General features: G+C 37.5%; 94 protein-coding genes, 3 tRNA genes and 1 pseudogene. 43 read left to right on the top strand and 55 right to left on the bottom strand.

Annotated elements, in window-relative coordinates; translation table 11 throughout:
- Window positions 1-376: 376 nt before the first annotated feature.
- A complete protein-coding gene (gene mnmE, locus ABJH90_RS03950; RefSeq protein WP_348142769.1) occupies window positions 377-1,792 on the bottom strand; it encodes a tRNA uridine-5-carboxymethylaminomethyl(34) synthesis GTPase MnmE in 1,416 nt (471 codons plus the stop codon).
- A 212-nt stretch (window positions 1,793-2,004) separates the two neighbouring features.
- On the opposite strand from mnmE, the gene ABJH90_RS03945 reads away from it, so the two are divergent.
- Window positions 2,005-2,367, top strand: a complete 363-nt coding sequence (locus tag ABJH90_RS03945; protein WP_348142766.1) for a DUF4870 domain-containing protein — start codon at window positions 2,005-2,007, stop codon at window positions 2,365-2,367.
- An 84-nt stretch (window positions 2,368-2,451) separates the two neighbouring features.
- Here the strand turns inward: ABJH90_RS03945 and ABJH90_RS03940 are convergent, their stop codons facing one another.
- From ABJH90_RS03940 to ABJH90_RS03915, 6 genes are all read right to left on the bottom strand, one after another.
- Window positions 2,452-3,054 carry a hypothetical protein gene (locus ABJH90_RS03940; RefSeq protein ID WP_348142764.1) on the bottom strand — a complete coding sequence of 201 codons (603 nt, stop codon included), beginning with the start codon at window positions 3,052-3,054 and terminating at the stop codon, window positions 2,452-2,454.
- A gap of 217 nt (window positions 3,055-3,271) precedes the next feature.
- Window positions 3,272-4,390: a DNA polymerase III subunit beta gene (gene dnaN, locus ABJH90_RS03935; protein WP_348142761.1), complete on the bottom strand. Its 1,119-nt coding sequence runs from the start codon at window positions 4,388-4,390 to the stop codon at window positions 3,272-3,274.
- A gap of 121 nt (window positions 4,391-4,511) precedes the next feature.
- Entirely contained in the window at window positions 4,512-6,179 is a 1,668-nt protein-coding gene (gene gldG / locus ABJH90_RS03930) for a gliding motility-associated ABC transporter substrate-binding protein GldG (protein ID WP_348142758.1), read from the bottom strand.
- On the bottom strand, window positions 6,179-6,910 hold the full coding sequence (gldF, locus tag ABJH90_RS03925) for a gliding motility-associated ABC transporter permease subunit GldF (RefSeq protein ID WP_348142755.1): 732 nt from the start codon (window positions 6,908-6,910) through the stop codon (window positions 6,179-6,181). The genes gldG and gldF overlap by 1 nt, the downstream gene beginning before the upstream one ends.
- 4 nt (window positions 6,911-6,914) lie before the next feature.
- A complete protein-coding gene (locus ABJH90_RS03920) occupies window positions 6,915-7,211 on the bottom strand; it encodes an antibiotic biosynthesis monooxygenase family protein (RefSeq protein ID WP_348142752.1) in 297 nt (98 codons plus the stop codon).
- A complete protein-coding gene (locus ABJH90_RS03915) occupies window positions 7,212-8,042 on the bottom strand; it encodes an SAM-dependent chlorinase/fluorinase (RefSeq protein WP_348142749.1) in 831 nt (276 codons plus the stop codon).
- A gap of 129 nt (window positions 8,043-8,171) precedes the next feature.
- Between ABJH90_RS03915 and ABJH90_RS03910 the strand changes: the two genes are divergently transcribed.
- Together ABJH90_RS03910 and ABJH90_RS03905 are read left to right on the top strand one after the other, a co-directional pair.
- On the top strand, window positions 8,172-9,125 hold the full coding sequence (locus ABJH90_RS03910) for a PhoH family protein (protein WP_348142747.1): 954 nt from the start codon (window positions 8,172-8,174) through the stop codon (window positions 9,123-9,125).
- A 9-nt stretch (window positions 9,126-9,134) separates the two neighbouring features.
- On the top strand, window positions 9,135-10,088 hold the full coding sequence (locus ABJH90_RS03905) for a phosphoribosylaminoimidazolesuccinocarboxamide synthase (protein ID WP_348142744.1): 954 nt from the start codon (window positions 9,135-9,137) through the stop codon (window positions 10,086-10,088).
- An 18-nt stretch (window positions 10,089-10,106) separates the two neighbouring features.
- Here the strand turns inward: ABJH90_RS03905 and ABJH90_RS03900 are convergent, their stop codons facing one another.
- Window positions 10,107-10,445: a hypothetical protein gene (locus ABJH90_RS03900; protein ID WP_348142741.1), complete on the bottom strand. Its 339-nt coding sequence runs from the start codon at window positions 10,443-10,445 to the stop codon at window positions 10,107-10,109.
- A 259-nt stretch (window positions 10,446-10,704) separates the two neighbouring features.
- On the opposite strand from ABJH90_RS03900, the gene ABJH90_RS03895 reads away from it, so the two are divergent.
- Genes ABJH90_RS03895 through gshB form a run of 5 tightly spaced genes read left to right on the top strand, consistent with a single transcriptional unit; the run spans window position 10,705 to window position 14,801 of the window.
- Entirely contained in the window at window positions 10,705-11,697 is a 993-nt protein-coding gene (locus ABJH90_RS03895) for a DsbA family protein (RefSeq protein WP_348142738.1), read from the top strand.
- Window positions 11,698-11,701: 4 nt separating this feature from the next.
- Complete coding sequence (locus ABJH90_RS03890; RefSeq protein ID WP_348142736.1) at window positions 11,702-12,064, top strand: DUF1622 domain-containing protein; 363 nt, start codon at window positions 11,702-11,704, stop codon at window positions 12,062-12,064.
- Window positions 12,057-12,395 (top strand): DUF1622 domain-containing protein, encoded by a 339-nt coding sequence (locus tag ABJH90_RS03885; protein ID WP_348142733.1) that lies wholly within the window; start codon window positions 12,057-12,059, stop codon window positions 12,393-12,395. Before ABJH90_RS03890 ends, ABJH90_RS03885 begins: the two co-directional genes overlap by 8 nt.
- A gap of 25 nt (window positions 12,396-12,420) precedes the next feature.
- Window positions 12,421-13,851 carry a glutamate--cysteine ligase gene (locus ABJH90_RS03880; protein ID WP_348142730.1) on the top strand — a complete coding sequence of 477 codons (1,431 nt, stop codon included), beginning with the start codon at window positions 12,421-12,423 and terminating at the stop codon, window positions 13,849-13,851.
- The gene (gene gshB / locus ABJH90_RS03875) at window positions 13,848-14,801 is read left to right on the top strand and encodes a glutathione synthase (protein ID WP_348142727.1); all 954 of its coding nucleotides are present in this window, start codon (window positions 13,848-13,850) and stop codon (window positions 14,799-14,801) included. Before ABJH90_RS03880 ends, gshB begins: the two co-directional genes overlap by 4 nt.
- A 603-nt stretch (window positions 14,802-15,404) precedes the next feature.
- Here gshB and ABJH90_RS03870 read toward each other — a convergent pair.
- Entirely contained in the window at window positions 15,405-15,944 is a 540-nt protein-coding gene (locus ABJH90_RS03870) for a hypothetical protein (protein ID WP_348142724.1), read from the bottom strand.
- Window positions 15,945-16,124: 180 nt separating this feature from the next.
- Between ABJH90_RS03870 and ABJH90_RS03865 the strand changes: the two are divergent.
- A pseudogene (locus ABJH90_RS03865) lies at window positions 16,125-16,409 on the top strand (phosphoribosylaminoimidazolesuccinocarboxamide synthase); the annotation flags it as partial.
- Window positions 16,410-16,494: 85 nt separating this feature from the next.
- Here ABJH90_RS03865 and ABJH90_RS03860 read toward each other — a convergent pair.
- The 3 genes from ABJH90_RS03860 to ABJH90_RS03850 form a co-directional block, all read right to left on the bottom strand.
- Complete coding sequence (locus ABJH90_RS03860; protein ID WP_348142721.1) at window positions 16,495-17,478, bottom strand: ATP-grasp domain-containing protein; 984 nt, start codon at window positions 17,476-17,478, stop codon at window positions 16,495-16,497.
- 88 nt (window positions 17,479-17,566) lie between these two features.
- Entirely contained in the window at window positions 17,567-17,722 is a 156-nt protein-coding gene (locus tag ABJH90_RS03855) for a tyrosine-type recombinase/integrase (RefSeq protein WP_348142798.1), read from the bottom strand.
- A gap of 152 nt (window positions 17,723-17,874) precedes the next feature.
- Window positions 17,875-17,948: transfer RNA gene (locus ABJH90_RS03850), tRNA-Met, on the bottom strand.
- Window positions 17,949-18,083: 135 nt separating this feature from the next.
- Here ABJH90_RS03850 and ABJH90_RS03845 point away from each other — a divergent pair.
- The gene (locus tag ABJH90_RS03845) at window positions 18,084-18,467 is read left to right on the top strand and encodes an START-like domain-containing protein (protein ID WP_348142718.1); all 384 of its coding nucleotides are present in this window, start codon (window positions 18,084-18,086) and stop codon (window positions 18,465-18,467) included.
- A gap of 52 nt (window positions 18,468-18,519) precedes the next feature.
- The gene (locus ABJH90_RS03840; RefSeq protein ID WP_348142715.1) at window positions 18,520-19,362 is read left to right on the top strand and encodes an aminotransferase class IV; all 843 of its coding nucleotides are present in this window, start codon (window positions 18,520-18,522) and stop codon (window positions 19,360-19,362) included.
- On the opposite strand, the gene ABJH90_RS03835 is transcribed toward ABJH90_RS03840, so the two are convergent.
- The 5 genes from ABJH90_RS03835 to ABJH90_RS03815 form a co-directional block, all read right to left on the bottom strand.
- The gene (locus ABJH90_RS03835; RefSeq protein WP_348142712.1) at window positions 19,355-19,915 is read right to left on the bottom strand and encodes a YqgE/AlgH family protein; all 561 of its coding nucleotides are present in this window, start codon (window positions 19,913-19,915) and stop codon (window positions 19,355-19,357) included. The genes ABJH90_RS03840 and ABJH90_RS03835 overlap by 8 nt on opposite strands.
- Window positions 19,916-20,028: 113 nt before the next feature.
- On the bottom strand, window positions 20,029-20,301 hold the full coding sequence (locus ABJH90_RS03830; RefSeq protein ID WP_348142710.1) for an HU family DNA-binding protein: 273 nt from the start codon (window positions 20,299-20,301) through the stop codon (window positions 20,029-20,031).
- A 175-nt stretch (window positions 20,302-20,476) separates the two neighbouring features.
- Window positions 20,477-21,424, bottom strand: a complete 948-nt coding sequence (gene fmt / locus ABJH90_RS03825; protein WP_348142707.1) for a methionyl-tRNA formyltransferase — start codon at window positions 21,422-21,424, stop codon at window positions 20,477-20,479.
- Complete coding sequence (locus ABJH90_RS03820) at window positions 21,421-23,319, bottom strand: RecQ family ATP-dependent DNA helicase (protein WP_348142704.1); 1,899 nt, start codon at window positions 23,317-23,319, stop codon at window positions 21,421-21,423. Before ABJH90_RS03820 ends, fmt begins: the two co-directional genes overlap by 4 nt.
- Window positions 23,316-23,885, bottom strand: a complete 570-nt coding sequence (locus ABJH90_RS03815; protein WP_348142701.1) for an ATP-binding protein — start codon at window positions 23,883-23,885, stop codon at window positions 23,316-23,318. The genes ABJH90_RS03820 and ABJH90_RS03815 overlap by 4 nt, the downstream gene beginning before the upstream one ends.
- Before the next feature lie 87 nt (window positions 23,886-23,972).
- Here ABJH90_RS03815 and ABJH90_RS03810 point away from each other — a divergent pair, with 87 nt between their 5' ends.
- The 3 genes from ABJH90_RS03810 (at window position 23,973) to murA (ending at window position 26,324) form a co-directional block, all read left to right on the top strand.
- Window positions 23,973-24,260 carry a DUF493 family protein gene (locus ABJH90_RS03810; protein WP_348142699.1) on the top strand — a complete coding sequence of 96 codons (288 nt, stop codon included), beginning with the start codon at window positions 23,973-23,975 and terminating at the stop codon, window positions 24,258-24,260.
- 87 nt (window positions 24,261-24,347) lie between these two features.
- On the top strand, window positions 24,348-25,001 hold the full coding sequence (locus tag ABJH90_RS03805) for a DUF4290 domain-containing protein (RefSeq protein ID WP_348142696.1): 654 nt from the start codon (window positions 24,348-24,350) through the stop codon (window positions 24,999-25,001).
- A 15-nt stretch (window positions 25,002-25,016) separates the two neighbouring features.
- The gene (gene murA / locus ABJH90_RS03800; RefSeq protein WP_348142693.1) at window positions 25,017-26,324 is read left to right on the top strand and encodes a UDP-N-acetylglucosamine 1-carboxyvinyltransferase; all 1,308 of its coding nucleotides are present in this window, start codon (window positions 25,017-25,019) and stop codon (window positions 26,322-26,324) included.
- A 62-nt stretch (window positions 26,325-26,386) separates the two neighbouring features.
- Here the strand turns inward: murA and ABJH90_RS03795 are convergent, their stop codons facing one another.
- The 8 genes from ABJH90_RS03795 to ABJH90_RS03760 form a co-directional block, all read right to left on the bottom strand.
- Window positions 26,387-27,385, bottom strand: coding sequence for a pirin family protein (locus ABJH90_RS03795; protein ID WP_348142690.1), 999 nt, complete (start codon window positions 27,383-27,385; stop codon window positions 26,387-26,389).
- 73 nt (window positions 27,386-27,458) lie between these two features.
- Window positions 27,459-27,905 (bottom strand): VOC family protein, encoded by a 447-nt coding sequence (locus tag ABJH90_RS03790; protein ID WP_348142687.1) that lies wholly within the window; start codon window positions 27,903-27,905, stop codon window positions 27,459-27,461.
- Between the two features lie 43 nt (window positions 27,906-27,948).
- Window positions 27,949-28,869, bottom strand: coding sequence for a DUF5050 domain-containing protein (locus tag ABJH90_RS03785; protein WP_348142684.1), 921 nt, complete (start codon window positions 28,867-28,869; stop codon window positions 27,949-27,951).
- Between the two features lie 71 nt (window positions 28,870-28,940).
- On the bottom strand, window positions 28,941-29,372 hold the full coding sequence (locus tag ABJH90_RS03780; RefSeq protein ID WP_348142681.1) for a (4Fe-4S)-binding protein: 432 nt from the start codon (window positions 29,370-29,372) through the stop codon (window positions 28,941-28,943).
- 12 nt (window positions 29,373-29,384) lie between these two features.
- Window positions 29,385-30,815: an amidohydrolase gene (locus ABJH90_RS03775; RefSeq protein WP_348142679.1), complete on the bottom strand. Its 1,431-nt coding sequence runs from the start codon at window positions 30,813-30,815 to the stop codon at window positions 29,385-29,387.
- Window positions 30,816-30,956: 141 nt separating this feature from the next.
- Window positions 30,957-31,070 (bottom strand): SnoaL-like domain-containing protein, encoded by a 114-nt coding sequence (locus ABJH90_RS03770; RefSeq protein ID WP_348142676.1) that lies wholly within the window; start codon window positions 31,068-31,070, stop codon window positions 30,957-30,959.
- Between the two features lie 10 nt (window positions 31,071-31,080).
- Complete coding sequence (locus tag ABJH90_RS03765; protein WP_348142673.1) at window positions 31,081-32,391, bottom strand: deoxyribodipyrimidine photo-lyase; 1,311 nt, start codon at window positions 32,389-32,391, stop codon at window positions 31,081-31,083.
- Between the two features lie 71 nt (window positions 32,392-32,462).
- Window positions 32,463-32,960 (bottom strand): SRPBCC family protein, encoded by a 498-nt coding sequence (locus ABJH90_RS03760; protein ID WP_348142670.1) that lies wholly within the window; start codon window positions 32,958-32,960, stop codon window positions 32,463-32,465.
- 195 nt (window positions 32,961-33,155) lie between these two features.
- On the opposite strand from ABJH90_RS03760, the gene ABJH90_RS03755 reads away from it, so the two are divergent.
- Both ABJH90_RS03755 and ABJH90_RS03750 read left to right on the top strand, forming a co-directional pair.
- Window positions 33,156-34,313: a hypothetical protein gene (locus tag ABJH90_RS03755; RefSeq protein WP_348142667.1), complete on the top strand. Its 1,158-nt coding sequence runs from the start codon at window positions 33,156-33,158 to the stop codon at window positions 34,311-34,313.
- A gap of 90 nt (window positions 34,314-34,403) precedes the next feature.
- Entirely contained in the window at window positions 34,404-35,246 is an 843-nt protein-coding gene (locus tag ABJH90_RS03750; protein WP_348142664.1) for a DUF2911 domain-containing protein, read from the top strand.
- A 114-nt stretch (window positions 35,247-35,360) separates the two neighbouring features.
- Here ABJH90_RS03750 and ABJH90_RS03745 read toward each other — a convergent pair whose 3' ends face one another.
- The 9 genes from ABJH90_RS03745 to ABJH90_RS03705 all read right to left on the bottom strand — a co-directional run bounded on the left by ABJH90_RS03745 (window position 35,361) and on the right by ABJH90_RS03705 (window position 44,749).
- Window positions 35,361-37,067 carry a sodium:solute symporter gene (locus ABJH90_RS03745; RefSeq protein ID WP_348142661.1) on the bottom strand — a complete coding sequence of 569 codons (1,707 nt, stop codon included), beginning with the start codon at window positions 37,065-37,067 and terminating at the stop codon, window positions 35,361-35,363.
- A 102-nt stretch (window positions 37,068-37,169) separates the two neighbouring features.
- Window positions 37,170-39,704: a PIG-L family deacetylase gene (locus tag ABJH90_RS03740; RefSeq protein ID WP_348142658.1), complete on the bottom strand. Its 2,535-nt coding sequence runs from the start codon at window positions 39,702-39,704 to the stop codon at window positions 37,170-37,172.
- 736 nt (window positions 39,705-40,440) lie between these two features.
- Window positions 40,441-41,397 (bottom strand): ROK family protein, encoded by a 957-nt coding sequence (locus ABJH90_RS03735; protein WP_348142655.1) that lies wholly within the window; start codon window positions 41,395-41,397, stop codon window positions 40,441-40,443.
- Between the two features lie 98 nt (window positions 41,398-41,495).
- The gene (locus ABJH90_RS03730) at window positions 41,496-41,636 is read right to left on the bottom strand and encodes a hypothetical protein (protein ID WP_348319701.1); all 141 of its coding nucleotides are present in this window, start codon (window positions 41,634-41,636) and stop codon (window positions 41,496-41,498) included.
- Between the two features lie 253 nt (window positions 41,637-41,889).
- Window positions 41,890-42,273 carry a hypothetical protein gene (locus ABJH90_RS03725; RefSeq protein ID WP_348142652.1) on the bottom strand — a complete coding sequence of 128 codons (384 nt, stop codon included), beginning with the start codon at window positions 42,271-42,273 and terminating at the stop codon, window positions 41,890-41,892.
- Window positions 42,240-42,845, bottom strand: coding sequence for a hypothetical protein (locus ABJH90_RS03720; RefSeq protein ID WP_348142649.1), 606 nt, complete (start codon window positions 42,843-42,845; stop codon window positions 42,240-42,242). The genes ABJH90_RS03725 and ABJH90_RS03720 overlap by 34 nt, the downstream gene beginning before the upstream one ends.
- A gap of 33 nt (window positions 42,846-42,878) precedes the next feature.
- The gene (locus ABJH90_RS03715; protein WP_348142646.1) at window positions 42,879-43,469 is read right to left on the bottom strand and encodes a Maf-like protein; all 591 of its coding nucleotides are present in this window, start codon (window positions 43,467-43,469) and stop codon (window positions 42,879-42,881) included.
- A gap of 4 nt (window positions 43,470-43,473) precedes the next feature.
- A complete protein-coding gene (locus ABJH90_RS03710) occupies window positions 43,474-44,001 on the bottom strand; it encodes an HAD hydrolase family protein (RefSeq protein ID WP_348142644.1) in 528 nt (175 codons plus the stop codon).
- The gene (locus ABJH90_RS03705; protein ID WP_348142641.1) at window positions 43,985-44,749 is read right to left on the bottom strand and encodes a DUF2520 domain-containing protein; all 765 of its coding nucleotides are present in this window, start codon (window positions 44,747-44,749) and stop codon (window positions 43,985-43,987) included. Before ABJH90_RS03705 ends, ABJH90_RS03710 begins: the two co-directional genes overlap by 17 nt.
- A gap of 140 nt (window positions 44,750-44,889) precedes the next feature.
- Between ABJH90_RS03705 and ccsA the strand changes: the two genes are divergently transcribed.
- The 5 genes from ccsA to bshB1 all read left to right on the top strand — a co-directional run bounded on the left by ccsA (window position 44,890) and on the right by bshB1 (window position 52,348).
- The gene (ccsA, locus tag ABJH90_RS03700; RefSeq protein ID WP_348142638.1) at window positions 44,890-48,063 is read left to right on the top strand and encodes a cytochrome c biogenesis protein CcsA; all 3,174 of its coding nucleotides are present in this window, start codon (window positions 44,890-44,892) and stop codon (window positions 48,061-48,063) included.
- Between the two features lie 139 nt (window positions 48,064-48,202).
- On the top strand, window positions 48,203-48,757 hold the full coding sequence (locus ABJH90_RS03695) for a hypothetical protein (RefSeq protein ID WP_348142635.1): 555 nt from the start codon (window positions 48,203-48,205) through the stop codon (window positions 48,755-48,757).
- A gap of 224 nt (window positions 48,758-48,981) precedes the next feature.
- Window positions 48,982-50,391 carry an MATE family efflux transporter gene (locus tag ABJH90_RS03690; RefSeq protein ID WP_348142632.1) on the top strand — a complete coding sequence of 470 codons (1,410 nt, stop codon included), beginning with the start codon at window positions 48,982-48,984 and terminating at the stop codon, window positions 50,389-50,391.
- Between the two features lie 36 nt (window positions 50,392-50,427).
- Window positions 50,428-51,606, top strand: a complete 1,179-nt coding sequence (locus ABJH90_RS03685) for an aminotransferase class I/II-fold pyridoxal phosphate-dependent enzyme (protein WP_348142629.1) — start codon at window positions 50,428-50,430, stop codon at window positions 51,604-51,606.
- 19 nt (window positions 51,607-51,625) lie between these two features.
- Entirely contained in the window at window positions 51,626-52,348 is a 723-nt protein-coding gene (gene bshB1 / locus ABJH90_RS03680; protein WP_348142626.1) for a bacillithiol biosynthesis deacetylase BshB1, read from the top strand.
- On the opposite strand, the gene ABJH90_RS03675 is transcribed toward bshB1, so the two are convergent.
- On the bottom strand, window positions 52,345-54,435 hold the full coding sequence (locus ABJH90_RS03675; protein ID WP_348142623.1) for a tetratricopeptide repeat-containing sensor histidine kinase: 2,091 nt from the start codon (window positions 54,433-54,435) through the stop codon (window positions 52,345-52,347). The two genes, bshB1 and ABJH90_RS03675, sit on opposite strands and share 4 nt — an antisense overlap.
- A 257-nt stretch (window positions 54,436-54,692) precedes the next feature.
- On the opposite strand from ABJH90_RS03675, the gene ABJH90_RS03670 reads away from it, so the two are divergent.
- A tRNA-His gene (locus tag ABJH90_RS03670) sits at window positions 54,693-54,768 on the top strand.
- A gap of 110 nt (window positions 54,769-54,878) precedes the next feature.
- On the opposite strand, the gene ABJH90_RS03665 is transcribed toward ABJH90_RS03670, so the two are convergent.
- Entirely contained in the window at window positions 54,879-56,447 is a 1,569-nt protein-coding gene (locus ABJH90_RS03665; protein ID WP_348142620.1) for a M28 family peptidase, read from the bottom strand.
- 246 nt (window positions 56,448-56,693) lie between these two features.
- Between ABJH90_RS03665 and ABJH90_RS03660 the strand changes: the two genes are divergently transcribed.
- Both ABJH90_RS03660 and ABJH90_RS03655 read left to right on the top strand, forming a co-directional pair.
- Window positions 56,694-57,215: a glycine zipper family protein gene (locus ABJH90_RS03660; RefSeq protein ID WP_348142617.1), complete on the top strand. Its 522-nt coding sequence runs from the start codon at window positions 56,694-56,696 to the stop codon at window positions 57,213-57,215.
- Between the two features lie 33 nt (window positions 57,216-57,248).
- Window positions 57,249-58,034 (top strand): hypothetical protein, encoded by a 786-nt coding sequence (locus ABJH90_RS03655; RefSeq protein WP_348142614.1) that lies wholly within the window; start codon window positions 57,249-57,251, stop codon window positions 58,032-58,034.
- 146 nt (window positions 58,035-58,180) lie between these two features.
- Here ABJH90_RS03655 and ABJH90_RS03650 read toward each other — a convergent pair whose 3' ends face one another.
- Window positions 58,181-58,765 (bottom strand): DUF4136 domain-containing protein, encoded by a 585-nt coding sequence (locus ABJH90_RS03650; RefSeq protein WP_348142611.1) that lies wholly within the window; start codon window positions 58,763-58,765, stop codon window positions 58,181-58,183.
- Between the two features lie 311 nt (window positions 58,766-59,076).
- Window positions 59,077-61,554 carry a mechanosensitive ion channel domain-containing protein gene (locus tag ABJH90_RS03645; RefSeq protein WP_348142608.1) on the bottom strand — a complete coding sequence of 826 codons (2,478 nt, stop codon included), beginning with the start codon at window positions 61,552-61,554 and terminating at the stop codon, window positions 59,077-59,079.
- Window positions 61,555-61,750: 196 nt separating this feature from the next.
- Here ABJH90_RS03645 and ABJH90_RS03640 point away from each other — a divergent pair, with 196 nt between their 5' ends.
- The 5 genes from ABJH90_RS03640 to ABJH90_RS03620 all read left to right on the top strand — a co-directional run bounded on the left by ABJH90_RS03640 (window position 61,751) and on the right by ABJH90_RS03620 (window position 68,438).
- On the top strand, window positions 61,751-64,006 hold the full coding sequence (locus ABJH90_RS03640) for a multiheme c-type cytochrome (protein WP_348142605.1): 2,256 nt from the start codon (window positions 61,751-61,753) through the stop codon (window positions 64,004-64,006).
- Window positions 64,007-64,193: 187 nt separating this feature from the next.
- Window positions 64,194-64,829, top strand: a complete 636-nt coding sequence (locus ABJH90_RS03635; RefSeq protein ID WP_348142602.1) for a (2Fe-2S)-binding protein — start codon at window positions 64,194-64,196, stop codon at window positions 64,827-64,829.
- 1 nt (window position 64,830) lies between these two features.
- A complete protein-coding gene (locus ABJH90_RS03630) occupies window positions 64,831-67,176 on the top strand; it encodes a xanthine dehydrogenase family protein molybdopterin-binding subunit (protein ID WP_348142599.1) in 2,346 nt (781 codons plus the stop codon).
- A gap of 10 nt (window positions 67,177-67,186) precedes the next feature.
- Window positions 67,187-68,203 (top strand): FAD binding domain-containing protein, encoded by a 1,017-nt coding sequence (locus ABJH90_RS03625; protein ID WP_348142596.1) that lies wholly within the window; start codon window positions 67,187-67,189, stop codon window positions 68,201-68,203.
- A 25-nt stretch (window positions 68,204-68,228) separates the two neighbouring features.
- A complete protein-coding gene (locus ABJH90_RS03620; protein WP_348142593.1) occupies window positions 68,229-68,438 on the top strand; it encodes a hypothetical protein in 210 nt (69 codons plus the stop codon).
- 59 nt (window positions 68,439-68,497) lie between these two features.
- Here the strand turns inward: ABJH90_RS03620 and ABJH90_RS03615 are convergent, their stop codons facing one another.
- Together ABJH90_RS03615 and ABJH90_RS03610 are read right to left on the bottom strand one after the other, a co-directional pair.
- Window positions 68,498-70,084 carry a tannase/feruloyl esterase family alpha/beta hydrolase gene (locus ABJH90_RS03615; RefSeq protein ID WP_348142590.1) on the bottom strand — a complete coding sequence of 529 codons (1,587 nt, stop codon included), beginning with the start codon at window positions 70,082-70,084 and terminating at the stop codon, window positions 68,498-68,500.
- A gap of 151 nt (window positions 70,085-70,235) precedes the next feature.
- The gene (locus tag ABJH90_RS03610) at window positions 70,236-71,042 is read right to left on the bottom strand and encodes a PhzF family phenazine biosynthesis protein (protein ID WP_348142587.1); all 807 of its coding nucleotides are present in this window, start codon (window positions 71,040-71,042) and stop codon (window positions 70,236-70,238) included.
- Between the two features lie 139 nt (window positions 71,043-71,181).
- Here ABJH90_RS03610 and ABJH90_RS03605 point away from each other — a divergent pair, with 139 nt between their 5' ends.
- The gene (locus tag ABJH90_RS03605; protein ID WP_348142584.1) at window positions 71,182-71,535 is read left to right on the top strand and encodes a phage integrase N-terminal SAM-like domain-containing protein; all 354 of its coding nucleotides are present in this window, start codon (window positions 71,182-71,184) and stop codon (window positions 71,533-71,535) included.
- A 408-nt stretch (window positions 71,536-71,943) separates the two neighbouring features.
- On the opposite strand, the gene ABJH90_RS03600 is transcribed toward ABJH90_RS03605, so the two are convergent.
- A tRNA-Ser gene (locus ABJH90_RS03600) sits at window positions 71,944-72,028 on the bottom strand.
- Between the two features lie 185 nt (window positions 72,029-72,213).
- On the opposite strand from ABJH90_RS03600, the gene ABJH90_RS03595 reads away from it, so the two are divergent.
- The 3 genes from ABJH90_RS03595 to ABJH90_RS03585 are packed head-to-tail and all read left to right on the top strand — an operon-like array spanning window position 72,214 to window position 74,866.
- Window positions 72,214-72,969: a sulfite exporter TauE/SafE family protein gene (locus ABJH90_RS03595; protein ID WP_348142581.1), complete on the top strand. Its 756-nt coding sequence runs from the start codon at window positions 72,214-72,216 to the stop codon at window positions 72,967-72,969.
- Between the two features lie 7 nt (window positions 72,970-72,976).
- Window positions 72,977-73,612, top strand: a complete 636-nt coding sequence (locus tag ABJH90_RS03590; protein WP_348142578.1) for a nitroreductase family protein — start codon at window positions 72,977-72,979, stop codon at window positions 73,610-73,612.
- Window positions 73,613-73,672: 60 nt separating this feature from the next.
- A complete protein-coding gene (locus tag ABJH90_RS03585; protein WP_348142575.1) occupies window positions 73,673-74,866 on the top strand; it encodes a DegT/DnrJ/EryC1/StrS family aminotransferase in 1,194 nt (397 codons plus the stop codon).
- Window positions 74,867-74,878: 12 nt separating this feature from the next.
- Here ABJH90_RS03585 and ribB read toward each other — a convergent pair whose 3' ends face one another.
- From ribB to ABJH90_RS03545, 8 genes are all read right to left on the bottom strand, one after another.
- The gene (gene ribB, locus ABJH90_RS03580; RefSeq protein ID WP_348338040.1) at window positions 74,879-76,009 is read right to left on the bottom strand and encodes a 3,4-dihydroxy-2-butanone-4-phosphate synthase; all 1,131 of its coding nucleotides are present in this window, start codon (window positions 76,007-76,009) and stop codon (window positions 74,879-74,881) included.
- A gap of 8 nt (window positions 76,010-76,017) precedes the next feature.
- A complete protein-coding gene (locus ABJH90_RS03575; protein ID WP_348142795.1) occupies window positions 76,018-77,505 on the bottom strand; it encodes an LptF/LptG family permease in 1,488 nt (495 codons plus the stop codon).
- 25 nt (window positions 77,506-77,530) lie between these two features.
- On the bottom strand, window positions 77,531-78,175 hold the full coding sequence (locus ABJH90_RS03570; RefSeq protein WP_348142569.1) for an outer membrane lipoprotein carrier protein LolA: 645 nt from the start codon (window positions 78,173-78,175) through the stop codon (window positions 77,531-77,533).
- A gap of 3 nt (window positions 78,176-78,178) precedes the next feature.
- A complete protein-coding gene (locus ABJH90_RS03565) occupies window positions 78,179-80,536 on the bottom strand; it encodes a DNA translocase FtsK 4TM domain-containing protein (protein WP_348142566.1) in 2,358 nt (785 codons plus the stop codon).
- A gap of 63 nt (window positions 80,537-80,599) precedes the next feature.
- Window positions 80,600-80,965 carry a diacylglycerol kinase family protein gene (locus ABJH90_RS03560; RefSeq protein WP_348142563.1) on the bottom strand — a complete coding sequence of 122 codons (366 nt, stop codon included), beginning with the start codon at window positions 80,963-80,965 and terminating at the stop codon, window positions 80,600-80,602.
- Window positions 80,958-81,464, bottom strand: coding sequence for a thiol peroxidase (tpx, locus tag ABJH90_RS03555; RefSeq protein ID WP_348142560.1), 507 nt, complete (start codon window positions 81,462-81,464; stop codon window positions 80,958-80,960). The genes ABJH90_RS03560 and tpx overlap by 8 nt, the downstream gene beginning before the upstream one ends.
- 107 nt (window positions 81,465-81,571) lie before the next feature.
- On the bottom strand, window positions 81,572-83,059 hold the full coding sequence (gene nhaC / locus ABJH90_RS03550) for a Na+/H+ antiporter NhaC (protein ID WP_348142557.1): 1,488 nt from the start codon (window positions 83,057-83,059) through the stop codon (window positions 81,572-81,574).
- A gap of 56 nt (window positions 83,060-83,115) precedes the next feature.
- On the bottom strand, window positions 83,116-84,351 hold the full coding sequence (locus tag ABJH90_RS03545) for an aminotransferase class I/II-fold pyridoxal phosphate-dependent enzyme (RefSeq protein ID WP_348142555.1): 1,236 nt from the start codon (window positions 84,349-84,351) through the stop codon (window positions 83,116-83,118).
- Between the two features lie 153 nt (window positions 84,352-84,504).
- On the opposite strand from ABJH90_RS03545, the gene ABJH90_RS03540 reads away from it, so the two are divergent.
- Both ABJH90_RS03540 and lpdA read left to right on the top strand, forming a co-directional pair.
- Entirely contained in the window at window positions 84,505-84,966 is a 462-nt protein-coding gene (locus tag ABJH90_RS03540) for an Lrp/AsnC family transcriptional regulator (protein ID WP_348142552.1), read from the top strand.
- Between the two features lie 131 nt (window positions 84,967-85,097).
- Window positions 85,098-86,504: a dihydrolipoyl dehydrogenase gene (lpdA, locus tag ABJH90_RS03535; protein WP_348142549.1), complete on the top strand. Its 1,407-nt coding sequence runs from the start codon at window positions 85,098-85,100 to the stop codon at window positions 86,502-86,504.
- Between the two features lie 71 nt (window positions 86,505-86,575).
- Here lpdA and ABJH90_RS03530 read toward each other — a convergent pair whose 3' ends face one another.
- Window positions 86,576-87,760: an acyltransferase family protein gene (locus tag ABJH90_RS03530; RefSeq protein WP_348142546.1), complete on the bottom strand. Its 1,185-nt coding sequence runs from the start codon at window positions 87,758-87,760 to the stop codon at window positions 86,576-86,578.
- Between the two features lie 124 nt (window positions 87,761-87,884).
- Between ABJH90_RS03530 and ABJH90_RS03525 the strand changes: the two genes are divergently transcribed.
- From ABJH90_RS03525 to ABJH90_RS03495, 7 genes are all read left to right on the top strand, one after another.
- Window positions 87,885-88,418 (top strand): NAD(P)H-dependent oxidoreductase, encoded by a 534-nt coding sequence (locus tag ABJH90_RS03525; protein ID WP_348142543.1) that lies wholly within the window; start codon window positions 87,885-87,887, stop codon window positions 88,416-88,418.
- A gap of 117 nt (window positions 88,419-88,535) precedes the next feature.
- A complete protein-coding gene (tilS, locus tag ABJH90_RS03520; protein ID WP_348142540.1) occupies window positions 88,536-89,843 on the top strand; it encodes a tRNA lysidine(34) synthetase TilS in 1,308 nt (435 codons plus the stop codon).
- Window positions 89,840-91,840, top strand: a complete 2,001-nt coding sequence (locus ABJH90_RS03515) for a cytochrome c biogenesis protein CcdA (RefSeq protein WP_348142537.1) — start codon at window positions 89,840-89,842, stop codon at window positions 91,838-91,840. The genes tilS and ABJH90_RS03515 overlap by 4 nt, the downstream gene beginning before the upstream one ends.
- Before the next feature lie 104 nt (window positions 91,841-91,944).
- A complete protein-coding gene (locus ABJH90_RS03510; protein WP_348142534.1) occupies window positions 91,945-94,344 on the top strand; it encodes a penicillin acylase family protein in 2,400 nt (799 codons plus the stop codon).
- Between the two features lie 111 nt (window positions 94,345-94,455).
- Entirely contained in the window at window positions 94,456-95,991 is a 1,536-nt protein-coding gene (locus tag ABJH90_RS03505) for a YifB family Mg chelatase-like AAA ATPase (RefSeq protein ID WP_348142531.1), read from the top strand.
- A gap of 21 nt (window positions 95,992-96,012) precedes the next feature.
- The gene (locus ABJH90_RS03500) at window positions 96,013-96,135 is read left to right on the top strand and encodes a hypothetical protein (RefSeq protein WP_348142529.1); all 123 of its coding nucleotides are present in this window, start codon (window positions 96,013-96,015) and stop codon (window positions 96,133-96,135) included.
- Between the two features lie 56 nt (window positions 96,136-96,191).
- The gene (locus ABJH90_RS03495) at window positions 96,192-96,380 is read left to right on the top strand and encodes a four helix bundle protein (RefSeq protein WP_348142526.1); all 189 of its coding nucleotides are present in this window, start codon (window positions 96,192-96,194) and stop codon (window positions 96,378-96,380) included.
- Between the two features lie 345 nt (window positions 96,381-96,725).
- Here ABJH90_RS03495 and ABJH90_RS03490 read toward each other — a convergent pair whose 3' ends face one another.
- From ABJH90_RS03490 to ABJH90_RS03470, 5 genes are all read right to left on the bottom strand, one after another.
- Window positions 96,726-97,631 (bottom strand): alpha/beta fold hydrolase, encoded by a 906-nt coding sequence (locus tag ABJH90_RS03490; RefSeq protein WP_348142524.1) that lies wholly within the window; start codon window positions 97,629-97,631, stop codon window positions 96,726-96,728.
- A 116-nt stretch (window positions 97,632-97,747) separates the two neighbouring features.
- A complete protein-coding gene (locus ABJH90_RS03485) occupies window positions 97,748-99,262 on the bottom strand; it encodes a serine hydrolase domain-containing protein (RefSeq protein ID WP_348142521.1) in 1,515 nt (504 codons plus the stop codon).
- A gap of 136 nt (window positions 99,263-99,398) precedes the next feature.
- Complete coding sequence (locus tag ABJH90_RS03480; protein ID WP_348142518.1) at window positions 99,399-100,199, bottom strand: hypothetical protein; 801 nt, start codon at window positions 100,197-100,199, stop codon at window positions 99,399-99,401.
- A gap of 22 nt (window positions 100,200-100,221) precedes the next feature.
- Window positions 100,222-100,980, bottom strand: a complete 759-nt coding sequence (locus ABJH90_RS03475) for a DUF6090 family protein (protein WP_348142515.1) — start codon at window positions 100,978-100,980, stop codon at window positions 100,222-100,224.
- A 282-nt stretch (window positions 100,981-101,262) separates the two neighbouring features.
- A complete protein-coding gene (locus ABJH90_RS03470; RefSeq protein ID WP_348142512.1) occupies window positions 101,263-102,075 on the bottom strand; it encodes a DUF6090 family protein in 813 nt (270 codons plus the stop codon).
- Between the two features lie 268 nt (window positions 102,076-102,343).
- Between ABJH90_RS03470 and ABJH90_RS03465 the strand changes: the two genes are divergently transcribed.
- A complete protein-coding gene (locus ABJH90_RS03465) occupies window positions 102,344-102,712 on the top strand; it encodes a four helix bundle protein (RefSeq protein WP_348142509.1) in 369 nt (122 codons plus the stop codon).
- Window position 102,713 lies beyond the last annotated feature (1 nt).

Here is a 102,713-nt window from a genome sequence, read left to right as displayed (position 1 = left end):
ATTTTACGTAAAACGTTTAGGTTGTTTATAAGGAGATGAGTTGGGCAAAGGGGAGAATTTAATGGAAGTACAACTTCTATTTGAGCATAGTTCTAACAGAATAACTGAAATATACACCCGTGTGTCAACAAATACTTTTATAAACATTAAAAATCCATTGGATTAGCGGTCTTGACAAAATAGAAATATACTTACCAGTTCGTATATCCGTACGTTGTAAACAATTAAAGAAAAACATGATTTATCTAACTCCTCCAAACGCAGTTGTTCTTTTTCATACCGGTCATATATTTCAGGCCTGTTGAGGATGTTTTCACGTTTTTGCCTAATACTCTGGCCAATTTTTAAAGTTTCTACATTATGTTGTTTTGAGAGGTTACTTTCCGATACAGAAATTTGCAAAAATATTCCCTAAAAGGTCATCGTTGGTGATCTCACCAGTAATCTCCCCAAAATGATAGAGCGCCTGCCGGATATCAATGGCCAGAAGATCACCAGATAAACCCTCTTGCAACCCATGTTGTACTTTTTTAATTTCTTCAAGGGCTTTTAGAAGTGCATCATAATGTCTGCTGTTAGTCACAATAGTCTCATTATTTCTTAAAACTCCTGCATTTACATCATTCAAGAGCTTCGATTTGAGCTCTTCTATTCCAAGACCGGTTTTGGCAGAGAGTAGTTGGTATTCCATTTTGTCCTTATCGCTTAACAATTCATTCAATTTGTTCTTTAAATTCAATAATTTATCAGTAGGAAGAAGGTCCGTTTTATTAATCAGGGCGATTAAAGGTTTTGAGGGATATTTAGTTCTAATCTTTTTTAATTCATTATAAAAGCTCGCTTCATGATCCAATACATCCATAGCTGATATCAGAAATAATACCACTTCCGCTTTTTCCATTTTCTCATAGGTCCTTTCAATACCTATTCGTTCTACTTTGTCGGAAGTTTCGCGGATCCCGGCAGTATCTATAAATCGAAATCCAATACCTCCAATTGTAATTTCATCCTCTATACTATCTCTGGTTGTTCCGGCAATTTCGGATACAATGGCACGTTCCTCTTTTAACAGTGCGTTAAGGAGCGTAGATTTGCCAACATTGGGTTCCCCGACAATGGCAATGGGAATTCCACTTTTTATAACATTTCCCATGGCAAAGGAATCTACCAGTCCCTTTAGAACGCTTTCAATTCTGCTTAGTAAACCCTCAAATTCTTCTCTGTCCGCAAATTCAACATCCTCTTCAGAAAAGTCCAACTCCAATTCAATCAAGGAGGCAAAGTTTAAAAGTTCTTCCCTCAGGAGTTTGATTTCATTGCTAAAACCGCCCCGCATCTGTTGCATAGCAATTTTGTGAGATGCCTCATTTTCGCTGGATATGAGATCAGCAACTGCTTCGGCCTGACTCAGATCCATTTTACCGTTCAAAAATGCCCGCAAAGTAAATTCACCCGCATTTGCCATGCGACAACCTTGCCTGATGAAAACCTGAATAATTTGTTGTTGGATGTATAAGGATCCATGACATGAAATTTCAACTACATTCTCTCCTGTATAACTGTTTGGTCCTTTAAAAACGGATACCAGGACCTTATCTATAGTAGTATCTCCAGCCATTATATAACCTAAATGGATGGTATGCGTATTTACTTTTTTTAAATCTTTATTGCTAACAGACCTGAATAATTTTGAAACCAAAGAAATGGCTTCTCTGCCGGATAAGCGAATAACTGCAATAGCACCTGCACCAGATGGTGTGGCCAACGCAATTATAGTATCCTTTGGAATCATAGAGATAATTTTTTCAAAAATAGGTAAAAGCCGGCTATCACTATATAATAGATTTATACGGGCATGATGCTAGAAAACCTAATGAATTATTTATTATAAAATGGAGTTATCAAAAGATTACCTTTCTAAAGTTCCAAATATCCCTAAAATAATGTGTAACATTTTGTAAAAAATTACGTCTTATATATAACATCATCAAAATCAATCAGAAAATGGAAGTTATCAATCAAAGAACAATGCGTGCCGACAGGCAACTGCTTGTTATAGCACACTTGACACAATTATTAAATTATGTAATTGGATTTGGGGGTTTAATTACACCCTTAATTTTATGGCTGACTTCAAAGAATTCTGTTGAAAGTATGGATGAACATGGAAAAGCGATTCTTAATCTTCAGCTCAGTCTGATACTTTACATAGTATTAAGCTTACCTGCAATTCTATTATTTGGACTTGGTATACTTACATTGATAGGGACAGCCATTCTAGGTTTTGTATTACCAATAGTAAATGCCGTTAGGGCCAGTAATGGAGAGTCACCAAGTTATTTTATGACCATAAACTTTTTAGCGTAAATACATAAATTAAAAAACAAAAAACCCAATCCGAGTAGATTGGGTTTTTTTATTATATACCGATTTCCGGAAACAAATCCATTATTACATTACTTCCCCGCGGCAAAATTCTCCACCATTAAGGCTGGAACCTCCTTCAATGGTAAAATCGCCATAGGTATAGCCAAGAATGTTGGGTTCTGTACAACTGGTATCAATGGTAGTATTATGTACACCTTCAACGGAAATATGGATTTCTCCACCCAGTGTGTTGTTACTATCAAAACCATTAAGATTAAATAATTCTCCGGGGCTAAGTTTTGCTCTATAAATTTGTTTTTTACCTTTTGTACCGGTAATACTAATTATGGCGTCTTCAGCACCATTATAACGTAAATCCAGTCGGGTAACATTCCCACTGCAGTCACAACTTGCAGCCTGGTCGGACCCATCTTCATTGGAATCGCTTGGACATTCCCCTAATGAATCTCCATGGTCTAAATGAGCCTGAATGGCCTCTGGTGGCAGATATAAGGTTATGAAGTTCCAGTCGTTTCCAATTTGGAGTTTATGACAAATATATTGAAACTCTTTCTTTTTAGATTTCGAATAAACCGCATTTAAGGTTTCGTTGTTTTGATCTAAATCATCAATCTGACAGGAGAACAAAAGGAAAAAACTGAAAAGGTAGTAGAGATCTTTTTTCATAATGTAGGTAGATTTGGGTTAAATTGTAATATTCATATCAAGAAACGCTCGTAAAAGCAATGGGATTGGGGACATCCGTCAAACAGCCAAAAAACTTGTTAAAACGGATAAAACAACGTATTTCCGTTTAGAAATAGGCTGCCAGAATTTAGGAGTGAAGATTTTTACCTTATTTAAGTGAAACCAGGCTTAGCTTGTTCCTGATTGCTATAATAGCTTAATTATTAAGCATCACCGGCATTACAAGCATAGTTACCATTTCGCCCTCGTCAAGGCCATCTATTGGTGTTAGTATACCCGCTCTGTTGGGAAGACTCATTTCCAAACATATTTCTTCTGAGGTCAGATTTCCGAGCATCTCAACTAAAAAACGGGAATTAAACCCAATTTGCATGTCGTCTCCCTGATAGGAGCAGGTTAGCCTTTCTTCCGCTTTATTACTGTAATCAATATCTTCAGCAGAAATATTTAATTCGGCCCCGGCAATTTTCAGCCTTATTTGATGAGTAGTTTTGTTAGAGAAAATAGAGACCCTCCTTACTGAACTAAGGAGTTGATTTCTGGAGATGGTTAATTTATTTGGATTCTCTTTTGGAATTACCGCCTCATAATTTGGATATTTACCATCTATCAACCGGCAAATTAGTTCGGTATTATCAAAGCTAAATTTTGCATTACTATCGTTGTATTCAATTTTTACCGTTTCTTCGCTTCCCGTGAGAATACCCTTTAAAAGATTTAATGGCTTTTTAGGCATTATAAATTCAGCTACTTCAGAAGCTTTAACATCGTTACGCTGGTATTTTACCAATTTATGGGCATCTGTAGCCACAAAAATTAAATGTTCGGATGAGAACTGAAAAAACACTCCACTCATTACCGGTCTTAAATCATCGTTACCCGCAGCAAAAATCGTTTTATTTATAGCATTGGCAAGAATATCTCCCATGATGTCGGTAGAACTGGGATTTGCAAGTTCAACGGCCTTAGGGAATTCTGCTCCATCCGCATAAGCCAGTGCATATTTACCATGATTAGAACTGATCTCCACCGTATTGTTGTCTTCGACTACAAACGTAAGCGGCTGTTCCGGAAAAGTTTTTAAAGTATCTAGTAAAAGTCTCGCTGGCACAGCTATTGTGCCCTCTGAATCAGAATCAACTTCAAGAACAGAACTCATTGTGGTCTCCAGATCGGAAGCAGACACTGTGAGTTTGTTCTTACTTAGTACAAATAGGAAATTATCAAGAATTGGTAAAGTATTACTGTTATTAATAACCCCACCCAAAACCTGAAGTTGTTTTAATAAATACGTACTGGATACTATAAATTTCATTCGTTATTTATGCTTTTTTTGATTGATTCCGTTCTTCAACAATTTGTGATATTATTGCATGGAATCCAGTTAAACAAATATATCCTAAATGTCCTATTGAATAAAACAAACTTATTAACACTTAGGCGGTATATTTTCTCTTTCTGAAAGTGTTAAAAACCAAACCGAAAAAGATCACAAGTATTACGGGAATACCAACGTTAATCAATTGCCACTTTGTTTTTTGTTCAAAAATATTTTCCGGATCTAATAATGCGATTTTTACTTTCTTATTTCTAATGTTTATAAGTCCGGTATCATCAAGTAGATAATTGATGCTATTCACCAAAAATTCCTTGTTTCCATAAAAATTATTGGTCCATTTGTCATACCCCAGCTCAAGTGGTCTGTTGTTCCTGATTTGGTTTTTTATTACATCTCCATCTGCAACTACGAGCATCTTATTTTCATTCCCTTTGAGTTTAGTGCCTTCTAATTTTACGGGAACAATTCTATTAGTAAATGCAGAGTTAAATGCACCTTCAATAAGTAGTACCAAAGGCTTATTCCCATCATTGTAAATTTCTTTATTTGGAGGGGTATTAATAATGTCCAGACTTATCATTTTTGGTGTGCCTTCGGGCCTTGAAAGCGGTGAACTCGAATACAGTACTGTTTTGCGATAAGAATTGGTAATAGTATCAATACTATTTGCAAATTGAAAGCGAAGTGCCTCCAGATTATTATTAACAGGGTGGTTATTGGGTGAGATAACCATGGGATTGTAAAACCAGGGTACCGGATTATATTGAGAATTATTTCCTTCACCTGTTGCCAGTACTATTTGTGTGAAATATAAATCATTAATAAGTACCGGATTTATCCTGAAGCCATATTTAAAGAAAAAATCGTTCAGGTTTAGGTCTCTTGGAAAAGCCATAGAACTGCCTTTGGAATTAAAGAGACTGTCTAGTTCTATGGCTACCTGGTCTATTAACCAAATAGATTTACCGCCATTTACAATAAACTGGTCTAAGACATATTTTTCTTTATCTGTAAATGCCTCCGTAGGCTTAGCAATTAGAGCCAGATCGTATTCCTTTAATTGATTCAATACTTTTTGCGCATTTTTTTCAACCGAATCCAGGGTAATAGCCCCTATATTGTAATAATCTCTTATTGTAGTAAGAAAATCAGCCAAATAAATATCTTGTAATTCTCCATTGCCTTTTATTACCGCGACTCTTTTTTTTGTTTTAATCGCCAGTTTAGTAAAAGCATCTGCGAAAGCATATTCTAAATTTTGCACAGAATTATTCACCCGCTGTTCTGAAGAAGCTCCCAATTTGTTTTTCAAAAGAGCTACTTTAATGGTTTTATTATTGTAATTGACCATGGCCCAGGGAAAAAGAATTTCCTGTGATACTCTTCCATTTTCTTCAACTGTTATATTCGCCGGAGTTAATCCCAGACTTTGCAATTCCGAAAGTGTGGCTTCGGCCCGGGTATTATCTGCCAGCGGATCTACAAAATTATATTTGACATTGTTGTTCTTTGAGGCAAATTCCTCTAATATCTGTTTGGTCTCTGTTTTTAATTTTGCAAATTCGGCAGGTAAATCCCCTTCCAGGAGTACATCAATAACAACAGGGGAATTGAAACCTGATACCACTTCTGTTGCCTGTTCAGACAGGGTATATCTTTTATCTTCTGTAAGATCTATTCTTGTATAAATTAAACTCGCACCTACATTAACCAATATAAATACAAGCAAAGCAAGACCATTAGTAAGTAACTTTTTTCGCTTCATTACCTGGAATGATTTTTTAATTGGACAATTGCAAAAAATAGAAAAAGTACAGACAGACTGAAGAAATAAATTAAATCCCTGCTGTCCAAAACCCCTCTTGAAATTCCTTCGAAATGAGATTTCATACCCAATGAAATTACAAACTGCGCCATGTCACCATCAGTGAAAAGTGTTGAAATTGCTTCAAATCCATAATAGAACATAAAGCAACCAACCAGAGCGAGGATAAAAGCTACAATTTGATTTTCGGATAAAGTGGATGTAAAAACTCCAATAGCTGTGTAACTCATGGCTAAGAAAAACAGTCCAAAATAAGACCCATAAACAAGTCCCCAATCCAAATTACCTTGTGTAATACCCAATTGTGAAATACAAATAGTATAAAGGAAGGTTGGAATCAGTGCAATTACTACAAGGAATAAAGCGCCAAAAAATTTACCGTATACGGTTTGTACTAGACTCAATGGTTTTATAAAAAGTAATTCTAATGTACCAGCTTTCTTTTCCTCGGAAAAGCTCTTCATTGTTACGGCAGGAATTAGGAACAAAAACACCCAGGGAGTTAAAAGAAAAAATTTACTCAAATCTGCAAAACCGTACTCAAATATGTTAAAGTCACCTTTAAACACCCATAAAAACAGTCCGTTGAGCACCAGGAAAAAGCCAATAATCAGATAACCAACCGGTGTTGTGAAGAATGAAAATACTTCTCTTTTAAAAATGGCAAGCATAGGTTTATTTTACTGATTTAATTCTGTTTACACTCCACGCTTCTGGTTTATCATCAAATAGTAACTTCGTTTTCCCCCAAACATTTCTAAAGAAATCAGATTTTCTGTATGCATCCAGGTAATCTTCTTTTTCCCAGTGGCTGTAGGTGAAGAAGATATTAGGGTGTTCTCGGTCCTGGTAAAGTTCCAGAGAGAGACAGCCTTCAAAATTTCGGATAAAGTCTTTGGTTTCTTCAAAAATTTGCTCAAAACTAGCAATATTTTCTTTCCTTAATGTCAACTTAACGATGCGTATCAACATTTATAAAAAGTTTATTATAATAGTATCTCTATAATCCAAACCCAATAGGGTAGAAGCGCCCCCAACAGTGTTCAGATCACTCTTATAGATAGCCAGTTCCAAGTAGTTGGCCGAATTGAAAAGGGCCAACAAATCTCCCGGACCCTTTCTCTGGTTCTTTCCAAGGTCGAAATTTATTATGTCGCTATACCTGTTTTGGATTTGATTTATTTTTCTATTCCTCGCATTAATTTCAAATTTCCTCCCGTTTCTGTAAGCTTCAAACAGGCTTTTCTGAATATTGGTTATCACATTTCCATAGTTGTCTATATAAATAACACTCCCAACTATTGTTTTGCCCTCGTTTGTTAATCTTGGAGCGAATTCTTTAAGTTCTTTTAGATCTTCAAATGATTTACCAACAACCTCCAACTTTCCTCCGCGTACAATATGGCAGGCAACTTTAACAAATATATCAAGTACCGGAAAGGATCCATTCACCGGGTTTGGAATATTTATTTCAACAACTTTTTCAGGTTCAATCTCCGATGTAATCAGACTTATTACCCCATTATTGGCACTTATGAAATAATGGTTATCAACCAAAACGGCAATGTGCTGATTTTCAATAGTAGGTTCAGAATCCACTCCAACAATATGAATGGTTCCTTCCGGAAAAGCTTTATAAGAATTTTTAAGAATATAAGCGCATTCCTGAATGTTAAAAGGACTTACTGTGTGCGTGATATCAACAATTTTAGCATCCGAAAGCTCTTTATAAATAGTCCCCTTAAGGGCCCCTACAAAATGGTCTTTATATCCAAAATCTGTAGTTAAAGTGATGATTGCCATGCAGCACTGTTGATATTTTTTTAAATAATCAAACCGATTTTTACTTAAGTTTGTTTGACAAAATTACATGAAAAAAACAGCCTACAGAAATTTATCTCACGGTACATATCAATTAAATAAATCTATTCTTTGAACGAACTAAATTTAGAACTTACCGCAATTAGTCCAAGGGAATTCTTCGGACATCAAAACGAAAACATTAATCTATTAAAAAAACATTTTCCCAAATTAAAAATAGTAGCCAGAGGTAGTAAAATAAAAGTTTTTGGCGACGAGCCCATGCTGGATGAGTTTGATAAGCGGTTTCATATGCTTACGGCACATTTTACCAAATACAATACACTAGATGAAAATGTAATTGAGAGAGTGCTTACAAGTAATGATAAGGGAGAATATGAATCTTCAGAAAGTAGTGGAGATGTAATTGTACATGGTGTTAATGGCAGATATATAAAAGCGCTAACCGTTAATCAGCGTAAATTAGTAGATTCCACGGAAAAAAATGACCTGGTATTTGCCATAGGGCCTGCCGGTACAGGTAAAACTTATACCGGAGTTGCATTGGCTGTAAGGGCATTAAAAAATAAAGAGGTTAAAAGGATTATCTTAACCCGGCCTGCGGTAGAGGCTGGTGAAAATCTCGGATTTTTACCCGGTGACCTGAAGGAAAAACTGGATCCGTATATGCAGCCGCTTTACGACGCGTTGCGGGATATGATACCGGGTGAAAAACTTATTCATTATATTGAAAACGGAACCATTCAAATTGCCCCTTTAGCCTTTATGCGGGGGCGAACTTTGGATCATGCATTTGTAATCCTTGACGAGGCACAGAATACAACACATGCTCAGATGAAAATGTTCCTTACCCGTATGGGAAAGAACGCTAAATTTTTAATTACCGGCGACCCCGGACAAATAGATTTACCGCGAAGGGTCATCTCCGGCTTAAAAGAAGCATTATTAATCCTTAAAAGTGTTACGGGGATACAAATTATATATCTGGATGATAAAGATGTAATACGCCATAATCTTGTGAAGAAGGTGATAGATGCTTACAAGAATATTGAGCATCAAAACTAAAAGCGAGTTATGGCTGAGACAATCATGACCACTGATTTTAGTTTTCCTGACCAGCTAAGTGTCTATAAGGGAAAAGTAAGGGAAGTATATCATCTAAAGAATGATATGCTTATTATGATAGCTACAGATCGCTTGTCTGCCTTCGATGTAGTGATGCCCAGGGGAATTCCATATAAAGGTCAGATATTGAACCAGATTGCAACCAAAATGATGAGCGCTACTTCAGATATAGTTCCAAATTGGTTAGTAGCCGCTCCGGATCCAAACGTGGCTATTGGGCAGGCCTGCGAACCTTTTAAGGTTGAAATGGTAATACGGGGTTATCTTTCGGGCCATGCGGCTCGTGAGTACAAAGCAGGGAAACGAACACTCTGCGGTGTTGCAATGCCCGATGGGATGATTGAAAATGATAAGTTTGAAGAACCTATCATAACTCCGGCTACCAAGGCCGAAGAGGGAAACCACGATGAAGATATTTCCAGGGAAGATATCATAAAGCGGGGAATTGTATCAGAGAAGGATTATATAGTACTCGAAAATTATACCAGGGCATTATTTAAAAGGGGCACGGAGATAGCAAAAAAAAGGGGTTTGCTCCTGGTTGATACCAAGTATGAATTTGGGAAAAATAGAGAAGGCGAAATTCTCCTTATCGATGAAATACACACCCCGGATTCTTCGCGCTACTTTTATGCGGAGGATTACGAGGAAAGACAGAGCAGGGGAGAAGGTCAAAAACAGTTATCAAAGGAATTTGTTCGCCAATGGTTGATTAGCAATGGATTTCAGGGGCTGGAAGGACAAACAGTCCCCGAAATGTCTGATGACTATATTAATGAAGTCTCTGAAAGATACATTGAACTTTACCAAAGTATTACTGGAGAACCATTTAAAGGCGCTGAAATTACTAATATTCAGGAAAGGATTGAGAAGAACATTCTAAACTACCTACAAAGTACCTGAAAAGGGGTATAATACTGTTTATTTATTGTCGGGAATAGTTAATATTTGTACTGGTGTTACTTCTGGTATAATCATTAAAACGTCATAACCCTCAATTGTCTTGAGTAAATTTAGATTTTTGATTTCAAGTTTACCTCTTTCTATCATCTTGCGAATTGGAACCAGATTGAACATATACCATTGTTTGTCATCCGTAATATCAAAAAAGGGATTTAGATAATTTAAATAAAATGAATTTTCAATATTTATCTGGCTGGGAGGGAAGGATTTAAAAATAGAACCAAGCATTACGCTTTCGCCAACAATCATGATATGAAAAGATTCTTCATAATTACTTTCAGATATATTTGAAACCATATTACCAACATCCAAGTGGCAAAATAAGTTTAATGAAATTCCAGCAAAGGGAATTCTGAACCAATATTTCTTTGCATACCTTAATAAAACACAACAATAAATATATTAACGAGTGAATATAATATACCACTTTGTGGTGTTGTATTTAGTAGATTTTTTGCTTAAATTAGAGATTAATATTTTATTAAATTTTGATACGGAAATTAACATAAACTACAAATAAATTTATTCACTTTTTTAGTAATTAAAAACAAAAATTATGGCAACAGAACCAGATTTACGAGCACCTGCGGCAAGCGACAAGGGACCGGACTTTGACAAAGTGGACAACGCCTATGAGGCACCGGGTGCCCGAGACGTGGTACCCGACATGCCGCCGATTCCGGACGTGACAGCCGCGAAAATACCCGAGGACCAGTGGAATTGGACTCACCACAACGACGACTATCACAAGCCACACAAGCCATTCCCGGCAGCGAACACAGAGATCGTCAGCGAGGAAAACCCGCTCGAGGTCGATGTCTTCTACTCGATGCGAAGTCCTTACAGCTATCTTGCGCTATATCGGCTCGCGTATCTCCACTCAAACTATAACGTAAACGTCAATATCAGAGTGATTTTCCCGATCGCCGCCCGGACCGCCAAGCCCGGCCAGAAGTCGGCGATTGGTGGCCGGTGGTACTACTGGAGTTACTCCGTCAACGATGCGCGGCGGACGGGCCAGTACGAGGGTATTCCATTCCGATGGGCCCAACCGGATCCGATCCTGGCCGACACCTATCCGCCGGAGTCGTGCTCCCAGATTACCGCCCCAATGGACCTGCAGCCGTATATCACGTGGGTGGTCCGGCTCGGCAACGCCGCGGAGCTGCAGGGCAAGACGCTCGAGTACTGTCTCGCGGTGTCGCCTCTGATCTGGGGGGCCCAAGCGAAGATTGGCGAGTGGCCATTTCACATCGAAGCAGCGTTCAACAGCGTCGACGGTTTAAACTACGACAAGACCATCAAGGACATCCAGGCGAACCCCGACAAGTACGACGCGGTCTGGCAGAAGAGCCAGAGCGACTTTGATGCGACCGGACAGGGCGGCGTGCCAACCATGGCGTTCAACGGTGAGGCGTTCTTCGGACAGGATCGATTTGACCAGTTCTTCTGGCGCCTGCGTCAGAACGGTCTGACGAAACGCCACATGGCGAGAGCGCCTTTTGTATCTCAACCATTGCGTTGGCCAACTAGCTCTGGAGGAGACTAAAACCATGGAAGAACAAATTCTCAAAGTTCTGGAACAGGCTGGTCAATTGATCAGTCTGTTTGCAGTAGCAGTAATCGTCTTCGGCTTTGTCCTGGCTTCAGTGCGATATGGCATAGGGTTCCGGAAATTGAAGTCGGAGAAAAACTTCACACAATTTAAGGTCGATCTTGGTAAAACATTGATGCTCGGACTTGAAATTTTAGTGCTTTCTGACGTAATTGAAACAATCACCATTGCACCAACCTACAAATCACTGGCAGGATTGGCATTCCTGGTAATTGTTCGCACATTCGTGAGCTGGACCCTCGGACTGGATGTCGAAGGTCGATGGCCATGGCAAGCAGAAAAGGAGGAAACAAATGTCTGACCAAATAATAGAAATACTGAATTATATCATAAGAGGCCTGGAAATAACCGGCGCGGGACTTTTGATACTCGGATTTATCGTCGCCACCTTTCGATCTATTCGCCAGTATATTGTTAACAGAACAAGTTTCGATATTAAGAATTACCGCCTGGCACTCGGACGTGTTGTTTTGATCGGGTTGGAAGTTCTTGTAGCGTCAGTGATCTTGAAAACCATAGTGGTCGACGAAACAGTTCAAAGCCTGAGTTTCTTAGTAATTATGGTGGCCATTCGTACGATACTTGGCTGGACAATGACACTTGAAATGAAAGGTCGTTGGCCCTGGCAATAGCTGACAAAAAATAAAAAGACAGCCAATGATGCAAAGGCGTAAAACTAGTACGGTGATGCTAAGGGATGACACGCCACCAAACATAGCCGACGACAATGACTGGGTCTGTGAAAGTAAATCTCAGCTCGTGGCCTATCTGGAATCTGGTTGTAAACCACCAAGTTTTTTTAGACTAGGGGTCGAACAAGAAAGGTTTATCTTTCAAAGCAGTGATTATAGTCCGGCAGTCTATGATGGTCCGGATACGGGAATTAAAGCGCTTTTGAAAGGCATGCAAGAATTTGGTTGGAGACCGGCGTATGAAGCTGACCAGCCTATCGCACTCTATCGTAGAGATACTTCTATTACGCTCGAGCCTGGAGGGCAATTTGAGTTCTCTGGGGCACCTTTGATGGATGCGCATCAGATTTTTGATGAATCACAAGCTTATAAAGACGAACTCGGCAAGCTAGGAGAACGCCTTGGTTTGAGTTTTCTATCCCTTGGACATCATCCGAAACACACGCAAAATGAACTGCCCATGATGCCAAAGCAGCGCTACGGTATCATGGGCTCTTACATGTCTAAAAAAGGGACATTAGGTCTGGATATGATGAAGAGCACCTGTTCCATACAAGTCAACATGGATTTTTCGTCCGAAGTAGACATGGTGAAGAAATTCCGGTTGTCACTGGCATTGCAGCCAATGGTCACAGCTCTTTTTGCCAACTCACCCTTTGCCCATGGAAAACCAAGTGGTTACTTCAGTTACCGCAGTCATATATGGCAACACACTGATAATGAACGCTGTGGCGGCCTGCCTTTTGTTTTCGAGCAGGGTATGGGATTTGAGAGATACACGGATTACGTTCTAGATGTACCCATGTACTTTGTCCTCCGGAATGGTAAGTATATCGACGCCAGAGGTCTTTCCTTCCGTGATTTCCTCGCTGGTCAGCTGGCAGTTCTTCCTGGTCAACGGCCACTTCTTAGTGATTGGGCTAACCACCTATCAACTGTCTTCCCAAATGTGCGTTTAAAGAAACACTTCGAAATGCGTGGAGCAGATGCAAGTGGTTCCTCGGAACATGTTGCGGCTCTATCTGCCTTGTGGGCAGGTCTCTTGTATGATTCGGAGTCAATGGATGCGGCATGGGAGATTGCTGGCACCTGGACAAGGGAAGAACTCCGGATACTGGACATAGAAGTTGCAAGGCATGGGTTGAGCGCATCATTTCGCAAGGGAACGGTGCAAGATATCTGTCTTTGGATGCTTGATTTATCTCAACAAGGACTTCAAAGACGAAACCTCAAAAACCAATATGGTAAGGATGAAAGTTATTACCTTACACCTCTTCGGGAGGCAGCACAAAAAGGATGGACTTTTGCAGAGCAACTTTTACTGCGTTACGAAAACGAGTGGCATCAGGATATCGACATTGCTATCCATGCCATGTGTAGAGATACTTTAATATGAGCACTCGAAAACTAGCTATAATAATGGACCCCATAAAGTCCATCAATCCAGATAAAGACAGTAGCCTGGCGATGCTTTTGGAAGCGCAGAATCGTGGATGGGAATTGTATTGCGGACAGATGGATGATATTTGGCTACGCGAGGGTCGGGCCTTTGGTAATATGACCGAATTGCATGTCATGGAAGATCGGTCGAATTGGTTCAATTTTAGAGACCCCAAAGTGATACCGCTTGGTGATATGGATGTTGTACTGATGCGAAAGGATCCACCATTTAATTTAGAATATATTATAGCTACCTACATCCTGCAGCGTGCCGAAGAACATGGTGCATTAGTAGTCAACAGTCCACAAGGTTTAAGAGACGCCAACGAGAAAGCTTTCCTGAGCTGGTTCCCAGATTGCGCACCGCCAACATTGATTAGTAGATCAATGGATGAGATGAGGACATTCATGAAAGAACATCACAAGGTAGTAGTTAAACCGCTTGACAAAATGGGTGGTCAATCTGTGTTTGTAACCGATATGGAAGATGGAAATCATAATGTAATATTAGAGAACGTCTCACAAAATGGAACACGCTATACAATGGTACAAAAGTACATTCCAGAAATCACCAGTTCGGGAGATAAACGCATTTTCCTTATCGATGGAAGGCCGATTCCCTTCGCACTGGTCCGTATTCCATGTCCTAGTGATCATCGGGGCAATATGGTTACAGGTGCTCGGGTAGAAGTTCAACGTCTTTCGAATCGCGATATCTGGATATGTAATCAGGTTGGACCGACGCTAAGAGAACGTGGTTTACTTTTTACCGGTATAGATGTTATTGGAGATTTCATGACCGAAATTAATGTCACCAGCCCTACCGGAATAATTGAGTTGGAGCGTGAAAGTGACGTGCTGATTACTGAGCAATTGTTTGACGCCATCGAGTCAAAGTTAAAATAAAGCTAAAATTAATTGCTAGTCGAAGAGAAATATTATTAGTTAAATTTGATTGAATTGTTTAAATAATTATTGAGAATCTACGATTCCTAAATTGAGGATCGATTATCTGACAAAGCTAAAAAGATCATTAAGTATTTGGATATGACAACATGTATGGGTGTTATGGTTCTGCTATGTATGCAAACCCGGGGTAAACCTTCATTAACCATTACGGCAATGGAGAGAGCCATGAGTAAAATCCCTCCTAAAGGTTAAAGCTGTTTACTTTTTGACCAAATAGGCGTATGACATAATAATTTAAAAATATTCTTGAATGCTTGTTAAGGTTCATGGCTGTATTGTTTTTGGAGTTGAGGCCATTACTTCATTTACGTGAGGTTCAAAATTTTCCAATGAAAACACCAAACCATAATTGTCCTCAAATAAGTCAACTACCTTGGTTTTGATTTCATCATTTTCTATTAACTGAATTCCAACTGATTTTACTGCTATTTCGACTATTATTTTTATACATCTTAAGTTTGCTCTCCTTAACTTTTAAGGTATAAATCAGAATAATAGCTCAATAATTATCAAAGTATAAATGTTGCTGAGGTTGATGGATTATTTCCGACCAACTTCCTTAGCCCAATCACCTCTATAAATTATTTTTTGATCGTGAATTTTAAAGATAAACTTACCATACTGAACTGAAATTCCTGCAGATGCGTTTGCTATCCAGCAATTATCCGGGATGTTAAAGAAATTTTCAAAAGTAATTGTCTTTTTATCTAATTGATCATTAATAGAAACTGATGCCTCTGACCCTATTGCCCATCCAAGGTGCATATTATAGCTTACCTTCAAATCACCAACCAATTTAAACTTTTCATTGATCTCTATTTTGGTTTTTATGCTCGCTATTTTTCCTTCATTTAAATCTTTTCCAGGAGTCACTTCAATGGTTAATCTGGGCAACTCGAAAGCTGTTTTTGACGCCAGAATGTTGATAGATTCGTTTTTAATAATTTTATTGGCATTATGGTAAAGTTCGAAAGCAAGTTCCATATCTTCTATTCCAACGGGGTCAATTATCAATTGATCGGCAAAATAACCTTCGCTTGTTAGGTTTTTAGTATAGAAGACTTTATCACGAAATTTCACAACAACTTTTTTATATCCTTGTCATTAAAAAGCTCTAAAGGTATTTTAGTATTGGTATGTATCGATTTATTTTTTGGGCTTATAATCAACCCTTTCATATAATCTCGCATTGCAAACCAAACTGGACGGGGCGACCCAAATTTGTCGAACAAATCGCTATAGCCCCAAAAACCAAACTATTCTTCGCGCTACTTTTGTGAAGAAGGATATGAGGAAAGACAGAGCAGGGGAGAAGGGCAAAAACAACTTTCAAAGGAATTTGTTCGCCAATGGTTGATTAGCAATGGATTTCAGGGGCTGGAAGGACAAACGGTTCCTGAAATGACCGATGAATACATAGAAACTGTTTCAGACCGTTATATTGAGTTGTATGAGAATATCACAGGAGAACCATTTGTAAAGGCAGATATCTCAAACATTCAAGAACGTATTGAGAAGAACGTCTTGAAGTACTTGGAAAAGTAGTTACTATAATACATATAAGTAAAATCCCCCCTATGATTTTACATTTTTCATTTCAATTTGTCTGTTAGTTATTTTTATATTGTGTTTATCTTTTGATTACTTGTTGTTGTTTTAATTCGTCAATAAGGTCATTCTCCACTAATAGTTCCTTCCAATATCTTAAAATAGTTTGTTCTCTAAAAGAATATTCTGGTTTAATACCTTTTAACAAATAATCAGCGATCATTTTAGGTTCGTTAAAACCCGAGCAAGCTCTTGCTGCTGTAGTGCCAGAACAACGAGCATTAACTTCAAAAACATAAGGTTTCCCATCTTTTAATTTAAACTCTACATTGCAAGCTCCAAAAGGTTTAATCGCCTCCAATATTTTTCTAACTTCTTCTTCTATAACATCATTTTTAATTGTGAAACATTTGTAAGTCTCACCACCTCTTAAAATTCTTTGCATAACAATTACACCTTCGCAAGAACCGTTTAAGTTAATGCTACCGCAGGTGTATTCATCACCTTCTATGTATTCCATTATTATATAGTTGGAAATGTCACTTTCAATTTTTTTTAAAGTAGCCTCCCATTCAATACTGTTTCTGATTAAATATTTATTCTTTGATCTTGCGCTACCAACTCGTTGTCTTAAAATAAATGGATAGCTCTCTTTATTCGGATTAAATTTTTCAGCTAAAAAAGTAATAGGAACATTGACACCGGATCTCATAAGATGCTCAAAAGCCAGTTGTATATCTTCAAAAATGGTAATTACTTCTGGTCTACTTACTACAACTTTAGTTCCAATTTTATCAAAGAGATGCCTATTTAAAGATAGTGGCATCAACTCAGGATCCAACCCTGGAAACAATAGTGAAATATTTTCATCTTTGCATATCTCCAAGAGTTTAGGTATATAATTATCCTTGTTCGCATATGGAATTAAATAAGCAGTTTTTGATAGGTAAAGCCCCACTGCCAAATGATCTCCATCTAACGCTACAACATTATAGTCAGAATGTTCTAATGACTTAATAATATTCTGACCAACTCCTCCTCCAACTCCAGTAACTGCTATATTCATATATTTAGTATTTTAATTGTTCGCAATCCTGTTCATGATGTTACCCAACAATTGGATATGGTTATGAACTATATTTCATTTATAAAAACTAAGATAATAAATCTTTGATGTTCATTAACGATCTTTTGGCCACATGGGTGTTAATCTTAGTCGTTTTGGTAGAACTATGACCCAAAAGAAATATAATATGCCTGGTATCGGTTCCATTTTCCAATAGAAGGGTCACAAAACTATACCTAAGCATATGAGGTGTAATTATTTTATGATTCTTGCCTTGATCGCGGCCGAATTGGATGTTTAAAGCAAATTTCAAAAAAACCTATCTTTAATTTTCCTCTAAATAAATAGCATAAAAAAAGCTGAAATTTATATTCCAGCTTTTCCAACATTTATTTGTAGCGAGAGGGAGACTTGAACTCCCGACCTCAGGGTTATGAATCCTGCGCTCTAACCACCTGAGCTACCTCGCCGAATGTTTTAAAATGGCTGCAAATATAAAGGTTAATTTCTTGTTCGTCAAAATTCAGTCATCAAAATTATTATGTCCGTTTTATTTTTTTATCATATATAAATATATATATTGTCCATCATAAATATGTTGTGGAATGAGTGATAAAATAAAATTCGAAATTGAGTTTGTAATACAATCTTCTCCCCAGTTGTTATACCAGTATCTGTCAACACCATCGGGGCTATCTGAGTGGTTTGCAGACAATGTAAATTCTCGAGGTGAAATATTCAGCTTCATATGGGACGGATCTGAAGAAGAAGCCAAACTATTAAAAAAGAAAAGTGACGAGTTTATTAAGTTTAGTTGGTCTGAAAATGATGATGACAGTTTTTTTGAGATGCGGATTATTGTAGATGAAATTACCAAGGATGTCTCTCTTTTTATAACTGATTTTGCGGAGGAAGATGAGCTTGATGAAGCAAAAATGTTATGGACAAACCAGGTATCTGATCTTAAACAAGTATTGGGTTCTAAGTAATATAAAATTAATATTAACAGTATATTTGGCCTTGATTTTCAAGGCTTTTTTTATGGTTAATTTCAATGGGCAAATAGTAGATGATAATGCACTCTATCTAAACGGCAAGAACAGAGGGTTGCTTTATGGCGATGCACTTTTTGAAACCCTTAGGGTTGTAAATGGGAAGATTGTTTTTTGGGAAGATCATTATTTAAATCTTATGTCCTCTATGCGGATATTAAGAATGGAGATACCAATGTCTTTTACCATGGAGTTTTTGGAGGAACAAATATTAATGGTATTACCGGAAGGTGAGGATTATAATTCAGCAGGGATTAGGATTACAGTCTTTAGGAATAATGGAGGCCTTTATAAACCTGAAAGTAATGAAGTATCATATATTATTGATGCAGATCTTTTATCAAATCCCTATTATATTTTAAATGAAGACAGTTATGAGGTGGAACTTTTTAAAGATTTTACAATAAGTAAAAACATGCTCTCCAATCTTAAAACAACCAATAGAATGCTGAATGTTGTGGGTAGTGTTTATGCAAAAGAGAATGGTTATAATAATTGTTTGTTGTTAAATGAATCCAAGTCGGTAGCTGGGGCACTTAACGGGAATTTTTTCCTTGTAAAAGATAATGTATTAAAAACGCCACCTTTGGAAGATGGTTGTATTAAAGGCATAGTAAGAAAAAAAACACTGGATATTCTCAACAAAATAGACACTTATGAGTGCCAGGAAAAATCCATTTCCCCATTTGAACTTCAGCAAGCCGATGAACTATTCATTACAAGCAGTATTATGGGAATACAACCAATAACAAAATATCGTAAGAAAATTTATGAAAATAAAGCAGCCAAAGAGCTTTTAGGGAAGTTAAATGCGGCCGCCAGGTTTAATTAAGACTAGGGTTTTCCGGAGCATTGGACCACAATAAATAATCGCCACCGAGTTCCACCATTTTTTCTTTCCAGAAAGCTATTGTAGATTTTTGAATGATATTGCTCTCATATTCGTTCTTTACTACGATCCAGGATTTTGAATCCAGTTCCTGATCAAGCTGCAGCGATGACCATCCCGAATACCCGAGAAAAAATCTTATGTCTGTATCGGTAATTACCTTTTGATTGATGAGCGCTATCGTTTTATCAAAATCACCACCCCAAAATATTCCATCTGATATTTCAATACTATTATCAATAAGGTGGGGTACCTTGTGAATAAAATAAAGATTGTCTTGTTCTACAGGCCCCCCGTTGAATACCTGAAATGGAACATCAATTTCCTCAATCAGGTCGCTAATATCGTAATTCAGTGGCTTGTTAAGAATAAACCCTACCGATCCTTCATCATTATGCTCCGCCAAAAGAACGACAGATCTGTTGAAAGAAACATCTCCGGTAAGCGTAGGTTCTGCAATTAGTAATTTCCCTTTTTTGGGTTTTAAACTTATCATAGCTGTTTTAATACTCTTAAAAATAAGATAAATCTAATTAATAACAAAAATCGTTATAAATTAAAAAAGCGCCCTTGTTTTTAGGGCGCTTTCATATATTTTAAAAAGATGGACTAGTTTACAGAGCTGCTTAAATCAGAACCTGCTTTAAACTTAACTACATTCTTAGCTGCAATTTGAATAGTCTTTCCAGTAGAAGGGTTTCTGCCTTCTCTGGCATTTCTTCTAGATACTGACCAAGATCCAAAACCTACTAGAGATACTCTATTCCCTTTCTTAAGAGATCCTTGTACGTTCCCTAAGAATGACTCTAATGCCTTTTTTGCCGCTGCTTTAGTGATGCCGGCACTTGCTGCCATGGCATCAATTAATTCTGTTTTGTTCATAATTTAATTAAATTAATTGTTGTTAAATAATTTTAAGCTTAAACAAATTTATACGGATTTGCGGTTAAGACAAGTAAAACTGGGGTAAATCAACGTTTTTGTTGATAACTTAAAACGTTTGTTGATAACGTTGGGGTTTTTTAGTTGATTCTCCCAGCCCAATGGTAATGGGACTTTAGGTCATAAAGGCCGATTCTTTGATCTTAAGTCCATTTAAAACATCAATAACAGCCATCTTCCGTTTACCTGGTAACTGTAATTCTGTTAGGTAAACATAACCTCCGGAGGAGGCTACTTTTAACTCCTTTTTAGTGAAATGAACAGTTCCAGGTTTAAAATTATGTACTTCCTTTTGCCATTTAGCTTTGTATATTTTAATGACAATTAATTCTTCGTCGTTGTTTAAATTTGTCCAGGCCACAGGGAATGGACTTAGTCCTCTAATATGATTGTATATTTTCTCTGCTGATTCTTCCCAATTTATTTTGCAGGTTTCTTTATTGATCTTATCCGCCGTTTTAAATTGGCTGTCCAGTGGTTGTTTTTGTGTTACAACCTGGTTATTTTCAATCAGGGATACCGTCTTTAAAACTAATTCGGCTCCCTGAGTCATTAAATTATCGTGTAGATCTCCGGCAGTATCTTCTGGTCCAATCTCGGTTGTATCTTGCAGAATAAGTTCTCCGGCATCTATTTTCTCATCGATAAAAAATGTAGTAACACCTGTTTTCTTTTCCCCATTAATTATTGCCCAGTTAATAGGGGCCGCCCCTCTATAGTCAGGTAATAATGAAGCATGAAGATTAAATGTGCCATATTCTGGCATTGACCAAACTTGTTTTGGCAACATTCTAAATGCTACCACAATTTGAAGGTTAGCCTTTAGTGATCTTAAATCATCAAGAAATTCCTCATCCTTTAAATTAGTTGGCTGCATTATATAGAGGCCAGCTTTTTTTGCATATTGTTTAACGGAAGATTCATGTATTTTTCGCCCTCTTCCGGCGGGTTTGTCTGTTGCCGTAATTACTCCTACAACCCGATAACCCTTTTGGACCAGCTTATCTAAGGTAGCGACAGCAAATTCCGGGGTCCCCATAAATACTATTCTCAAGTTTCTCATTTTAGCAGGGTGTATTCATTTTTTGAATTAATATTAATTTTGCCATCCTCAAGCAACATTTGAAGTGTTTTTAATATCAAGAGTTCATTTTGCGGTAATTCCTGAATAATGTCTCTAGAACTACTTTGTTTCGCTTCAAGAAATTCAATGATGTCACTTTTTATTTCAAGAAAACTACTGCGGTCAAGTTTCTTTGGGCTATTACAAACATCACAATTATTACAAGGTTGATCTGTATTTTCACCGAAATATGATAGTAGCTGGCGATTTCTGCACAACTTGCCATTTTTTATATAACCAAGCATGCTATCTACCTTATTAATCTTTGTTTGCAATTGCATTTCAACTTTTTTGGAAAAATTATTAATGGTCAGATCATCTTCCCTTGGTACCAGGAAAACAAGCTCCAGATCTCTATTGCTTGCTTTTAGGCTTATGACCTTATCTTTATCCAGTTGGGCCAGATCATGAAATATTTTTTCTTCTGAAAGTGAAGTTTTCTTTGAAATTAAGTGCGTATTTATTTTTGTTTCAAAATCAAAAATCCCTCCATATGTCCTTAAAATGGTTTGAACAAATGGCGCAATGCTCTGATGTCTTTCCAAATAGTATAAAAGATCGTTTTTTGAAAATAAAAATTGTATGGTTGTTTTACGGGAGAAACTTTGTGATAAAGATATCACCGAATTCTGATCAAGAATCCTTAACCCATTATATGCTATAGGTGAATTAAGCTTATAAATATTACAGAATTCTTCAAATCGAAACTGAAATATTTCTTCAGTAAGCGTTCCATAGGGTATTTGAAAATAATTATTTAGCTTATTATAAAGTAATCTCAAAAATTTGACATCGGGTAATACCTTTAAAAATTGGTTTATTAGCTGTGTTTCATCGTCTTTGTTCGTTATCATTATGGCTTTAGCCGGCAGGCCATTTCTGCCTGCTCTTCCGGCTTCCTGATAATAATTCTCCAGACTTTCCGGGATTTGATAATGAATTACCAAAGCAACATCCGCTTTGTCTATTCCCATTCCAAAAGCATTCGTGGCCACCATTATTCTTACCTTATTATCGAGCCATAAGTTTAGTTTTTTCTCTTTCTCTTCTTTTGGAATACCGCCGTGATAGAAAGCAGCAGAAATATTTTTTTTGTTTAGAAAATCAGCGATTACCTGCGCCATTCTTCTGCTACGCACATATATAATGCCACTTTGGTCTGTATTCTTGCATAATTCATATAAACGTCTCTGCTTATCCTCTTCCCAGATAACCCCAAAATATATATTTTTTCGGCTAAACGAATCTTTGAAAATTTGATATTCCCTGAACCGAAGATTCTCTGTAATATCCCGGGCAACTTTTGCAGTGGCGGTAGCCGTAAGTGCTAATACAGGAACTTCTGGTTTAATATCCCGCAAAAGAGAACAATTTAAATAGGCAGGACGAAAATCATTCCCCCATTGAGATATGCAATGTGCTTCATCTATCGCAAAGAGATTAATCTGCATTTGGGCAATCCTGTCTTTTACTATTTCCTGTTGCAAACGCTCAGGTGACAGATATAAGAATTTGTAATTTCCATAAATACAGTTATCTAATAAATTGTTTAATTCTTCTTTAGAAATCCCTCCTGTTAAGGCAATAGATTTTATGCCTATATCCTTTAATTGTTGAACCTGGTTTTGAATAAGAGCTATTAATGGCGATACAACAATGCATAATCCTTCACCAGCCATAGCCGGAATTTGATAACATAAAGATTTACCTCCACCTGTAGGCAAAAGTGCTAGCACATCTTGGCCATTTAAAACAGCATCTATAATAGCCTTCTGAGATCCTTTAAAGTCTTCATAATTCCAATATTTTTTTAAGATTTCTCGTGGATCCTTCATCGCAAACCTTCCTTCAACTCATTTAATATAAAAGAAATACGTTCTTCCACTGTACCGGTTGGGATAAGAACTGGCTCATAATCATAACTTATATAGGTCCGTTTTAGGTGGTCATGTATTTCAATGGCTTCCTCAAAGCTTTCTAATCTTTCATTGTCCGATACATATATCTTTTCCCACGGCGGCAGGATTAGAACTTTATTATATCTATTGGTTGTACAAGCTTCTTCAAAATCCCGGGTGTAACTTTGGTCAAAGTAGTCCATATAAGCCAAAACATCTGGAATACCGCGATCAAAAAAGACATAGGGATCATTGATATTAACGGAATTACTAAATTGTTCCTTCCTGCCGCTGAGGATTCTTTGATTAAATTCAAAAGGATCTTTGACAAAAGCAAGAGGATTGGAAACAAATGCTTCTGGATTACCCTTTTTTTTCGCCTCAAGAGTCATAGTTCTCACAATCTCGTGAAAACAGGTATAACCACAGGCTTCAAGTTGTTGTATAATCACCGTTTTTCCTGTACTCGGTCCTCCCGTAATAACTACTTTTTTAGATTTCAATAACTAAATTTTACAATCACAAAAGTAATCAATGCGAGCAAGCATAAAAAATCGATTACGAAGCTTTATATTTGTAAAAAATATTAAATGGATACTGAGAAATCAGATAAATTTTACCTTAGACTCAAAGAAGAATTACTCAAAAGTACTAGCTGGCCTGCCGATTACTTATATAAATTTATTGTTCCCACAGATAAGGCTAAGATTGCGCAAATAGAACAAATATTTGACAATACTGGAGCAGTTATTGAATCTAAACAATCCAGCAAGGGGAAATATACAAGTCTTTCAATAACAGTAAATCTTGTAAATCCTGACGCAGTTATTGAAAAATATAAAGAAGTTGGCCTGGTTGAGGGCGTAATATCTTTATAAACTGGTATAACTGGGATAATTTTCCTAATTTGCAACCGTTATATAGATACTTCCTTTACATATATTTAATCAGAATTATATAGAAATTTGAATCCAGTAGAAAACCTAGAGTACAATACTGAGCGCGAAAAGCTCATTATTCCAGAATACGGTCGCCATTTTCAGAAAATGGTGGATCATGCCGTTTCCATAAAAGACGATGAAGAGAGAAATAAAGTAGCAAAAGCCATTATTAGTGTTATGGGTAACCTTCAACCTCATTTGAGGGATGTACCCGATTTTCAGCATAAACTTTGGGATCAACTCTTTATTATGTCCGACTTTAAGTTGGAAGCTGAATCACCTTTTCCCATAACTCCAAAGGAAGTCCTGCAAGCAAGACCTGATCCATTGGAATACCCACAAAACCATCCTAAATATCGCTTTTACGGGAATAATATTAAGCGAATGATAGATGTAGCTATAGGATGGGATGAAGGAGATATGCGAGCTGGGCTGGAATATGCTATAGCTAATCACATGAAGAAGTGTTACCTTAATTGGAACAAGGATACTGTAGAGGATAAGGCAATTTTTAAGCACCTCTATGAACTTAGTGATGGCAAAATAGATTTAGCTGCCGATGGCGTTAGCCTTACAGATAGTGGACAGTTTCTTAAATCACGGATTACAAAATCCAGTAGAACCGGTTCCTCAAAAAAGGGTCAGCGAAATACTGGTAGAGGTAAAAAAAGGTATTAAATTTTTCTTCCTTAAATGGGAACATTCAAAATTGAGGGCGGCCATAAACTTCATGGGGAAATAACCCCACAAGGCGCTAAAAATGAGGCATTACAGATTCTTTGTGCGGTTTTACTCACACCGGATGAGGTGGTCGTTAACAACATTCCGGATATTGTTGATGTCAACAAGTTAATTTCTTTGTTGGAAGACCTGGGAGTAAAAATCCAGAAAAAGGGAAAAGGGTCTTATTCTTTTAAATCGGATGATATTAATCTGTCCTATCTGCAATCTGAACAATTTAAATCTGACGGAAGGGGCTTAAGAGGTTCTATTATGCTGGTAGGCCCTTTATTATCCAGATTTGGCAAGGGTTACATTCCTAAACCGGGAGGTGATAAGATAGGCAGACGCAGATTAGATACCCATTTTGAAGGATTTATTCAGTTGGGTGCAAAATTCCGATATAACAAAGAGGAGCATTTTTATGGGGTAGAAGCCAAAAAACTAAAAGGTACTTATATGCTTTTAGATGAGGCATCGGTTACAGGTACCGCTAACATTGTTATGGCAGCTGTCCTGGCAGAAGGACAAACAACTATTTACAATGCGGCATGTGAGCCTTATCTGCAACAATTATGCAAGATGCTAAACCGGATGGGAGCAAAAATTTCCGGTATTGGGTCCAATTTATTGGTTATTGATGGGGTGGCTGAATTAAATGGCACAGAGCATACCATGTTGCCAGACATGATAGAAATAGGGAGTTGGATAGGCCTGGCGGCAATGACCAAAAGCGAATTAACCATCAAAAATGTCAGCTGGGAAGACCTGGGTCAGATCCCATCGGTTTTCAGAAAAATGGGTATTTCTTTGGAAAAAAGAGGAGACGACATTTACATTCCGGAACATAAAGAAGGCTATAAAATTCACAACTATATTGATGGGTCTATTTTAACTATCTCAGACGCACCCTGGCCCGGACTTACACCGGATCTGTTAAGTATTATCCTTGTTATTTCTACACAGGCCAAGGGTGAAGTCCTCATCCATCAGAAAATGTTTGAAAGCCGTTTGTTTTTTGTAGATAAATTAATCGATATGGGAGCAAAGATCATTCTTTGTGATCCACATAGGGCCACAGTTATTGGCCACGACTTTAAATCGACTTTAAAGGCAACTACAATGGTTTCCCCGGACATCAGAGCAGGTGTATCTCTTTTAATTGCCGCACTATGCGCAAAAGGAACATCTATCATACATAACATTGAACAGATAGACAGAGGTTATGAGGATATTGATAATCGCCTAAGGGCTATTGGAGCGAGGATTGAAAGGATATAAGATAAAGTGTCAGGTATAGCAAAGTCCAAATTACCCAAACAGTTTAAATAATCATAATAGCATTAAGGTTCCACAACATCCCCATTTGGGTACTTGGCAAATCTTCCTTTTTCCCTTGGGTGCACATTATCTGCATGCGGCCAGGGCCAGCCACCAAATTGAGTTAGTCTGTATTCCTCCATGGCTTGTTGAATTTCCAACTGCGTATTCATAACAAAGGGGCCATATTTGGCAACTGGTTCATTTATAGGCTTCCCTTGCAATAATAAGAAGTCAGATTTCTGACTGCCATTTACCAATTCTACTTTTGCATCTGAAACAAGTTCCACACCGTGATTGGGTTTAATCACCTGCTCACTGATTTTAACTTCGGCGCCTTCATAATAATAAAGCGTGCGATTTAAGTTTGCAGATGCAGGAGGCAAACTAAATGTTTCGTTTTCATCCATATGAATATTCCATATGGCTACTTCATTATCAGAATTTGCCGCCCAGGAATTTGGGGCAGGCTCTGGTGAAGGTGTTCCGGAATAGTTACCGGCAATTATTTTTATGGTAGTATTATTTATTTTAACAAGGGGGATGTCCTCATGCCATAGCATCTTAAAATGTGGGTCAACAAATTTATCTGCTTTTGGTAAGTTGATCCAAATCTGAAATAATTCTAATGGATTATCATGATCTGTATTTAGTAAAGGGAACATTTCAGAATGCTGTACACCCCTGCCGGCTGTCATCCATTGTACATCACCCTGCCCAAATCTACCTGCTGCTCCTAATGAGTCTGAATGATCACAATATCCTTTATTTACAATTGTAACCGTTTCAAATCCTCTGTGTGGATGATAGGGAAACCCCGGAATGGTATGTCCGTGATACATTCTCCAACCATCTTTAATGGTGAAATCGTTGCCCAGGTTACGCCCGTCAAGTGATACGGCCGGTTCCATTGCACTATTGCCTTTTGGGTAATGATCTAAATGATAAACACAGAACAAAAACGGGTCTTGTGTTTCCCATGGAAATCCTAAAGGAAAAGTATGTTTAACAGGGTTACTCATTTTATTTTTTTTGGTGTCTTGTTAATTTAGAAAATCGGTATCCGGTATTAAATCCAAAGAATCCAATTAGTCGTTATTCGTGGGTTGCTGTATTAATTTCAACCCAGTTCTCTTCCGGGTCTTTGATATATATTTGCCGCACTCCATCTGCACGGTCTGTAACTGCGTTCTCCTTTCCAGGCCAATCCCAATAGGTGATATTTTTTTCTTCGAGATAAGCAATAAGCCCATCCAGGTTTTTAGTAGCCAGGCAGAGATGAATACTTTTATTATTTTGACGAATTACGGAATCTTTACCTATAAGGTGAAGTTGAGAATTACCATGAATACTAAACCATCTAAAACCCTTGGATGCAGAAGGGTGGGGGATTTCTTTTAATTTTAATATGTCAGCATAAAAGTCTCCGGTCTTTTTGAGATCTGTAACCACAAAAGAATAATGGTCGTATTGAAAATCAAAATCCTGGGCGTATGAATAGGACAAAAAGCATATGGATAATAAGAGTATCAGTTTTTTCATGGGATCGTTTTTTAAAATTTTGTTAGTCGTTGGTTTCAAATGATTATTGATTGTTGTAGGATACAAAAGCAAAGTGTTTGCTATCCGGCGACCAGGAGGGGACATTAATAGTGCCCTGTCCGCCTATAAATGAGCAGAGATTTTTAATTTCTTTGGTTTTTAAATCATAAAGTCGCAAAGATACAGACTTCATAGCTGGATGCCGGTCTCCCTGATCTTCCAGGTAGGAAATAAAAACAAAATATTTACCATCAGGTGAAGGATGTGCAAACCAATTTGAATACGCATCATTAGTTAATTGTTCTTTTGTGCTACCATCCGGTTTCATTCTCCAAATTTCCATTTTCCCAGATTGCATAGAATTGTAATAAATGTATTTACCATCCGGGGAATATTCCGGGCCATCATCTAGTCCCGGGCTGTTGGTAAGGCGTTCCTCTTTACCTCCCTGAATTGATATTCTATAGATATCATAGTTATTATTGCGACTTGCGGTATATACAACAGCATCACTCCCGGGGGACCACCCGTGCCAGTATGATGGATATTCTAATGTCACCAGTTGAGGTGTACCTCCTTCAAGAGGTAATGTATAGATCCTGGAAGTACCGGACTGTACTCCTTCTATTGGATCATTATTACTTATGGCCAGCATTCTGCCATCCGGAGAAATTCCGTGGTCATTATTGCATTTAACAGCAGTTCCCGTATCTATCTGCTCCTTAGAACTTCCATCTGTTTTTATTCTGTATAAAAGGCCATTTTGATTCAGAATTAAATAGTTCCCATCCGGACTCCAGTTGGGAGCTTCAAAGTGAGCCTTTTCTTCGTATATGACTTTTCGTTCTCCGGTTTCCAGTGAATAAATTTCCAGCATAGATTTAAGCTGGGATGATTGTCCAAAATTTTGTCCCGAACCCATAATAAAGAGAAATAGTAGCGTTTTTTTAAAAACCGTATTCATAACATTTAGAGATTAGTTCAGACAATAATTTTCAATTCTAGATACTCAATTATGAATGCACAACTGTTATTTTACCCGACAAAGTTTATTTTCTTATGTGCTCCGTCACAGTAGGGTTTGTTATCTGATGCACCACATCTGCATAATGCAGTTACCCCGCTCTTACCTTCAGTCTTACCACTGGCATCCTTTACTTCTAAAGCCCCATGCACCAAAAGCGGGCCATTGGCCATTACCTCTACCCGGGTATTAATATTCCCTTCTTCAGAATTTTTTGTTTCTCCTTTCATAGTATAAGTTAGTGCCCCAGAAGGACATTTTTCAATTTGTGATTTTAGTTCATCAATAGATGCATTTTCTGGTTCAATCCAGGGTTTTTTATTCGGATCATAAACTTTAGGTAGGGTAGCTACGCAAATAGCTGAATGTATACATTTTCTTGGTTTCCAAACTACATTGAAGTCACCCTTTGAATACTCTTTTATTATTTCTCTTTCTGACATAGGATATATTTTTTATTTATTGTCGCCAACCGGCGGTGGCCCAGGGGGAATATTGGCCTCATAGATTTCTTCACCCTTCCGTTCTTTAAACTCATTCTTCACTTTTTCGATCAATTTTTGATCTTCGAAAAGATCTGTGGCAGTCATTCCGAGTGCTTTAGCCGCATAGGTCATTCCTTTATGGCCTATACTCATTCCACCGCATGCGACGACGGCCCAGGAATGCCAAGGGGTATCTTTTGGTGCTACGGTTACACTTAAATTGATGTTAGGAACATTCCAACTTACATCACCAACATCTGTTGATCCACCGCCGGGATGTTCTTCGGTATCTTTCAGCGGATTTATTTTGCTGTCCATCCCTACCTGAGGTTTTTTAGTAATCTCCTGAATCTTTTTACCAAAGGCTTGTTCTTCATCAGTATATGTAATATCACCTAAATATTCTAAATTCTTTTGCATGATCTCTTCACCCGATCTGTTCACCAATACCTCATAAATACCTGAAATCAAAGAAATCTTATAATCTACATTCGCCATTACTGCTGCACCTTCGGCCATCTTCTGAACCCTTTCATATACAGGCATAACTCCACTGCGTTTTGAGTCTCTAACGCGAACCCAAAGTTTGGAATAATCTGGCACTACATTAACCACTTGGCCACCATCTTGTATATGGTAATGAATCCGTACCGTTGGTCTAATATGTTCTCTGTAGTAATTAATTCCTGTGGTATATAATTCCAAGGCATCGGAAGCACTTCTTCCATTCCAGGGATCAGAAGAGGCATGTGCAGCCTGACCAAAAAATTCAACTTTAAAGTCAACAAGAGCCAGTGTACTTTGAGCATCGGCTTCAGTATTGTCCGCAGGATGCCAGCTTAGATTTACATCTACATCATCCCATAAACCATCGCGGACCATCCAGATTTTCCCAAAAAACTTTTCCTCAGCCGGGGTGCCAAAAAACTTAATGGTCCCTTTAATTTTACCCTGCTCTATGAGCTCTTTTACGGCTACCGCAGCTCCAAGACTGGCAGTCCCAAAAAGATTATGACCACAACCATGTCCGGCAGCTCCATCATTTAAAGCTTCCTTTGTAGGTTGTGCCTTTTGAGAAATACCTGGCAAGGCGTCATATTCACCTAAAATGCCTATTACCGGTTTACCGGATCCGTAAGTTGCTATAAAAGCAGTGGGCATACCAGAAACGCCTCGTTCAACGGAAAAACCATTCTTTTCTGCATAGTCAGCTAAAATCACGGAAGATTGATTTTCATTAAAGGCCGTTTCGGCAAGGGCCCATACAGAATCACTAATAGCTATTAATTCTGCGTTGTGCTTTTCTATAGATTGGATAATTGCTGTTTTGTTTTTGCTTATTTTTTGAGCAGAGGCTGCCAAGGTGAAGATCAGTAATAAACCTGGTATTAAATTTCTCATTTTTTTGCGATTGTCTTTGGATTAGTCATCAATGCAATAAAAATACTGTTTTTAAATGTTTAATGTCTTGTCTAATACTAAAAAGTCACTCACCTGCGGGTCAATGACTATCTAGATATGTGCACTGTGATAATTCCCTGTTTATATAGTGTAAAAAAATTGTTCATTCACAATTTTACCATTATTTACTTCATAGACACAGACTTCTTCCATTTGCTGACGTCCGCGATCTTTAAATGTAACGTCGAAAGACATTTATAAGAATTCAAACGAGGGCTTCTTTATAGACTTTGAGGCAACGTTCCCGGGCCATTTTATGATCTACCATCATTAGGGGATAAGTCAATTCCTTTAGTTCAGGAACCCATTTATTGATATATTCTTTTTGCTGATCAAATTTATCTACTTGTGTAAGGGGATTAAAGATCCTGAAATACGGAGCTGCATCTACCCCGCTCCCTGCAGCCCATTGCCAGTTTCCAATGTTGCTACTGAGCTCGAAGTCTAAAAGTTTTGAGGCAAAGTAAGCCTCTCCCCAACGCCAGTCTATTAACAAGTGCTTACAAAGAAAACTTGCCACCAGCATTCGGACCCGGTTATGCATAAACCCGGTAGCATTGAGTTCCCTCATTCCAGCATCAACGAGGGGGTATCCTGTTTCTCCTTTTTTCCACTTTTCAAATTCCATTTCATTATTTCGCCATGGAATCCTATCGTATTTTGGTTTAAAAGCTTTATGGACCGTATGCGGAAAATGCCATAGAATTTGCATAAAGAATTCGCGCCAAATCAATTCATTTAAGAATGTTTCGTTCTGTGCATTCAGGGTTTTTAGAATTACCTGTCGTATAGAAACGGTACCAAATCGCAAATGGGGCCCTAGTTTAGACGTGCCTTTTTCTATGGCCGGAAAGTTTCTGGTTTTTTCATATGAATTGATAAATGATGAAGAAATTTCATAAGCCGGAATCTTTATTTTGGATCTTTTAAACCCTAGCTCCTCAAGGTACGGATCGGGCAATTTTTTATGCTTAATCATCCCGTTTAATAATGACCCGGAGTCATAAACCAGGACCGGCTCATTTGTTTTCAATTTTTGTTTCCACTTGCGCATATAAGGCGTATAAACCACATAGGGTTCTCCATTGTCCTTAACAACCTGGTTTTTCTCAAAGATTACCTGATCTTTAGAGGTTTTGAATTCGATATTGGATAATTTTAGTGCCTGTGCAATCTCACTATCTCTTTTTTGAGCATAAGGTTCATAGTTCCTGTTGGTGTATACATTTTGTACGTCATATTGATTGAGAAGGGTTTTAAAAATATCCAACGGATTCCCTAAATAGACACCAATAGAGCTTTGGTAATGCTCTTTCAGTTTCGTTCTCATTTCCTGTAAGGAATCGTAAATGAAAGTCACACGGGCATCATTTTCCGGAAGCGAATGAAGTATTTCAGTGTCAAAAATAAATATGGGTAATACAGGATGACTTCCTTTAAGGGCATTGTAAAGCCCTGTATTATCATCCAGCCTTAAGTCTCTGCGAAACCAAAAAATACTAACTTTTTCGCGCATTTAGCTAATATTGAGGGTAGACAAACCAGTCCCATACGATCCTCCTATTAATAATATATTCTTCTTCATTACTAAGTGGATTTTATACTTAGCACATTAGAAGAGCCATTCATATGCCCGAAAATTTCCTCAAGTTTCATTTCCCGGTATGCGAAAATTCTTTCGAGTTGTTTTTTTACCAGTATGGGATGTACCATTTGGCCCAAAATTCCAAAAGGAAGCTTGTAGTCAATGATATCCTCCATTTCTACCCCACCTGAAATAGGTTTTATAAAATGCTTATGATGCCATAGTGCATATGGACCAAACCTCTGTTCATCTACAAAGTATTCACCTTCCTTTACATGAGTAATTTCGGTGACCCATTTTGTTGTTATTCCTGCAAATGGGGAAACTGTATATTGAATAAGCTGTCCTGGAAACATCTCCCTGTCGGCCCCATTTAAAATATGAAAACCCATATGATCTGGTGTGATAACTTTAAGATTTGCGGGATTTGATAAAAAGACCCAAGCCTCATCCTGTGTAATGGGTAAGTATTGTCTGGAATGTAGCTGATATAACTTCATTAGAAACTTTTTAACAAAATTAAGTTCAATATTGTTTAATAAAAAATTAAATATGTTAAACAAATAGTAAATATTGGGCTGTTTTATCTTCGAATATGAAGGTGGAATAATCCCATATAATGGAGCAATACGTCTTATGATCGGGAAATTTATGGTTCAAAGTGTGATTTTTGTATATTTCTGGAAGTAAGTGTCATGATTTCCAAATTATATTTTTTAAGTTTTTTCCTCCCTGTCGTTTTCTTAAATGCCCAGGTGAGCACCACGCTTGTTGGGACTTTACCGGAAGATGTTCTGGAATCCTCCGGGCTTATTTATTACAAGAACAAACTCATAACTCATAATGATTCGGGAAATTCTCCCCGATTGTATGAAGTAGATACCTTAAGCTCGCAAATCATTCGGACAATCACCATAAACAATGCTACCAATATAGATTGGGAAGATATAACACAGGACGAATCCTATATATACATTGGGGACTTCGGAAATAATACCGGCAACAGGCAGGATCTTACCATTTATAGAGTAGCTAAATCTGATTTTGATGTTTCCAATACAATAAGTGCTGAAAGAATAAACTTTTCCTATGAAGATCAAACGGATTTTTCAGACGTACAGAATTCTGACTGGGATGCCGAAGCTTTAGTTGATTTTAATAATCAGCTACTCATATTTACCAAACAATGGCAGACAAATGGCACAGTTGCATATTCCATCCCTAAAATACCGGGATCTTATTCAGCAAAGAATTTGGGATTTTATAATGCCTCTGGTCTGGTTACCGGTGCAGCATACAACAAATTCTCTAATGTCTTGATGTTATTGGGATATTCACCTCAATTACAGCCTTTTATTGTTCGGATGGATGAGCTTACTACAAATTTTTCATTTAACGGGACTGAGGTAAAGACGGTTTTGGGAATTGGGTTTTCACAGGTAGAAGGAATCACCTATTCAGATTCAAATACTTACTATATTTCTTCGGAACGTTACCAAAATAACCTGCCTCCTATAATTCTTGCTTCTCAACTCTATACTTTTGATACCGACGATACCCCTCAGGAACCTGAAGAACCGCCTATAGAAATTCCGATAGATTCAGCAAAAGTAGAAAATGAATTGATTATTTACAGAACCTTTGGATCAAATGAACTTCAATATGATCTTATTTCAAATGCCCCATTGTTTGGTCGAGCTATCTTTGATATTACAGGGAAAAGAGTAAGACATACACATGGAAGTTTAATTGAAAATAACAGAATTGATCTAAGCGGATTAGGCAGTGCCGTATATTACTTAACGTTCTATCTGCAAGGTGTAACAATATCTAAACCATTTATCCTGAACTAATCTTAGTATTTGGTATTATTTAAGGATTTGTTAACAAGGGAAATACACCATTATATTTAGTTTTGTCACAACTATAAAATCTAGTAAATAATGAAAAAACTAACACTATTAGTCTGTGTCGTTATGGGATCTATTTCTATGAACGGACAGATAACAACACCAGCGCCCAGTCCGTCAGCAAAGATTATGCAAACAGTTGGATTGACTGATGTAACCGTAGAGTATTCCAGACCTGCAATGCGGGGGAGGACCATTTTTGGAAATCTTGTTCCGTACAATGAATTATGGAGAACAGGAGCTAATAAAAATTCCATGGTTACTTTTAGTGATGCCGTAACCATTGCCGGTCAAAAAGTAGAAGCAGGTACTTATGCTGTTTTTACTAAACCGGGACAAACTTCCTGGGAAGTTATTTTCTATTCTGACCCTAATAATTGGGGAACTCCTCAAGATTGGGACGATTCAAAAGTAGCGGCAAAGACCACAGCAGAGGTAATGGCCTTACCATTTGATGTGGAATCCTTTACCATGAGTATTGATGCGATACACAATAACGGAGCTACACTGGGAATACTTTGGGAAAAAGCCTATGTAGGAGTTGCCTTTGAAGTACCTACCTCAGAAAAGGCGGTTAAGAGTATTGAAAGCGTCATGAATGGACCATCAGCTAATGATTATTTTGCAGCAGCTTCTTATTACTATGAAGAAGGTAAAGATCTGTCGAAAGCTAAAGAATGGATTGATAAAGCGGTATCAATGAATGACAAAGCTTTTTGGATGATGAGGAGACAATCCCTTATTTATGCAAAAATGGGTGATACAAAAGGAGCTATTGAAGCAGCCAAGAAATCTATGGCAGCAGCAGAAGCGGCCAACAACGCAGATTATGTAAAAATGAACAAGGACTCTCTTAAGGAATGGGGGGCATTGTAAATTATTCTAAATTCTAAGAATTTAAAACCCCTGCCTTTTTGGTTGGGGTTTTTTTATATCATGTAAGAAATAGTATCATTAATTAAATGCACTATCTCCGGATGTCAGAATTTATTAGGTTTTAATGGGAGGGTTCTTATGAAGCCTGTCAAATGATTCGAATAACATGGCCAATACAATAACAAATAGACAGCCAAAAGCATTTAACCACAAATACCCCATCCAATCTAAATACCATACAAGTACCACAACCACCTGGGTGATAATGCCTGCTATGAAAACAGCATTTCCTTTTACAAAACGGAAAAAGAAGGCTAGCAAAAACATGCCCAATATGTTTCCATAAAAAATAGACCCAATGATATTGACTAATTGAATAAGATTGTCAAAGAGGTTTGCCACACAGGCTATTAGAATTGCAACTATACCCCAAAGCAAAGTAAATAACTTGGAAACCTTCACATAATGTTCCGGTGAGTATTCATCTTTTTTATTCCTTTTATACAAATCGAGAGCGGTAATTGTTCCCAAGGCATTAAGTTCTGAAGCCGTTGAAGACATAGCGGCGGATAGGATTACTGCCAATAAAAGCCCTACTAATCCTTTTGGTAAATAGTTTAATATAAAGTGAATAAACACATAATCCTTATCATTGGTTTCAACAGCTTCATCTGCCTTTCTTATCATAGCCTTTGCAGCCTCCCTGTTGTTTTTCTCCATTTCAATAATCAGGAGCATTTCATTTTTAGCTTCGGCGGTAGCATCCGGGTCGTTTAAATCCAAGGCTACAGAAAATTGTTCCTGAGCTATCTTTTTTTCAACTTCTAAATTTTTATGACTTTCCTCTAATGATTTGTAATCATCTGCATAAGAAGTTTGCATTATTGCATTTGTTGCAGCAGGGTTAAAGTTTAAGGGGGATGGATTGTATTGATAGAATACAAAAACCATAACACCAACGAGAAGGATAAAAAACTGCATGGGAACCTTAAAAATTCCGTTGAAGATAAGCCCCAGTTGGCTTTCACGAATGGACTTTCCGGAAAGATAGCGTTGAACCTGACTCTGATCCGTCCCAAAGTAGGCCAGGGCAAGAAACATACCTCCGGTTATCCCACTCCAGAATGTATATCTGCTGCGCGGATCAATGCTGAAATCCAAAATATTTAATTTATCGCTCGCACCTGCAATTTTGAGGGCTTTGGTAAATGTTATATCTGCAGGTAAAAAACCCAGAATAAAAAAGAATGCAATAAACATCCCGGTCATAATCACAAACATCTGTTGTTTTTGGGTAACACTTACTGCATTTGTGCCACCCGAAACGGTATATATTATTACTAAAGACCCAATAATAATATTGAGGGTTTTTAAATCCCATCCTAAGACCGCAGAGAGAATAATAGAGGGCGCAAAGATGGTGATACCTGCTGCCAGGCCACGCTGTATCAAGAACAGAATAGCAGCCAGAGTCCGGGTTTTAAGGTCAAATCTTCTCTCCAGAAATTCGTAGGCAGTATATACTTTTAATTTGTGATATAAAGGAATGAAAACAATGCATATTATTATCATGGCCAATGGCAGTCCAAAGTAGAATTGAACAAAACCCATTCCGTCGTGAAAAGCCTGTCCGGGCGTAGAGAGAAAAGTAATAGCACTGGCCTGTGTAGCCATAACAGAAAGGCCAATCGTCCACCACTTGGCCTGATTTCCACCAAGGACGTAATCATTTACATTTTTATTGCCTCTGGTTTTCCAGACCCCGTAAACAACTATAAATAATAGGGTACCACCAAGTATAACCCAGTCCAGTTTCCCCATATCAACTGTATATGGTCATTATATAATAAAAAATAAGAATGTAGATAGCATTGAGTACCAATACAAGAGTATATTCTTTTTTCCAGGTAAGTTTTTCCAGCATCATTTACCTTTAATATCTGTAGTGCTATCTATTTGCTCTTTCCCTAATGATAAAATATTAGCGAATATCTTATAAGCTCCGGAAACCCCGGCAGGAAGTTCTCTAAAAAAACTTATTCCGGTATAAATATAATTTCCCTTACCATATGGCGCTACAAGGAGCGCTCCATCAGTTGGGGATTCTCCTTTGTCATTCATTTGGAGAATAGGTGTGAATTTGGGATCCCATTCATCAGGAAAGTAAAGTCCTCTCTCCTGGACCCAACCCTCAAAGTCCGAATTAGTTATGGCATTTGGAAAAATGATGACTGAATGGTCAGTTGCAATAATCTTAACTTCAGAATCTTCATTGGTAATGCGGTCTCTGGATAGTTTAAGAGGGTAGGGGGCCAAATCTTTAAAAGCGGTGTCCCTACGCCCGGCAGTGTTGTACTGTATTACCAGGTTTCCTCCCTGCTCTACATATTCCAGTAAAAAACGTTGTTTAAATTTAAGCTCTTCAATTACATTATACGCCCTGATTCCGGTAACAACGGCGTCATATTTGTCCAGACTACCCGATTCTATTTCTGTTGGATCAATAAGATGAACAGTATAACCTATCTGCTCCAGGCTCTCCGGCACTTCATCTCCGGCCCCCATTATATAACCAATATTCTCGCCAACTTTTTCAATGTTCAGTCTTACAACTTTTGCTTCGGAAGGGAGTAAAACTGTTTGTTTAGGAATATGGTCATATGCAATCTCTATTAACTCTCTATCTAATTCCTTACCATCAATTCGAATAAGGGGAGTAATATAACTTGCATTTTCCCCGGAAGGAGGAGTAAGGGTAAATTCAACTGTTTTTTCATCACCCTTATTAGCGATTTCAAACTCCTTGATTTCCTGATCAACCATCCAACCTTCACCATGGCATAGCTCAACATTTGCTCTAATACCATTTTTATGGGCTGTTATTGTTACCGGAATTTTTTTTGGAGTTCCATCAGCAAAAATTAATACCCTGTCACCAAATCTGGCTGTAGCTTCCGGGATAATCTCAAAAGGCTGGTAAAGTTCACCTTTATCAGGTTTGGAAGATCTATGAATAATTGGTTTTTCTATGGTTAACGAATACCCATTAAAATCTAATTCAAATTGGGCAAAAAATGGAGGTTCCGTTTCAGGGCTCCCAATTAGTTCCGGTTGATTTACTTTGTACATCCCAAGACTTCCCGTTTCTGTGAGCCAATAAGGGCTGGTATAAGGTTGTCGGTTTGGAATTTTTAAATCCAGTACGAGATTCTTTTTTTGATTATTAGCCAGCAGGGTTTTATTCTGTGAGTATCTTTCCGCGGCGAGGGAAACTAAATTCAGGGTAACCGAATTATTACTTCTGTTTAGCGCCTCAATATTAATTTTCACTGTATTACCGGGAAAGGAGTTAGGTACTTCAGCCGAAGCCTCAAGATAAAGCCCACAAACTGCAATAATTATATTCTGCAGTTCTTCTAATTTGATTTGTTTCCAATGGTCATCCTCGATGTCAATCAATAACTTATGCGCTTGTAATAATTCCGGGAGGTGTTTAGATGGATTAACAAAGTCAAAATTCTCTTCTATGCCATATAATAATTTCCCAATAGCCTCACCTCCTTTGATCCTGGACCAGCTCGTATCTATCCCTTCAAATATATTGGATTCGTCTTTGGGAAGATCCCCCGCCAGAAGTTCTATATATTCATCCTGACTACCTCTGCTGGACAATCTGCCAAAACCCTGACTCAAATGCTGACTACTTGCAATAGATGCAATTTCGTTGTTGGAAAGCCCCTTCATAGGGTAATAAACCCCAACATCAAAATGCATCATTTTGGATTTGTCTGCTTTTTCAAAGTTCTCAGGACTCCCGTAGAACCACCATGATGTATTAAAGAATATTCTTTTGGGTTGCCAAAGACTTACTTTATCCAATTGTTCAGGATATGCGTTTTGATCATTAACCAGATCAAAGGCTTCAACACTTAGAATTGCCGAAGAGGTATGATGTCCATGGGTTGAACCTGGTGTTCTGTGATCAAAACGATTTACAATAACATCTGGCTTGAAATTTCTAAGTATCCATACTACATCTCCCAATACTGCCTCTTTATCCCAAATCTCCAAAGTTTCCTTGGGATGTTTGGAATACCCAAAATCATTTGCCCTGGTGAAAAACTGCTCCCCGCCGTCAACTCTCCTGGCAGCCAGTAATTCTTCTGTCCTTAACACCCCCAGAAGTTCTCTAAGTTCCGAACCTATAAGGTTTTGTCCTCCATCACCTCTAGTAATAGATAAATACCCGGTCCGGGCTTTAACTTCGTTTGAGAGGTAGGAAATCAGTCTTGTATTTTCATCATCAGGATGTGCAGCAATATATAAAGCGGATCCTAAAAAGTTCAATTTTTGTAAGGAATGATAAATATCGGAAGAAGTGCTTTTTTTTGGTGCCTGGGTTAAAGCAGTATGTATTCCAAAAAATAACCCAATACAGATTACCAGAAAATATCGCATGTTTTTTTTATAAGATGGTGCTCAAATATAGATATATTAGTAGCACTGCGACAATATTTAAAACTTCTTTAACAACTTCTAGGTTTGTGCTTGTAGTTTGTTCCTCATTCGCCTTCATTTAGACGGTTAAAATTACGCCACCTAAAGGGAAATAATTAAGAAGCAGTGCCATATCTATACACGTTTGGAATGTATTATACGGATTTTGAATTTTAATTCTGACTGGGATAATATGATCTTCCCTGACCAGGGCAACCATACCACAGATAACAACAATAAAAAGTATGCTATTTTTTAGTCTCACACTTATGTAAACAATGCCAGAATGTAGTAATAAAGGATATCTCTACGAATTGACAAGGCTGTGGCATAATCTATAGGGAACATTTCTAGTCGGTTAAGATTCATTGTACTAAATTAGTCCAAGACAGATTGTATCACAGTATTCAATTGAAGTTTTGGCAAAAAAGTAACTCAATTTAATTAACATATTTTATTTACTCCGGGTCATTTAATGGAATTGGTGATGGTGTGGTTTTAATAAATCAAATACCAGATCTACTGTACTTATATATCCCTGCTCACCATAGGATATGGCGATATAGTTCCCATTTCAGATCTATCTATAAGTGCTTCAGTACTTCTTGGCTTATTGGGTCAATTTTATTTGGTCATTATTACAGCCATCGTGGTGGGTAAATTCCTTGGTCAAAGACCATATCAGAAATAGGGATACCTATTGGTGATCTTCCCAAATTAAGGCTGCTGCACCGCAAATAGCTGCAGTCTTCCCTTTCATGCCGGAATACATAAGCTTTACTTTGCCTTTGTATACTTCCAGAAGATAGTCCTCAAAATATTTTTTGAGCGGCTCGGTGATCCATTTCCCACTGCCGATCAAACCACCGAGCAGGAAAAAAGCCTCGGGTTGGGAAAATGCCGTGAAATTAGCCAGCGCTTTCGCCAATATATCTGCCGTATAGTCAAAGGCCTTTAAGGCAATAGGATCGCCTTCTTCAGCAGCCCGGGTAATATCTTCCCCGTGCAGGTCACTGTAGGCAATTGAACGAAACCTGCTCTCATCCATATACATGCTCATCATATAAAGGATGGTCCTCTTAAGTCCTGTGGCTGAAACATAAGCTTCTAAGCCACCTTTAACACCCAATCCGGTTAGCCTGCCATCTCCAAGGGTCATATCCACATGGCCCAATTCCCCGGCAAATCCATCATATCCGTCAATAAGCTGGCCATTGGCAACAATCCCGGCTCCAAAGCCCGTGCCCAGGGTAACTACGATGAAATCTTTCATGCCTTTGGCATTGCCAAATAACATTTCGCCCAGTGCGGCCACACTGGCATCGTTCATCAATTTCATAGGAACTTCGAACCGCTTTCTCATTTTTTTAAGGATGGGAACACTGCCTTTCCATTTCAGATTGGAGGCGTTTTCAATAGTACCATTCCTGCTGGAAGCATTGGGGGCACCAATCCCTACACCAAGAACATTGAGATCCTCAGGGTATTCATTGACTAGGATTTTAATAGCTTCAACGAGTTTGTCAAGATATTGGTCAAAGTCCGGGTATTCCCGTGTTCTGAACCAAGTATCTTTTAAGCAGTCACCCTCTTTAGTTACAAGACCGACCTTCGTTTTTGTTCCGCCAATGTCAACGCCTACTACTATATTCATATGGATTGTTTTTTGTTAAAAAGCATGAAATTTCAAGATATCACTTTTTCAAGTCCTATAAAAATCAGAGAACAGGAATAAAATATTGATAAAGCGTATTAATCGTTAAATTCCCACCCAAAGCCTGTTTTAAGAATATAGTCATATTGGGTACCCTCTATTGCCGGTTGGTTATCATAATTAACAGTAATCCCCAATTTGACATAAAAATCCCATGGAATATCATACTTGGTACACATAAAGAAGCTATGGACAGGTTGGAAGGAGGGAACGAAGGAAACGTTAGATGAATAGTTGTAGTGACACAGGTCAGGATTCTTTTTTTAGTCTTAGGGGATTATTCTTATTATAGTATGAATACTCATTTTTAAGAGGCTGAATTATATGTTTAGTCATTCAGAATTCAATAATGAAATCATAGTTTGAATCCTGTGCAGGTTACACTTGCTTTTTTACAAATAGTTTGGGAGGCAATAAATTCATCTATAATTATCATATGCCTAAACTATCTCTTAGGATTATGTCTTTATTTCCATTTTGCTGCCAATAAGGGGTTTTTATACGCCTTATTTTTGTAGCCCTGGAGATGAGCATTTTCGCATTTGCACCATACCCGCTTTTAAATTCATCTGTCCAACTTTCTATGGTATGAGGAAAAGCCGTACTGAAGTTAATGGTAAGCGTGCGATCTAATTCGGGATAGGTTATGGAGTAAGAGCTAATTCCATCTTTCTCTGTAAGAGAAGCACTGGCTTTATATGCTTTAATCTTTTTATGGGCCACCCTGGTATATTCAAATGAAGGAATAACCTCTAGTTCGCCCTGGGGAAGACCATTAGGGTTTATTCGTAATTTGTTCCACAACTCGTTTTCCAAAATGTTTTTTCCATTATAAATTCCTGATCTGCCTCGCCTTCAAAATAAGAGTGCGCTTCATACTCAAATTCTTCTTTGTTATTCAACTGAGCATAAACATGTCCGCACCATTCCTGAACAGATGAGGATATTTTTATTGCATGTTGATTGTCTTTAACTGGATAAAAAGAACTGCTCATAACAGAATAAGGGTAAATACCTGTAAAGTATTTTTTAGTACTGTTTAATTTTAGTACCGGAATATTACCAGGATTACTTCTATCGGCCTTAACTTGTTTATCTGCCAAAAATGGTTCAGTAACAAATATTAAAACTGCATGACCATCTCTTAGTTCCCCATATCTGGCCTGTTCTAGTTTATAGGATGTGATTTCTGCTTCACCAGAATACCAATAATCCTTAAATGCCGGGGTGAGAAGGTTAGGACTTGGGGTATCTGAATTATTTTTCAGGCTTTCAACGTTGACAATTTTAATCTCTTCAGTACTTGCTTTTATTTCACAGGATATAAAAACAGTTGGTAAAGAAAGCACCAATAAGCCTAAAATTAGTTTACTGATTAACAGTTTCATGGGTATTAAATTTTGTCCAAAACTACTTAAAAACTATTGGTTCGCCATGTCCATTAACGTTTTGTAAACTAAATGTGTAGGAAGCCCTACGACGTTGGCATACGATCCTTTTATTTTCTCGATCCCTACTAACCCTATCCAATCCTGGATGCCGTAACCACCAGCTTTATCTAAAGGTTTATAATTATGTATATAGTACCAAATCTCCTTGTCGGTCAAATCTTTAAATTTAACCCTTGTGCTACTGTTTACTAATCTTTGCTCATTAATACGCCTGAAACAAACCGATGTAATTACCTCATGCCAGTTACCAGACATTGTTTTCAACATTAAATAAGCCTCTTCCTCATCTTTTGGTTTACCTAAAAACTTATCCTTATACCAAACAACGGTATCTGAAGTAATTAACAGATCATTTGCCTTAAGCTCTCCCAGAAAGGGAGCTGCTTTAAGTTTGGACAGGAAATCAGCAATTTCGGCTCCCTTTAAATGCTCCGGATAAATTTCTTCAACAGGTTTCAGGCGAACCTCATATTTGAGACCAAGTTTTTTTAAAAATTCTTGTCTCCGAGGAGAAGAGGAAGCAAGAATAATATGAAAATTCTTTACCTTTTCACTAAGCATAGTACTAATCGTTGGCTGCGCTGAAATTAGTATACCAATCGCCTCGCACTTTCAGGACCTGTTCAATAACATCTCTTACACATTCATCCCCACTATACCTGTGCGATATGTAATCAGATACCTCTTTGACTTCCTGCACTGCATCCTGCGGGCATGCTGCGATAGCAGCTAATTTCATAGCCGGAATATCCGGAAGATCATCACCCATATAAAGTACATTTTTAGGATCTATCTTGTATTTAGACAAATACTTTTTTAAGGGTGCTTCCTTCATGGATGCCCCAAGGTAAACATCAGTTACACCGAGTCCTTTTAACCTTAAACTAACGCCTTCATTAGTCCCTCCTGAGATTATACAGACATTATAGCCTTTTTGAATGACTGTTTTAAGGGCATATCCATCTTTTACACTCATTTTACGGAGTAGTTCACCCTCCGAGGTAATTAGGACATTTCCGTCTGTAAATACCCCATCTACATCAAAGACGAAAGTGGTAATATCTTTTAGAATTTCTTTATAGCTTTTTCCCATGAGTTTTTTGGATTGAATTACTTAATATAGAATAGATATCCTTATGATTTTTATTTTGAAGGCTTTTCATATGTTTTTCTATTGTGCCGTTGTCATTTCGTATAGCAGGGCCAGTTTGAGCTTCCTGTGGGCTGAGGGTTTTAATTTTAAGAGCTGTTTCCAGGATTAGAGGCCCTAGGACAGAAAAAGAAATTTGAGATTTTTCGCAGATTTCTTGTCCTATTTGGTACAGATGATTTGTAAAATTATTTACAAACACGGCTGCAAGATGCAAGTCTTTACGTTGACTGCTGGATACTTCCAAAACCTTACCTGAGAGGCTTGAAGCCAGCTTTTTAAGGACTTCTAAATCTTTATTATTTTCAGCTTCAACACATATGGGAACCTCCTTAAAATTAACTACCCGGTTGGCGCTAAATGTTTGCAAAGGATAAAACACGCCTCTTCTAGCCGAAGAAGGTAGGGCGCTTATTGCTACACTTCCTGAAGTATGCGTAAGAACACCTTTTTTATTTATAAGACCTTCAGAGACAGTTGTTATAGCATCATCACTTACAGCAATGATATAAATAGATGCTTCTTCTATTGAATTAAAATTTGTTGTGGTTAAGGCATCCTTTTGGAAGTAGGAAAGTGCTTTTTTGTTTCTCCCATAAACTTGTTTGATTTTGATATTCCCCTTATCCTTTAATTCATCAAACAGATGTTTAGCGAGATTGCCGGTACCTAGTAGCACAATTGAAAGCATGTTCAAAAATACAATATTTATGGTGTTTACCTCACTTAAAAAATTAACAAAACTGTTTAACTTTTTAAAACGGGAAGTACAATCGAAAATCACAAAAAGGCCTTACTTTTGCATCCGGAATTCAAATTTATCTCTCTGGAATGAAAGAGCTGTTCAAGAAGTTTTTCTTTTCTACCCGTTTAATGGCGGTTCTTTTTATTGTTTTTGCTACGGCCATGGCATTTGGTACTTTTATAGAGAGCTGGTATAGCACCGAAACTGCAAGAATCTGGATCTATAATTCAACCTGGTTTGAGTTGATCATGGTCTTCTTTGTGATCAATTTTATAGGTAATATTTTTCGCTATCGTCTGTTGCGGAAGGAAAAATGGCCCGTTTTGACACTCCATATCTCATGGATTCTTATTATTGTGGGGGCTTTTGTTACCAGATATATAAGTTTTGAAGGGATGATGCCGATAAGGGAGGGTCGAACAGAAAATGTTTTCTATTCCGATAAAACCTTTCTAACTGTATTTATTGATGGAGAAATAGATGGGGAGCCTAAACGAAAAATCCTTGAAGACGACCTTATTGTAACTCCTGAAGCTATAAAATCTAATTTACCCTGGACATCAGATTTTAATGGACAAGAAGTATCTATTGCTTATGATAGTTTTATTGAAGGAGCCAAAAATGACTTAATTCCGGATGATAAAGGAAATTTCTATTTAAAAATAGTGGAAGCCGGTGATGGCAACAGGCATGAACATTATCTTGAAAATGGGGAAATAGCCAATATCCACAATGTTCTCTTTTCACTAAATAAGGAGACAGATGGTGCTGTAAATATAATTACCACGGATAGTATTTATCAAATTAAAGCTCCTTTCGAAGGAAGCTTTATGAGAATGGCAGATCAGTTTCAGGGCAGGGTCCTTAAAGACAGTTTGCAGGAACTTCAGTTGCGTTCGCTTTATAATCTGGGAGGGATGCGGTTTGTTATACCCGATCCTCTCATTCAGGGATCATATGGGGTTGTAAGAGTGCCGGAAAATGAAATTACACCAGCCACCCAGGACGCTTTGGTTCTTAAAATAAGCAGTAATGGTGAAACGGTTACGAAAAAGTTATTGGGAGGCAAGGGTTCCGGCAATTATTCAGATAAGTTCAAAGTAGGAGGTCTGGATTTTAGCCTTCGATATGGATCAAAAGTTTATCAATTGCCTTTTAGTATTAAACTGAACGATTTTATTGCCGAGAAATACCCCGGCACAGAAAAAAGCTACGCCTCCTTTATGAGTAAAGTTACCGTGGAGGACGAGCGGCCATTTGATTATGATATTTTCATGAATCATATCCTTGACCATAAAGGATACCGGTTTTTTCAGGCAAGTTTTGACCCCGATGAGAGGGGAACCGTTCTTTCAGTTAATCATGATTTTTGGGGCACCTGGATTACCTATATCGGGTACTTTTTATTATATATTGGCTTAATGGGGATCATGTTCTTTGGTAAAACCCGTTTTAAGGAGTTGACTCAAGGGTTAGATAAATTAAAGAAGAAAAAGGCCGTGGTTTCCGCAATTATGCTTTTAGGCGCTTTAAGCCTCAATGCTCAGGTAAAAACTGAAAACAGGGATCACAATCACCAAAATACTCCAAGTCAGCAGCAACTAGATTCCCTATTAGAAGCTTCTACCGTTATTAAGGAGCATGCCGCGAAATTTGGGGAATTGGTCATACAGGACGGCGGAGGAAGAATGAAACCTCTAAATACGTTTTCTTCAGAGTTACTTCGCAAATTAAGTTTTAAGGATACCTATAAAGATATGAATGCCGATCAGGTGTTTTTATCCATGATGCTAAATCCGGCGTTATGGTATAATACAGAATTTATAGCCCTCGACAAAAAAGGACAAAATGATAGTCTCCGTGGTATAATAGGAGTAGAAGGGCCTCAGAGATACGTAAAGGCTACGGATTTTTTTGACTCCAAAGGAGCATATAAGCTGGCACCTTATTTACAAGATGCTTATGCCACAAGCACTCCGGATAAATTTCAACAGGATTATAAAGATGTTGATTTACGCCTTGGTCTGTTAAACAGGGCACTTAGTGGGGAAATCATTAAAATATTCCCTTTATTAAATGATGAGAACAACAAATGGGTCTCAGCTGTTGAATACAGATCCGGTCAATACAAAGTATCTGACTCACTATATGCGAATTTCATCAAAAATGCTGTCCCATATTATTTGCACTCCCTACAAAGGGCAATTGTAAATAACGACTATTCTGAAGCAGATAAACTATTGGCTGCATTTCATCAGAATCAGGAAAACCATGGTAGTGAGGTGCTTCCCGCAAAGAACAGGGTTAAAGCTGAAATCATTTATAACAAGCTCGATATTTTTAATCGCCTTTATAAATACTATGCACTGGTAGGTATCCTTATGTTCTTTGTACTTGTCTTTACAATTTTTAAGGAAAGAAGGATATGGAAAATAGCTACGTACTTCTTTAAGGGAATAATTTATATATTTTTTATCTGGCATACCTCCGGATTAATTATGCGCTGGTATATATCCGGGCATGCTCCGTGGAGTGATGCTTATGAAAGCATCCTTTATGTATCCTGGGCTACAATGGGCATGGGATTATTACTGGGTAGAAAAAGCAATATGACCATTGCAGCATCCGCATTTGTTACTGCCATGTTATTGTGGATCGCTCACCAAAGCTGGGTAGATCCTTCTATAGCAAATCTTGTCCCTGTTTTAGACAGTTACTGGCTAATGATCCACGTTGCTGTTATTGTCGGTAGTTATGGGCCGCTTACCGTTGGGATGATTCTTGGTATTGTTTCACTTTTGTTAATTATTCTTACAAATTCAAAGAACAAGGAACGGATGGAATTAAACCTGAAGGAACTCACAATAATTAATGAACTTTCCATAACCGTTGGACTCATTATGCTTACCATAGGAAACTTTCTCGGGGGGCAATGGGCCAATGAAAGCTGGGGGCGCTATTGGGGTTGGGATCCTAAAGAAACCTGGGCTCTTATTTCAATAATGGTATATGCCTTTGTAATACACACCAGACTGGTACCAGGATTACGTGGAAGATGGACTTTTAATTTTCTAACTATCCTTGCTTTTGGAAGTATAATGATGACCTATTTTGGAGTAAACTTTTATTTGGTTGGGCTCCATAGTTATGCCAGTGGAACGCAGGTAATTACGCCAGTATTTGTCTGGTATACTTTGTTTGGGGTATTGCTTTTAGGCGGAATTAGTTATTGGCGATACAAAATGAATTACGTTAAATAACTTTTATATGGTTCCATGAATTCCTTTCAATGCAGGAGGCTATAATGCTATAGGAAATACAGATTAACCTCATTGAAATAGCTTCTAGGATTTATTTTTTTTAATACTTTTTTTTAATTACTTCATTAAGTTTTGTGCTATGTCCAAGTTAAAGATCAAATGGAATTCAGATAAGATCGTGGGTCTCTCAGCAATGAGTATAAGTGTTTTGACCCTTATAATTTTTATCTATCAGACCAACTTAATGAGCAAGCAGAATTATCTGTCTATTTTGCCCTATCTGCAAATATCCACCTCAAATGATAAAGCTGAAAACACTTTTTCATTGGATATTAAAAATCACGGTGTGGGCCCGGCTATTATTGAATCTGTTATTATTTATTATAAGGGTGAGAAACACGATCTTAGGGAATACGACAATTATTTGTATAATTTTCTTAGATCTGAAGTGCCGGTTTTAGATAGTATTAAATTCTTTTCTTCCTCCACCATAGATAAGGGAATTGCCATTCCGGCTAATTCCAATTACAATGTTTTCAAAATACTGGATTCTGAAAAGGATTATGATTTACTTACCAGTTCTCTGGAGAACCTATTAAAGAAGGGAATGTATTATGAAATAACCTATCGTTCTATTCAAGACGAACGTTGGATTATTCACAGTAATTCTGAAGGCCCCCAAAAGTTAGATTAAATATTTATTTCCCTTCCAGGCCCATCGCATATGGCTGGTAGTTAAGTTACTGCATGCCATTGAAATCATTTTTCTACTTCGAAAAATAATCGCATCTTTGTTTCATCATGAAGTACTAGAAATTATGTCAGCAATAGATGTCATCGGAGCGTTTACCGAAAAATAATCTCCCGTCCGGGAAGATTAAAAGACATCCTTTTCTTCTTTAATATAATTTCTATAAAATGACACATCAGAATAAAATTACATTCAATAAACTTTTCAGGTATTTTATTATAGCCATTACCGGTAAGGAAACCGAATTCACTACGGGAAGTATCCGCAAGGCAGTTTTTATGCTTTCCATACCCATGATCCTGGAGATGATGATGGAATCCATTTTTGCTATTGTGGATATAGCTTATGTATCCAGGGTAAGTGTAAATGCTGTAGCCACAATAGGCCTCACTGAATCTGTTATAACCTTGGTATATGCAATTGCCATAGGCCTTAGTATGGCTGCAACTGCGGTCGTAGCCAGAAGAATAGGTGAGAAAGACCTTAAAGGTGCCAGGCAAGCCGCTATGCAGGCAATATTGCTTGGGATAGCCGTAGCTTTTTCTATAGGTATAATTGGGTTTCTTTATTCAAAGGAAATATTGGCGCTTATGGGTGGAGAGCCCAACTTAATCGCCGAGGGCTATGGTTATACCAAATTGCTTATAGGTGGTAATATCACTATAGTTTTACTTTTTTTAATCAACGCAATATTCAGAGGGGCAGGGGATGCCTCTGTGGCAATGTGGACCTTGGTGCTGTCAAACGGACTTAATATAATCCTGGATCCTATTTTTATTTTTGGCTGGGGCCCAATTCCGGAATTTGGTGTTATGGGAGCCGCGATAGCCACAAATATTGGTAGAGGTACTGCCGTAATTTTCCAGTTGGGGATCTTATTTTTTGGCTGGAGCAGAATTAAATTAGCAGTTGGTGATATCGTATTAAGAACAGGAGTAATGCTAAACCTTATCAAGGTTTCTTTGGGAGGTATCGCTCAATTTTTAATAGGTACTTCAAGCTGGGTCTTTTTAATGCGGTTAATGTCGGAATTTGGAAGTGAGGTCCTTGCCGGTTATACTATTGCCATTAGAGTTATGATGTTCACTTTCATGCCCGCCTGGGGTATGAGTAACGCAGCGGCCACATTAGTTGGCCAGAATCTGGGTGCCAAGCAGCCGGAAAGAGCGGAGAAGTCGGTTTGGATTACAGGAAAATATAATGCCTTTTTTATGTTGGCAGTTTCATTGATCTATCTCTTTTTTGCTCCTGAAATAATAGGCCTTTTTACTAATGTTACCAGCGTTGTTGAGAATGGGGCACTTTGTTTACAGGTTGTTGCCGCGGGTTATATTTTTTACGCTTATGGGATGGTTGTCTCCCAGGCTTTTAATGGGGCAGGAGATACAAAAACCCCAACGAAGATCAACCTTATTGCCTTTTGGGCCTTTCAATTGCCCTTTGCATACCTCGCAGCAATTACTTTTGAATTGGGTGCTCTGGGAGTTTTTATGGCCATAACACTAGCTGAGGTAATGCTCTCGGTAATCGCGATCATCTGGTTTAGAAAAGGCTATTGGAAAAAAGTTCAGGTATAGGCTATTTTTGTAACTTTAGGCATTAATAAAATTAGCATGAAAGATAACAATAAGGGGATTAACACAATTTGCACCCATGCTGGTGAATTAAAGGATAACGAGTACAAAGGAGCAGTTTCCCCCTTGTATATGAGTACCTCATATGCCTTTGAAGATGTGGATATAAAAAGGTATCCAAGGTATTTCAACACCCCTAACCAACAGGCCTTGTCACAAAAAATAGCAGCTTTGGAGCATGCTGAGGACGCAATGATATTTGGAAGTGGAATGGCCGCTACTAGTACCGCGCTTCTGGCCTTTTTGAAGGCTGGTGATCATGTGGTACTACAAAACTTGTTGTATGGAGGCACACAGAATTTGGTTACCAAACAATTTGAAAATTTTGGGATATCATACTCATTTACAGATGGCTTGAAACCGTCAGATTTTGAAGCAAAAATCAAGAAAAATACAAAGGTTATTTATATTGAAACACCATCAAATCCTTTATTGACCATCACAGATCTCGCAGCAGTCGCAAACCTTGCGAAAAAGCACAACTTAGTCTCCATGATCGATAATACTTTTGCCAGCCCGGTAAATCAAAATCCAATTGATTTTGGTATTGATGTGATTATTCATAGTGCTACAAAGTATATGGGAGGACATTCAGATATTTGTGCCGGTGCTGTTGCTTCATCTAAAGTAAATATGGAACGTATTTTCCAATTAGCTATAAATCTTGGAGGTAGTCTTAGCGATTACACGGTATGGTTGTTGGAGCGCAGTATAAAGACCATGGGTATTCGAGTTAAAAGTCAAAATGAAAATGCAATGAGGCTTGCGGAGTATTTGGATGGAAATGTGAATATTAAGCATGTTAATTATCCCGGTCTTACTTCTCATCCTGATCATGCACTGGCTAAATCACAAATGCATGGATTTGGTGGGATGCTTTCCTTTGAACTTAAAGAGTCAATTGATGCTACTGAATTTCGAAAGGCACTTAAACTTATTAAATCTTCCATGAGTTTAGCAGGCGTAGAAAGTACCATGCTATCACCAACTCAGACCTCACATGCACTGCTGTCGGAAGAAGATCGGATTAAGCAGGGAATTGCCGATGGATTAATTCGATTTTCCATAGGTATAGAAGAAGCGGAAGATCTAATAGCGGATATTGATCAGGCTCTGGCACAGGTAAAAGCGAAACAACCTGCTTTAAATAACCAATAAATTACCAGATAAATAGCAAATGAAGTTAGACATTTTAGTTTTTGGAGCCCATCCTGATGATGCGGAATTAGGAGCCGGAGCAACTATAGCGAAAGCAACCGCAAATGGTAAAAAAGTAGGGATCGTTGATTTGACCAGGGGTGAATTGGGTACCCGGGGAACTGCTCAAATCAGGGATAAGGAGGCTGAAAACGCAGCGAAAATATTGGGGATAGCAGTAAGGGAGAACTTAGAATTTGCCGATGGTTTTTTTACTAATAATAAAGACCATCAACTGGCCGTAATACAATTAGTGCGAAAATACCAACCAGACATCGTATTGTGTAATGCAGTAGAAGACAGGCATATAGATCATGCCAAAGGAAGTAAATTGGTTAGTGACGCTTGTTTTCTTAGCGGACTGGTGAAAATAGACACCAAATTACCAGGTGATGACGAATGGCAGTTACCATGGCGGCCAAGACAAGTTTATCACTATATTCAATGGAAAAACCTGGAACCTGATTTGGTTGTTGATGTATCTGGCTTTATTGAACTAAAAATGAAAGCTATTTCTGCTTATGCCTCACAATTTTATGATCCTGACAGCAAGGAACCCAATACACCAATTAGCAGTAAAAACTTTACAGATAGTATTGCTTATAGGGCAAGGGACTTAGGGCGCTTGGTTGGTGTTGAGTACGGAGAAGGTTTTACTGCGGAACGTCATATAGGCGTTAAAAACCTCTGGGATATTTTTTAAACTGCTTTACTATAGCTTTTCTCTCTTTTGGGAAGAGTGAAAAAGAAACAACTACCTTTGCGTAGGGCACTTTCCACCCAAATGCTACCGCCATTCTTCTCTACCATTTCCTTACAGAGAGACAGTCCAAGACCTGTTCCTTTTTCGTTATCAGTACCATAGGTAGTGATATTTGAATTCTTTACAAATAAATTCTTTACGGTGATCTTGTCCATTCCAACACCTGTATCTTTAATTGAAACTTCCCATAAATTATCGCGTTCACGTGCTGATATGGTAATCATCCCATTTTGTGGGGTAAATTTTAAAGCATTGCTGATAAGATTCCTCACAACAATATCAATTTGATTACTATCAGACCATGTAAGTGTATTTTCTGTAAGCTCGCTTACAATTTTTATGGACTTCTTTTTAGCAATTTCAGATAGTAACTTAATATTTTCAGAAACCAATGATTCCAGAGCCATAAGAGAAGGCTTGGTTACTGCACCATTCATCTGGGTATGCCCCCAGCTAAGTAAATTATTTAAGGTAAATGAAACATGATCAACGTCTTCTCGTAATTTAGGAACAAACTCTAAAAATTCGTCAGCCTCCATATCGCCGTCAGAATAAAGCCTTAACAGTTCTTGCAAAGCGCCTACCGGACCTCGAAGATCATGTCCTATTATAGAGAAGAGTTTAGTTTTTGTTTCATTACTTTCCTGCAACTCAGATTCTCGTTTTTCCAGAATTTCTTTTTTTGCCTCTAGCTCTTTATTAAGTCGTTTTTGAATTACCTCGGCACGATATACCAAAAGAGTAATTATTATAGATACTACTAATATGGCCAGGGCAGCAATGATATACCTCTGTTGCTCAGCTAATGCTTTTTCATTTTCTTCTATCAGCATTTGTTTCTGCTGGTCATATTCCGTTTTTGTTTTGAGCATGGTTAAACTCTTCTTATTTTCATTTCTGGATAAAGAATCAGAAAGTTTTTGATAGAGTTCGTGAAAGCTTAAAGCCCGAGAGAAGTTCTTTTTATTTTTATTTATTCTATAAAGGGTATAAGCACATTTTTGATTCCCTTCCATGAACTGTATTCTGTCGGATATTTCATAGGCCTGATGTGCAAAATTCTCAGAAAGGATATCCTTACCCTGCCCTAAATATGCCTCAGCCATTCCATTAAAGAGATCAATTTTACCGCGATCATCATCAAGGCCTCTATGTAGCATTTCACTTTGGTTATACCAATAAAGGGCCCATTTATATTTATTTTCTTTTAAATAGATCTTGCCTTTAATTTCGTAGGTATATGCCAGCCAATCTATTATTTTGTGCTTTTCAAAAATGGTAACACTTTTATTTATATTAAACATGGCATAATCTAATTTACCCATATCTGCATAGGTTGAAGCAAGGTTACTTAAGGTCTCTGCAATGATTATCTCATCGCCTATCTGCCCGTTAAGTTTTTTTACCTTTTTGTAAAAATCAAGCGATTGTTGATAATCTTTTTGTGAGGCATATAAGTTGGCGATGTTTTCATTCATAATGGATAACATCTTAATATTACCAATTTCTTCTGCAATTTCAATGGCTTCCAGATATCCTGTTAACGCGTGGGCATAATCTCCTTTATAAGCATTTTCGCCCGCCAGATTATTCATAATGCGTAAACTCAGATCTTTGTTTCCAAGTTCTATAGCTATGTCAAGACCAGCCGTATAATTAGAAATTGCCGTTTCTGAATCACCTTTGTCAGAGTAGTAATCCCCCAGGCGCAGTCTGGATCTGCTTTCACCTTCTTTGTAACCAGAATCTATACTTAGTTGGAGTGTTTCATTAGAGAGTAATAAAAGGCTGTCTGCATTATAGTACCTGAGTTGGTACCCTAAATTGCTCAAAAGGTCAATATAAAGAGTGTCTTTCGGAGAAAAGTTTTTTTGGGATCTAATTTCCCGGATACTGTCTTCATATTTTTTTTGAATTTTCTGCTGCGCATTAGTATTTGCAATGCTGCATATAATAAGTATAATTATTGCAGCATACCTGAAGACGTCTGTACAATGTGTCCGGATGTAGGTCAAAATTAAGGGCATAGGTTTCTAACCAATTCTAAAAATAAAATTACACCCCAAATACACAATGGTCTAATTTATGTTGTGAAACGCCATTTTTTGTGTGTTTTAACGTCTATTTAGTGTATTTCATCCATGAAAATTAGAATATTATATAATTTGTGATGATTTAATTGATAGTTCTTACACTGTTTATCGTTGTTTACCATTCCAAAAATTTCAGGAGTTTAGTTTGAAACAATGGGTAAAAAAAATTACCTTTGCCAGCGCTTGCAAATGGTGGTTGTAGCTCAGCTGGTTAGAGCGCTGGATTGTGGTTCCAGAGGTCGCCGGTTCGAACCCGGTCTTCCACCCTTATTAATTTTCTAAAGCCCTGTCATAAATGATAGGGCTTATTGTTTAAGTTACTTTTTATAAGCTTAGGGTTTGGTAAAGAATCAATTATTCTTACCTAATTTTAACCTTTACTTGGAAGGAGTGATATCTACCTCAATACGCGCTTCCCTGTTCGCAATTTCCCAGGCAGTATAGAAGATTAATCGTGCACGGTCTTCCAGCAAATCATAATTTATTTTATTCGGGGTGTCCCCGGGCCTGTGATAATCTTCATGTGTGCCACTAAAATAAAAAATGACAGGAATATTATTTTTCACAAAATTATAATGGTCGCTCCTGTAATAAAAACGATTTGGATCATTTTCATCGTTATAGGTATAATCTAATGTAAGTTGTGAATATTTGTCATTAACCTCTTCCGAGAGGTCATGAAGTTCCGTACTTAACTTATCAGAACCAATAAGATAAACGTAATTTCCGTTGCCCTTATGTTTAGGGTCGACGCGCCCTATCATATCTATGTTAAGGTTGGCAACAGTTTGAGACAAAGGAAACACGGGGTCATTATCTGTATAGTACTTTGATCCAAGCAATCCTTTTTCTTCACCTGTAACATGCAGGAAGACTATAGATCTTTTTGGTCCGTTACCGCTATCTGCTGCCTGTTTAAAAGCTTCGGCCATTTCAAGCATGGCAACCGTTCCGGAACCATCATCATCTGCACCATTATTAATATCACCATTGGCATTTACCCCTATATGATCTAAATGAGATGATATGACTACGAACTCATCAGGCTTTTCAAAACCACGAATAACTGCCACAATATTTTCAGACGATACGGCCTCGTTGTTACTTTTAATTTTAAGAGATACGGGCTGTGAAATTATTTTGGTAGCCTGCTCATGCTTAATAGCAGGGAATAACTTGTTAATCATGGTTTCACTAAGAAGAACTAATGCGGCATTGTATTCTTCTAGCTTAATTTCCATTTTCATTTTATCACTCCCTTTCAAATGGTCATAATATCTCTTATAGCGACCGTAATTGCCAGGATCATAATATAATACCCCTTTAACTCCTTTACTTCTGGCTAAATTTAATCTGGCTGCGGGAGCATCAGACTTACTACTCCAAACAGATTTTTTAGAACTTCCTGAAATCAAATAAGTGCCATCTTTTTTTACGGGCTCCCCGGACTTAATTAATATAAGTTTCCCAGATACATCCAATCCTTCATAATCTGAGTAGCCTTCATCTTCTATCCCGTAGCCTGCATAAATAATTTCGCTGAAATCTCCTTCAATAGGTGTAAATGTTAAAAAGTCGGTTCCTAACTCATATTCAGTGGCTCCAGCCATTATGGAACCAACCGGCAATTTTGGGAATTCCAATGGTACTTCCTGAAAATAATTACCATCTTCTTTTGCCGCAGGGACTTCCATTGCCTCATAATTAGATTTTAGATAATCTACAGCTTTTTTTTGTCCCGGTTTCCCGGTTTCCCTGCCCTCAAATTCATCTGAAGCGTAGATATACAAATGTTCTTTTAACTCTTTTTCAGTAATCGTTACTGCATAAACACGGGGATCTGCAGATACGCTTGTAGTATCAGTATCAGCTAGTTCTGCAACTGTTTTCTGGGACGAGTTACAGGCAAATAAAAGTCCAATGAGAATGAATGATAATTTTTCCATAGAATTATTTTGCTAAACTTTAGAAAATTCCCCAAAAATAGTGAAAAGAAAATGAAATAATAATTTGTAATAATTAAACTCATAAAATGGTTTTCTATACCAGAATTACTATTTCAACCTTTATCAAAATAAGCAAAAATACACAGCAATTATTGAGCTTTCTGCTGTCATTTAAAAAAAATTATTAATACTTTTAAGCTATAAAAATTTACACTAAAATTTCAACTAACAATAAAAAATTCAGTTATGAAATTACCTCAATCCAAATATTTATTTGTTATAAGCTCTTTTTTATTAGGAGCTATATTTAGTACTTATTCCCAGGAACAGTCTCTTGGAGCTATGGTTTCAAATAAAGTAGGCTTATACGTTTTTCCTGCCAAAGACCAGAGTGCTGAGCAGCAAGCAGAGGATGAGTCGTATTGCTATAAATGGGGTGTTCAGCAAAGTGGCATAGATCCGTTAAATCCTCCACAAGTACAAGCACAACAAGTGGAAACTGGACCGGATGGTGCTGCCGTTGGCGGGGCAGCCCGGGGAGCATTGGCAGGTGTAGCCATTGGGGCAATTGCTGGTGATGCAGGGAAAGGAGCCGCTATAGGTGCTGCTTCTGGTGCTATGGCAGGACACAGAAGAAGTAGGGTTGGGCGATCACAACAACAACAGGCGAACAACCAGGCGGCAGACCAGGCTGAAGTTGATATGATGAATAGCTTTAAAAAAGCCTACAGTGCATGCCTGCAGGGTAAAGGGTATTCTGTTAATTAATAACTAATTCTATAAAATTCTAATTCTAATACTATGAAGATCACTTCCTTTAAAAATTACTTCAGTACTCTGTTCATGTTTGTATTTCTGTCTAATGCTTTTGGACAGACTATGGATGAGAATTTGAATTTATTGTTAGTACGAGAAGACAAAGTTTCTCCATCCATGTCAGTGGATTATGAAATGTCTTTGACAGACCTAAAGAATTTTCTAACGGAAAATAACGTTCAGAATTTCAATTATTTCACCCATCTGCAAGACGATTACAGGTTTACACATATTGTGCCAATTGATGATATGGATAATCTGCGCGATGGAACCCGGGAGGCCCTAAAGAATAAAATCAATAAACCAGAATTAGATATAATCCTGGATTATTTTGATCTTTCTGTTGAATCTTATTATCAATATATTATACAATACCAACCCAATTTATCATATGTTAGCACTGTTGAAAACTGGCAAGAAAATAACCCATATAGAAAGTGGAACTTCTATTATTTCTATCCTGGTAATGAAAAAGAAGCGGAGGAGCTGTTGGCTGCCTATAAATACTTGTATGGAAAGAAAAAAGTGTCAATGGGTTTTAGGATCTTTACAGGCTTGATTGGTACTTCAAAACCATTGTATATATTAACCACCTGGGGTGAATCTCCTATAGATTATCATGAAAATCTGGAGAAAGCTTCTAAGCTTTTAGGCGAGGAAGGGGCTATTTTATGGACTAAATTGATGGCGCTAGTCAGAGAAACAAAAACAGTTGAAGGCTGGTTTTTGCCACAGTATTCTTACGCTCCGGGAATGAAGATGGCTGAATAAACAGACCATTATTTTGTGTTAACAGATATTTTATGCATATAGTAAAGGCCCAATGGTATTTATAGAATACCATTGGGCCTTTACATTTGTTATATTCATGCTTATTCCACTTTCCAAAATAAATGGCTGGAAATAATGATAAAGTTCTATTTAGGTGGTTGCACCGGATATTTTTTCATTAATTTTTTCACTCCTTTAGGAATAGTTTTTACCCTCTTTTTGGGATTTTCATTTATGGTCTTGGTGGAGATGCCTTGCCATATTAATTTTTTAGATTCCCCATCATAGACGCTAACGACAAAAGTACCAACCTCATAATCATTTTCAGAATAAGTGGTGGTGGAAGATCCCATGCCCATACCGCCATATCCCATACCATAGCCATAGCCCCATCTACCGCCATATCCCATGCCACCGTTGTAATTGGTGTATGCCGTTGCACTTGTTTTTTGATCTATAACAAGATATAAGGTTACAGCTAATTCACCCCCTTCTTTAGCAAAAGTGAGATTTCTCATTTCAAATTCCTTACCAAAACTCTCCAGGATACGATTTTTATCCAGATCGTTGATCAGTTGGTCGCTATTATCCTGCCAACCTAAAAAACTAATTGTTTTAAACTTGGTAAAATCTACTGTTTTGTCATAATCGCTGTGAACTTGTGCAAAAAATTGAACAGAAGTTAACAAGGTAATGACAAAAACAAAAAATGTTTTATTGAATTTTTTCATAGTAATTAGGTTTTAAAAAAGTTAATACCTCTTTGAATTTTTTAATAATTTATCCTTAAGGTTACGATCTTCAGATATTACTAACAAATATAAGACATCTTCACTTAAAATATAGGCTATTTATAAGCAAGACTTTTTTTTCAGGTATGATCTCCTCATAACCTTCAAAAGTATACTAAGGGTATCATTCTGGAAGTACCAGAGCGGATTAAGGAATTGCAATATTAGCGGAATGACAGGCCATCAAATAAATAACCAGCCAAGGTCATAAATAAGAAAAATCCAGGTTTAGAATAATATATAATCATTAGCTAATTGTCTGTTGTTTTGGGTTTGAATCTTTCTTTTTGTCTGTCCTGATTCATTTCAAAGAGATGAACATCCATTTGAGGAAAGGCAAATTCGATATTAGCTTTTTTGAATCGCTCGGCTATATCTGCTAAGAGCGTACTTTGTAGGGATAACCCACTAGTTGCATCTTTGGCTAAAACTCTTAATTCAAAATTAAGGGAACTTTCATCAAATTTTCTAAGTAAAACCGTTGGTTCACTATTCTTAACCAATTCATCACTGGCTTTTCCTGCCTCCTTCAACGTTTTAAAAACCAATGCAATGTCAGAACCATATACTACGCTAATAGGTAAAATTACTTTCCTTATTTTATTTGTTAAGGTCCAATTGGTTACATTTTTAAGAATAAGTTCAGAATTAGGCACAATAAGATCACCCTTTTCATAGGTAATTAAGCGTGTTGATCTTAGACCAATTTCCTTTACCGTTGACCAGGGCACTCCCGGAGCTTCAATGCTATCGCCCTCCCTGATAGGCCTTTCAAAGAGTAAAACAAGCCCACTTACAAAGTTGTTAACAAGCCCCTGAAGGCCAAAACCAATTCCAACTCCAAGCGCACTCAAAGCAATTGTAAAATTGGTAAGGTCAAAACCCAAAACAGAAATGGCTACCACGAACCCTACGAATATGATAAAATAATGAAAGAGCTGGGCTATAGAAAGCCTGGTCCCTTTGTCAAATTTATCATTGTCCATGGTCTCATTCATAATAAACCTGCTAAAAAGTGAAGATATAATGTATGAACCATAAAGAACACAGATGGCGATAAGAATCAGTTGGAGCGTTATTTCACTATCTCCTATCTTAAAGCCCATAGCCATAAGTCCCTCATCTGCTTCCTGAAGATTACTATAAACTCCCCAGATTACTAGTAATTCTGGAAGTATAATAAATACTACGGCAAGAATATTTATAAATGTTGTTAACCGAGCTACACTTTTAGAGATGTCTTCAGGCGACAAATGGTTTTGTTTGGCGTTAAAATTTAGAAGTAGCCATTCTAATCCACCTCGAATTACGAAGATATAAACCACAAATAGGACAATTATAATTACCGTTCTAATAAAAGCATCGAATAAAAACATTGCCAATGCTTCTTTTCCTATTATTTCTGCCAGAAATGCTATACTAAAAAAAACAGCACCTGAATAAAGCAGGAAAATCCAATATTTATGATCATTTTCGGCCTTACTTATTTTAATCCACCGGACCGCCAGGAATATTAGTAAGAAGGAACTTAAGGTTATGTAAAGTCTAAAAAATGGTATAGGGAAATCAATCGCAAAAAGGAAATTATTAAGTAGTACTAATACCGCAAAGAAATATACGGCTTCTTTCTTCCATGACGTCAGACGGTCTTTCAAGATATAACAAAATGTGATCCCAATTATTACGCTAATTAACAGCTCATGAGCAGGCGATAAATTTTCATATTTAAATAGTATAAATACTGTGGTTAAGCTTATAAATAATGCTGAGGACAAAGCTTTATTTGAAAGGAATTTGTATCGTATATTGTTTTCGATGGCTTCGTTGAATTTCTTCATGGTTAAAAAAACCAATAGGAATAGTAATATTCCCAAAATGAGTTCCCAGAACTTTGGATTCGGATATGAATGGCTCCTTGATAACATTTTAACATATCCGGTCTTGGATTTATCCCATAGTTCCTGGGTAAATTGATCCCTGTATTTTGAAGAAAATATCGGGGCGGATTCATCCAGTAAAACCTGCTCCTTCTCTATTTCTTCAATAGAATCAATCTCATCTAAGAGAATATCAATTTTTGGTTGAATTTTATAACCATTTTCTTGAATCCCCAGTAACTTATCCAATTTGGGGACAAGACTACTTAGTGCCATATCAATATTTTTCTGTGTCTTTCTAAATATTGATTTAATTTGGTTGGGTGGGTTTTTTGTCACTAAAGTGTCTTTCCATAATGACCAATTTTCCTCTTCTTCCAGCCATATTTTCCTTTGATTCTCAATTTTTGCAATCTCTTTTGATAGAGGGATATTGGCATCTGTAAAATTTTGAGCTACTGTCCGCAACTCTATTTTCAATGACTTGAGTTCATTAAAACCTGCCCAGCCTGAAGACTTTATTTTAATTAGAGCTAATTCCAGAGTATCTAATTCTTCTTTAATAGTTTTAAATGAACTAACTAATGCATCTTCATTTATGGTATCATTCAAAATTTTTTGAGTACGCGCTAATTTCACTTCAATTTCTGAAGCCAGTGGTATTATTTCTGAGAATTCCGGGATGAAGATAACAGGGGCTTTTTCTTGATTTTCTACACCAGCTGATTTAGTAGTTTCCTGGCCATAGGTCTGATGAAAAAAACCTGCTAAAATAAGCAAGAATGTAATTATCATTTTCTTAGTATCCGGAAAAGAAAATAAATTTTTTGGGATTATACCTTTTGACTTCATAATTTCTTTATTGGGAATAATGGCTAATTTACGATTTTATTCGAATGACTATCTTTTGACTTAAAGAGCAATTAAAGTTGATCTTTCTTTATCGTAATCGTGTTTATTAGTGTTAAAATTTAATATAATTACGTAATTTTCAAAATTGAATTAATGTTTCTATCTTCTTATGAATTTAGAATTCTTATTTGTTATAATGACAAAATATTTTACCTCTTCTGAAAGTGATCCTTCAATCCGTTTCCTGCTTTCTTCTTTACTTCTTACTATATTATTGACCGCCTGTAACGGTATTGAAAAGGAGGCTTATGTAAAGGTAGCGGATTCCTATCACGAAGCCTCTTTTGTTGGCTCAGCATCGTGTATAGAATGCCACAAACAGGAGTATGACTTATGGCAGAATTCACATCATGACCAGGCAATGAAAATTGCAGATTCTACTACAATTTTGGCCAACTTTGATAATACGACCTTTACACATAAAGGTGTTAAAAGTTCCTTTTTTAAAAAAGGAGGCGACTACTACGTAAATACACAAGCTAAAGACGGAAACTATTCAGATTACAAAATTGTGTATACTTTTGGCTATACGCCATTACAACAATATATTGTTCAGTTTCCAAATGGGAAATATAATTGTCTGCTAACTGCCTGGGATACTGTAGAGGAAAAATGGTTTCATCTACAGCCTGATTTAGACTTGGAAGTAGATGAATGGATTAACTGGACGGGCGGCAGTCAACGCTGGAATACCATGTGTGCGGATTGTCATTCTACCAATCTTCAAAAAAATTACGACGAGTCTGCAGGGGTATTTAATACTACGTTTAGTGAAATAAATGTGGCATGTGAAGCTTGTCATGGACCTTCCAGTGCGCATGTCTCTTATTTTAAAGAGCAGGAGGAGAATGAGGAGAATGGCGTGCTCCCCCCGGAAATGTATATGGGCAGTTCAGTCCCTCCCAAGGAGCTTGTAGATAAATGTGCCAGATGTCATTCCAGAAGGAGTAACCTAACCCCTTATTTTGATTACACAGGAAATTTCATGGATCACTATTTTCCAAGAATGTTAGAAGATCCTTTATATGAATTGGATGGACAAATACGGGATGAAGTTTATGTGTATACTTCCTTTATTCAAAGCAAAATGTACGGGCTTGGGGTATCCTGTAAGGATTGTCATGATGTACATTCCCTTAAACTGAAAAAACAGGGTAACGACCTGTGTTTAACTTGTCATGTTCCGGATAAATACGATACACCCGATCACCATTACCATGCAATGAACACTGAAGCAGCGCTATGTATTAATTGCCATATGGACGGTAAATTGTATATGGTGAATGATTACAGAAGAGATCATAGTTTTAGAATACCAAGACCAGATCAATCTGTAAAATACAGTACACCAAATGCCTGTAATAAGTGTCATACGGATAAATCTGCTAAATGGGCAAGCGACTTTATAGTTGATAAATACGGCCCGGAGAGAGCTGACCATTTTTCTGATCATTTATTAAAAGGGTATACTGAAGACAATCAGGAATTCAAAAAGGTTTTTTCGAGTAAAAAATACCCTGAGATAGCCCGTGCAACGGCAATAGGCCTATATGCTAATTCTCCTATTTCATATGAAGAAATACTGGATTTAACGAGGTATTTAAATGATTCATCAGTTTTTGTAAGAAATCAAACTGTACGTGCTTTTGAAAGAATTGGAAGCGCCGACTTTTCGCAGCAGATTGTTCCTTTGTTAAAGGACTCTGTGCGTGCAGTTCGTATTTCAGCTGCGCACTATTTTAATGTTATTGATAAAAAAAGTGTGGAACTATCAGAAGACTTTAAAAAAGCTAATGAAGAATATTTAACGGAGCTTGAAGTGAATTCAGATTTACCTGGTGGCTTGCACCAACTAGGGGTGTACTATCAAAGTATTGGAGATATAGACAATGCAATTAAATACTACGGTAAAGCCGTAGAGGAAGACAGCTATTATAATAGGTCACGTATGAATCTGGCATTATTATATTATCAGAAGGGATTAGTTGAGGAAAGTGAAACAATTTATTTAAAGATAATTGAACAAGAACCTGATTATGGTTATACCTATTATATGTTAGGACTATTGTACCATGAAACTAACAGAGCGAATAAAGCTTTAGAGTATTTGGCTATGGCCTGTTCCAAAGAACCACCAAATGCAAATGCTTATTACAACTACGCCCTTATGCTTCAACAAAATAATAAGAAGAAAGATGCTGATGATATAATTGAAACCGCGTTAAAAACTTTCCCTTATGATGAAAGAATACTTTATATTAAACTTCTGGGTGAAATTAATTCAAATCAGCTAAACAGCGCTAAGAATACGTGTCGTCAGTTACTTCAAATCAATCCAAATAATAATAATTATTTGCAAATATTTCAAAGGTTGCAGCAAGGTAATTTATAAGATCTGTAAATATTTAACTGAAGATTTTAGCTGTTTTCTTTTTTGAGGTCCTGCATTTTATTCCAACCCTTTTTTATAAATCCTGTAGGGGCAATTATAACTTATTTTTATTCTTTCTAAATGAATATTATCGTAACTTTCTAAGGCATAATTAGATTGAAAGTTTAATAAATTCATTTGTAGTTGTATGGAAGATAAAAACCAAGGATCGGAATCTAAACCGACAAAGGGTATTACAAGGCGGAGCTTTATCAGAGGTGCCGGATTATCTACAGCAAGCAGTGTCTTTTTAACTTCAAATGCCCTTGCGTTTGAATATAAGGAACACTATGTTGCTGGCAAAGAATACGGACCTGAAGCGATTACCATAAATATGAAGGTAAATGGTATTATGAAGTCATTAAGTGTGGAACCGAGAACAACATTGGCTTCAGCTTTAAGAGACCATTTGGAGCTTACAGGAACAAAGGTCGTTTGTGATCGGGGCTCCTGTTCAGCATGCACCGTTTATTTGGATGGGCAACCTGTGAATTCCTGTATGATGTCAGCTTTTGATGTTGGCGATAAGGAAGTCACCACGATTGAAGGTATTGCTAAAAATGGTGAATTGCATCCTGTGCAACAAGCGTTCATTGAGCATGATGCTTCGCAGTGTGGCTACTGTACACCGGGGATGGTAATGTCTTGTGTGCATCTGGTAGAAAACAACGCAAATCCTGATTTGGAAGATGTAAAAAATGCCACGCGCGGCAACCTTTGTCGTTGTGGTACTTACCCTCATGTCTTTAAGGCTACTTTGGCAGCAGCAAAAAAAACAATTTAAAATGGATACTAGAAAAGAAAAATTCCCATATGGTATTCCAGGGCATAATTTAAGCGAAATAGAAAGGGACATACCTATTGAAGAACCGCCAGTATGGCCGGTTAACGATGAATTAAAAGTAATTGGAAAAAGGGTAACAAGAATCGATGCCCTCGAAAAAGTGACTGGTAAAGCAAAATATACCTCTGACATTAAATTGCCAGGGATGCTCTATGCAAAAATGTTGCGTTCTAATGTGCCACATGCAGTTATCACATCTATCGATATTTCCAAAGCAGAAAGCCTGCCAGGAGTACATGCAATTCACCTTATAGAGAATGCCCAGAAAGAGGGGGAAGAAAATAATAATGGTAAATATCCGATGGTAAAATATGCGGGGCAACCTCTGGGAGGTGTCGCTGCCGAAAGCCTGGAGATAGCCAAAGATGCTATCTCATTGATTAAGGTGAACTATGAGGAGAAACCCTTTGTCATAGATATCGAAGCTGCCATGGAACTCAATGCACCGATTGTATTTGATGTGCCAGTTACACAACAGGAAGATGGTGGAGATGTAGGTGAAACGCATGATGGGAGCAAAGGGGAAGGTAATGTTAGAGGGCCGTCTACCAGTAGTTTTTTTGGTGGACCCAGAGGTGATATGGAAGCGGGTTTCAAGGAAGCGGATGTTGTTGTAGAAAGGACATATCGGACACAGGTGCATACACACATGCCCCTGGAGACCCATGGCGTGGTGGTGGACTGGAATGCTGACTATATGATGGTTTATGCATCCACACAAAATACCAATGCGGTTAGAAATGAAATGGCGAGTGTCTTCAATTTACCAAAAAGTAAAGTAAGGGTATTCTGTGATTTTATGGGCGGCGGATTTGGCGCAAAACACAGTGCCGGAAGCTTTGGGCCCATGGCTGCAAATCTTGCCAAAAAAACGGGAAGACCGGTCTGGTTAATGTTAGACCGACAAGAAGAGCACATTGCTGAAGGTAACCGACCTAATTCTATTCAATCTCTGAAAATAGGAGCCAGGAAAGATGGTGCTTTGACTGCCATTCAGCAACGTTCCCATGGGACAGCGGGTGTAAACCTGGGCGCCGGAGTGGGCCGGATTGCACAAATCTTGTATTCCTGTCCAAATTTTGCGACCGAACAATATGATGTATTGACCAATGCAGGACCAGGAGCTGCCTGGCGTGCACCGGGTAATGTTCAAGGCGCATTTGGGCTCGAACAGGCTATAGATGAATTGGCGGAAAAGCTGGAAATAGATCCATTGAAATACAGAGACATTATTGATAAAAGTGAAGTGAGAAAAGTAGAACGCCAGCGTGGAGCAAAACTTTTCAAATGGTCTCGTCGCCAACCTGCAGGTAGTGGCAAAGGAGTGATTAAGAAGGGGCTGGGTGTTGGGCAATCTACATGGCCGCGATTTGTAACACTCGATTCTACGGTTGAAGTTAAAATCCATAACGACGGCGGTATTGAGATACGTTCTAGCGTTCAGGATATAGGAACAGGGACTAAAACCATTCTTGCCCAGGTAGTTGCCGAGGAATTAGGCCTTCCGGTGGCAGCTATTACAGTCAACATTGGCGACACTTTTTTCCCTGTTGGCCCGGGTTCCGGGGGAAGTGTAGTAACCGGTTCCATTACCCCTCCAGCTCGTAATGCTACTTATGAAGCCAAAAAAGCGCTTTTGAAACTGGTTGCCAAAAAATGGGAAACCGATTCTTCGGAATTGTTTATTGAGAACGGCCAGGTAGGCAGTAAAAAGGATGCCAGCCTGAAAATGCCTTTCAAAGAGGCAACCAAATTAATGCGCACAAGCCAGATCAGTAAAATAGCCAGTCGATCTAATGATTATGGTGGTTTTCAACAACCATGGGGTTTAGCCTATGGGGATTTGGGGTCTGTGCAGTTTGCAGAGGTCAGTGTTAATACCGATACGGGCTTTGTCAGGGTAGATAAGATAGTAGCTGCGCATAGTTGCGGTAGACCACTTAATATAGGTCAATTGGAAAGTCAAATCAATGGTGGAGTTATCCAGGGGGTATCCTACGCTCTATATGAAAATAGAGTTATGGACAATGGAACCGGTCATATGATGAATGCCAATGTGGATCAATACAAGGTGCCATTTTCTATGGAAATCCCGGAAATTGAAACCTTAATTGTAGAAGAATATGCAGCACGTTCCTCTACGGATGCATATGGCATTGGAGAACCTGCGAATATAGCTACGGCTGCCGCAATTGCAAATGCCGTTTATAACGCGATTGGAGTGAGGATTTATGAAATACCTATTACTCCTTCAAGTATTCTTAAAGCATTAAATAAAGTCTCTTAAATACAAAGACATGAACAAATTTAGTTGGTACGAAGCCAAATCCCTTGAAGATGCCCTTCAGCAGGTGAATTCAACAGTATCCGAACAGCTATATGAGCATTCAGATAAAGCATCGGTATTCAAATCCGGTGGAGTTGATGTGTTTGACCTGGTAAAGGAAGGCTTACTTAAACCTCAAAAAATTATCAATATCCGGAACATTCCCGGTCTTGATAAAATTGGTTATGACCCTAAAAAAGGACTGAGCATAGGATCTAATGTTACTCTGGCCGAAATAGCTTCCAATCCGGATATAAAAACGCACTACCTGGCTCTGCATCAGGCAGTAAACCATGCTGCAACCCCCCAATTGCGAAATATGTCGACATTGGGAGGCAATATAGCACAGCGTAACCGCTGCTGGTATTTTCGTTCTGCTGATCATGATTGCTTTCGCAAAGGAGGTGATCGTTGTTTTGCACGCCATTCTGAAACAGGGGAAAATGAAAATCACGCTATTATCGATAATGGATCTTGTGTTAGTGTTCATGCCTCCTCTATAGCGACTGCGCTAATGGCTTTTAACGCTAGTGTCATAATTGTCAATGAAGAAGGGAAAAAGAAAGAAGTGCACATGGACGATTTCTTTGTTACCGCAGGAAAGGATATTGCTATGGAAAACGTCCTTCAGGCAAAGGAAATTATAACGGAAATTACTCTTCCAGCACCTTCTAAAAACACCAAAAGCGCTTATATTAAACAAGTAGCCCGTGAATCGTATGATTGGTCTTTGGGAGATGTAGCTGTAGTTCTCGAGGTTTCAGGGGATACGTGTCGTTCAGCGAGTATTGTATTAGGTGCTGCGGCTCCTGTGCCGTACCGGTCTATGGAGGCACAACAGGCAATTGAAAAGAAGACCATTAATGGCGAAAATGCATTGGCAGCGGCAGAAGCAGCAATGTCAAAGGCGCGCCCCTTGGCAAAAAATGGATACAAAGTCCCTTTATTTATAACTGCAATTAAGCAAGCAATTTTAGAAATTTCTTAGTATGGACAATAGTAAACCAAGCAATATGAGCATTTGCAAATTCCTTCGCGCCAGAAATCCGTACGGAATGATGGAAGGCGGGGATAATCCCTGGTACTTATTGGATGATGCCAACACTATTTGCTGGTGCATCAATTCTGCAGGAGCTGTGGGCCCGGATAATGGTTTAGTAGCACCCATGCAATGTACGAAAGGGCGGAGTTGTTTTGTTTCTCAGCATGCTGACAAAATGTGATAATGCCCTTTATACAGTGTTGTAGCCAGTTTTTTGATATCTAATCAAAGATAGAACTATTATTGATTACTACATGTAAAGCTAGACACATCTCTTGTGTCACCTTTTCCATCATAGGTTGAAATTGAAGGATAAGGACACAGAAGTCTGGACCCGGATGGTCTCATGTCATCGCCAATGTAATATACGGTGATTTGATCCGGGTTTTGATCTTTATCCACCCAATTATCAATTTCCTCAAGCCAATTTACCCATGATGGACCTTCTCCACCAAAACAGTGCAATACTCCTGGCATCATAAATAGTTTAACATCTTCAGTTGCGCTATTGTCATAATCAATTACACCTTCATAATATCCAATAGTTGCAAGGGCACTAATTGCCGCATCTGACCAACCTGAAAACATGAGCAGTTTTCCTCCATTTTTTCTAAATGCAGATAGATCTGGGTTTGTTGCATTTAAAGTTTCCCCTGCCAGTTTTGCATCTTCTCTAAAATTATCAAAGTTATAATCCTTGTAGGTCCAGGCTGAATCATGGAAAATAAAGTATCTCATTATACCATTTCCAAACGCATAATGTGCATTGGGGGTAATAGGTGCTTTTATTGATTCATCAAAATCGAGTCCACCTTGGAACTCACCAATGTTCTCCAGATATTTTAATCCACCAGTGAGCCATCTCGACCATCCACCTTCTTCTGTTTCTCCACCAAGTGGAAATCCATAGTAGAGCTTACCATCTTTACCTTTAGGTCCGTCATAAATGATTTTGACAGCCCTTATTTCCTCTGCAGTCAAACACCCTTCATTCTTCTTTCCCTCACATAAAAGTGAATTAATATCAAATAAACATGTCCTGGGATCGCTCAAAATACCATCTTTGATACCATCAAGTTCATCACACTGTTCAAGGTAGGTTGATTCAATCAATTTAAGTTCTTTAGAATTAACTAGCGGCTCATCAATATATTCAGGATCTGGATACATTGCCTGCATAATCTGCATGGTTCCAGCGCCAAGACCAGTTGTCCAGTTGTATGCCGGAGCTCCAGAAACTATCCCATCAAAATCGTTGGGATACCGTTGAGCTTCCATTAAGGCCTGTCCACCACCTCTGGAACAACCCACAAAATAACTATTGCTAATCTCTTGATTATAATATCCTTGTATTAAAGCCTTTGCTGTAACTGCAGTACGATGAACGGCCAAATGCCCAAAGTTTACAATTCTTTCCATGTTGTTAAGTCCCCAACTCGCGTCAAGAGGATGTCCTTCATGTCCGGTATCAGTTCCAACAGTTGCATAACCTGCTTCTAAAGCTCCGTAAGATAATGCTGTGTTCACAACAGAGCCCACAAATCCGCCACCACCCCCCATAACAAATTTGCCATTCCATTTTTCAGGTAAGAGTAACTCAAACTTGATCTCCTTTCCAATTACACCTACGATCTTGCAGTGAGGGGCATAATCCAGTTCCTGGGTTATTTTGGTAATGGTTACATCTGGAAGTTCAGGAATTGAAGCCACATCACAGATAGCCTGTCCTCTTGATTTAGTCTTATCTGAATCGGAGTTACAACTTATCAATATAATTGACATGAATAAAGAAAAAATCACAGCTCCGAATTTGTTTGTTATGGTCATATATTCATTTTTAATTAGCTAAAACGGTTAGTATAAGAATAGTAAGGGGTTAAAATATACTTGCTTTTGGGTTTTGTAGTTTTTGATTAATATGCACCAATTTTGGGTTGAGCACTTGACCCTTATTATTTTTATACCTTGTTATATGCTTTTATATATTCATTTCTCCTTCAAGTACTATCCTTGCGTTACTTCTAACCTCCAATTCTGTATTGCTGATTATTTTTAGTTTTAGAGATCCTCCACGGTCTGATACTTGAAAGGCTGACATTTCTTTTTTATTTAGAATATCACTCCAATATTTTGCTAAAACAGAATGAGATGCACCAGTTACTGGGTCTTCGTTAATTCCAATCCAAGGGCAGAAACACCTTGAGTAAAAGTCATAATCTTTATCTTGTGATTTTGAGGTTATAACAACTTCTTTTATCGTTTCAGAACTCTCAACAACCTTTTGATAATTTGGTTTTATATTCAATAGTGTTTGTTTGTCTTTGACTTCAATAATAAGCATATCTAGATCTTTAGAAAATCGTGTCGAAATGATGTTTTCTAAACCAAAGGCATCATTTAGTTTTTGATTAGGAATGTATTCTGTCGTTTCATATAATGGAAACAACATTTTTATATATTCGTTTTCAAGTTTAGCGTTTAATTGCAATCCTTTATATGTGGTAAAATCAACAGTCTGATTATTGAGCTTATCTAAAATTATTTTTGAAGCCGCTAAAGTGGCGTGACCACAAAAATCGATTTCTACAGTTGGAGTAAAATATCTTATCGAAAACTGATTTTTTTTAGTTTTTAACAAAAAAGCCGTTTCTGATAAATTTAATTCAGTTGCAATTGACTGCATTATTTCAATATCAACAGATTCTTCTAATAAACATACTCCAGCAGGATTTCCTTTAAAAGGGATATTTGTAAAAGAATCTACAATGAAAGTTTTGATTTTCATATTTATAATGATTTTTCGTGCAATTGCATATAACGTTGCGATAAAGTTAATTCTTTAATCTTTCATATTATAGTTTCTAATATCCGCCGTATAGTCATATATTAGTTAGTATTGCTAAAATTTTAAGATAACTTCCAAAATGTTGGATAAAGATACTTTTCAAAAATTTGATGAACTGTTACGGTTAAAACGCTATAGCCCAAATACAATTAAGACATATGTCAATATGGTTGTAATGTTTCAAAAATTTATCGGCGAATCTCCAATAGAGCGGTTAAACAAAGAATACATTTTAATATCAATAATTAAGTTAATCAAACATAAAGATTATAGTACGGCATCACATAAACAATTGATAGGTGCATTGAATATATTTTATCGCGATTTATTTAATAGACCTATGGATTTTTCGGCAATTTATCCTGCTAGAAAAGAATATACACTTCCCGAATTCCTATCAAAGGAAGAGGGATTACCTTCGGTGTGCCCTTAATCACCGCACCTTACAATAAAGCTCAAAATTGCCTTTGCAATTTATTGCCTTTTCATTTTAGTTCACTTATCCAAACTTTGTTTGGAACATTTCTAAAATAAAAAGCCCAATTCCTTTTCAGAAATTGAGCTTTGCTCTAAGCGGAGGAAGAGGGATTCACTTCGTGCATCCCTAAAAAGTAATCCTGGGCAAGCATAAAAACCAACCCAAGCTAGCGCTTGTCTGTTTTTTGATCCTTCAACCACTTCATTCTAATAAGGGATTCACTTCGTGCATCCCTACAACCTCAGATCCTGCAAATGTAACTTCCAATCCTTGCAGGATTGACATCTTAAAATTAAAAATCCCATTCAAGCGAGCTTGATGGGATTTTTTTCTTTCAAGCTGTAATGAAGTTACGCTTGATTGCGGAGGAAGAGGGATTCGAACCCCCGGAGGTGTGACCCTCAACAGTTTTCAAGACTGCCGCATTCGACCACTCTGCCATTCCTCCAGTAATCTAAAAAGAGTCTTGGTTTTCAAGGTACCGCTCCCGATAGCTATCGGGACGACCACTCTGCCATTCCTCCTAAATGCGAGCGCAAATATACTAACCTTTTTTATACCTGAAAAAGTTTGTCTGCGATTTTCTTCCACCGTTTATAGTATTATTTATTTGTGACATCCTATTTTTGCCCCATGGAAGAATGGTATCACTATGTACTGCTCGTACTAGTTGGATTTGTAGTAGGATTTATTAATACAGTTGCGGGCGGGGCATCATTAATTTCATTGCCTTTTTTGATCTTTTTAGGATTACCGCCTAGCGTGGCCAATGGTACAAACAGGGTGGCTATTGCAATACAAACTGCTATAGGTGTAGCCGGATTTAAAAGTAAAGGGGTCTCCACTTTTCCATTCAATATTTATTTGGGCATCTCAGCGTTTTTCGGGTCGATATTGGGAGCAAGCATTGCTGTGGATATTAAAGGTGAAACATTCAATAAAATTTTAGCTATTATCATGCTCGCAGTAGTGTTGATAATTGTTTTTAAACCTAAAGTAAGCCTTCAGGATCTTACAGAAAGGGTTACCGGCAAGTATTTATGGGTAGGTGTTATTGTTTTTTTCTTTATTGGAATTTATGGTGGGTTTATCAATGCCGGAATTGGCTTTGTAATTCTATTGTTTTTACATTATTTTAATCATATGACTCTGGTAAGAGCTAACGCTACAAAAGTGGCGGTTGTCTTTATCTATACACTTTCAGCTCTTGCCGTCTTTATTTATAACGATAAGGTAATATGGAAGGTTGGTTTGGTATTAGCTATCGGTAACGGGGCAGGTGCGTGGTTGTCCAGTAGAATATCAGTTGGGAAAGGCGATGGCTATGTAAAAATGTTTTTGGTATTTATGGTCATAATTATGGCAATCAAATTATGGTTTTTTAATTAAAAAATAAATGACAGATATAATTAAGGATTTGGAATGGCGTTACGCGGTAAAAAAGTTTGATTCTTCTAAAGAGATAGAAGTTGCTAAACTGGAAAGAATAAAAAAAGCATTTAATCTTACCGCAACTTCATATGGCTTACAACCAATAAAAATGGTAGTGCTAAAAAATAAAGACCTGCAGGAACAATTGGTTGAATTTTCATTTGGTCAGATGCAGGTTGCCCAGGCCTCACATGTTCTGATTTTGTGCATAGAGAAAAAAATAGATGCCGACTATATCTCCAGTTATTTTAAAAAGGTAAAGGAAATTAGAGGAACAAGTGATTCTGTTTTAGAACCATTTAAGAATGCATTAGTAAGTGAATTTACCAAAATGGATACTAAACAAATTCAGCAATGGGCTATTAATCAGGTTTATTTGGCCATGGGAAATTTACTTACCATTTGTGCAGCAGAACAAATTGATGCCTGCCCTATGGAAGGTTTTCTTCCCGAAAGCTATGATGAATTACTAAATCTGAGTTCTAAAGGTCTGTGTTCTGTTTTGGCACTTCCAATCGGATATCGTGCGGAGGATGATATGTTTTCCGGATTTAAGAAGGTCAGACGGGATATGGAAAATAGTATTATTTATATATCTTAGGCGTGGAATTTGAAAAAAGTACCGAGAGTAAATCATTGTAATAATAAATAAGATACGGTTATGCCAGGTTTTGAACTATTTGGGGATAAAGAAAGAAATCAAGTAAAGGACGTCCTGGATTCCGGGGTACTCATGCGCTACGGGTTTGATGGCATGCGTAATAACCACTGGAAGGCATTGGAGCTTGAAAAGGAGCTGGCAGAACGAATGCAAACAAAGCATGCACAGCTAGTGAGTAGTGGTACGGCCGCTTTAACTGTTGCCCTGGCAAGTGCTGGAATAGGAGCAGGGGATGAGGTTATCATCCCGAGTTTCACATTTGTGGCCAGTTTTGAATCTATTCTAGCTTTAGGCGCAATTCCTGTTATGGTTGATATTGATGATACACTTACCCTGGACCCCTCCGCTGTTGAGAAAGCTATTAGTCCACATACCAAAGTTATTATGCCGGTTCACATGTGCGGGTCTATGGCCGATTTAGGTGCCTTAAAAGCAATTTGTGACAGACATAAGCTTATTTTACTTGAAGATGCCTGCCAGGCAATAGGAGGAACCTATGATGGAAAACCTTTGGGAAGTATTGGTGATCTGGGTTGTTTTTCATTTGATTATGTAAAAACAATTACTTGCGGTGAAGGTGGGGCCCTGATAACTAATAACGAAACGTACTTTAAAAATGCTGATCATTATTCAGATCACGGACATGATCATGTAGGCAACGACAGGGGAGCTGAAAGCCATCCTTTTCTGGGTTATAATTACCGGATTTCTGAATTGCACGCTGCTGTTGGTTTAGCTCAAATTGCGCGTCTGGATGATTTTCTTGCAATTCAGAAGAGAAATTATTCAGTTTTAAGAAACGCTCTGGAGCCCGTTGAGGGAGTCAGCTTCAGAAGAGTACCTGAAGGTGGTGTTGAGAATTATTCATTTCTGAGTTTTTACCTACCATCAGAGACCATCACCCAAAAAGCACATGCGGCATTGAGCGCTGCTGGCGTTGATGCTTGTTTTTACTGGTATAATAACAATTGGCACTATTATAAGAAATGGGATCATCTTAGAACCATGAAATCCTTAGCTCCAGTGGCAAGAGAAGTCCTGGATGGAATTCCTGATTATCCTGAGACTCATTTCAAACAATCAGATCATTGGATGGGCAGAACGATATCTTGTCTAATAAAACTCGGATGGGATGAGGATGAAGTAGCCAAAAGAGCCGAATTGATGGCCGCAACTATAAAAAAGGAATTGTAAACCTTAATTTAATTAATAGGGAGAATAATCTACTATCTCAAGGCCATAACCAACAATTCCAACTCTTTTAGCCTGGTCACTATTGGTCATAAGCCGCATTTTGGTAATATTCAAATCGTGCAGTATTTGCGCTCCAATACCAAAATCACGAGTATCCATTTCTATCTTAGGAGCTTTGACAATTCCATTTTTTTGGTTTTCCTGTAACCCTTTTAAACGTTTAAGAAGATTATAAGACTGACTTTGTTGATTTATAAATACTATGGCTCCCTTACCTGCTTCATTAAGCGCTTTAAACATATCATCTAATTTCTTGTCAGCATTATGCGTTAGGGTACCCAGGATGTCATTATTTACTAAAGTAGAGTTTATCCTTGTAAGCACAGGATCGTCAAGCTTCCAGCTACCTTTAGTAAGTGCGAGATGAACCTGTTCGTTAGTAGTTTGCTGATAGGCATGTAAGGTAAAATGCCCGAAGCGGGTTTCTACTTCAAATTCCTCCCTTTTAACTATCAGGCTATCGTGGCGCATTCTGTAGGCAACGAGGTCTTCAATGGAAACAAGCTTAAGATCAAATTTGCGGGCAACTTCCACCAGATGCGGCAATCGAGCCATTGTACCATCTTCATTTAGAATTTCTACCAGGATCCCGGCAGCTTCAAATCCCGCCAATCGGGCTAAATCTACTGCAGCTTCAGTATGACCGGTTCTTCTTAGAACCCCTCCATTCTTGGCTCGCAAAGGGAAGATATGTCCTGGCCTCCCCAAATCATGTGGCCTTGTGGTATTATTTACAAGGGCCTTTATTGTTTTTGCTCTGTCCTGTACAGAAATTCCTGTAGTACAACCATGTCCTATTAAATCTACAGATACAGTAAATTGAGTATGATGTAAGACCGTATTGTTCTCTACCATCATTGATAAATCCAACTCCTCACAACGTTCTTCTGTAAGTGGCGCACATATAAGTCCGCGTCCGTGCTTAGACATGAAGTTGATCATTTCTGGTGTAACAGCTTCAGCGGCAGCAATAAAATCGCCTTCATTCTCGCGATTTTCATCATCTACAACTATAATCACCTTTCCATTCCGTATATCTGTAATGGCCTCTTCAATAGTATTTAATTGAATTTTATCTTCCATAGCTGCAATCATGATGCTGTAACTTTATTTTTCTTTCTAAAAAAATCTTTTATTTTTTCAATAAGGTGCCCAAAATCCATTAGCCCTCTGTCGGCAGTTGCTCTTTTGGTCAAATAAACGCCCAAAGGTAACATTATTAGAGTAGAAAGCCATGCTCCAAGTATAGGATGAATATTTCCCTCTTTTGCATAATTACCTGCAAATACTCCGATAAAATAATAGGTCAAAAACAGCACAATAGCTATAACCATTGGCAAACCAAGTCCTCCTTTGCGAATAATTGCTCCAAGGGGTGCACCTACAAAAAACAGAATTATACAGGAAAGAGCAAGGGCGAATTTTTTATGTAAGGACAATATATGCATATTGTATATTTTATATCGCCGTTGTAATTCTTCTTTTTTACCAAGCACAGAATTTAAAATATTTGAGACCGAATTTTTTGCTGCACTTACGACTTGTAGTCTTCTGTGTTCCCTGAAAAGATCCAATACATTATCTATCTGCAAGGTATCTATTTTCTGAATTGGCAATATCTCCTTTTTTTTGTTTTTTACCACTGTGTCCAAAACAATTTTAGATTGAGTGCTTTTTTGTGTAGTATCAACCTGAGATATTGGAAGAAATATACCCATTCTATTAGTTATGTTCTTAGAAAAAGCAGCAACTATTTTCACATTATTTTCCCGTAAAGAATCGATATCCTTATTGAGTCTGGATACATTTTTCATCTTATCAGTTCGTACATTTCGCTCTTCTTCCAGATCCTGAACATTGTCTGGAATTTCAATATTTATGATATAGGTCTCAAAATTAGACCGGGCAAATGGTGATTTATCCTTGCCTGACCCACTTTTTGCCACAATTTCTTCATAATAATGACCATCAGTCAGGACCAATTGTATGATATCAGATCCCTGACTACTTCTTAGTTCACCTGTTTTGGCTTTAATAACCGTATTATTTTTCTGAAGATTTGTCTTTTTATGAATGACTACATCTTTGAGGTATTTATCATTCTCGCCATACTTTTGATCTACTTTAATATTAATGCCTTCAACATCACTAAAAACACCTTCTACGATCACCGCTGCAGGTTTTACTGTTGCAATATTTCGCCTAAGGTTATAGATTTTTTGTTCAGAAGCCGGAATTACGCTATTCGCAAAGAAAAAAGCTACCCCACCGAGAATAGTAACTAAAATTATCAGGGGTAACATTGCTCTTTGCAGGGAAATTCCTGAAGCCTTCATTGCGGCAAATTCATAATTCTCGGCTAAAGCTCCAAATGTTAATATTGAAGAGAGCAGTACTGTAAGAGGCAGTACTTTTTCTGTTAGGTTTGGTAATAAGTAAAAAAGGAATTTACCAATGATTATAATATCCAGTCCTTTACCCGCCAAATCATCAATGAACAGCCATATCGTCTGAAAGATGAAGATAAACATCAATATCAGGAATGAACTAAAAAAATTATAAAGAAATTGCTTTAAAATGTACTTATCTAATATCCGCAATGGTCTAGTTTCTTATGATGTAGTACCCTTCTTCTTTGTACTTGTTTTCATCAAAAGTAAATAAGGTTTTTGATAATTGCTGATCAGTTTTAAAAGAATTAACAGTAATGGTAGTAATTGTGCCGTTCTTACCGGTTTCAATTAATTTATAAATATGCTTGGTTTCTACATCAATGCCCAGCAGAATAGATGTTATTTCAGAATTTGAATCAATAGGGATGAGCTTGACAAACTGAATTTTTCTGCCCTGAACATTCTGCAATATATCCCATTCATAGTTATGACCTGTCTTATAGAAAGTCAGCATTTTGGAAGGTGTTATGGTATTTTCCTCTTCAGATTTATCTTCTATAGTAACTTCTTCATTTTCCGGAACTATAGTATATACTTTAGCACCATCGTATAATTGTTGTGACCCTAAATAATTAAAAAGGTACTTTTCGCCTTCCAGTGTGACATCGCCACGGGTCTCCTGATCTACATCTGCCTCCGAATTGTGTAACGCAAATTTGAAATTTACCGCAATATTATCATAACTCTTAACTTTAGAATAGACTTCATCCAGAAGAGCCTTTGCTTTATCTGAAGATTGGGCCTGAGCAAAAATGGTCGTAAAAACCAATGCCACGATAAGAATAGAATATTTCATTTTTTATTTTATTTCATTACTTAATAACTGGTCCAAAGCGTAAATATCGGAAACCAGCACTTGCCTCGCCTTGCTTCCTTCAAAGGGTCCGACAATTCCTGCTGCTTCCAGCTGGTCTATTATTCTACCAGCCCTGTTGTATCCTAATTTTAACTTGCGTTGTATTAGAGATGCAGAGCCCTGTTGTGCATTAACTATTACTTCTGCTGCCTCTCTGAACAAAGCATCCCGGTCAGAAATATCATAATCAATACCTGTGCCAGAATCATCACCAACATATTCCGGTAATAGGTGCGCTTCAGGGTATGCCCGTTGTGAACCAATGAATTCTGTAATTTTTGCCACTTCCGGTGTATCAACAAATGCGCATTGAAGCCTGGTAATATCATTACCCTGGGTGAAAAGCATGTCACCCCGTCCAATTAGTTGATCAGCTCCCTGGGTATCCAAAATAGTCCTTGAATCTATTTTGGAAGTCACCCGAAACGCAAGCCTGGCCGGAAAATTCGCCTTAATTAACCCTGTAATGACATTTACTGATGGTCTTTGTGTTGCAATTACCAAATGGATGCCTATAGCCCTTGCCAACTGCGCTAACCTTGCTATCGGTGTTTCTACTTCTTTCCCGGCAGACATTATCAGATCGGCAAATTCATCAATAATCAATACAATATAAGGCAAAAATTTATGGCCGTCGTTTGGATTAAGCTTTCTGGCCTTAAACTTTACATTGTATTCTTTAATATTTCTAACCATGGCCAACTTAAGCATTTCATAACGGTTGTCCATTTCTATACACAAAGAGTTTAAGGTATGAATTACCTTGGTATTATCGGTTATTATAGCCTCTTCAGAATCCGGAAGTTTAGCCAAATAGTGCCTTTCAATTTTATTATACAAGGTAAGTTCCACCTTTTTTGGATCAACAAGGATAAATTTTACCTCTGCAGGATGCTTCTTATAAAGCAAAGAAGTTAAAACCGCATTTAGACCAACAGACTTACCCTGACCTGTTGCACCGGCCATAAGCAAGTGAGGCATTTTTGCTAAATCTACCACAAAGGTTTCGTTACTAATGGTCTTACCAAAAGCTATTGGTAATTCCATTTCAGCTTTTTGGAATTTGCTGGACGCTATGACAGAACGCATAGAGACAACAGAAGGATTTTTGTTTGGAACTTCAATTCCGATAGTTCCTTTGCCTGGTATTGGTGCTATAATTCTTATACCTAAAGCAGCCAGAGACAAGGCAATATCATCTTCCAAATTCTTTATTTTTGAAATACGCACCCCTGCAACAGGTACAATTTCATACAAAGTAACAGTTGGTCCAATGGTAGCCTTTATTTGTCCAATGCCTATTTTGTAATTTTTTAATGTCTCAACAATCTTGTTTTTATTTTCCTCAAGTTCTTCCTGATTTATAGTGATACCTCCGGATGCTCCATGTGGATCAAGCAGGTCGAGATGTGGAAACTTATAGTTGGCCAGCTCCAAAGTAGGATCAAATTCACCAAAATCTGCCACCAATTTATCAGAGAGAATATCCTTTTCTTCTTTTTCTTCGGTAATTTTCTCTACTTCCATTTTTATGGAATCTTCCTTAGCAGGGGTCTTCGAAGTATTCGCTTTATCATCAGGATTCTCTACTTCAGTGACCAATGGTGGAATATCCTCCTTATGCGTATAAGTGTCAATGACTATAGGGACCTCTTTATCAACATCCATTAGGATCTCTTCTCCACCACCATTTTGAAATTCGGTAGCCAGAGATTTAGACTTCCGTTTAAAAAAGTCGGCAATACCCTCAGGAGAGAACTTAAACAGACGAACAAGAATAACGGTAAGCCCAAATAACAAAAGCAATAAAACGCCAATTTTGCCTGTATAATCCTGTAAAAAGTCATTCATTTCAAATCCTACCAAACCTCCCAATAAAGGACGTTCATAAGCGAAAAAACCAAGGGCTATTGAGATCCATATAACAAAAACCAGTCCCCAAATCCACTTACTTAACAATCCTTTTTTATCAAGATTTAAAAACATGTACAAGCCTGTAATGCATAACAAAATGGGAAAAATAAAAGAGGCCACCCCAAACCCTCTATACATGAAGAAGTGGCTAACGCTTGCCCCAAATTTATTCAGTAAATTATTTGCCTGTTCGTTTCTATCTGTAAATTCGGTAAGAAGGCTTTGGTCTGCCTGCCATGAGAAGTAAAAGGAGGTAAATGAAAAAAAGAGGGCAATGCTGAGCAATACCAACAGGCTTCCCAGGATTATTTTATTTTGTTTGGACAACTTAAAAGAAAAACCTTTTTTAGAAGAAGCTGGTTTTGATTTTTTTCTCTTCTTTGCCATTTAATCATCTATTCTTTGGGGTAAAAATACAAATTTACAGAGGAAGGACTATCTACAAACGTCCTAAATAATTTTTGGACCATAGATGATTAAACCAACAATGGATGCGGCTAGTGAAACCAGCATAACAGCTCCTGCTGAAATGTCCTTGATAAATCCAATTTTCTCATCAAATTCGGGCTGTATATAATCTGACATTTTTTCAATTGCTGTATTCAGGCCTTCAACACCAAGAACCAGGGCAATTGCGAATATCTGTAAAATCCATTCGGTTTGTGATATTTCAAAATAAAACCCGGCAACGGTCATTATACCTGCAATGACTACCTGGATTTGGATACTACTCTCCGTACGGACTAAAAGCCATGCTCCGCGAAAAGCATACCCAATTCCTTTTATCCGGCCTACAATCAGATTTTCTTTAGGCATCCATTAAAGCTTCAAGGGCTGCTTTGTAGTTTGGCTCTTCCACAGTTTCCTGTACCTGCTCGGTATAAATTACCTTACCATCCTCGTTTAAGACTACAATCGCTCTTGAAAGTAAGCCCTGAATTGGGCCATCTATATATTCCAGACCATAGGATTTTCCAAAATTCCAATCTTTAAAGTCAGACAGTGTTTCTACATTATCAATTCCTTCTGCTCCACAAAATCTATTCATAGCAAAAGGCAAATCTCTGGAAATGCATAAAACCAACGTATTATCCAGCTCTGCTGCCTCTAAATTGAACTGACGAACAGAATTGGCGCAAGTTCCGGTGTCTAAACTGTGAAATATATTCATTACCACCTTCTTTCCTTTGTAATCAGACAGCGTAGTAGTTGACAAGTCGCTTTTTGCTAAATTAAAATCGGGGGCAGAGCTCCCAATCTCAGGGAGATTACCTGATGTATGAATTGCATTTCCCTTAAGTGTTACAGTAGCCATTTTGTAATTTTTAAAATTCTGTGTGAAATTAAAAAATAAATAATTGAAATAATAGGCGAACGATGGAAAAGTTAAATATCGTTCCGTTAAATATTTGGTTTACTTATTCAGGAAGCCTTTGCAGAGGCCAAATGCTTAATTTTTATTCCCAAAGCAGCAAAGAACAGCGTGGTGATTGGACTTAACCAATTGAAGATAGCAAAGAAGAAATAATCTGCAACACTTACTCCTAATACCCCGCTATGATATGCTCCGCATGTATTCCAGGGGATAAGTACAGAGGTTACCGTTCCGGAGTCTTCCAGGGTCCTGCTCAAATTTTCAGGAGCTAACCCCCGGTCTTCATATGCCTTTGCAAACATTTTGCCCGGAACTACAATGGCAAGGTACTGATCAGATGCCGTAACGTTAAGTGCAAGACAGCTCCCTACTGTACTTGCAAAAAGCCCGAATGTTGTCTTGGCCAACCCAAGCAACGACTTAGTAATCCTAGATAAGGCGCCTATTCCATCCATAATACCACCAAATACCATGGCACAAACAATGAGCCATATGGTACCTAACATCCCAGACATACCTTTTGCAGTAAATAAATCGTTAAGTGCCGGGTTATCTGTGGCTATTGAGGTTTTAACTGTAATCGCATTCAATATTCCTTTATAGCCAGATTCAAAACTCAATTCTTTTGCTCCTGTAATTCCTGCCACGATATCGGGTTGGAACCACAAAGCGAAAACACCACCAAGTAAAGTACCTATGAGCAAGGCTACAAGTGGCGGAGCTTTTTTTACAATCATAAAAATCACGGCTAATGGAACCAGAAACAACCAGCCATTTATGGTGAAGGCTGCATCAATTGAGTTCAGAATGCTTTCTGTGTCTGCTAAACCCGTAGTCTCCAGATTCAGGCCTATAATTACAAATATCAGTAAGGTAATGGAAATTGTTGGAATGGTGGTATAGGTCATATATCTGATATGACCAAATAATTCTCCACCAGCCATGGCAGGGGCAAGGTTTGTAGTATCACTCAAGGGCGACATCTTATCACCAAAATAAGCGCCCGAGAGAGCTGCACCGGCGGTCATACCCATAGGAATTCCCAGGGCATCCCCAATCCCTATAAGAGCAATACCAACAGTTGCCGAGGTAGTCCAGCTGCTGCCTGTCGCAATTGAAATTATGGCGCAAATAATTAAACTTGCGCCCAGGAATATGGTAGGGTTAAGAATTTGAAGGCCATAATAGATCATTGCCGGGATAATCCCGCTTATCATCCAGGTTCCTGCCAGCGCACCTACCATCAAGAGTATTAATAAAGCACCAGTAGTGGACTTTACATTTTCGGCCACTTCAGCCAACATCTGTTTATAGGTAGTTTTGTTAAAAAAACCAACAATAGCGGCAACAGCACCGCCCAATAATAAAATAAACTGATTAGAACCACTGATGGCATCGTCTCCGAAAACATAGACATTGTAAGCGAGCATGCCCACAAGAGCAATAACAGGGATTAATGCCTCCCAGATATTTAATTCCCGGTTTTCAACAATATGCTCCTGCTGTCTGTATTTATTGGATTTTTTATCGGCCATAAAGTTTGGTTAGTTGATTCGTAATATTACAACTTTGGCCGCTGTTCTGCAAACGCCTAAATCATCAATGCAACAGGAAATGCGACTTTATGGTCCAGGATGTGCAGACTTTGCATACATTCTTTCATTAATTTATATGTTCTCTTTACATCGTTATCCAAGCCAATAGAAAATCGTATTAGTCCATCCGATAAGCCCATAGATTTTTGCTCTTCCAAAGGGATTTCCGATGAAGTGGATGTGCCGGGAGCACTAAACAGCGTTTTATAGAACCCAAGACTAACAGCCAAATAACCAAGGTTTTTTTTCTGCATTAACTCCATCAGGTTATTTGCATTTTCAAGGCTGCCTACGTCTAAGGTCATAATCCCACCATATCCATATTCACTAACGATCTGTTTTTTCATAGTAAGGTACCCGGGATGTGATTTAAGCCCCGGATACACCACCCTAAGGCCGTCTTTCTCAAACTTTTTGGCCAGGTATAGTGCATTTTCGCTATGCTTTTTCATTCTTATATGAAGCGTTCTCATATTTTTTAAAATAAAAGAGGCCCGGAGGCTATCAAGAGTACTGCCCAGAAGCATCCCGGCTCCATCATGCACATCCTTAAGGCTGAGGCAAAACTCCTTCGTCCCGCAAACTGCCCCTGCAACACTATCACTGGTTCCATTTATAAATTTAGTAAGGCTGTGGATCACAATCTCCGCCCCTAATTTTCCCGGAGCAATCGATAAAGGAGAAAAAGTATTGTCCACAACCAGAGGAATATTATACTTTTTAGCCAATCTGGATAGCGCTTTTATATCAGCTACTTCCAATAAAGGGTTGCTTATAGATTCACAGAATATCATTTTGGTGTCAGCAGTAATGGCCTTTTCTACAATATCAATTTTTGTAATGTCTACAAACGAGGTATTGATATTGAATTTCCTGAGAAAATTTTTCATAAAAGCATACGTGCCTCCATAAATAGTCCGGCTACTGACAATATGATCCGCAGAATTGCATAATTGCAGGATAACGGCTGTAATTGCTCCCATGCCACTTGCGGTGACATTCGCCGTTTCTGTCCCTTCGAGAGCAGCAAGAGCTTCTCCCAAATATAGATTGGAAGGAGAGGAGTGCCGGCTATATAAGTAACAACCTTCTGTATTCCCTTCAAACGTATCGAACATTGTTTTGGCAGAAAGGAAGGTATAAGTAGATGAATCGGATATAGACGGATTTACACCCCCGAATTCACCAAAATTGTGTAATTCCTGAATTTTGTCTGTCGCATTATGTTTCATAACAGCATAAGTTTTGTAGTGTAAAATTATTGAAATGCAGATTGAAAAACAACTATAATTGAATATAATAGAAAATAAAACTATATTTACACCTTAAAATAGAATATATATTTATAATTACATAAATCAAGCAGTTTTTAATGTAAATAAATCATGATTAAAATAGACGCAAAAGACAGGGAGTTATTGGCGCTCCTACAAGAGGATAGTAAATGGACCACCAAGGAATATGCAAACCGACTTGGACTTTCAACCACCGCCGTATATGAACGGATAAAACGCTTGGAAAAAAATGGTGTGATAACTAAATATGTTGCTTTGGTTGACAGGAATAAGGTAAACAAGGCTTTTATGGTGCTCTGTCATGTTAAACTGATTCAGCATATTAAAGATTATGTGATTCAGTTTGAAAGGGAAGTAGTTCAGTTGGAAGAAGTTTCGGAATGCCATCATATTAGCGGGGATTATGATTATATCCTTAAAGTTAATGTAAGTGATATGGAGACTTACAGAGAGTTTATGGTGACTAAGTTGACAGCTATAAAAAATATAGGAAGCACCCAGAGTTCTTTTGTTATTAATGAGGTAAAACACAGTACCGCCATACACTTTTAAATACTCTAGTAATTTGGGTTTTCTTAAGGTCTGATTCTCTTATGTCCTAAACAAAAACATTTGTACTTTTGTGATCTGATTTTCTGAATATCCGGTTATAAAACGAATCTTTTACTCTAAAAAGGAAGACTATGAATCAATATGATGTGGCCGTTATAGGCTCTGGCCCAGGTGGGTATGTTGCCGCCATAAGATGCGCACAATTGGGTATGAAAACTGCCGTAATCGAGAAATATTCAACTTTGGGAGGAACTTGTCTTAATGTAGGTTGTATTCCTTCAAAAGCGTTATTAGACTCCAGCCATCATTATGAAGATGCATTAAAACATTTTGAAGCTCACGGCATTGAAATCCCAGGAGATATAAAGATAAACCTTGAAAAAATGATCAGCCGCAAACAGGCCGTAGTAGATCAGACTACAAAGGGGATTCAGTTTTTAATGGATAAAAATAAGATTGATGTTTATGAAGGGAAAGGAAGTTTTAAGGACGCTACTCATATCACAGTAGAACCAACAAAAGGAAAACCACAGGCACTAGAAGCCAAAAATATAATCATTGCAACAGGTTCTAAACCCTCTACACTGCCTTTTATAGAGCTAGACAAGGAACGCGTTATCACTTCTACAGAGGCTTTAAAATTAAAGGAAATCCCTGCACACATGATAATTATTGGCGGTGGGGTGATTGGATTAGAATTAGGTCAGGTTTATAAGCGATTGGGCTCTGAAGTTACCGTGGTTGAGTTTATGGATAGAATTATTCCCGGTATGGATGCAGCACTTTCCAAAGAGCTTTTAAAAGTCTTAAAAAAACAAAAAGTAAAATTTCTGCTTTCACATAAGGTCAAGTCGGTTGAGCGCAAGAAGAATGAGGTAATTATTAAAGCCGATGACAAAAAAGGGGCCGAAGTGATTTTAAAAGGCGATTATTGCCTGGTGTCAGTAGGTAGGAGGCCTTATACCGATGGTTTAAATACCGAAGCCGCAGGCGTAGCATTAGATGATATGGGCAGGGTAGCAGTGAACAACAACTTACAGACCAATATTCCTAATATATATGCCATTGGTGACGTCGTTAAAGGTGCAATGCTCGCGCATAAAGCCGAAGAGGAGGGTACTATGGTAGCTGAGATTATCGCCGGTCAAAAGCCACATATTGATTATAATTTAATTCCCGGTGTTGTATATACCTGGCCGGAAGTAGCATCAGTCGGGAAAACGGAAGAAGAATTAAAAGAAGCTGGTGTAGAATATAAATCGGGTCAATTTCCAATGCGTGCATTAGGACGATCAAGAGCCAGTATGGATATCGACGGGTTTGTAAAAATTCTTGCAGATAAGAAAACAGATGAAGTCCTTGGAGTACACATGATAGGTGCCCGATGTGCCGATCTGATTGCCGAGGCAGTCACTGCTATGGAATTCAGAGCTTCAGCCGAGGATATTTCGCGTATGAGTCATGCACATCCTACCTATGCCGAGGCAGTAAAAGAAGCCGCTCTGGCCGCTACTGACGACAGAGCTCTACACATTTAATAAGCTTGGGTTTGCCTGAAAAGCTTCAGGTTTACTTGGATTAATTCGACCTAGAGTTTTGGGAGTCTTTTTTAACTCTTTACAAATCCAATGCTTCTAAGCATCCTGTAAACACCTATTTTTAGTATCCTTTGTGTATAAACTGCCCAGGGTTCCAGCTTATTTCTGAAATCTGTAAACGCAGCACTTATACCTTGTTTGATATAAGCTTCATTCCTGGCATAAAACAAGGCCAGAAAGGAGCATGCGAACATAAAAGCAATGGCCGCGGGAATCAATATAGCCGGCGATAAGGACTGATAAAAGAATCTATACAATCCAAGTCCGGTAAAACTTCCATAAAGAATAACAAAATGAATAACATAGATGGATAATGTATTCTGTCCTATTTTTAATATAGTCCTGCTTGTTATAAACTGACGCAATAACATAAATACAGCAAAGGCAATAAGTACATCTCCCAGTCTGATAAAAAGGTAATTATTTGCCGCAATAACTTCGAACAATTGTATCCCGGTTATTGATGAGATTGCTATAAACAGATCTGATGAGAAAAAGATTAGGAATATACCTGTAAGTGCAGCAATGGAAATAGCTGCAGGATATAGAGATTTAGAATTTTTATAATAGGTAAACAGATAGGAGAAAAAGCCTCCGATGGCCGTATACCCAAACCATGGAATTATGGTAAACACAGACCCGTTTGTTCTGGTAAAATAATTAGCTAATGCATCCGGTAGTATTTCAAAAGTCCAATTGGAATATATTGGTTCAAAGCTAAAAAGCAAGCAGCTTATGATAAGTAATGATAAAGGGAAGACATAATTTTTTTGTTTACTGGTGAACAAATACAAACCAATAATACCGAGGATTGACAAGCCTATAATATGCAAAACGTCAACCAGGAAGAAAGAAGGATACAATTCGCCCTTCAATAATCCAAATAGATTTAAACGGAGAAGATAACCAATGAATAATAGTTGAATACCACGTTTAATCCCCTTTTTTATTCTTGGATTGTTAAATCCTTTCTCTGGTACACGAATTAACAGATAGGTAAAAATAAAGCCCGAAACTGTAAAAAACACCGGGGCTGTAATACCCCTGAAATACCTCCAAACAGTAAATATTAAGCTGTCAGGATCCCTGAAAGAATTTTCCAGAAGCCCATCCACAAAATGCCCTTGTAGCATCATGAGGATTGCCCAGGCTCTCATAGCATCTATAAAAAATAGTCTTGCAGTTTTACTTCTCATACCTAACAACTACCCTATATACTTGTTTAACAACACCTTTGGATGTTTAAAAATGCAAAATTAGCTAAATTACTCGCAATTCAAGCTTATTTGAGGTATTTTCGTCAACTTTAAAATCTCACTTATGTCCACAATATTAGCTTTGGCCGGAAGCAACTCCTCAAAATCAATAAACTTCAAATTAGTCCAGCATACCGCGGGTTTAATTAGCGAGAAGGAGGTACAACTTTTAAATATGGCTAATTTTCCATTCCCTTTGTATAGTGAAGATAATGAGCGCGAAATGGGTTTTTCTAATTCTCTGGTAGAATTGCGCAACGATATAATGAAAGCTGATGGGGTAATTATTTCTGTAAATGAACACAACAGTAACCCTTCTGCATATTTTAAAAATGTTCTGGATTGGCTGTCACGTCTGGAAAGGAAATTTTTGGAAGATACCGAAGTATTTCTTATGTCAACCTCCCCTGGTAAGCGCGGTGGAATCGGTTCCCTGGAAATTATTGAAAAATTATTACCCAGGTTTGGTGCAACTATCAGCACAACATTTTCTTTACCCTCTTTTTACGAAAATTTTGACTCAGAGAAAGGCATCACCGATAGTGCATTTGAAGAAATGCATAAAAAGGCCCTTGCTGAGTTTTTATCTAAAGTCTAAAAGCTTTACAGATACCTCGTCTTTTTGGAATTACGAAATTCCCGCTCTTGAAACCAATTCTTTCATAGATATTGTGAAAAGATTGGTGGCGCTTGCAACTTTGATTAATTTTGTAAAGTGTTAAATCAGTTTAAAGACCATATTGCGGTAAACTATCCGGAACTCCTTAAAAATCACTTTTTAGTTGCTTGCAGCGGAGGGGTTGACAGTGTAGTATTAACGCATCTCTGTGCGCTAAATAAAATGGACTTCTCCATTGTTCACTGTAATTTTCAGTTGCGTGGCTATGAAAGTGACATGGATGCTTTCTTTGTTGAAGATTTAGCAAGGAAAATTGGAAAAAGAATACATATAAAAGATTTTGATACAGTTGATTACATAAGTATAAATAAAGTTTCACTTCAAATGGCAGCAAGGGAATTGAGGTACCGCTGGTTTGAAGAAATAATGGAAATAAACAAAATAAAAACCTTGGTAACAGCACATCAGGCAGATGACAATTTGGAGACTTTTATAATTAACTTATCCAGGGGTACCGGCATTAAAGGACTTACTGGTATTCCTGCTAAAACTTCAACTATTAGCCGGCCAATGCTGATATTTTCCAGGGCACAAATCGTGCAATTTGCCGAAATCAATAATATAACCTGGAGAGAGGATCGAAGTAATCGTGAAACCAAATATCTCAGGAATAAAATAAGATATAATGTTATTCCTAAGTTAAAGGAATTACACCCCGGATTTCTTGCCAACTTTGAATCTACACGTGCCAACCTGGAAGGAAGTGCGACTCTTTTGAAAAACTACCTTACTGTACTAAAACAAAATCTTTTTCAACAACAGGATGATATAATTAAAATCTCAATAAGTTCACTTTTAAAATTAGAACCCATTAAGGTTTATATGTATGAGTTATTTCATGAATACGGTTTTAAAGAATGGGATGATGTTGTTGGGATTTTAACTGCTATAAGCGGAAAAGAAGTTCGCTCAGGTACCCATAGACTTATTAAAGACCGGGAGTATCTTTTATTACAGCCGATTTATCCTTCAATAGTTGAAAAATTTGTTATTGATGCCATTTCAGGAACTATTACCGAACCCTTGGGTATGAAGATTGATGATGTAAAAGCAATGGGGGAGACCTCCAATAAAATACTATATGTTGATAAAGAAACGTTAAACCTTAAGCTAAGCATTAGAAAATGGGAGAAAGGAGATTACTTTTACCCCTTTGGAATGAATGGGAGAAAAAAGGTCTCAAAGTTTTATAAGGATGAAAAAATGGATCTGATCTCCAAGGAAAAACAATGGCTTTTATGCTCAGGTGATGCCATAGTATGGGTCATGGGCAGAAGGGGGGATGATCGTTTTAAAGTAACGCCCAAAACAAAGAATATTTTAAAATTTACCATAACAGAATGAGAATACTATTAACATTTCTTATTTTATTTATCAGTCTGAATCCCGGTTTTGGTCAGGTTGAGGAAGACCCTGTAATTTGGTCATATGAAGTTAATGAACTGACGGAAAACGAGTATGAACTAATTTTCAAAGCAGAAATAGCTGACGGCTGGCATATCTTTTCTCAATTTACAGATGAGAACGGTTCTTTACCCAGTGAATTCACTTTTCTCAAGAGCGGTGAAGATTATGAATTGGTGGGTACGGCCACAGAAAGTGAAACAATAAAAGAATACAGTGATATTTTTGAGGTAGACGAGACTTTTTTTATAGATAATGCGGTGTTTACACAAAGAATCAAGTTACTAAATACATCACTTTCCCAAATAGATGTTGAGCTTTTCTATCAGGTGTGTAAAGAAGTATGTATTCCAAAAGAGCATACTTTTAGGTTATCCCTGAGCGGAGAAAGAATAGTTGTTGAAGAAGAAATACTTGATGACAGAGACCTGGGCCTTAGTTCTGCTTTAAAACTCAACTTAAAAAATAAAGAAAGACTAAATGCCAGGGATGATACTAACCTGAAAAAGGGTTCCGCTTTGTGGATGGTATTTGGCCTTGGGTTTTTAGGTGGCCTTATTGCCTTATTGACACCATGTGTATTTCCAATGATCCCATTAACTGTTTCCTATTTTACGAAACATACCAAAAATAAATCCGCAGGAATTTTTGAGGCTTCTTTATACGGTTTTTATATTGTCTTAATCTATTTTTTACTTAGCCTGCCCTTTCATTTATTTGATTCGGTAGATCCACAAATTCTAAATACAATAGCCACCAATATCTGGCTCAACGTTGCCTTTTTTGTAGTGTTTGTGTTTTTTGCATTCTCTTTTTTCGGTTATTATGAATTAACATTGCCCAGTTCCTGGTCCACTAAAATGGATAACGCATCTTCTAAGGTAGGAGGAGGGTTGGGAATATTTTTTATGGCATTAACACTGGCCATTGTATCTTTTTCCTGTACAGGGCCAATTTTAGGAGGTCTTTTAGGAAGTACTACCCTGGCTGAAGGCGATGTCGCCAATAACCTTTCAGCAGGAATGTTGGGATTTGGTGTTGCCCTGGCCTTACCTTTTGGATTATTTGCGTTATTTCCTGCCTGGTTAAATTCTTTACCCAAGTCTGGTGGTTGGATGGATACCGTAAAAGTATTTCTTGGATTTCTTGAATTGGCTCTTGCCTTTAAATTTTTATCTAATGCAGACCTCGTAGGCAATTGGGGAATCTTTAAAAGAGAAATCTTCCTGGGGATTTGGATACTGCTTTTTGTTTTATTGGTTTTATACCTATTTGGACTCTTCAGATTTAAACATGAAGGGCCAAAACAAAAGTTATCTAAAACCAGAATTGGAGTTGGCGTTTTAACTGCTGCTTTTACTGTTTATTTGATATTAGGAGCTTTCAATATTACCAACCTTAAATTATTAAGCGGATTTCCACCTCCGGATTTTTATTCTGTTGTGGATAAAGAAAATAATTGCCCACTTGGACTTAACTGCTTTAAAGATTTCGAAGAAGGGATAACTTATGCTAAAAAAGAAAAGAAACCCGTCTTACTTGATTTTACGGGATGGGCCTGCGTTAACTGCCGAAAAATGGAAGAAAACGTCTGGAGTGAACCCAATATTTATGAAATGCTTAAAGAGGATTACGTGCTGATTTCCTTATATATAGACGACAGAAAATCTTTACCCGAGCATGAAAAATTTGATTATAAATTCGATTCTGGTAGAGTAAAAAACATTGAAACCGTAGGGGAAAAATGGGGTACTTTTCAAACCCTCAACTTTGGCGCAGCATCACAGCCCTATTACGTTTTACTTTCCCCGGATTTGGAGGTCTTAAATTCTTCAATTCAAAATGCGGATAGTGAAACCTATGAAAGTTGGTTGAGAGAAGGGCTTAAAAACTTTGATGAGCTCAACAAAGGTGAATTGACCAGCACATTGCCATAAAACGGCATATTTTGACCTACTAACTAAGTTACTGAATTTTCTTTTGGGATTTTTATAATCTTTGACTCCCTATTTATTTATCTTTAAACCTCAAAGACTTAACCGTGAAGAAAATTAAAAAATTCTCCCTGATTCTACTGGCATTACTTGGAATTATATTTCTTGCCACGTTCATCTTCATACAAACTCTGAAACCTGATTATGAAGGTGAAAAACAATTATTAAATCTGTCTGATGAAGTATCTGTCTACTACGATTCCTATGGTATTCCCCACATTTATGGGGATAGTGAAGAGGATGCAATTAGAGCGCTAGGTTATGTGCATGCTCAGGACAGACTTTGGCAAATGGAATTGTTGAGAAGAGTTGGCAGAGGTGGATTATCAGAGGTTTTTGGTTCTGAATTATTGTCAACAGATAAATTTTTTATTTCACTGGGTATTGATGAGGCTTCTTTGAAAACTTTAGAACGGAGCGAAATCACAAATAAGACAGTACAGCTTGCCGAGGCTTATTTAGACGGTATAAATCAGTTTATTAAAGAAGGACCGACACCTGTTGAGTTTTACCTGACAGGTATCGATAAGGAACCTTTTAGCCTCAGGGATGTTTATAACTCTATTGGTTATATGGCATTTAGTTTTGCAATGGCCCAAAAAACCGACCCATTATTAACGGTTATCAAAAATAAATTAGGGCCTGAATACCTGAAAGATTTAGAAATTGATGTAGATAAAAATACTGAATGGATCAGGAATTTTAAGTCTGCACCTGAAGATTCAAAAGAAGCTCAAGTGGTTGCTTCAATTTCAAAGGCGCTGGCTAATTTGCCTGTGCCACAGCTTGAAGGGAGTAACAGTTGGGTAATGGCCCCTGCCAAAACCAAATCGGGTAAGGTAATCCTGGCTAATGATCCACACATTGGATTTGCACAGCCATCAGTTTGGTATGAAGCGCATGTTAATGCTTCAGGATACGAAAAATATGGCTATTATATGGCAGGAATACCCTTTCCAGTTCTCGGGCATGATAGAAATCTGGCATATGGCGTTACAATGTTTGAAAATGACGACGTTGATTTTTATTATGAGGAAACACATCCCACGGACAATAAAAAATACAAAACCAAAGAAGGTTGGAAGAATTATGAAATTGTTTCTAAACCCATTAAAATAAAAGACAGCATCGATGTAATTTTTAGTTATAAAAAAACACATCATGGACCTGTACTTGATAGCATATCCCAAAAAATTGGTGGTGACAAACCTATTAGTATCTCCTGGATCTATACCAAACTGGAAAATAGAGTGCTAGATGCCTTATACGGGATAAGCCATGCTAACAATATTGACGAATTTCAAAAGGCCCTGCCAGACATACATGCTCCAGGCCTGAATATGATGTATGGCGACAAAGAAGGTAACGTAGCCTGGTGGGCAACGGCAAAATTATACCAGATGCCCGATAGTGCGCAAACCAAGTTAATTATGGATGGAAGTTCCGGCGCTTATGAACCTTTGAGATTTTTGGAATTTAGTGAGAATCCATCTTCGGTAAATCCGTCATGGAACTATGTCTATTCGGCCAACAACCAGCCCGATTCCATTGCCGGGATGCAATACCCGGGTTACTATTTACCTGAAAACAGGGCAAAGCGCATCGTTCAATTATTAGACGAGAAGGATGATTGGGATAAAAATTCAATGATGGATATGATTACAGATGCAACCTCTTCCGTAAATCCCGAAATTATATCAAACCTCACCAAACTGGTTGATGTAAAACAACTAAGTGAAGAGGATATTAACCTTCTGGATAAACTAAGGTCCTGGGATGGAAATTCTCCATTAAAGAGTGTCGAAGCCACTATATTTCACAGATGGATATACTACTTTTTAAGCAATACTTTTGAAGACGAACTTGGACCCGAACTTTTTCAACAATTATTAACTACCCATTTTCATAAACGTCTGATTGCTCCGATGGCCAGGAAAAAAAGTTCAGTTTGGTGGGATAATACCCAAACTGTGGAGACTGTAGAAAGCAAGAAAAATATCGTTCTGACCTCCTTTGTAATGGCCTTAAAATCATTAAAAGAGGAGTTTGGAGACAGAAGTTCACAATGGACATGGGGAAAAGTACATACGCTGGAACATGGACATCCAATAGGTCAGGTTGAAATGTTCCGTTCTTTTTTTAATGTTGGCCCATTTCCGGTACATGGAACCCGGGAGGTGATAAACAATATGTTCTTTCCTTATACCGCGGATGGGCAGAATAAAGTAAGTTCAGGACCATCTACTAGACGTATTGTTGACTTTGCGGATATAGAGAATAGCATGAGTATTTTACCTACCGGCCAATCCGGGAACCCCTTAAGTCCTCATTATAAAGATCAGGCACAAATGTTTATTAATGGTGAATTCAGAAAAATGATGATGAACAAGGAGGAAATTATGACGACTTCAAAGTCTATGCTTCAGTTTTCACCCAAAGGAAATTAAACCTTCGATCATTATTATATGTGCAATTTTTCTTTTTCTGCACTTTTTTTGCGGTAAAGAAAATTATCTATGTTCTTTTTAACAAAAGAATTATAGCATAGATAAAAAAGTATGCTTTCAAAAGTTTATGGTAGTGCCGTATTTGGAGTAGAAGCAACTACCATAGCTGTTGAAGTGAATGTGGATAGGGGAATAGGCTATCATTTGGTTGGTCTGCCCGATAATGCCATCCGGGAAAGTAATTTCAGAATAGCTGCCGCCTTACTCAATAATGGCTATAAAATTCCGGGAAAAAAAATCACCATCAATATGGCCCCGGCCGATCTAAGAAAAGAAGGCTCGGCATATGATCTCACCCTTGCCCTTGGTATCCTTTCGGCCTCGGGCCAAATTATGGCAGAAGAATTAGAGCGATATATCATTATGGGTGAAGTTTCTCTTGACGGTAGCCTTCAGCCCATAAAAGGAGCACTGCCTATTGCCCTGAAAGCCAGGGAAGAAGGTTTTAAAGGGTTTATTCTTCCTCAAGTAAACTCCCGTGAAGCAGCCATTGTGGAGGGGCTAGAGGTTTATGGGGTTGAAAAGATAGCTGAAGTTATTACGTATTTTGATAAAGGCGTGCCTTTAGAACAGGTTCATATAGATATTAGTGCTGAGTTTTATAAAAATCTGGAATTTCCGGAACATGATTTCTCGGACGTAAAAGGGCAGGAAAGTATAAAGCGCTGTATGGAGATTGCCGCCGCCGGTGGGCATAATATTATTCTGATTGGACCGCCCGGAGCAGGAAAAACCATGCTGGCTAAACGATTACCCTCTATATTACCTCCAATGACCTTGCATGAGGCTTTGGAAACCACGAAAATCCATAGTGTGGTGGGTAAGGTTAAAAATATGGGATTAATATGCCAGCGCCCTTTCAGAAGTCCGCATCATACTATTTCAGATGTAGCCCTGGTCGGCGGGGGTGCCTACCCACAGCCGGGGGAAATTTCCCTATCCCATAACGGGGTATTGTTTTTGGATGAACTACCGGAATTTAAAAGAGGGGTGTTAGAGGTAATGCGGCAACCGTTGGAAGACCGGGAAGTGACTATTTCCAGGGCCAGGTTTACGGTTACCTATCCCAGCAGCTTTATGCTGGTAGCCAGTATGAACCCAAGTCCGTCTGGTTATTTTAATGATCCGGATGCCCCGGTGACCTCTTCCCCCATGGAAATGCAGCGGTATCTTGGAAAGATCTCGGGTCCTTTGCTAGACCGAATTGATATCCATATTGAAGTAACCCCTGTTCCCTTTGAAAAGCTTTCTGAGGACCGGAAAGGGGAGCCCAGCGTTGCGATCAGGAAACGGGTTACGGTGGCAAGGGAGATACAGACAAAACGCTTCGTAGAATTCGAAAATGTGCATTACAACGCCCAAATGAATACCAAACAGATTCGAGAACACTGCACTTTAGACGATGGATCAAAGTCTTTACTCAAAAATGCCATGGAACGTTTGAATCTATCGGCTCGTGCCTATGACCGGATATTGAAAGTAGCACGGACTATTGCCGATCTGGAAGGTGTTCGGGATTTGGGTGGTCACCATATAGGTGAAGCTATTCAATATAGGTCCTTAGATAGAGAAGGTTGGTTGGGGTAGCAAAAGTAAGAGGGCCAAGGGATGAAGTACGAGAAAATAGGAAGGAGAAATGAAGTAGGAAATACGAAGTACGATGTAGGAAATACGAAGTACGAAGTGGGAAATACGAAGTACGAAGTGGGAAAGTTGAAATACGAGGGATAAGCTATGAAGTACGAACTTTAGGGCACAATACTTAGTACAGGAATTATAATGGAACGATGCAAGACCTAAAATTAAGAACTAAAAACTTTGCGGTAGAATGCTGGAGGTTGTGCAAACAAATACCTAAATCACGAGAGTTCGATGCCTGGGTAAGGCAATTAATACGATGTTCGAGTTCAGTGGGTGCCAATTATAGGGCTTCCCAGAGGGCTAAATCGACAGCGGATTTTATCTATAAACTTTAAATTGTTGAAGAAGAAACCGATGAATCTATTTATTGGTTGGAACTATTTCAAGAGGTCCTTGACCCCCGTAAAAAACAAATTCAAACTTTGATTAAAGAAGCGAACGAACTTTTAGCGATAGTTGTGGCATCGATAAAAACTGCTCGGAAAAATAAAACCAAACATAACTAATAGATTTAACCTCCTACTTCCGACTTCATACCTCCAAACCTCATACCTCAAACTTCACACCTCGTATTTCAAACTTCATACCTCTCACTTCGTACTTAAAAATTCTCTTTACTTAGCTCCATGACGCTAGCGCCAACAGGGGCCATAAATGTTATACAATGTTGACGACAGTTTTTAGGTTTTCAAACTCTTCAAATATTCATTAATACTTTTAAAGTACTGCTCTGGTTGATCTAACCACCCGTAATGACCGCAATTTTTGAGAATTACTAAAGTTGAATAAGTCAGTACTTTCATTGCAGTCTCAGCAGTCTCCTTATCAATTAAATCTTGTTTTCCTTGAATGATTAAAACAGGTACTTTAATTTCTTTTAAACCCTCTGAACAATCAAAATTAATTTTTCTCATGTTTTGATAAACCAGGGTGTTTATAACTGGGTTTCCTTGTGTCAACCTCTCAGCCACTATAGGGATATTTGATTTATTGAATAAATACGCTGGAGCTAAAAACTTTCCTCGTTGAAATCTTGCGAAGTATGTGGTATCTCCATTTGCAATTTTAGCATTCCAGTAATTTAAAGAGTCTTTATCAGGTTCACTTAATCTAGAGGTAATATTAATTCTTGAGAAAAGATCCATATTGATTCCTCCTGATGAGGATAAAATAAGACCTTTTATTTTTTCTGGAAACTTTGAGGCATAATAAGACCCAAGCATTCCTCCGAAAGAATGGCCAAGAATTATCCAGCTTTCTATATTTAGATGATTTCTGATGATTTCGATGTCATTGATCATTGAATCAAGCGCTATAGTATTCGTGTCAATGCTAGGTATTACGGACTTACCTGTACCTCTTTGGTCATATATAATGGCTTTGTTGGACTTACCTATTATCTCAGCTAATGTCTTGAAACCATTACTGTTCATGCCCGGACCTCCATTTATAATTAATATTGGTTGACCTTCACCGTAGGTTGTTATATGTATTATATTCTTTCTGGTTTTAATATATTCTTCACTTTGGCAAAAAAGGAAGGTTGATATTAAGAAATTAATTAAGAAGAAGAGTGTTGTTTTCATATTCAAATTGTTGCTAACGGTTCGGTATAAAAGCAGTAACGACTAGCTTGTCGAGAATAGCCGCGCTCTGTGTGGGCCTGTGTCGCGAAAAATATTATTCGGCGTTGTGTGTATGCTTAATCTCTAACATGTGCTTCAATGTAAAATGGTAAAGCTAAATCAAAAACGTCTTCTTTTATAAATGAAGCAGAAAAATATCCTTGTAACTTATTTTCTGAAATTAAAAGATTGATTTTCCCATGACTCTCCTGAATTTGATTTGTTATAGGATTTTCTAATAAAATAGTTAAACTCCCTCTAATAATGGATTGATGATCAATAGTTGCATACTTTATGGATTGCCATTCACCATTATCAAAGGCAGCGTATAAGCTGTCATTTCTATAAGTGAACTCAATTGGACTTTTTGTTTTGCCGTGTTTCAATATTCCTTGCCACGAGTTAAATTTACTGGCCTCCATTTTTAATTCTTTTCCATCATCAGCTTCGTAAGCCTCCATTTTAGCAAAAGCCTTAGTGGCAAATCCAGGTACTAAAACATCTGTAATTTTAATGGCCATAATATCTGCCGAACTCTGATAATCATTATTTGCTAAACAAATTACAGCTATATTGTTCTCGGGAATAATGGTCAAATTTGAATTGGCAGAATTCGGAAAGCTTCCATTTGAAACCAGCCAGGTTAAATCATCTTCAAGTGGAATGCTGCCCCAACCCAAAGCGGTAATGGTAGAAGGATAAATTTTATCGTAATGCAATAGCTTTAAAGATGAAGCCGATAGTAGAGTTTTGTCCATTTCACCTATTTGAAGACGTGCATACAAAATAAGATCACTTAATGTAGAATATACTCCAGCTCCTCCGGATGGAAAAAATAGAGATGATTGCCCTACGTCTTTTATATCATTAAAATGTTCAAGTTTTTTTGCGGTAGCAGGTGTAATGAAACTATGTTTCATACCAAGGGGGACAAACATTTCATCCTGCAGTACTTGAGCGTAGGGTTTATTGCTAATATTCTCTATAATCGCCTCCACAATTCCGTAAGAGTAGTTAGAGTATTCATAAATACCTTTTGGAAATACAGTCATGCTATAATTCTCTAATAAACTATCATTTGTAAAATTAGCATAAGGACTATTAGAATTAAAAAACATCCATCCGTGTGGAATGCCTCCAGTCATGTTTAATACCTCTTTTACAGATATGTTATTTCTGCTGTAAAAATTTACTTTTTTGGGAAGATATTTTTCAATAGGATCGTCAAGGGAAAGATGCCCCTTTTCGACGAGTTTTAATAAAACCGTAGCACTCATTGATTTGGTCAAGGATGCTATGGGATATTTTATGTCGGATGAAATTAAAACGCCAGAAGTATCTTGTGATTGTTCAAAATTTTCATACCAAATAATCTTTCCGTTTTGCAATACAGCCACAGAAAAAGAGGGTGTTTTTCCTTCTTTTACCAATTGCATTATGTCATCACGGATTGAATCGAAACTTTCAGGGGCTCTAATAGACGTTTGCTCTTGAGTTTTTGTTTGACAAGAAATGGATAGTAATGTGGCTAATAGGAGAATTTTTCCTATTCCTGATACGCTGATTTTGGTTATATATTTTGTAAATACCACAAGGTAAAGAGTCTCGATATTGCAAAATGTTACAGTTGAATTTAGTTACACACAACGGTTTTGTGTATGATTAGTTGGGTTTTTATATTTACTCTTTTTCCTTTTAACCCATAGTAGCAATTAATTATACATGTTGTTAGCTTTTCGTCTTTCCTTTCTTCCAAAGGAAGTATTTTTTTACTAAAACAACACAATAAAGGGTTGTTATAGAGAGTAAAAGAAGTATAGGAATTACAGATGCCAACCAGTCACTTGTATATCCAAAACATTCTACAATTTTAAATCCGATGTGATCTGTAATCACAAAAATGAGGATGATACTTAGAAGCAATACGGCAATAGTCGCTTTAATATTTCCCTCTAATTTTTTTATCAAAAAGTTAATTTGTACCCAAAGCAACCAGAATCCCGTGATAATTATAAGAGCGATTAAGAAATAGTCTAAGCTATATTCACCCAAAGTGTATTTATTATACTCAAAGACATATCTCAATTGTACCACACCTACCAATGGCGACAAATAATAGCACTGTACAAAAAAATTCTGCTCTAAGGTAGTGCGGGAAAAAGAGGTCGATTTAAATAATTCACTAAAAAATGCAATGATCATAGGAATACATATAAAAGTAGCTGCCCTTATTAAGGTGTCAGGGTCCTGTACCATTTCGGAATAAGTTATGTTCTTATTTTCAGCTGACCCGGTAAGTGCTTCTATAGGAACCAAGGCGTACGGTGCCAACACAGTAAGTATGTAGAGAAAAACTGGTGATACATATTCTTGGCTGGCTACCTTTTTCGATGATTCTTCCGAAATAAATTGGGGTACCCATTCGGGATCTTTAAGGATTTTATAAAGAGTCTTAGGTACATAAATTACCAACATGAGTACCTGAACCAGTAGATCCCCGATTCCTTTTAATATATTAATCCCTTTCATGAATTATTAATAAGTTCATTAGTTAACCTTTTTTATTTTCTATATCAAAGATTATTTCTTTCGCGAGTTTTATCGTTTTAGAGTAAAAATCAGAAAGTATCACTGTTTGGTATCTTCTTCCATTAACCATAATCTCTAGTCGCTTATCTGCTATCACACTTTTTAGATCAATATTTTCTAGTTTTCTTGGATCATCTTTATAAAATTCAGCTTGTCGATGCCATGGATTTGTTTTATTATAAATCCAATAATAATTTTCTTTTACATATGGTTCGTACATTGTTTTAATTGCTGAATTAGCATTTTCTTCTCGGCTTTTTAACTGTTCGGCATATCTATAATAATCTAATATTTTGACTTGAAGACTCTCATCTATAAACGACATACCATTAGAATTTAAAAGTGTGCCCAACCCACTCTCATTGACTTCCATATTCCGTTCATACATTAGATAAATCAAATACATTTGTATGTTCTTGTCAAGAGGTTTTAATGTTTTAAATTGACCTAAAAAGTTGTTCGCATATTCCAATGTGGTTTGCGTTTCGGACAATAAATTTTCAGCCTGTATTATATCATCTTTAAGATTTAGTTTTATTGTTTCTAGATGTTTTTCAGCTTGAGCTATATTGTTTTTTTTCTCATTCCAATTATTAATACTCAACGCAATCAATATCCCGATGACCAGCAGTAAAATCTCACCAATGGCATACCTCATGTATTTTAGGGGCTTGTTATCATCGGCGAGTTTCTTACGGATTTTTCTAAAGAAGTTAATCATGTGTATTAGTGGTTGGTGGTTACTTTAACAAGGTACTGAAATATTTTATTCCAATAATTTGTATTCAATTAGACTTACCAAGTAGGTAATACTATATCATAAATTCTTAGTTACCGTTTAGTTCTATCTACATCTGTGGGAAGTGCTGTAAAAAGTCTGATTATTAGAACCAAACAAAGAGGAAAACGAATGTCTTGAAAAAAGTTCTTTTTTAGGAACTGTACTATGGCTTTCCATAGGATACGTTGTTAGCCTTTCGTTATTTTAGATTATTAATATTTCTTATTCTATGTATGTTTCTTTTAATAAGGCAATTAATTCTTTAGCATCATTGGCCAAGTTTGGCAGTTCGTCGTCATTCCTTATTCTTAAATACATCATAAGAACACTATAGCTGTTTGCCATTTCCTGAATTTGATAAATATCTTTTGTTATCAATTCAAGTTTAATTGATTTAGCTACTAAATATTCTTTCGACTCAAAAAAGTTATAGTCCCTTACATTGTCAGTAGGGAGCAGTTTAATTCTAAACTCCATAAGATTGGGATAGTTATAATTTATAACTTTAGTAGACAAATCAGTTGCTTTTTCAAATTGAATTCTATCATTGATAAAATCATCATCCAAATGGTATGTGAAGGCATCATATTCAGAAATCATTTTGGCAAGAGAATCGTTTTTTATCAACCCCAATGTTCCCGAGTTTTTGAGTTCAGTAAAGGTTGTTCGTTTCCAGGTATATGGTCGATGAGGCTTATTCAAAGTAAAGTATAACAAATCAAGTTTGGAAAAATTCTCTATTTTTCGATTATGGATATACTTGTTTAGACTATCTATTCTGGAGACAATATCTTCATTTTGTCTCTGGATTTGTCCAGTCATTATTATATCACCTTCTAAATCTTGTATTAATGAGACAGCATATTCTTTAATTTTATTTTGCTCATTTTGGTTTTGATTCCAATTATTTAATGATAAAGCAATCAAAATCCCAATGACAACTAGTACAATTTCACCAACAGCATATAGAAAATATTTACTGAATTTATTTTCAGTTAATAATTGTTGTCTAATTTTCCTAAAGAATTTAATCATCTTAAGTCGTGGTTGGTAGTTATTGTGTTAATTTACTGAATAATTACTTAGGATAACAGTATTCTTTGATAATCAAGAACTGGCTAGACTTCACTTGAAATATAGTATAGTTACACAAACGGGTGAATCACTGAAGCCATTCAGTACCGGAGTCTGGATAGAGAAGGGTGGTTGGGGTAGGGAATAACGAAGTAGGAAATACGAAGTATGAAGTGGGAAATAGGAATTTTCAGATGGAGTGTTCCCTCAATGGTATAATAACGATGTTGTGCAAAACCTGAAAATAAGAACAAATAGATTTGCTATTAACTGCTGGAAACTGTGTATCGGAATTCCCAGATCAAGGGAGCTGGATGCGTGGGTAAGACAATTGATACGATGCTCCAGTTCGGTAGGAGCTAATTACAGGGCATCCCAGAGGGCTAAATCGACAGCGGATTTTATCTATAAACTTAAAATTGTTGAAGAAGAAACCGATGAATCTATTTATTGGTTGGAACTATTTCAAGAGGTCCTTGACCCCCGTAAAAAACAAATTCAAACTTTGATTAAAGAAGCGAACGAACTTTTAGCGATAGTTGTGGCATCCATTAAAACTACCCGAAAAAATAAAAACAAACAAAACCGAAAGATTTAAC

Source organism: Eudoraea sp. (assembly GCF_039969275.1).
Taxonomy (GTDB): domain Bacteria; phylum Bacteroidota; class Bacteroidia; order Flavobacteriales; family Flavobacteriaceae; genus Eudoraea.
Note: the sequence above shows the minus strand (reverse complement) of the source record. Positions and strands in the feature narration are given on the sequence as shown.

Coding starts and splice junctions, on each gene's coding strand:
- mnmE (WP_348142769.1), bottom strand. CDS start 1,792: ATGATTCCAAAGGATACTATAATTGCGTTGGCCACACCATCTGGTGCA.
- ABJH90_RS03945 (WP_348142766.1), top strand. CDS start 2,005: ATGGAAGTTATCAATCAAAGAACAATGCGTGCCGACAGGCAACTGCTT.
- ABJH90_RS03940 (WP_348142764.1), bottom strand. CDS start 3,054: ATGAAAAAAGATCTCTACTACCTTTTCAGTTTTTTCCTTTTGTTCTCC.
- dnaN (WP_348142761.1), bottom strand. CDS start 4,390: ATGAAATTTATAGTATCCAGTACGTATTTATTAAAACAACTTCAGGTT.
- gldG (WP_348142758.1), bottom strand. CDS start 6,179: ATGAAGCGAAAAAAGTTACTTACTAATGGTCTTGCTTTGCTTGTATTT.
- gldF (WP_348142755.1), bottom strand. CDS start 6,910: ATGCTTGCCATTTTTAAAAGAGAAGTATTTTCATTCTTCACAACACCG.
- ABJH90_RS03920 (WP_348142752.1), bottom strand. CDS start 7,211: ATGTTGATACGCATCGTTAAGTTGACATTAAGGAAAGAAAATATTGCT.
- ABJH90_RS03915 (WP_348142749.1), bottom strand. CDS start 8,042: ATGGCAATCATCACTTTAACTACAGATTTTGGATATAAAGACCATTTT.
- ABJH90_RS03905 (WP_348142744.1), top strand. CDS start 9,135: ATGGCTGAGACAATCATGACCACTGATTTTAGTTTTCCTGACCAGCTA.
- ABJH90_RS03900 (WP_348142741.1), bottom strand. CDS start 10,445: ATGGTTTCAAATATATCTGAAAGTAATTATGAAGAATCTTTTCATATC.
- ABJH90_RS03895 (WP_348142738.1), top strand. CDS start 10,705: ATGGCAACAGAACCAGATTTACGAGCACCTGCGGCAAGCGACAAGGGA.
- ABJH90_RS03890 (WP_348142736.1), top strand. CDS start 11,702: ATGGAAGAACAAATTCTCAAAGTTCTGGAACAGGCTGGTCAATTGATC.
- ABJH90_RS03885 (WP_348142733.1), top strand. CDS start 12,057: ATGTCTGACCAAATAATAGAAATACTGAATTATATCATAAGAGGCCTG.
- ABJH90_RS03880 (WP_348142730.1), top strand. CDS start 12,421: ATGATGCAAAGGCGTAAAACTAGTACGGTGATGCTAAGGGATGACACG.
- gshB (WP_348142727.1), top strand. CDS start 13,848: ATGAGCACTCGAAAACTAGCTATAATAATGGACCCCATAAAGTCCATC.
- ABJH90_RS03860 (WP_348142721.1), bottom strand. CDS start 17,478: ATGAATATAGCAGTTACTGGAGTTGGAGGAGGAGTTGGTCAGAATATT.
- ABJH90_RS03855 (WP_348142798.1), bottom strand. CDS start 17,722: ATGCTTAGGTATAGTTTTGTGACCCTTCTATTGGAAAATGGAACCGAT.
- ABJH90_RS03845 (WP_348142718.1), top strand. CDS start 18,084: ATGAGTGATAAAATAAAATTCGAAATTGAGTTTGTAATACAATCTTCT.
- ABJH90_RS03840 (WP_348142715.1), top strand. CDS start 18,520: ATGGTTAATTTCAATGGGCAAATAGTAGATGATAATGCACTCTATCTA.
- ABJH90_RS03835 (WP_348142712.1), bottom strand. CDS start 19,915: ATGATAAGTTTAAAACCCAAAAAAGGGAAATTACTAATTGCAGAACCT.
- ABJH90_RS03830 (WP_348142710.1), bottom strand. CDS start 20,301: ATGAACAAAACAGAATTAATTGATGCCATGGCAGCAAGTGCCGGCATC.
- fmt (WP_348142707.1), bottom strand. CDS start 21,424: ATGAGAAACTTGAGAATAGTATTTATGGGGACCCCGGAATTTGCTGTC.
- ABJH90_RS03820 (WP_348142704.1), bottom strand. CDS start 23,319: ATGAAGGATCCACGAGAAATCTTAAAAAAATATTGGAATTATGAAGAC.
- ABJH90_RS03810 (WP_348142699.1), top strand. CDS start 23,973: ATGGATACTGAGAAATCAGATAAATTTTACCTTAGACTCAAAGAAGAA.
- murA (WP_348142693.1), top strand. CDS start 25,017: ATGGGAACATTCAAAATTGAGGGCGGCCATAAACTTCATGGGGAAATA.
- ABJH90_RS03795 (WP_348142690.1), bottom strand. CDS start 27,385: ATGAGTAACCCTGTTAAACATACTTTTCCTTTAGGATTTCCATGGGAA.
- ABJH90_RS03790 (WP_348142687.1), bottom strand. CDS start 27,905: ATGAAAAAACTGATACTCTTATTATCCATATGCTTTTTGTCCTATTCA.
- ABJH90_RS03785 (WP_348142684.1), bottom strand. CDS start 28,869: ATGAATACGGTTTTTAAAAAAACGCTACTATTTCTCTTTATTATGGGT.
- ABJH90_RS03780 (WP_348142681.1), bottom strand. CDS start 29,372: ATGTCAGAAAGAGAAATAATAAAAGAGTATTCAAAGGGTGACTTCAAT.
- ABJH90_RS03775 (WP_348142679.1), bottom strand. CDS start 30,815: ATGAGAAATTTAATACCAGGTTTATTACTGATCTTCACCTTGGCAGCC.
- ABJH90_RS03770 (WP_348142676.1), bottom strand. CDS start 31,070: ATGTCTTTCGACGTTACATTTAAAGATCGCGGACGTCAGCAAATGGAA.
- ABJH90_RS03765 (WP_348142673.1), bottom strand. CDS start 32,391: ATGCGCGAAAAAGTTAGTATTTTTTGGTTTCGCAGAGACTTAAGGCTG.
- ABJH90_RS03760 (WP_348142670.1), bottom strand. CDS start 32,960: ATGAAGTTATATCAGCTACATTCCAGACAATACTTACCCATTACACAG.
- ABJH90_RS03755 (WP_348142667.1), top strand. CDS start 33,156: ATGATTTCCAAATTATATTTTTTAAGTTTTTTCCTCCCTGTCGTTTTC.
- ABJH90_RS03750 (WP_348142664.1), top strand. CDS start 34,404: ATGAAAAAACTAACACTATTAGTCTGTGTCGTTATGGGATCTATTTCT.
- ABJH90_RS03745 (WP_348142661.1), bottom strand. CDS start 37,067: ATGGGGAAACTGGACTGGGTTATACTTGGTGGTACCCTATTATTTATA.
- ABJH90_RS03740 (WP_348142658.1), bottom strand. CDS start 39,704: ATGCGATATTTTCTGGTAATCTGTATTGGGTTATTTTTTGGAATACAT.
- ABJH90_RS03735 (WP_348142655.1), bottom strand. CDS start 41,397: ATGAATATAGTAGTAGGCGTTGACATTGGCGGAACAAAAACGAAGGTC.
- ABJH90_RS03730 (WP_348319701.1), bottom strand. CDS start 41,636: ATGTGTACCAAGTATGATATTCCATGGGATTTTTATGTCAAATTGGGG.
- ABJH90_RS03720 (WP_348142649.1), bottom strand. CDS start 42,845: ATGAAACTGTTAATCAGTAAACTAATTTTAGGCTTATTGGTGCTTTCT.
- ABJH90_RS03715 (WP_348142646.1), bottom strand. CDS start 43,469: ATGCTTAGTGAAAAGGTAAAGAATTTTCATATTATTCTTGCTTCCTCT.
- ABJH90_RS03710 (WP_348142644.1), bottom strand. CDS start 44,001: ATGGGAAAAAGCTATAAAGAAATTCTAAAAGATATTACCACTTTCGTC.
- ABJH90_RS03705 (WP_348142641.1), bottom strand. CDS start 44,749: ATGCTTTCAATTGTGCTACTAGGTACCGGCAATCTCGCTAAACATCTG.
- ccsA (WP_348142638.1), top strand. CDS start 44,890: ATGAAAGAGCTGTTCAAGAAGTTTTTCTTTTCTACCCGTTTAATGGCG.
- ABJH90_RS03695 (WP_348142635.1), top strand. CDS start 48,203: ATGTCCAAGTTAAAGATCAAATGGAATTCAGATAAGATCGTGGGTCTC.
- ABJH90_RS03690 (WP_348142632.1), top strand. CDS start 48,982: ATGACACATCAGAATAAAATTACATTCAATAAACTTTTCAGGTATTTT.
- ABJH90_RS03685 (WP_348142629.1), top strand. CDS start 50,428: ATGAAAGATAACAATAAGGGGATTAACACAATTTGCACCCATGCTGGT.
- bshB1 (WP_348142626.1), top strand. CDS start 51,626: ATGAAGTTAGACATTTTAGTTTTTGGAGCCCATCCTGATGATGCGGAA.
- ABJH90_RS03675 (WP_348142623.1), bottom strand. CDS start 54,435: ATGCCCTTAATTTTGACCTACATCCGGACACATTGTACAGACGTCTTC.
- ABJH90_RS03665 (WP_348142620.1), bottom strand. CDS start 56,447: ATGGAAAAATTATCATTCATTCTCATTGGACTTTTATTTGCCTGTAAC.
- ABJH90_RS03660 (WP_348142617.1), top strand. CDS start 56,694: ATGAAATTACCTCAATCCAAATATTTATTTGTTATAAGCTCTTTTTTA.
- ABJH90_RS03655 (WP_348142614.1), top strand. CDS start 57,249: ATGAAGATCACTTCCTTTAAAAATTACTTCAGTACTCTGTTCATGTTT.
- ABJH90_RS03650 (WP_348142611.1), bottom strand. CDS start 58,765: ATGAAAAAATTCAATAAAACATTTTTTGTTTTTGTCATTACCTTGTTA.
- ABJH90_RS03645 (WP_348142608.1), bottom strand. CDS start 61,554: ATGAAGTCAAAAGGTATAATCCCAAAAAATTTATTTTCTTTTCCGGAT.
- ABJH90_RS03640 (WP_348142605.1), top strand. CDS start 61,751: ATGACAAAATATTTTACCTCTTCTGAAAGTGATCCTTCAATCCGTTTC.
- ABJH90_RS03635 (WP_348142602.1), top strand. CDS start 64,194: ATGGAAGATAAAAACCAAGGATCGGAATCTAAACCGACAAAGGGTATT.
- ABJH90_RS03630 (WP_348142599.1), top strand. CDS start 64,831: ATGGATACTAGAAAAGAAAAATTCCCATATGGTATTCCAGGGCATAAT.
- ABJH90_RS03625 (WP_348142596.1), top strand. CDS start 67,187: ATGAACAAATTTAGTTGGTACGAAGCCAAATCCCTTGAAGATGCCCTT.
- ABJH90_RS03620 (WP_348142593.1), top strand. CDS start 68,229: ATGAGCATTTGCAAATTCCTTCGCGCCAGAAATCCGTACGGAATGATG.
- ABJH90_RS03615 (WP_348142590.1), bottom strand. CDS start 70,084: ATGACCATAACAAACAAATTCGGAGCTGTGATTTTTTCTTTATTCATG.
- ABJH90_RS03610 (WP_348142587.1), bottom strand. CDS start 71,042: ATGAAAATCAAAACTTTCATTGTAGATTCTTTTACAAATATCCCTTTT.
- ABJH90_RS03605 (WP_348142584.1), top strand. CDS start 71,182: ATGTTGGATAAAGATACTTTTCAAAAATTTGATGAACTGTTACGGTTA.
- ABJH90_RS03595 (WP_348142581.1), top strand. CDS start 72,214: ATGGAAGAATGGTATCACTATGTACTGCTCGTACTAGTTGGATTTGTA.
- ABJH90_RS03590 (WP_348142578.1), top strand. CDS start 72,977: ATGACAGATATAATTAAGGATTTGGAATGGCGTTACGCGGTAAAAAAG.
- ABJH90_RS03585 (WP_348142575.1), top strand. CDS start 73,673: ATGCCAGGTTTTGAACTATTTGGGGATAAAGAAAGAAATCAAGTAAAG.
- ribB (WP_348338040.1), bottom strand. CDS start 76,009: ATGGAAGATAAAATTCAATTAAATACTATTGAAGAGGCCATTACAGAT.
- ABJH90_RS03570 (WP_348142569.1), bottom strand. CDS start 78,175: ATGAAATATTCTATTCTTATCGTGGCATTGGTTTTTACGACCATTTTT.
- ABJH90_RS03565 (WP_348142566.1), bottom strand. CDS start 80,536: ATGGCAAAGAAGAGAAAAAAATCAAAACCAGCTTCTTCTAAAAAAGGT.
- ABJH90_RS03560 (WP_348142563.1), bottom strand. CDS start 80,965: ATGCCTAAAGAAAATCTGATTGTAGGCCGGATAAAAGGAATTGGGTAT.
- tpx (WP_348142560.1), bottom strand. CDS start 81,464: ATGGCTACTGTAACACTTAAGGGAAATGCAATTCATACATCAGGTAAT.
- nhaC (WP_348142557.1), bottom strand. CDS start 83,059: ATGGCCGATAAAAAATCCAATAAATACAGACAGCAGGAGCATATTGTT.
- ABJH90_RS03545 (WP_348142555.1), bottom strand. CDS start 84,351: ATGAAACATAATGCGACAGACAAAATTCAGGAATTACACAATTTTGGT.
- ABJH90_RS03540 (WP_348142552.1), top strand. CDS start 84,505: ATGATTAAAATAGACGCAAAAGACAGGGAGTTATTGGCGCTCCTACAA.
- lpdA (WP_348142549.1), top strand. CDS start 85,098: ATGAATCAATATGATGTGGCCGTTATAGGCTCTGGCCCAGGTGGGTAT.
- ABJH90_RS03530 (WP_348142546.1), bottom strand. CDS start 87,760: ATGAGAAGTAAAACTGCAAGACTATTTTTTATAGATGCTATGAGAGCC.
- ABJH90_RS03525 (WP_348142543.1), top strand. CDS start 87,885: ATGTCCACAATATTAGCTTTGGCCGGAAGCAACTCCTCAAAATCAATA.
- ABJH90_RS03515 (WP_348142537.1), top strand. CDS start 89,840: ATGAGAATACTATTAACATTTCTTATTTTATTTATCAGTCTGAATCCC.
- ABJH90_RS03505 (WP_348142531.1), top strand. CDS start 94,456: ATGCTTTCAAAAGTTTATGGTAGTGCCGTATTTGGAGTAGAAGCAACT.
- ABJH90_RS03500 (WP_348142529.1), top strand. CDS start 96,013: ATGAAGTACGAGAAAATAGGAAGGAGAAATGAAGTAGGAAATACGAAG.
- ABJH90_RS03495 (WP_348142526.1), top strand. CDS start 96,192: ATGCAAGACCTAAAATTAAGAACTAAAAACTTTGCGGTAGAATGCTGG.
- ABJH90_RS03490 (WP_348142524.1), bottom strand. CDS start 97,631: ATGAAAACAACACTCTTCTTCTTAATTAATTTCTTAATATCAACCTTC.
- ABJH90_RS03480 (WP_348142518.1), bottom strand. CDS start 100,199: ATGAAAGGGATTAATATATTAAAAGGAATCGGGGATCTACTGGTTCAG.
- ABJH90_RS03475 (WP_348142515.1), bottom strand. CDS start 100,980: ATGATTAACTTCTTTAGAAAAATCCGTAAGAAACTCGCCGATGATAAC.
- ABJH90_RS03470 (WP_348142512.1), bottom strand. CDS start 102,075: ATGATTAAATTCTTTAGGAAAATTAGACAACAATTATTAACTGAAAAT.